The organism is Paenibacillus hebaui (assembly GCF_051934385.1).
Taxonomy (GTDB): domain Bacteria; phylum Bacillota; class Bacilli; order Paenibacillales; family Paenibacillaceae; genus Paenibacillus.
The window spans coordinates 865,071-980,413 of the sequence record NZ_CP196836.1 but is presented as its reverse complement, the minus strand read 5'-3'; the positions used below and the strand labels follow the sequence as shown (position 1 = coordinate 980,413).

The 115,343-nt window shown below is 46.0% G+C and carries 92 protein-coding genes, 3 rRNA genes, 1 pseudogene and 1 riboswitch (2 of these 97 cut by a window edge); of the genes and pseudogenes, 24 read left to right on the top strand and 72 right to left on the bottom strand.

Features of this window, described 5'->3' with window-relative positions; translation table 11 throughout:
- The 4 genes from ACR32F_RS04325 to ACR32F_RS04310 form a co-directional block, all read right to left on the bottom strand.
- Positions 1–855: the 5' portion of a glycoside hydrolase family 30 protein gene (locus ACR32F_RS04325; protein WP_440119681.1), read on the bottom strand. It extends 717 nt beyond the left edge of the window; only the first 855 of its 1,572 coding nucleotides appear in the window; the start codon lies at positions 853–855; its stop codon lies off the left edge, out of view.
- A gap of 156 nt (positions 856–1,011) precedes the next feature.
- Entirely contained in the window at positions 1,012–3,723 is a 2,712-nt protein-coding gene (locus ACR32F_RS04320) for a glycoside hydrolase family 3 C-terminal domain-containing protein (RefSeq protein WP_440116482.1), read from the bottom strand.
- 549 nt (positions 3,724–4,272) lie between these two features.
- Positions 4,273–9,249, bottom strand: a complete 4,977-nt coding sequence (locus tag ACR32F_RS04315) for a DUF4132 domain-containing protein (protein WP_440116480.1) — start codon at positions 9,247–9,249, stop codon at positions 4,273–4,275.
- Positions 9,250–9,272: 23 nt separating this feature from the next.
- On the bottom strand, positions 9,273–9,692 hold the full coding sequence (locus ACR32F_RS04310) for a hypothetical protein (protein WP_440116478.1): 420 nt from the start codon (positions 9,690–9,692) through the stop codon (positions 9,273–9,275).
- A 565-nt stretch (positions 9,693–10,257) separates the two neighbouring features.
- Between ACR32F_RS04310 and ACR32F_RS04305 the strand changes: the two genes are divergently transcribed.
- Positions 10,258–11,505 (top strand): nitrate/nitrite transporter, encoded by a 1,248-nt coding sequence (locus tag ACR32F_RS04305; protein ID WP_440119680.1) that lies wholly within the window; start codon positions 10,258–10,260, stop codon positions 11,503–11,505.
- A 186-nt stretch (positions 11,506–11,691) separates the two neighbouring features.
- Here ACR32F_RS04305 and fabF read toward each other — a convergent pair whose 3' ends face one another.
- Positions 11,692–12,930 carry a beta-ketoacyl-ACP synthase II gene (gene fabF, locus ACR32F_RS04300; RefSeq protein ID WP_440116476.1) on the bottom strand — a complete coding sequence of 413 codons (1,239 nt, stop codon included), beginning with the start codon at positions 12,928–12,930 and terminating at the stop codon, positions 11,692–11,694.
- A gap of 152 nt (positions 12,931–13,082) precedes the next feature.
- Between fabF and ACR32F_RS04295 the strand changes: the two genes are divergently transcribed.
- A complete protein-coding gene (locus ACR32F_RS04295) occupies positions 13,083–13,946 on the top strand; it encodes a helix-turn-helix transcriptional regulator (protein ID WP_440116474.1) in 864 nt (287 codons plus the stop codon).
- A 109-nt stretch (positions 13,947–14,055) separates the two neighbouring features.
- On the opposite strand, the gene ACR32F_RS04290 is transcribed toward ACR32F_RS04295, so the two are convergent.
- From ACR32F_RS04290 to ACR32F_RS04250, 9 genes are all read right to left on the bottom strand, one after another.
- A complete protein-coding gene (locus ACR32F_RS04290) occupies positions 14,056–14,895 on the bottom strand; it encodes a MetQ/NlpA family ABC transporter substrate-binding protein (RefSeq protein ID WP_440116472.1) in 840 nt (279 codons plus the stop codon).
- A gap of 77 nt (positions 14,896–14,972) precedes the next feature.
- Positions 14,973–15,644 (bottom strand): methionine ABC transporter permease, encoded by a 672-nt coding sequence (locus ACR32F_RS04285; protein WP_440116470.1) that lies wholly within the window; start codon positions 15,642–15,644, stop codon positions 14,973–14,975.
- The gene (locus ACR32F_RS04280) at positions 15,631–16,449 is read right to left on the bottom strand and encodes a methionine ABC transporter ATP-binding protein (RefSeq protein WP_440116468.1); all 819 of its coding nucleotides are present in this window, start codon (positions 16,447–16,449) and stop codon (positions 15,631–15,633) included. Before ACR32F_RS04280 ends, ACR32F_RS04285 begins: the two co-directional genes overlap by 14 nt.
- A 131-nt stretch (positions 16,450–16,580) precedes the next feature.
- Positions 16,581–18,869 (bottom strand): outer membrane protein assembly factor BamB family protein, encoded by a 2,289-nt coding sequence (locus ACR32F_RS04275; protein ID WP_440116466.1) that lies wholly within the window; start codon positions 18,867–18,869, stop codon positions 16,581–16,583.
- 102 nt (positions 18,870–18,971) lie between these two features.
- Entirely contained in the window at positions 18,972–19,766 is a 795-nt protein-coding gene (locus ACR32F_RS04270; RefSeq protein ID WP_440116464.1) for an energy-coupling factor transporter transmembrane component T family protein, read from the bottom strand.
- Complete coding sequence (locus tag ACR32F_RS04265; RefSeq protein WP_440116462.1) at positions 19,741–21,249, bottom strand: ABC transporter ATP-binding protein; 1,509 nt, start codon at positions 21,247–21,249, stop codon at positions 19,741–19,743. Before ACR32F_RS04265 ends, ACR32F_RS04270 begins: the two co-directional genes overlap by 26 nt.
- On the bottom strand, positions 21,250–21,843 hold the full coding sequence (locus ACR32F_RS04260) for an ECF transporter S component (RefSeq protein WP_440116460.1): 594 nt from the start codon (positions 21,841–21,843) through the stop codon (positions 21,250–21,252).
- A 512-nt stretch (positions 21,844–22,355) separates the two neighbouring features.
- The gene (locus ACR32F_RS04255; protein WP_440116458.1) at positions 22,356–23,024 is read right to left on the bottom strand and encodes a pectate lyase; all 669 of its coding nucleotides are present in this window, start codon (positions 23,022–23,024) and stop codon (positions 22,356–22,358) included.
- A 349-nt stretch (positions 23,025–23,373) separates the two neighbouring features.
- Positions 23,374–24,249 (bottom strand): radical SAM/SPASM domain-containing protein, encoded by an 876-nt coding sequence (locus tag ACR32F_RS04250; protein WP_024628996.1) that lies wholly within the window; start codon positions 24,247–24,249, stop codon positions 23,374–23,376.
- Between the two features lie 224 nt (positions 24,250–24,473).
- A riboswitch (TPP riboswitch) is annotated at positions 24,474–24,576 on the top strand.
- Positions 24,577–24,838: 262 nt separating this feature from the next.
- Between ACR32F_RS04250 and thiM the strand changes: the two genes are divergently transcribed.
- The 4 genes from thiM to ACR32F_RS04230 all read left to right on the top strand — a co-directional run bounded on the left by thiM (position 24,839) and on the right by ACR32F_RS04230 (position 28,177).
- Complete coding sequence (gene thiM, locus ACR32F_RS04245) at positions 24,839–25,651, top strand: hydroxyethylthiazole kinase (protein ID WP_440116455.1); 813 nt, start codon at positions 24,839–24,841, stop codon at positions 25,649–25,651.
- Positions 25,648–26,460 (top strand): bifunctional hydroxymethylpyrimidine kinase/phosphomethylpyrimidine kinase, encoded by an 813-nt coding sequence (thiD, locus tag ACR32F_RS04240; protein WP_440116453.1) that lies wholly within the window; start codon positions 25,648–25,650, stop codon positions 26,458–26,460. Before thiM ends, thiD begins: the two co-directional genes overlap by 4 nt.
- On the top strand, positions 26,460–27,125 hold the full coding sequence (gene thiE / locus ACR32F_RS04235; RefSeq protein ID WP_440116451.1) for a thiamine phosphate synthase: 666 nt from the start codon (positions 26,460–26,462) through the stop codon (positions 27,123–27,125). Before thiD ends, thiE begins: the two co-directional genes overlap by 1 nt.
- Positions 27,126–27,433: 308 nt before the next feature.
- Positions 27,434–28,177 carry a MerR family transcriptional regulator gene (locus tag ACR32F_RS04230; protein WP_440116449.1) on the top strand — a complete coding sequence of 248 codons (744 nt, stop codon included), beginning with the start codon at positions 27,434–27,436 and terminating at the stop codon, positions 28,175–28,177.
- A gap of 572 nt (positions 28,178–28,749) precedes the next feature.
- Here ACR32F_RS04230 and ACR32F_RS04225 read toward each other — a convergent pair.
- From ACR32F_RS04225 to ACR32F_RS04185, 9 genes are all read right to left on the bottom strand, one after another.
- Positions 28,750–29,232 carry a hypothetical protein gene (locus ACR32F_RS04225; protein WP_440116447.1) on the bottom strand — a complete coding sequence of 161 codons (483 nt, stop codon included), beginning with the start codon at positions 29,230–29,232 and terminating at the stop codon, positions 28,750–28,752.
- A 789-nt stretch (positions 29,233–30,021) separates the two neighbouring features.
- Entirely contained in the window at positions 30,022–30,678 is a 657-nt protein-coding gene (locus ACR32F_RS04220; RefSeq protein ID WP_440116445.1) for a deoxynucleoside kinase, read from the bottom strand.
- On the bottom strand, positions 30,675–31,298 hold the full coding sequence (locus ACR32F_RS04215; RefSeq protein ID WP_440116443.1) for a deoxynucleoside kinase: 624 nt from the start codon (positions 31,296–31,298) through the stop codon (positions 30,675–30,677). Before ACR32F_RS04215 ends, ACR32F_RS04220 begins: the two co-directional genes overlap by 4 nt.
- A gap of 215 nt (positions 31,299–31,513) precedes the next feature.
- Positions 31,514–31,630, bottom strand: a 5S ribosomal RNA gene (rrf, locus tag ACR32F_RS04210).
- Between the two features lie 84 nt (positions 31,631–31,714).
- A 23S ribosomal RNA gene (locus ACR32F_RS04205) occupies positions 31,715–34,641 on the bottom strand.
- 339 nt (positions 34,642–34,980) lie between these two features.
- Positions 34,981–36,533, bottom strand: a 16S ribosomal RNA gene (locus ACR32F_RS04200).
- The 16S, 23S and 5S rRNA genes sit together here, the layout of an rRNA operon.
- 589 nt (positions 36,534–37,122) lie before the next feature.
- The gene (locus ACR32F_RS04195; RefSeq protein WP_440116441.1) at positions 37,123–38,295 is read right to left on the bottom strand and encodes a YhgE/Pip domain-containing protein; all 1,173 of its coding nucleotides are present in this window, start codon (positions 38,293–38,295) and stop codon (positions 37,123–37,125) included.
- An 80-nt stretch (positions 38,296–38,375) separates the two neighbouring features.
- A complete protein-coding gene (locus ACR32F_RS04190; RefSeq protein WP_440116439.1) occupies positions 38,376–38,807 on the bottom strand; it encodes a MarR family winged helix-turn-helix transcriptional regulator in 432 nt (143 codons plus the stop codon).
- 162 nt (positions 38,808–38,969) lie between these two features.
- Positions 38,970–39,137, bottom strand: a complete 168-nt coding sequence (locus ACR32F_RS04185; protein ID WP_440116437.1) for a DUF3934 family protein — start codon at positions 39,135–39,137, stop codon at positions 38,970–38,972.
- 310 nt (positions 39,138–39,447) lie between these two features.
- Here ACR32F_RS04185 and licT point away from each other — a divergent pair, with 310 nt between their 5' ends.
- From licT to ACR32F_RS04170, 3 genes are all read left to right on the top strand, one after another.
- Positions 39,448–40,308: a BglG family transcription antiterminator LicT gene (licT, locus tag ACR32F_RS04180; protein WP_440116435.1), complete on the top strand. Its 861-nt coding sequence runs from the start codon at positions 39,448–39,450 to the stop codon at positions 40,306–40,308.
- 181 nt (positions 40,309–40,489) lie between these two features.
- Positions 40,490–42,388, top strand: a complete 1,899-nt coding sequence (locus tag ACR32F_RS04175) for a beta-glucoside-specific PTS transporter subunit IIABC (protein ID WP_440116432.1) — start codon at positions 40,490–40,492, stop codon at positions 42,386–42,388.
- 42 nt (positions 42,389–42,430) lie between these two features.
- Entirely contained in the window at positions 42,431–43,840 is a 1,410-nt protein-coding gene (locus ACR32F_RS04170; protein WP_440116430.1) for a glycoside hydrolase family 1 protein, read from the top strand.
- 99 nt (positions 43,841–43,939) lie between these two features.
- Here ACR32F_RS04170 and ACR32F_RS04165 read toward each other — a convergent pair whose 3' ends face one another.
- From ACR32F_RS04165 to pbp4, 8 genes are all read right to left on the bottom strand, one after another.
- Positions 43,940–45,160 carry an MFS transporter gene (locus ACR32F_RS04165; protein WP_440116428.1) on the bottom strand — a complete coding sequence of 407 codons (1,221 nt, stop codon included), beginning with the start codon at positions 45,158–45,160 and terminating at the stop codon, positions 43,940–43,942.
- Between the two features lie 32 nt (positions 45,161–45,192).
- Positions 45,193–45,792, bottom strand: a complete 600-nt coding sequence (locus ACR32F_RS04160) for a TetR/AcrR family transcriptional regulator (protein WP_440119678.1) — start codon at positions 45,790–45,792, stop codon at positions 45,193–45,195.
- Between the two features lie 120 nt (positions 45,793–45,912).
- Positions 45,913–47,061, bottom strand: coding sequence for a S1C family serine protease (locus tag ACR32F_RS04155; protein WP_440116426.1), 1,149 nt, complete (start codon positions 47,059–47,061; stop codon positions 45,913–45,915).
- 14 nt (positions 47,062–47,075) lie between these two features.
- Positions 47,076–48,203 (bottom strand): FxLYD domain-containing protein, encoded by a 1,128-nt coding sequence (locus tag ACR32F_RS04150; protein ID WP_440116424.1) that lies wholly within the window; start codon positions 48,201–48,203, stop codon positions 47,076–47,078.
- Between the two features lie 319 nt (positions 48,204–48,522).
- On the bottom strand, positions 48,523–48,702 hold the full coding sequence (locus ACR32F_RS04145; protein WP_440116422.1) for a hypothetical protein: 180 nt from the start codon (positions 48,700–48,702) through the stop codon (positions 48,523–48,525).
- Positions 48,703–48,732: 30 nt separating this feature from the next.
- The gene (locus tag ACR32F_RS04140) at positions 48,733–48,915 is read right to left on the bottom strand and encodes a hypothetical protein (protein ID WP_440116420.1); all 183 of its coding nucleotides are present in this window, start codon (positions 48,913–48,915) and stop codon (positions 48,733–48,735) included.
- Positions 48,916–49,059: 144 nt separating this feature from the next.
- Positions 49,060–49,479, bottom strand: coding sequence for a VOC family protein (locus ACR32F_RS04135; protein WP_440119677.1), 420 nt, complete (start codon positions 49,477–49,479; stop codon positions 49,060–49,062).
- 453 nt (positions 49,480–49,932) lie between these two features.
- Positions 49,933–52,005: a penicillin-binding protein PBP4(5) gene (pbp4, locus tag ACR32F_RS04130; RefSeq protein ID WP_440116418.1), complete on the bottom strand. Its 2,073-nt coding sequence runs from the start codon at positions 52,003–52,005 to the stop codon at positions 49,933–49,935.
- 268 nt (positions 52,006–52,273) lie between these two features.
- On the opposite strand from pbp4, the gene ACR32F_RS04125 reads away from it, so the two are divergent.
- Positions 52,274–52,678 carry a CBS domain-containing protein gene (locus tag ACR32F_RS04125; protein ID WP_440119676.1) on the top strand — a complete coding sequence of 135 codons (405 nt, stop codon included), beginning with the start codon at positions 52,274–52,276 and terminating at the stop codon, positions 52,676–52,678.
- Between the two features lie 291 nt (positions 52,679–52,969).
- Here ACR32F_RS04125 and ACR32F_RS04120 read toward each other — a convergent pair whose 3' ends face one another.
- Complete coding sequence (locus tag ACR32F_RS04120; protein WP_440116416.1) at positions 52,970–53,419, bottom strand: hypothetical protein; 450 nt, start codon at positions 53,417–53,419, stop codon at positions 52,970–52,972.
- 226 nt (positions 53,420–53,645) lie between these two features.
- Between ACR32F_RS04120 and ACR32F_RS04115 the strand changes: the two genes are divergently transcribed.
- Both ACR32F_RS04115 and ACR32F_RS04110 read left to right on the top strand, forming a co-directional pair.
- Positions 53,646–54,251, top strand: a complete 606-nt coding sequence (locus ACR32F_RS04115) for a hypothetical protein (RefSeq protein WP_440116414.1) — start codon at positions 53,646–53,648, stop codon at positions 54,249–54,251.
- 122 nt (positions 54,252–54,373) lie between these two features.
- Complete coding sequence (locus tag ACR32F_RS04110) at positions 54,374–54,586, top strand: DUF6366 family protein (protein ID WP_440116412.1); 213 nt, start codon at positions 54,374–54,376, stop codon at positions 54,584–54,586.
- A 27-nt stretch (positions 54,587–54,613) separates the two neighbouring features.
- Here ACR32F_RS04110 and ACR32F_RS04105 read toward each other — a convergent pair whose 3' ends face one another.
- The 8 genes from ACR32F_RS04105 to ACR32F_RS04070 form a co-directional block, all read right to left on the bottom strand.
- Positions 54,614–54,832 (bottom strand): hypothetical protein, encoded by a 219-nt coding sequence (locus tag ACR32F_RS04105; RefSeq protein WP_440116410.1) that lies wholly within the window; start codon positions 54,830–54,832, stop codon positions 54,614–54,616.
- Positions 54,833–54,948: 116 nt separating this feature from the next.
- Positions 54,949–55,539, bottom strand: coding sequence for a hypothetical protein (locus ACR32F_RS04100; RefSeq protein WP_440116408.1), 591 nt, complete (start codon positions 55,537–55,539; stop codon positions 54,949–54,951).
- 5 nt (positions 55,540–55,544) lie between these two features.
- Positions 55,545–57,128: a glycosyltransferase family 39 protein gene (locus ACR32F_RS04095; RefSeq protein ID WP_440116406.1), complete on the bottom strand. Its 1,584-nt coding sequence runs from the start codon at positions 57,126–57,128 to the stop codon at positions 55,545–55,547.
- A gap of 200 nt (positions 57,129–57,328) precedes the next feature.
- Positions 57,329–57,538: a helix-turn-helix domain-containing protein gene (locus ACR32F_RS04090; protein WP_017690565.1), complete on the bottom strand. Its 210-nt coding sequence runs from the start codon at positions 57,536–57,538 to the stop codon at positions 57,329–57,331.
- A gap of 104 nt (positions 57,539–57,642) precedes the next feature.
- Positions 57,643–57,858, bottom strand: a complete 216-nt coding sequence (locus ACR32F_RS04085; RefSeq protein ID WP_211083057.1) for a helix-turn-helix domain-containing protein — start codon at positions 57,856–57,858, stop codon at positions 57,643–57,645.
- A gap of 488 nt (positions 57,859–58,346) precedes the next feature.
- Complete coding sequence (locus tag ACR32F_RS04080) at positions 58,347–58,889, bottom strand: isochorismatase family protein (RefSeq protein ID WP_440116403.1); 543 nt, start codon at positions 58,887–58,889, stop codon at positions 58,347–58,349.
- Positions 58,890–58,935: 46 nt separating this feature from the next.
- Positions 58,936–59,313, bottom strand: coding sequence for an iron chaperone (locus tag ACR32F_RS04075; protein WP_440116401.1), 378 nt, complete (start codon positions 59,311–59,313; stop codon positions 58,936–58,938).
- A gap of 72 nt (positions 59,314–59,385) precedes the next feature.
- The gene (locus ACR32F_RS04070) at positions 59,386–60,048 is read right to left on the bottom strand and encodes a M48 family metallopeptidase (protein ID WP_440116399.1); all 663 of its coding nucleotides are present in this window, start codon (positions 60,046–60,048) and stop codon (positions 59,386–59,388) included.
- A gap of 342 nt (positions 60,049–60,390) precedes the next feature.
- Here ACR32F_RS04070 and ACR32F_RS04065 point away from each other — a divergent pair, with 342 nt between their 5' ends.
- Positions 60,391–61,158, top strand: a complete 768-nt coding sequence (locus ACR32F_RS04065) for a GNAT family N-acetyltransferase (protein ID WP_440116397.1) — start codon at positions 60,391–60,393, stop codon at positions 61,156–61,158.
- 110 nt (positions 61,159–61,268) lie between these two features.
- Here ACR32F_RS04065 and ACR32F_RS04060 read toward each other — a convergent pair whose 3' ends face one another.
- Both ACR32F_RS04060 and ACR32F_RS04055 read right to left on the bottom strand, forming a co-directional pair.
- Positions 61,269–63,647 carry a GH36-type glycosyl hydrolase domain-containing protein gene (locus ACR32F_RS04060; protein ID WP_440116395.1) on the bottom strand — a complete coding sequence of 793 codons (2,379 nt, stop codon included), beginning with the start codon at positions 63,645–63,647 and terminating at the stop codon, positions 61,269–61,271.
- A 129-nt stretch (positions 63,648–63,776) separates the two neighbouring features.
- A complete protein-coding gene (locus ACR32F_RS04055) occupies positions 63,777–64,196 on the bottom strand; it encodes an ester cyclase (RefSeq protein WP_440116393.1) in 420 nt (139 codons plus the stop codon).
- Between the two features lie 304 nt (positions 64,197–64,500).
- Here ACR32F_RS04055 and ACR32F_RS04050 point away from each other — a divergent pair, with 304 nt between their 5' ends.
- Positions 64,501–66,987 carry a transglutaminase domain-containing protein gene (locus ACR32F_RS04050; RefSeq protein WP_440116391.1) on the top strand — a complete coding sequence of 829 codons (2,487 nt, stop codon included), beginning with the start codon at positions 64,501–64,503 and terminating at the stop codon, positions 66,985–66,987.
- Between the two features lie 75 nt (positions 66,988–67,062).
- Here the strand turns inward: ACR32F_RS04050 and ACR32F_RS04045 are convergent, their stop codons facing one another.
- From ACR32F_RS04045 to ACR32F_RS04030, 4 genes and pseudogenes are all read right to left on the bottom strand, one after another.
- Positions 67,063–68,058 (bottom strand): hypothetical protein, encoded by a 996-nt coding sequence (locus ACR32F_RS04045; protein WP_440116389.1) that lies wholly within the window; start codon positions 68,056–68,058, stop codon positions 67,063–67,065.
- 268 nt (positions 68,059–68,326) lie between these two features.
- On the bottom strand, positions 68,327–69,229 hold the full coding sequence (locus tag ACR32F_RS04040; RefSeq protein WP_440116387.1) for an SDR family oxidoreductase: 903 nt from the start codon (positions 69,227–69,229) through the stop codon (positions 68,327–68,329).
- Positions 69,230–69,772: 543 nt separating this feature from the next.
- A pseudogene (locus ACR32F_RS04035) lies at positions 69,773–70,877 on the bottom strand (amino acid permease).
- A gap of 287 nt (positions 70,878–71,164) precedes the next feature.
- Complete coding sequence (locus ACR32F_RS04030) at positions 71,165–72,157, bottom strand: ABC transporter substrate-binding protein (protein ID WP_440116385.1); 993 nt, start codon at positions 72,155–72,157, stop codon at positions 71,165–71,167.
- Positions 72,158–72,389: 232 nt separating this feature from the next.
- On the opposite strand from ACR32F_RS04030, the gene ACR32F_RS04025 reads away from it, so the two are divergent.
- The gene (locus ACR32F_RS04025) at positions 72,390–74,087 is read left to right on the top strand and encodes a helix-turn-helix domain-containing protein (RefSeq protein ID WP_440116383.1); all 1,698 of its coding nucleotides are present in this window, start codon (positions 72,390–72,392) and stop codon (positions 74,085–74,087) included.
- A gap of 61 nt (positions 74,088–74,148) precedes the next feature.
- Here the strand turns inward: ACR32F_RS04025 and ACR32F_RS04020 are convergent, their stop codons facing one another.
- From ACR32F_RS04020 to ACR32F_RS04010, 3 genes are read right to left on the bottom strand one after another with little or no spacing between them, the layout of a single operon-like run.
- Positions 74,149–75,501 (bottom strand): sensor histidine kinase, encoded by a 1,353-nt coding sequence (locus ACR32F_RS04020; RefSeq protein ID WP_440116381.1) that lies wholly within the window; start codon positions 75,499–75,501, stop codon positions 74,149–74,151.
- A complete protein-coding gene (locus tag ACR32F_RS04015; protein WP_440116379.1) occupies positions 75,498–76,172 on the bottom strand; it encodes a response regulator transcription factor in 675 nt (224 codons plus the stop codon). Before ACR32F_RS04015 ends, ACR32F_RS04020 begins: the two co-directional genes overlap by 4 nt.
- 54 nt (positions 76,173–76,226) lie before the next feature.
- The gene (locus ACR32F_RS04010; protein WP_440116377.1) at positions 76,227–78,200 is read right to left on the bottom strand and encodes a serine hydrolase domain-containing protein; all 1,974 of its coding nucleotides are present in this window, start codon (positions 78,198–78,200) and stop codon (positions 76,227–76,229) included.
- Between the two features lie 167 nt (positions 78,201–78,367).
- On the opposite strand from ACR32F_RS04010, the gene ACR32F_RS04005 reads away from it, so the two are divergent.
- Positions 78,368–78,733, top strand: coding sequence for a DUF6713 family protein (locus ACR32F_RS04005; protein ID WP_440116375.1), 366 nt, complete (start codon positions 78,368–78,370; stop codon positions 78,731–78,733).
- A gap of 151 nt (positions 78,734–78,884) precedes the next feature.
- Entirely contained in the window at positions 78,885–79,877 is a 993-nt protein-coding gene (locus ACR32F_RS04000) for a DUF4003 family protein (protein ID WP_440116373.1), read from the top strand.
- Positions 79,878–79,986: 109 nt separating this feature from the next.
- Here ACR32F_RS04000 and ACR32F_RS03995 read toward each other — a convergent pair whose 3' ends face one another.
- From ACR32F_RS03995 to ACR32F_RS03985, 3 genes are all read right to left on the bottom strand, one after another.
- The gene (locus ACR32F_RS03995; protein ID WP_440116371.1) at positions 79,987–81,003 is read right to left on the bottom strand and encodes a phosphotransferase enzyme family protein; all 1,017 of its coding nucleotides are present in this window, start codon (positions 81,001–81,003) and stop codon (positions 79,987–79,989) included.
- 36 nt (positions 81,004–81,039) lie between these two features.
- A complete protein-coding gene (locus ACR32F_RS03990) occupies positions 81,040–82,824 on the bottom strand; it encodes a SulP family inorganic anion transporter (protein WP_440116369.1) in 1,785 nt (594 codons plus the stop codon).
- Positions 82,825–82,990: 166 nt separating this feature from the next.
- Positions 82,991–83,320 carry an ArsR/SmtB family transcription factor gene (locus ACR32F_RS03985; RefSeq protein WP_440116366.1) on the bottom strand — a complete coding sequence of 110 codons (330 nt, stop codon included), beginning with the start codon at positions 83,318–83,320 and terminating at the stop codon, positions 82,991–82,993.
- Positions 83,321–83,514: 194 nt separating this feature from the next.
- Between ACR32F_RS03985 and ACR32F_RS03980 the strand changes: the two genes are divergently transcribed.
- Entirely contained in the window at positions 83,515–84,459 is a 945-nt protein-coding gene (locus tag ACR32F_RS03980; RefSeq protein WP_440116364.1) for an alpha/beta hydrolase fold domain-containing protein, read from the top strand.
- A 117-nt stretch (positions 84,460–84,576) separates the two neighbouring features.
- Here ACR32F_RS03980 and ACR32F_RS03975 read toward each other — a convergent pair whose 3' ends face one another.
- From ACR32F_RS03975 to ACR32F_RS03940, 8 genes are all read right to left on the bottom strand, one after another.
- A complete protein-coding gene (locus ACR32F_RS03975) occupies positions 84,577–86,151 on the bottom strand; it encodes a glycoside hydrolase family 43 protein (RefSeq protein WP_440116362.1) in 1,575 nt (524 codons plus the stop codon).
- Positions 86,148–86,981, bottom strand: coding sequence for a carbohydrate ABC transporter permease (locus ACR32F_RS03970; RefSeq protein WP_440119675.1), 834 nt, complete (start codon positions 86,979–86,981; stop codon positions 86,148–86,150). The genes ACR32F_RS03975 and ACR32F_RS03970 overlap by 4 nt, the downstream gene beginning before the upstream one ends.
- Before the next feature lie 81 nt (positions 86,982–87,062).
- Positions 87,063–88,037, bottom strand: a complete 975-nt coding sequence (locus ACR32F_RS03965; RefSeq protein ID WP_440116360.1) for an ABC transporter permease — start codon at positions 88,035–88,037, stop codon at positions 87,063–87,065.
- A 136-nt stretch (positions 88,038–88,173) separates the two neighbouring features.
- The gene (locus ACR32F_RS03960) at positions 88,174–89,919 is read right to left on the bottom strand and encodes an extracellular solute-binding protein (protein ID WP_440116358.1); all 1,746 of its coding nucleotides are present in this window, start codon (positions 89,917–89,919) and stop codon (positions 88,174–88,176) included.
- A gap of 85 nt (positions 89,920–90,004) precedes the next feature.
- Positions 90,005–91,594 carry a response regulator transcription factor gene (locus ACR32F_RS03955; protein WP_440116356.1) on the bottom strand — a complete coding sequence of 530 codons (1,590 nt, stop codon included), beginning with the start codon at positions 91,592–91,594 and terminating at the stop codon, positions 90,005–90,007.
- A gap of 11 nt (positions 91,595–91,605) precedes the next feature.
- Entirely contained in the window at positions 91,606–93,408 is a 1,803-nt protein-coding gene (locus ACR32F_RS03950; RefSeq protein ID WP_440116354.1) for a cache domain-containing sensor histidine kinase, read from the bottom strand.
- Between the two features lie 180 nt (positions 93,409–93,588).
- Positions 93,589–95,766, bottom strand: a complete 2,178-nt coding sequence (gene gnpA / locus ACR32F_RS03945; protein ID WP_440116352.1) for a 1,3-beta-galactosyl-N-acetylhexosamine phosphorylase — start codon at positions 95,764–95,766, stop codon at positions 93,589–93,591.
- Between the two features lie 8 nt (positions 95,767–95,774).
- Complete coding sequence (locus tag ACR32F_RS03940; protein ID WP_440116350.1) at positions 95,775–96,794, bottom strand: glycoside hydrolase family 88/105 protein; 1,020 nt, start codon at positions 96,792–96,794, stop codon at positions 95,775–95,777.
- 169 nt (positions 96,795–96,963) lie between these two features.
- Here ACR32F_RS03940 and ACR32F_RS03935 point away from each other — a divergent pair, with 169 nt between their 5' ends.
- The gene (locus ACR32F_RS03935) at positions 96,964–97,905 is read left to right on the top strand and encodes a helix-turn-helix domain-containing protein (protein ID WP_440116348.1); all 942 of its coding nucleotides are present in this window, start codon (positions 96,964–96,966) and stop codon (positions 97,903–97,905) included.
- Positions 97,906–98,053: 148 nt separating this feature from the next.
- Here ACR32F_RS03935 and ACR32F_RS03930 read toward each other — a convergent pair whose 3' ends face one another.
- The 8 genes from ACR32F_RS03930 to ACR32F_RS03895 form a co-directional block, all read right to left on the bottom strand.
- Entirely contained in the window at positions 98,054–99,226 is a 1,173-nt protein-coding gene (locus ACR32F_RS03930) for a DUF4317 domain-containing protein (protein WP_440116346.1), read from the bottom strand.
- A gap of 205 nt (positions 99,227–99,431) precedes the next feature.
- Positions 99,432–100,139 carry a DNA alkylation repair protein gene (locus ACR32F_RS03925; RefSeq protein WP_440116344.1) on the bottom strand — a complete coding sequence of 236 codons (708 nt, stop codon included), beginning with the start codon at positions 100,137–100,139 and terminating at the stop codon, positions 99,432–99,434.
- A gap of 30 nt (positions 100,140–100,169) precedes the next feature.
- Positions 100,170–100,985, bottom strand: coding sequence for an AAA family ATPase (locus ACR32F_RS03920; protein WP_440116342.1), 816 nt, complete (start codon positions 100,983–100,985; stop codon positions 100,170–100,172).
- Positions 100,986–101,274: 289 nt separating this feature from the next.
- Positions 101,275–102,576, bottom strand: a complete 1,302-nt coding sequence (locus ACR32F_RS03915) for a chloride channel protein (protein WP_440116340.1) — start codon at positions 102,574–102,576, stop codon at positions 101,275–101,277.
- An 11-nt stretch (positions 102,577–102,587) separates the two neighbouring features.
- On the bottom strand, positions 102,588–103,151 hold the full coding sequence (locus ACR32F_RS03910) for a DUF421 domain-containing protein (RefSeq protein ID WP_440119674.1): 564 nt from the start codon (positions 103,149–103,151) through the stop codon (positions 102,588–102,590).
- A gap of 316 nt (positions 103,152–103,467) precedes the next feature.
- Positions 103,468–104,046 carry a DUF4256 domain-containing protein gene (locus ACR32F_RS03905; RefSeq protein WP_440116338.1) on the bottom strand — a complete coding sequence of 193 codons (579 nt, stop codon included), beginning with the start codon at positions 104,044–104,046 and terminating at the stop codon, positions 103,468–103,470.
- 50 nt (positions 104,047–104,096) lie between these two features.
- A complete protein-coding gene (locus ACR32F_RS03900; RefSeq protein WP_440116336.1) occupies positions 104,097–105,461 on the bottom strand; it encodes a HAMP domain-containing sensor histidine kinase in 1,365 nt (454 codons plus the stop codon).
- Entirely contained in the window at positions 105,454–106,146 is a 693-nt protein-coding gene (locus tag ACR32F_RS03895) for a response regulator transcription factor (RefSeq protein ID WP_440116334.1), read from the bottom strand. Before ACR32F_RS03895 ends, ACR32F_RS03900 begins: the two co-directional genes overlap by 8 nt.
- A 160-nt stretch (positions 106,147–106,306) precedes the next feature.
- Here ACR32F_RS03895 and ACR32F_RS03890 point away from each other — a divergent pair, with 160 nt between their 5' ends.
- Both ACR32F_RS03890 and ACR32F_RS03885 read left to right on the top strand, forming a co-directional pair.
- Positions 106,307–107,050, top strand: a complete 744-nt coding sequence (locus ACR32F_RS03890; protein ID WP_440116332.1) for a TVP38/TMEM64 family protein — start codon at positions 106,307–106,309, stop codon at positions 107,048–107,050.
- An 81-nt stretch (positions 107,051–107,131) separates the two neighbouring features.
- Positions 107,132–107,686, top strand: a complete 555-nt coding sequence (locus ACR32F_RS03885) for a GNAT family N-acetyltransferase (protein WP_440116330.1) — start codon at positions 107,132–107,134, stop codon at positions 107,684–107,686.
- A gap of 118 nt (positions 107,687–107,804) precedes the next feature.
- Here the strand turns inward: ACR32F_RS03885 and ACR32F_RS03880 are convergent, their stop codons facing one another.
- Positions 107,805–108,965 carry a cobalamin-independent methionine synthase II family protein gene (locus ACR32F_RS03880; RefSeq protein WP_440116328.1) on the bottom strand — a complete coding sequence of 387 codons (1,161 nt, stop codon included), beginning with the start codon at positions 108,963–108,965 and terminating at the stop codon, positions 107,805–107,807.
- Positions 108,966–109,589: 624 nt separating this feature from the next.
- Between ACR32F_RS03880 and ACR32F_RS03875 the strand changes: the two genes are divergently transcribed.
- Positions 109,590–109,670, top strand: coding sequence for a putative holin-like toxin (locus ACR32F_RS03875; protein WP_353957565.1), 81 nt, complete (start codon positions 109,590–109,592; stop codon positions 109,668–109,670).
- Between the two features lie 218 nt (positions 109,671–109,888).
- On the opposite strand, the gene ACR32F_RS03870 is transcribed toward ACR32F_RS03875, so the two are convergent.
- The gene (locus ACR32F_RS03870) at positions 109,889–110,458 is read right to left on the bottom strand and encodes an SF0329 family protein (RefSeq protein WP_440116326.1); all 570 of its coding nucleotides are present in this window, start codon (positions 110,456–110,458) and stop codon (positions 109,889–109,891) included.
- Positions 110,459–110,831: 373 nt separating this feature from the next.
- On the opposite strand from ACR32F_RS03870, the gene ACR32F_RS03865 reads away from it, so the two are divergent.
- Positions 110,832–111,887 (top strand): ankyrin repeat domain-containing protein, encoded by a 1,056-nt coding sequence (locus tag ACR32F_RS03865; protein ID WP_440116324.1) that lies wholly within the window; start codon positions 110,832–110,834, stop codon positions 111,885–111,887.
- Between the two features lie 392 nt (positions 111,888–112,279).
- Here the strand turns inward: ACR32F_RS03865 and ACR32F_RS03860 are convergent, their stop codons facing one another.
- Positions 112,280–113,260 carry a tRNA dihydrouridine synthase gene (locus ACR32F_RS03860; protein WP_440116322.1) on the bottom strand — a complete coding sequence of 327 codons (981 nt, stop codon included), beginning with the start codon at positions 113,258–113,260 and terminating at the stop codon, positions 112,280–112,282.
- Between the two features lie 374 nt (positions 113,261–113,634).
- On the opposite strand from ACR32F_RS03860, the gene ACR32F_RS03855 reads away from it, so the two are divergent.
- A complete protein-coding gene (locus ACR32F_RS03855; RefSeq protein ID WP_440116320.1) occupies positions 113,635–113,841 on the top strand; it encodes a DUF2536 family protein in 207 nt (68 codons plus the stop codon).
- A gap of 814 nt (positions 113,842–114,655) precedes the next feature.
- Here ACR32F_RS03855 and ACR32F_RS03850 read toward each other — a convergent pair.
- Positions 114,656–115,343 carry the end of a TrlF family AAA-like ATPase gene (locus ACR32F_RS03850; protein WP_440116318.1) on the bottom strand. 2,093 nt of this gene lie beyond the right edge of the window, so only the last 688 of its 2,781 coding nucleotides appear in the window; its start codon lies beyond the right edge, outside the window; it ends in the stop codon at positions 114,656–114,658.

Genomic DNA, 115,343 nt, shown 5'->3' with positions numbered 1-115,343 from the left:
CTCTTTGGCTCCCATACTCATACTCGGATAGTTAGCCGAGGTGAACTCCGGTTCATTTTGCAACGTTATCCCGTAGATGGGAATGCCCTTCGCCTGATAAGCTTCAATATATTTTACAAAATATCGCGCGTACGCTTCATACACCTGGGGATCGTTGTAATCCAGATACCAGCCGCCCGTGGTCTTCTCCCCATATTTCATCCAGGCCGGGGCCGTCCACGGTGTGCCGAGCACTTTAAGATCCGGCTTCAAACGAGCCACCTGCTCCAACATACTGACGACTTCCTGATCTTTATCGATCGAAAAGTGTTCCATGTCATAATCCGTGCCGGACTCGATATCATCATAGGTATAACTTGAAGCTTGACCTGATTCGTCCACCGAATAATCGGAGGCACCAATCGTATGACGCACCATATCCATGTTCAGCCCTTCAGTCGTAAACAGTTCCTTCAGCAGTTGTTCTTGCTGTTCTTGTGGAAGCTGGTTGATCAGATGTGCCGATGAACCCGTCATAGCTGCACCAAACCCATCCATGGTCTGATAGGTCTTCTCTGGGTCAATTCTTATGGTGAACTCCGAAGGAGAAGTGTCAGACTCCTGTGTTGTGGAATCTGAGGAGCTTGTCCCTGCATCGAGATGATCTGTGATTGGAATGGCCTTCTGTGGTGTAAGCAGATTTTGCTGATCTCCCGTAGTTAACCAAACGTCGGCCGCTGCCTGCTTGTCCGCAACGGGTGGCGGAACGGGTTGTTCACTTCGGTTGATGATAAGCCAGATTCCCACGCCGACACAACAAACGGTGATCAACAGAATGATCCATCGTTTGGGATGCTCTCGCCAGCCTATGTTCATCACGCTTCACTCTCCTTCCATTGTGGAAAAAGCCGCGGCCATTGGGCCACGACTAAATTTCCCATATATATGTGATATGTGAATTAGAACAAACTCCATTTCACATCGATGAATTCAATTGGGGAGAACAACTTTTCGTTCTCCCTTATTCCACTTTTATTTACCGGACTTGCTTCCGATATTCACACTGCCTGTCAGACGGATATCATCCGATGCACTGCCGACATACACCTGAACTTTACCCTTAGGCATTATCCATTCATGCGATGCTTCATCCCAGTAGGACAGTGCACTACGATCCAGTTGAATGTTGACCCGTTGCTGCTTGCCAGCCTTCAGATCTACTTTGGCCCAGCCAGCAAGTTGCTTCTCGGGTGTCTCAGCCTTGGTTGGCAGATTGCCTACATAGACCTGTACAACTTCTGCACCGGAAACTTTACCTGTATTACGCAGGTTTAGGGATACTTCTACGGTTGCCTTGTCCCCTTTACCTGTATTTTTCACATGCAGATTACGATAATCAAAATCAGTATAAGACAGTCCGTGTCCAAAGGCGAACGCCGGTGTCATGCCTTCTTTGTCATATCCTTTGTACCCTACGAAGATACCCTCGGAGTAGTTGCCCACGCCATTCACACCCGGGAATTGTTCCGCAGTGGATACCGGGGTCTGGGAATCATCCGACGGGAACGTCACCGGTAATTTACCGGATGGATTCACATCACCGAACAGAACACGTGCGACCGCGTTTCCTTGCTCCTGACCTGCATACCAAGCCTGAACGATGGATGGTACTTCTTTTTGCCAGGAATCCATTTCGACAGCACGACCACTCATTTGCACCACGATCGTTTTCGGATTGGCTGCTGCTACCTTGCGGATCAGCTGTTCCTGGTTATTCGGCAGTTCCAGATCGGAACGGTCTACATAACCTTCACTGTCATACGTACGTGTTACCACGACGGCAACATCTGATTTTTTCGCCAGATCGACTGCTTTTTGCATTTTGATATCGATAGCTTCTTCTGGAGCTTCCCAGCCAAAACGAACTTGCGCGCCCATATCGTGATTGGACTGTACCGGGAAATCAGTACGATACTCAATACGTATATCGTGGGACTCGCCTTTTTTAAACGTGATTTCTTTCTCGCTTGTACTCAGTGTTGAGCCTTGATTGTCCACGAGCAACTGGTCGTCCACATACAATTTTGCGGAACCCAGACTGGTCAGAGACAGTTTATAATCACCCGTTTGAGGCGCTGTGATTGCACCTGTCCAACGAGCGGACATTTTGGCATTGAACTTGGTCGGCGTCACAGGGAGCTTGGAAGATTGTGCGTTGAAACCTTCATAATTGTAGAATCCAAGATTCATGTTGACCTGATTATCTGTACGGACCAGAGAAGGATTACCCTCCATATCTTTATTCGTCCAGTATTCAGCACGCAGTCCATATTCAGCACGTTCTGTACCATAGTCTCTTTCACTTTTTTGGGCATCCCCTGGAGATAAAAGAGTGGAAGGTACGGCGGATGGCCCGTTAAACGCATCCCCTGCCGAGATTGGATCAGTTCCGGCTGCATATTTTACATCTACACCGCTACCAGCATGGTTACGAATGCCTTGCAGTGGACTTACGGTATATGTCGGGTTAACCAGACTGCTACCTCCACCAGCAGCGGATGCGTTATCCGCATCCGGTCCGATGACAGCGATGGATTTTACGCTTTTCTGGGACAGCGGCAGCATATTATCGTTGTTTTGCAAGAGAACCATGCTCTCTTCTGCAATTTCACGTGCTTGTTTTCCGTCTTTTTTGGCATTGATTTGTGTATTCGTTACAGGGTTGTCGAACAGCCCTTTATCGAACATTTGAAGCAAAATGCGTTTAACCTTCTCATCAATGGTTTGTTCGCTGACTTCACCTTTGTTTACAGCTTCCAGCAGCTTAGCTCCCCATTTGCCATACGGCTCTCCAGGTGTCTCCAGATCCAGGCCCGCATTGGCGGATTCCACTGTACTGAAGTTAGCACCGTAGTCACTCATGACGAACCCTTCGAAGCCGAACTGGTCCTTGAGGACATCGGTCAGCATCTCCTTGTTCTCACAAGCGTATGTACCGTTCACCTGATTAAATGAACACATCGCGGAACCGAGGTCCGCTTTTTCGACCATGGCCTGGAACGGACGCGCATAGACTTCCTGAATGGCACGTTCACTGGCTATTGCATTGGTCGTGAAACGCTCTGTCTCCTGGTTGTTCAGGATATAGTGCTTCGCTGTAGCGATAACCGGATTGCTTTGAATCCCGTTCACATACGCTGCACCCATACCGGAAGCCAGCAACGGATCTTCACCGAGGGATTCGAAGTTCCGGGAACCCCATGGCGTACGTGCAATATCCAGCCCAGGGCCGAGGACTACATTATGTGTTGTATCATGTGCTTCCTTACCAATCAGATCACCATATTGCTTGGCAAGATTGGTGTCCCAGGAAGCCGCCAGCGCGATTGGTGCAGGCAGGGCCGTGGACTTTTTGTCCTGAACATCCGGGTTGGCCACACGTACCCCTGCGGGTCCATCTGCCATCTGTAATGCCGGAATGCCAAGGCGCTCCAATCCATCATTATAGAAACCATAATAGTTATTTACTTTACCTGTCACGAATCCGACCTTTTCCTCCAGCGTCATCGCCTTGAGTAGCAGCTCGGTACGTTCCTCCGCAGATCGTGATTTGTTCATCCATGGGCGATCAGCCCCGGATTCCGCCTCTGCTGCAAAGGCGTGTAGCGGCATTGCAGCAACCGCCACGATGATTAATAGCATAAACCATCGTTTAAGGAAAATCAGATTGAGTCTTCTGTTCATGTTGTAAGCTCTCCTTCTCTCTTGATCATTTTTCTTGTGCACATATTGAATACATGTATACAAGGGAATGCAAACTGGCTTGATCCCAGCCTTTCAAGCATTCAGGTCGTCCTGCACATGGCATCTGAAACTGCAGCCTGCAAGCAAGACAGCATATTTCGCTTCCTAACGATAGCCGACCTGCCGGCAGATTACATCCCCTTAAATTTGGTAAAAGCACGATCAGGATGAATCTAGTCCTTTTGAATCACCTCTCTATAGATTCAGATAACAAGATGAGAAAACGAATTATTTACATTTTCGTAACTAATATTGAATAATTTCTTTACTTTTAAAAACAGCCTTATGGACCCATACTCCTCCAACCAATTAATTCAATTAATTATCAGATTAAGGAATAACATGAGACGCCCTGGGTCGAAAGTCTTTTTGAAATCGGAACCATGTTCGAACAATGAAAAAAAGAAAATAAAAAAAAGCAACTGAGGTCCCCTTTAACAGGTTCTTCAGCTGCCTTTACTGCCCCAATCGGGGCGGTACAATCAGTTCCTAGTTCTGTAACTGTGCAAGGATTTGTGGGTCCTTGATCTTCTTGTCTTCAGCCAATAACATCACTTTGGATAGAATCTCAGCCGTTCTCGGATCTTCATCGAGGAATGGCAAGAAGATTCTGCCGCGGTGCTGGCTATGCACCGGTACAATATGAAGCGCACCTGTGGCTTGCTTGAACACATTGCCACTGCCAAGATGAACGGCGTATTCGCCCAGTTCACCATCAATTCGCGCATAATTTCCATCCAGACGAACATTATCCACTTTCAGTAGACGCAGTGACTCGTTCACGATCACATGACGCATCTCAATCGTGGTCATGCTGGCTTCTGGATCTACTCCGCCAACATGCGCAACACTAACAACCAGATCAATGTCACGCATGACTTCCGAGAAGAAAGCCGCCGGTACATCCTGCAAAGCTACAGGTTTATAGCTCTTCCGATCATAGAACTGAACCGTCTCCAGCGTAGGAGCCTCTGTATCTGCGGGTGAGAACCAGTCTGCCATGGCATAGAGATTGGCAATCAGGTTATGCTCGTAGCTGACCTTCTGCAGACCTTCCTCATAACTAACCGTCCATTGGCGCCCTTTAAGTAAGGCAACCGCTTTTTTCGGTTGAATCTGATAACCGGCATATCGACGGGATACTGTACCATTAGCCAGCTCATCCTCATTAGGAAGGTAGAGTTCCCGGAAGACCTGCTTGAATGGCTGTCGTTCCTGACGATTGAACAGATCCCGTTGGAATTCACTCCAGCTCCCACTGCGGAACAGATGTAGCGGATGAGCAATCAACAGTTGATCCTGTTCCGCCAATGTTTGAATCGTACTTTCCGAACCTGGAGCAACCAGACCACTGGATTGTACATCGAAGCGTCCCAACTTGTCCCCCGCCTGGAATATAAGAGTACGAACCAGTGGACGAATGACCGGATTCTGCATCAAGCTGGAAATCTCCTCACGTGTGAAGGATGTTCCTGCGGTCATGGAACGCTCCAATTCCTGTCTCGCCCTGCGATATTGATCAACCAAGTCCGATTTTAATTCTTTCAATTCGGCAATGTATCCATCTTTCTTGAACCGGGCAGGTACGGACTTGAGTGTCTTTCCTTTGCTAATGATGACCATCTCCGGTTGGCCTTCTTCATCAATGACCAATTGTGCTGTGGTGTCGTCATCCAGTGCATGGGGCTCAAAATAGGATTTCATCTCATCCAGCTTGCGGGCTTCCATATCCCACATCAACCGGGTCACATCCGCATATCCCGCATTTCGGGCGAGATTGCCCAGAGCAATCTGGGATACTACACCTTCGCTGGCGCGGCGTTGTGCACCAAACTGCTTGCTCTGCATCAGGAACTTCTGAATGAAGTCGTATCGCTCACGCAGATCCTGTTCCCGATTCTCTGCGAATGGAATCAAGCTATACGTCAACAAATGATCTTTGTTACGCTTCGATTCCACGGACTGGCGCATGTCTTCAAGGTCGAGTTTTCCGAGCGCCGCATCCGCGAACAACTGGGATCTGCGGTGATTGGCTCCCCCGGAAATGTACTTCGCACAATCGTATAACAGATTGAAGCGTTCCTCACCGACGTCCTGATACGCCTCCTCGAACCAGGCGATATCAAACGCTCCTTCATTAAAGTCCTGTGGTGAGATTGGTGAATAATGAGCCACGACCGTTTCTTTTTCCGCAGTGAAGCGTTCATTGATATGGGCATGGAAATACCAGGCCGCACTGCGCAGACCTTCCCATCCCAGATGCTTCGCAACAATCTCCATCCACTGCGGTGCGTACATTGCCGCTTCCAGTAGTTTCTTCTCCTGGATTGGATGCTTCGTCAATAACTGTGCCAGCAGCACTTCGTCTTCGCCTTCCCGCGGATGGCATACCTGAATCAAATGACTGAACGTCTCTTTGCGAGTTGTATTGTCTCCATAACTGTAGATATAACCACGGACAAACGTATCCTGATCCATTGCGGAGACCAGATGTACCCAGTGCTCCATACCTTCTATTCGTTCAAGCTTCATAGCCAGCGTACTTACTTCTGTAGAGAGTTCTCCTCTGGTCAATTCAATCTCCAGAATTCGCTCCACAACCGTTCGACGCAGATCTGCGAGTAAAGGTTTTTCGGCAATCCAGTCATAACGACTCGACGTCATATCCCGAATAAACTGGGCACGAGATTCTTCAACAAGCAATTGCTTGTATATCTCTTGTACATCTATATAATCCAGTTCATAAGCGCGCAGATAATCGTCCAGACCAAGGAATGAGGAATGATAACTGTCCTTGCTCAATCTTCCGAATTGGCAGAACGTCTGGAAGAATCGCTTGAAGCTGGCATCGTCATATACTCTATCTCGTACAATATATAGCCATGGACCCGATAACAAACTAAGCATTCCCGATTCCTTTTCCAGCTTGTCTTCAGGCATCATTTTCATGAGTGCATACAGAGTACGTTCCGCGATCTCAAACGTATCGACCTTGTCACTGTCATCATGAGCGGCCTCGATCAACGTTTTCACCTGAGCTTCATAACGTAGCTCACTGACCATCTTTTTTAAGTCCTGGATGTACTGGAGCGGGTAGACGTCCTCGGCGAATTCCTTACGCCAGCCTTCCAACAGCCAATGTTTTTCCATTTCACTGTATTCGTACACACCGGAATAATATCGGTAGTAATCATCCAGCTTTTTGTTCATATCCTCAATACGGATCGTGAACAACAGTTGCATCAGTTCCTTGTTATCCAGACCACTCGATTGGACATACCCCTGCCATACTTCATGGAGAGGGAATTGCTCCATTAGGGCCCTTTCTTTTCGCTGCTCATAAGGGATATAGACCATGGAACGCAAAGACGCTCCCACCAGCAACGTTTCTTTGTATCCGGCATAATATTCGACTTCATACTCATGATCCCTATGCTCATGCACAAGTGCATCGAAACCCTCAAGGAATTGCTTCGCTTTTTCCAACGAAAGGGTGAACAGGTCCTTCGGCTGGAACCCGCCGAGATCCCGTTGTTCATTAAGCAACGGATTCTCCCATGAAGGGTTATACAACCCAAATCCATTAGATGTCGTGTACCTGCTACCCTGTTCTATAAGCTTGTCCAGCAGCTTCTGCTCTTTGGCGGTTGGTTTTTCGATGAGTTCTATCAAAGGCTGTATTTGCTCCTGCTGCTCTGTTCGCAGAGGATCTGACGAAATCTCGGTCAGCAGTTCGAGCGCCCCCAGCCGCTGCAGTTCACTTTTGGCTTGCAGAAGCGACTTGAGCGACCTCGTCAACTGGTCTGCAGGCTGAAGCAGAAGGACCTGAATCACCTTTTGGCGCAGCGATCCCGTTTTCAGTTTCAACAGCGCCTCCATCTGCTTCATTTCTTCCGTTGTCAGTATCATCAGCTTGGCTTTGATCAGAGCATTCTCACGATTGTTCATGCTTTTATCGGAAAGACTATCGAAAATAAACTGTCTTTGCACCTCATTCTCCGGATCCTGGACGAACTGAGATAACAATTCTCCTCGCAAATCCGGGCTCAGCTTGTCCTTGAGCGCAATGACCTCAGCAATCCATTCTGGATCCATATCGTAAGCTGCAAGGTACAGCATTTTCTTCACTACATCATCCGAATCAATCCGGTATTGAACGAACTCCAGAACGCTTGACGGACCCCCGAACCCTCCTTGGGGAATATGGGCCAACATTTGTTTAAACAGATCAAAGTCACGCCGCCGCACAGCTTTATCCTCAAAAACAGGTAAAGGCCACACATGAACATTTCGTTGATTTCCCCCATTTTCAAAGCTCCAGTTATACATGTACATTGCATCATAATTCTCGATAACCCAGTGGAGCAGCTCAAAATCTTGCACTTCCAGATACTGACGAGCCATATTCAGACGCAACGATCTGTTCTGACTGTTCGCAAGCACGTATTGAGCAACAATCTGCTGATACACTTGCCCGTGATCCATAATCTGGACAACCTTCTGTTTCAATTCGTTCTCTTCAATAACAGCCGTTGCCCAGAGACTAATAAACAATTTGTTGGCATTGGCTTCCTGATCCCATGCTTCACGTACACCTGGATCAGTCAACGCTTCATGCGCTTGTGTAATTAACTGTGCTGCAACACGCGAATTGGCTGCTTCAATTGCGATCCCAGTCCATACAGCCAGAGCCCTCACAACTGAACTGAATCGAATCAGATTGTTGTCGATGATAATTTTCAATATGTATATATACGCCTCGATTGTCCCTTCATCCATTCGTTCTACGATACTCTGACGCAGACCTTCCTGCAGCCTTGCAGCAACCAGCAGTTCGCCAACCATCTCATAGGCGTCAACCTGATCACTCATGAATATGCCCTTGATCATTTCACTTGTCAGCAGTGCATTTTGATTGTCGCCATAGATAATATCATGCAGCGATTGCTTCATATCTGTGGTTCCAAGATCCAACTCGTACGCAATGCAATCCGGCAAGACCGCTCTGCACTCATGGAGATAATCGAACTTGTACTCACGCAGTGATACATATTCGTTCAGGGAGAAGCCATGCATCTCCATGCGAAACAGTGCAATCATTTTGCGAAGAACCTGTCCGATATGCTGTTCTGGATCGACTGTACGAAAGGGTCTGCGCTCATAATTTTTGCTGTAAGGATACTTCACTGCACGTTCTGCAATGTAACGGAATCGAGCCAGCAATGGTTCACTGACCAGCATCTCCAGCACATTCAATAGTGGATGGAACAGTGGATTTTGCGTCTCAGCAGCCAAACGCTCCAATAATTTCTCAGCATTCAAATATGCCTTTTCATCTTCGCGCAAATAGCTGAATCCAGCCATCTCTGCAATGTACCCTGCAAGTTCCTGCTCTACACCATCCAGCAATTTCACTTTTCCCTGTAATTCATTGTGATACGCTTGAATTCTATCTTCCTGATTCATTCCATTCTCCTCCTTGTCGCTTTCTACCACAGCCGTCCGGCAAGCATCGTAAAGCGAATGAATACCAAGTTGTCATCTTCCTGTAGGGCCAACGGCTCATCCAGTCCCTGCACTTCTTCATCGTTGAGAAATACTTTATACAATCCATCTTCATATGCGCTCACAGCTGTTCCAATCGCATCCTTGAAATTGGGAACTCCTTCATTATAAATCACGCCGAAGCCCACCTTCCCGGTCGACCCTTGCTCCTGAATCTCATCCGGCATCAGGTAGACAAGTAATTCCGCATCATTGTTCTTGTCCTGAAGAGCCTTCAGTTGCATAGCAACGACGTTCTTAATGAGCTGTCTCAGCGTATCGGTTGTTTCCGGAAGTTCGGCAGCTTGTTTAGCAAGAGCAGGCTTACGCTTGCCCAGGCTTTTGACTGTAATCCATACATTCACTGCATTCACCCCTGTGTTTTTCCTTATTTAACCATCAGTCCAAGTATCTATACCACCAAGTGAAATGGACTAAACCGGAACAACAACTTATTCCATAATATTATCAAAAATACGTACATATGTGCCCCTAATAAACATCATAACCAAAATTCTGACCAGATTCATGAGTCATTCTGCATGTTTACATGCAACCAGGGAACTAATGACTTATCCTCTGTTACCTTCACAAATCACAAAAGATGAACCATTACTAAAGCCCCTGTATAATATATTCAAAACAATAAATCACACAAAGTGTTATTTTTCTTTACATAATAACATTAAAAAAGAAACATTTATCGGTTTTATGTTATTTTTATTGACATTGTCCGTTTTACTTTTTATAATTTGAATCAAAATCACAATGCTGTGATCATATCAGGTGCGGTACACAATGACGTGTTCCGCCTGTCGGCAACGGGGCCGCAAATCGTTCATGAACAGGACGAATTGCGGCCTTTTCTGCCTGAATATGCACATAGACAAGTCACGAAGATTTCAATTGGATGAGGAGCGATGAAGGATGATGGAGAGCAAGAGTTTTTGGAAAAGCGGTCATAGGCCTACTCTTTTCGGCGCATTTCTGTATTTTGACATCAGTTTTATGATTTGGGGTATGCTTGGCCCACTCGCGGTCGTCATTGCGATGGATTTCCCAATGAGTCCCTTGGAAAAGGCAAACCTGGTGGCTCTACCCATTCTCGGTGGTTCTATTCTCCGGCTTGTGCTCGGCTTCATGTCAGATTATATGGGCCCGAAACGGACCGCACAAATCGGCATGATCGTTACTCTTATTCCGTTATTGCTGGGCTGGTTATGGGTTGACTCACTGAGTCAGTTATATGTAGTCGCTCTATTACTCGGTGTAGCCGGAGCCTCTTTTGCTGCCGCCCTGCCTTTGGCGGGTCAATGGTATCCCAAGGAGCATCAAGGGCTGGCGATGGGTATTGCAGGGGCTGGCAACAGCGGAACCGTGCTCGCTACGTTGTTCGCCAATCGGCTGGCTGCACATTTTGGCAGCTGGGAAGTTGTGTTTGGACTTGCCATCATTCCAATCGTTATCGTATTTATTTTCTTCTCCCTCTTTGCCCGTAATAGCCCTAATCGTCCCGCACCAAAGAAGCTGTCCGAATATGGGACATTGCTGAAGCAAAAGGATGCATGGGTGTTCTGTGCCTTTTATTGTGTTACCTTCGGCGGATTCGTTGGGTTATGTAACTATTTGACCATCTTTTTCAATACACAATACGGATTGTCTCCTGTTCGTGCTGCTGACATCACAACGTTCTGCGTAATCGCAGGCAGCTTCTTCCGGCCAGTAGGTGGTTATCTGGCTGACAAACTTGGGGGGACACGCATGTTGACCTTCCTATATACCGGAGCATGTATCATGCTCGTTGGTGTATCCTTTATGCCCCCGCTTCCCGTTGTGGTTGTCATGCTGTTTCTCGGCATGATGTGCCTTGGCGCCGGTAATGGCTCCGTATTTCAGCTGGTTCCCCAGCGGTTTGGCAACGAAATTGGGCTCATGACAGGTATCGTCGGTGCAGCTGGCGGACTGGGAGGATATGCATTGCCCCTAATCCTCGGTCAGTTGTACAACACCTATCAATCCTATACACCAGGATTCGTCATCCTTAGCCTGATCGCGGCTGCATCCCTGTTCCTTGTGCTGTTCATGCAATCCCGCTGGCGGATCAGTTGGCTGAATAGATCTAACCCTGTAAACCAAGGAAGTACAAGTATGACCGAATCCACGTCCCTTTCTTCCTAAAATATAAATGGATCTATCGTTTACGCAAGTTGTTCGTTCAGCATTTTGCATCATTCGATTCAACTCGCTCCCGGGTACAAGAGTTGGCCGCTTTTTGGATTTACGGAAAATGGTCAGTTATTATGCTTGTCCATTAAATAACCAGAGAACAGCGTTGCCTATGGGCTATCGCTGTTCTCTGTCTGCTTACGATAGATACTTCTGAATAATGATAACGGCATTGTGTCCACCGAAGCCAAATGAATTAGACATCCCAATCTGTAATTGAACCTCTCTTGCGACGTTCGGTACATAATCCAGATCACATTCCGGGTCGTTCTGCTCCTGATTAATCGTTGGTGGTATAATTCCGCTCCGCAGACTTTGGATTAACGATATCGCTTCCGCCCCACCGGCTGCACCCAGCATATGTCCAGTCATCGATTTGTTGGCTGTTACTGGAATCCGATAGGCTTCATCACCGAACAACTGCTTGATCGCCCTGGTCTCGGACAGATCGCCTGCTTCCGTACTGGTAGCATGAGCATTAATGACATCAATCTCATGGGGCTGAAGCTGTGCTTCTGCCAGAGCGGCTTTCATGGCCAAGTACGCACCCCGTCCTTCTGGATGGGTGGCTACCATATGATAGGCGTCTGAACTGGCGCCATACCCAATGACTTCCGCTAAGATATTAGCCCCTCTTGCAAGTGCATGAGACAAGGCCTCCACTACGAGAATCCCAGCACCTTCGGCCATGACAAAACCGTCTCTACCTGCATCAAAGGGACGGCTCGCTCCTTCAAACGCTTCATTTCTTGTAGATAGTGCGGTCGCATTGCCGAAGCTTGCCAGTGATACTTCTGTAACAGCTGCTTCCGCGCCTCCAGCAAAAATCACGTCTGCTCCACCATGACGGATCAGTCGGAAGGCTTCACCTATGGCTGTGTTGCCAATCGAACATGCTGTCACCGGAGAGAGAGTAGGTCCCCAACAACCAAATCTCATGCTCACCATGGCCGCTGCCATATTGGATATCATCATGGGCACCAGTGTTGGACTGACTCGTGCAGGCCCACGTTCAGACAGGAGTTTGCCTTGCTCCATCAACGTTTGAATCCCGCCGATACCGGAACCGATATAGACACCAACCCGCTCCCTGTCCACATGATCCATTACGAGACCGGAGTGAGATAGAGCCTGATCGGCTGCCGCTACAGCAAATTGCACGAACCGATCCATACGCCGTGCTTCCTTCCGTCCAAACCGTTCCTCTCCATCAAAATCACGTACCGCACCTGCTATCTTCGTTTTGTAGGAGGTTGTATCAAAAGCTTCAATCGGTGAAATCCCCGACCTCCCCTCTACCAATCCGTTCCAAAATGTATGCACATCATTCCCCAAAGGAGAGATAATCCCCATTCCTGTGATCACCACGCGCTCCATAACCCATCCTCCTTAGTGCTATTTAGTTCTCTTGAATACTGGTTTAAATTAAAGTCATGCACTTATATTGCCATTCGGATTATCCTATTACAAGTTGTCAAATATAATAGTATAATGACTACCATGATAAACTGAGGATCGGATGTGATGGTTTGAATCACGATGTAAGATTACAGGCATTGTCCACTTTTCTAAAAAATCAACGCTCCAAAATTTCTCCCGAATCGGTTGGTTTACCCACTGGCTCTCGTCGAAGAACACCAGGCTTAAGGAGAGAAGAAGTGGCACAATTGGCAGGTGTAAGCACAACCTGGTATACCTGGCTAGAACAGGGTCGGGATATTCAAGTTTCTCATTCGGTGTTAGACAACATCGCGTCTGCTCTCAGGCTGACAACAGATGAGCGGAAGTATTTGTTTTCCCTTGCCCTAGAATACCATTCGGAACTTCACATTCTGGATGAGAAACCGCTCCAAATTCATCCCTCCTTACAGAAAATATTGCAGGAACTTCGCAATTGTCCCACGATCATCTCGGACCGACGCTGTCACATTGTAGGCTGGAATGAAGCCGCCCGACATGTGTTTATGGACTTCGAACAGATTCCTGCTGAGCAGCGGAATATGATCAGTTTATTGTTTGAACGAAAGGAATTGCGAAGACTTGCGGTTAATTGGGAGGATTTTGTTAGCGGATTCTTGGCTATTTTCCGAGCATATTATGGTCAATATGTCGATGACGAATGGTATAATTTATTTCTGGATGACATGATGGGCAGGTACCCTGATTTTCAACCCCTCTGGAAACAAAGCAGTGTCAGCAGTGCTCCTGACGTGTTGATTGAATTCAGACATTCCAGAGCAGGCAAAATGTTATTCAATCTTACTTCATTACAGGTTCAGGGAAATGCCGATCTGCGATGCAGTATATACACACCTGCACCCGACACCGCTACGGAGCGCAAACTGATACGCCTAATGGAAAAGGAAGCCGAATACAACCTCGGTAACAGCTAATTTGGATGTCTAAAAAGACCCGAGTGACTTACACTCGGATCTTCATAGATTAGTTACCTTTGATATTTTAATTTAACTCTTACTGATTTGAATTTGTTCTACATAATATTTATTCAAACGCCGGGATCGCAATATCTGCATATTTTTCTTGGAAGAAGGCTTTCACTTCCGGACCCGCCATACGTTTCGCCAGCTTCTGAATGGCCTCAGAATCCTTGTTGTCTTCACGGGCAACCAGTGTAATGGCAAAATGGGAATCGTCCTTCTCGGTTAACAATGCATCCTTCTTCGGTGTGAGACCCAGTGGACTGGCATATGCCGGAGTCATGGCTACCAGGTCAACATCATCCATCATGCGAGCCAACATTAACAGATCCACTTCTTTGAACTTGAAGTTCTTCATATTCTCGGTGATGTCTGCCTGTGTTGCATTGAAACTCACGCCTTCTTTCAGCTTAATCAGCCCATTCTGCTCCAACATCACAAGAGAGCGACCAATGTTGGAAGGATCATTAGCGATAGCAATCGTTGCACCTTCCGGCAATGCTTCAATGGATTTGTACTTTTTGGAGTAGCCTCCATAGATCGCGTTGTAGATTGGCTGTACTGCCACCAGGTTGGCGTTATTTGCTTCATTGTACTGATTCATGTAAGGCACGTGCTGGAAGAAGTTTGCATCCACTTCCTTGTTCGCCAGTGCAGTGTTCGGTTGAACATTGTCCGAAAGTACGACCACTTCCAGATTAACACCATCTTCCTTCAACAGTGGTTTCACGATATCCAATACTTCTGTCATTGGCGGTATCAATGTTGCTACTTTTAAAGTAACTTCTTGTGCTGCTTGGCTGCCTTCCTTGTTTCCTTCCGCCGCAGGCGTCTCTTCTTTTTTGCCACATCCGGCTGCTACCAGCGTTACTGCAAGCAACATGAGCATTAATTTTGCTTTCATCTAGTGTTTACCCCTCATCTTGTAATCTGTATTGGTTATGCTTAATTCTTCAGCATGCCCTATTGCTCCATCCTTCTTCAGGATCTGCGATCCAGCCATCGGGACAATCTGCTGCCTGTGAATTGAATCATCTGTACCAGGATAATCATAATGATAATCGTAAATACCATAATCTCCGTCTCGAAGCGCTGATAACCGTAGCGAATGGCAAAATCTCCAACCCCGCCGCCACCAACAATGCCCATAACCGTAGAGTATGAGATAAAGCTGATCGTGGCTGTTGTTAAACCGAGGACAAGTCCTGAGCGGGCCTCCACATACAGGAATTTCACTACAAGCTGCATCGTCGATGCTCCCATGGATGAAGCAGCTTCAACCACTCCCTTGGGTACATCCAGCAACGCCTGTTCCACCAGTCTGGCGTAGTAGGCAATGGCAATAACCGAGAGTGGAACGGTTGCCGCCAGTGTCCCGATGGATGTGCCAACGACCAAACGGGTGAACGGAATCATAAATACGACAAGCAGCAGAAACGGGAAGGAACGAATGATGTTGACGAGACTTCCCAGTATGATGAACAGAGGCCGATTCTGATAACGCTGCCCTCTTCTGAACAGATACAGCAGTGTGCCCAAAGGCAACCCGATTAACACAGCCGCCGTAATGGAGATCCCCACCATGACAAAGGTCTCTCCAATGGCCTGCCATATTTCATGCTGATACTTTATAACGGATTCAGGAATCATCATTATGGTCCTCCTGACCGCTATGAAGAGAGGTATCTCGTCCGATCATGGATAGATCTTCACCCATCAGCAAGGAGGTCAATAGATCAGGCTTCGGTACAGGTATGCTGCGCACTTCCGCTTCCGACAGCGTTTTGACAATTCGTCCCTCTTTCATGACCGATATCCTGTGGCAAAGTCTTCGGGCCACTTCCATCTCATGCGTAACAACGACAATGGTCACGCCCAACGTTTCATTGACATGACGCAGTACATCGAGAATGCCGCTCGTAGTCTGCGGATCAAGCGAGGATGTTGGTTCATCACAGAGCAGCACATCCGGTCGGCTGGCAAGTGCTCTTGCGATGGCCACACGCTGTTTCTGCCCTCCACTAAGCTGTGCAGGATATTGATCCGCCTTGTCTTCCAGTCCTACAAACCGCAGCACCTCAAGACCACGGTCAAGCCGCTGTGCGCGGGAAATACCAGCCAGCTCCAGAGGCATGCAGACATTGCCACTCACCGTTCGGTTACTGACGAGGTTGAAGTGCTGAAAAATCATGCCAATGGACCTTCGCGCCTGACGCAAACTCTGCTCACTCATCCGGGCCAGGTGCTGCCCATTCACAATGACCTCACCATCATCCGGCGTTTCCAAACCGTTGAGCATCCGCAGAAGCGTGGATTTCCCTGCACCACTGGAACCGATAATGCCGTGGATTTCTCCCTGGCCTACTTCAAGGGAAACCGAGCTTAATGCTTCGAATCCCTGATCGTCACGGGACCCACGCTCGGTATAACGCTTGCTTACCCCGTATAATGAAATCATGGGAGATTCCTCCTGCGATTGATCGTACATGGTCCTTCAAGAACACATGAAGAAAGCCCGCACAGCCGATAACCGGAGCGCGAGCAATCCTGTTTATCTATAATAAATCATCATTCCGCATGAAACAAGCTTTAACGTGAGATATCCGTATTCAAGCCACTTGTTTCATATAAACTAAACCGTCCGTTGGACGACCCGATATAGACTTCATCTCCAAGCCGATTCATCGTACCGTTCTTTGCATCCCGATCCCGATGTTCCGGGCTTCCCATCACCACGTCATGCACACGGCCGATCAAAGTACCGTCCTTTTTATCCATGATCAGAAGATCCTCACCCATCGGCAGCAAAAGCTGATCGTCAATCACCAGGTAACTCCCCTGGTTGGTAGAGGATCGAAGGGACGAAATCGTGTTTTGTGCAGTCCAGCGGGTTTCACCTGTATCATATGCAAGTGCTGCCGGATAACCGTTTTTGATTACATATAATTGATCGTCCTCCACAAGCCCTCGTTCAATCTTGTTATTTTGCGTCCACCATTTTTTCCCGGCCTTGGCATCATACAGTGTGGTTGTAAAATCTCCATGATCTCCATACATTTCCCCGTTTTTGTTCTCTCGAATGAGCACCATTCCGTCATTCAGCACCTCAATTTGCTGTCCAACCCGGGCAGCAAATTGTGCAAGTTTCTTGCCAGTATTCAGATCGACCAGCACCCACTGGTCATCCAGCAGCATCCAGCGTTCTGGCTGTGCGGTTCCAAACGGATCAAGACGATATATTCCGTCAAAGTACGAATTATTCTCAGGATGATCCACAGTCGATTTACCAACCTTGATGCTCCATATGGTTCGGCCAGACTTCGGATCGGCTGCAATCAGTTTATCCTTTTCCCAATACATCACATAAGGATCTTCTGCACCCTTGTTCAATAATTCATAACCGGTAGTTAGTTTTCTTGTCCACAGTGTTTTGCCGTTTGCACTATCCAACACGGTTAACCAGCTATTGCTTGAGCCTTCAACAACCGGACTATTCACAACGACTACATTCTTTGCGGCAGTGATGCCATTCAATCTGAATTTTTGCTTGGGGGCATACTCCCATACGACATCACCGCTCTTCAACTGGAGGTGGCGTATGCGATCTACGTATTCTTTCTTCTTAGGGTCATAATCGGTATAGATTGTAACCTGTTGGCGTCCCGCATCCACCTCTGCCTGCTGTCTTCCATACCCCGCATTAATCTCCCATAATTTCTTGCCGGAATGTCGGTCAAGTGCGTATGCAGAACTCTCATAATGAAAACCACTAAACCCACCATCATCGCCTTGCATCAAGAGAACATCATCCGTAGCTGCTTGCAAAAAAGTGTAGTTGATACCCCCCTGGTTGGTCCATACCGAATGCCAGGGTAGTGTGGTCGGCAGCAGCTTGCCATGTATTTTAGTGGTGAATTCATACTCATCGGAACGACTGATGTTCCAATCGGAAACCACATGGTTTCGATCATCCCGGAGGATATTCCAGCGTGTTCTGACAAGCTTGCCACTCTTATTAAATGTCACCAAGAACTGGCCGTCTGCTCGCTCATATCGCCAGGTCTGTCCAATACTCATTGGATAACCAGTGTCTTTTAGATTGCTGGAGTGTTCTTTCCAATCCGGTTCACCAAGCCATTGCTTGACTTGTTTGGATGTCGTTTTTTTGTTCAGCATGATATCGGTCAAATGACGTATAGCGGATGTGGGCAAGGATGTATTTTGTTGAAACCAGCCATCCGCTACATGTGCATGCTGCTCAACATCCTGTGCCTTCACCCAGAGTAATGAAGGTCGATATGTAGATGATTCCTTGTTCCAGACGCGGGGAGCCATAGACACGCCATACCAGTCCTTCGTCGCTGCAACAATGAACGCTTGATCTGTCATCGATGCATCTGTGGACCAACTGGTTGAGCTTCCCGGAGTCAGATAAAGTTTACTTCCCGATCGCAGACTGAACGTCTCGGGCATTGTAGCCTTTAGACTTCTGCTTTCTTTGGATGCATACCAGCCAGGTATCCAGAAATCCCCTATGTTGTTATCTTTGAATTTGATCCATTCCCCACGAACCGTATGGACTTTTAATTTTCCCACAGTAGAGGTGTAGTTCTCTATCCTCATTAGATCAACGGCCACTTTGTTATCTTTCACTTGCGTATATAGGGGGACACCCGTTGCCAAAGTCACCGTATCACCCGGTTTGTAGGTCGTTTTCGCTTGTGCAGATAAGGCTTGAATGGTTGAAGTGGAGCTTTGCCCTTCTGCGGTTACCGCATTCAGATTTTGCATTATGAAGCCCGTGACAAGTACAGCCGATATTCCGCCAATGGTCATCCATTTGAAAGCCGTTCTTTTCCCATTGCGACCCGTCTTCAAACTTGCTCATCCCCATCCATTAGATGTTATTTCCATATAAGACGTTTGGAACAAGGAAAAGTTACTATTACTTCCAAATATCTTGCATCCTCAGATTCAGTCTCACCTTACGTCCACCATCGTAGGATGATAAGGAATGCTGATCCCTAATATGCAGGCAGCCGTTAACATGATGGCAAAATACCCTATAAACCACACATCCGCCCGGGAATACCCGATCTGGTGGTAATACGTGCGGCTCGCGCCTTCCGTAAATCCTTTCGCCTCCATCGCCACTGCCATTCGCTGTGCACGACGGATGCTCTGCGCAAGCAGCGGGATGGCATATCGTTTCAGCGTGCCGTATACATTCCAGCGCGAGCCGCGCTGCCTCGTTCCCCGAATGCGGATGGCGTAACGCAGCGTCTGGAATTCATCCAGCAGAATCGGAATCATACGCATCGCCGCCAGAAAGCTATAGGCATACTTGGGTGGAAGCTTCCACTGCTGCATGAGGGAATAAAAGAGTCGAACAGGTTTGGTCGTTAAGCCGAATAATAATCCCGCAGCCGCCATACTGATCGAACGGAATCCCAGATGTAACCCACGATAGAAGCTCTCTTCCGTAATATGGATCAATCCCCACTTAAACCAAGTGGTCTCGCCTTTACCAAACATCATCATGCCTGTTGAGGTGGAGATAAACACCAGAATAAAGGGCGACGCATACAGTAACAACCTATACCATGGGTGACCTGTCCAGCACAGCAGCAACAGCATGACAACCGCCACATTTGCCATGACATTCAGGTTGTGAACAAGGATGACGAAAACAAACAGCAACGTCAGAAAAATCATTTTCAACCCCGGATTCACCGCGTGAAGCCAGGTCTCACGATGAGGAAACGAGATCTGCATCCAGTAACCTCCCCTCATCCACTGTCCAGATTCGGGTACAGTAACGTTTCACAATTTCGAGGTCATGCGTAACCATGACAATGGCAGTCCCTTCGCGCCGCAATTGCTCCAGCTGTGATAGCATCGCAAAGGTATTGCGCGCATCCTGTCCAAAGGTAGGTTCATCCAGTAACAGAATACGCTGTTCCCGTACCAGTGCCGAGGCTACACTCAGTCGACGTTTCTGCCCCATCGACAATTGATATGGATGCCTCTCGGACAGTTCAATCAGTCCAAATTGCTCCAGCATATGATCGGTTCGGACATTTCTTTCTTCGACAGTTCGTTTGTCACCCAGCAATGAAAATCCCACTTCATCCCGAACCGTATTCGTCACGAATTGAAATTCGGGATTCTGGAATACAAAAGCAATGTGATCTGCAAGCTGCTCGGTTTTTCCCGCGGGTTGTCTTTCCACAACATAATGACCTGTCGTCTTGAGGATATTCATCATGGACAGCAACAATGAACTTTTACCTGCACCATTAGCCCCCACAATCCCCACCCAATCTCCATGCCGGACCTGTGCCTGATCCACCTGTATGAACGGTGTTTTTCCACGCCATCCGGTGAATTGCCGCATTTCCAGGGCTGGCTGGAGCAGAGCAGAAGCTTGCTCCTGTTTGTTATCTATATGTTTAAATTCTGTGGTCCCGTAGCGATCATGCTCGCCTGAGACCAACGCCTGTGCCATCGTCTCGCCTCGCTCTTCCCAAACACCCGGATACCAGATTCCGTATTCCCTCAGCTTCTCCAACTCATTTGTAAACACCTGATTCGCCGGGCCATCCGCTACAATCTTTCCTTCAGGCGACAAGACGATGATTCGGTCTACCCACTCGACGATTTTATTAATTTTATGTTCCACAATAATGAGCGTTTTGTCCCGTGCAATCTGTTTTACCGTATCCCATACCTGAGAGGTCCCCTCATCATCCAGCAGTGCCGTTGGTTCATCCAGAAAAAGTACATCCGGCTCCATCGCGAGAATCGAAGCCATCGCAAGGCGCTGCTTCATGCCCTGAGACATGGATTGAATGAATGTTCGATCATTTTCAAAGCTCAACCCCACCTGATCCAGGTATCGATGGATAAGAGCAGGCATCTGCTCGCGTGGAATGTTCCGGTTTTCCAGTACAAAAGCGATCTCTTCATCCGTATAGGACATACAGAACTGGGTATCCGGGTCCTGAAAAACAATACCAGGATGCGCTGGCACCTGAATATCATCACATTTCATCGGAATCTCCACAGATCGTGGAATCAAACCGCTCAGAATTTGCAGCAAGGTCGATTTGCCAGAGCCACTCGGCCCAAGCAGTAACACTTTTTCCCCCTGACGCACAGAGAGAGACATGCCTTGAAACACCAAGGCTTTCTCTCCCGGGAACTTGCATCTTAGATTCGTAACACCTACCGACTGCGCATTCCCCTCTCCTTTCATCTAGTCCAATGCCTCATAATCCTGCTTCGCCACCGGTCTGAGCGAGCGCGTCACTCCTGTCAGCTCCAGCGCTTTGGCAAGAGAATAGGCGAATACTCCCGCAATCAGAATACTGCCGATGAAGCGGAAACCGATAAAGAGCGTGTAGTTCCACGCCGAGAGAGAATCGATATATCCGTACTGATAATCCAGCAGAAGCGAAGCTGCCGCAGCCCCAATCGCCGCCAGGCAGGTGACGAACAGATTGCTTTTCCGATACAGAAATGCGGCGAAGAAAATCTCCGCTCCGAGCCCTTGCAACAATCCATATACCAGTGTAGACATGCCCCATTCACTTCCGAGAAAAGCACTCACTGTTGACGCCGCAACTTCAGCCAGAATGGCTACACCCGGCTTCCGAATAATGACATAGGCGAAGGTTCCCGCCATAAACCACATGCCGTAAATCATCTGCTCCGCATGCACGCCGAATGGCTTCATCAGATCATATGTAGGTCCCCATATTTTGTAGATGACCCCGAATACCACTGCAATCACAATCGTTACCAGAATATCAGTTAACTTCAATCTGTTGCTGCCTACTGCTGTTGACATGTTCTCTACTCCTTCCTTGTTTCCCTAAGGTTATAAAAATAACAAAAAAGCCTCCCCGGTTCCCAGGCAGGCCATACGCACAGTTTACAATGGTTACGATGCTGCGCATCCGGCATGTGCAGAGAAAGAAGAGACCAACGACCTCATCCTTGTCACATCAGAAAAAGTCCCTCTGCACCCAAGAAATCTGGCATTCATCGTCTATTCCTCACCCTTACCATTGCACATTGTACATCGCAAATTCATGTTCTCTACGCTGGCATTACCCAGATCAGATCTACGGTCAGCGGCACAAGGCCGCTCTCTCAGCCCAACTTCATTGAGCTCCCGGTTCACTTATTTCATTGCTTCTAATGTACAACACATGGGTATTTGTGGCAATGCTCTCTACGAAAATCCAAAGTTGGCATAGGAAAAGGCATCCCCCTGGATGCCTTCTTGACATACTTCACGATGTAAGATAGCACCTTATCCGTACAAGCCTTCACTCGTATTTCAAGGTATTATCGTTTTTAATATTGAGTGTTCCCGGATTGGCTCGTTTTCCCTGAAGCAAAGCCCTTGAAAAGGGTTGGTACTTTGGAATAGCGGGTATTCGTAATTTTCCCTTGTGATGTACTGCTGTCTGTACGCATAATCGCATCTTTCACATTGGAAATGTTGGAGTTATCCAGCGTCATGTTAACCGCGAAGGAAGTTCCACCATTTTGACGCACCAGCTTGCCGATATCATCTGCACGGAAATTTTTAATGTTAATCGTCCCGGCTGCATTCGTCTGGAACACTTTATCATATGCCTTGTAGGCTGCGCCACCAGTAATGTTGACCGTTCCGGCCGACTTCAATGTCAATGCATCCTCACCGACATCCTGCCAGACTACATTCGATATATTACAGCTGCCATAACAATGAACACCATCGGCAGCAGGTGATCCGATATTTACGTTTTTGAGCGTGGCCCCTGCCTCCAGTCGGAAGACTGGCTTCTGACCCTCTGCCTGAGATCCGTCGCCCAGTGTGGAAGGATTGGCTACATAGGTTTGCCCTTTACCGTCATAGGTGGTGCCCTTTGGTACAACAATCGTTGAGTTTACAACCGTAGGCGCAGCCGCAGCCGGAACTGCACCAAATATGGAAGCAACCAGACCAGCGGACAGCAACAATGTCAACATTTTTTTCATAACTTCATTTCCTCCCTTATTCTCTCGTTTTTTGGTTGTGTACAAGCCTGGGCTTGTACTGGAAGTTCACCAAAGGTGCACGCTGGAGAACCACAACCTAATCCTACCAAATAAGGAAGGTAACAAGAATAATCATTAGGTCAGATGTATAATGACACAGCAAAATCCCTGTCATATCGGCATTTTTGCAACCCATGTCCCTGGATCAATATGCTGATATCAACCTCAGGTATGCTAATTTGTAACGTGCGGTACCCCTAGCTTTAATTCCCTATAATAAAGAAAGACCACTACATCTGTCTCCAAATGTGTGATCTTGAATCGCTTCAGGCTGACTGAGGTAAGATGCTTAGGCTCCAAACCGCTGGCGATATCCGCATTTCCGACATAATTCCTCCACCGCTTCCCGTTTGGAGAAACCATAGAACAGATTGTTGGCTCTTTCGCCGTCCACAATCTCCGAGAAAGACTTCTCGTGAACGTTGCCCAGGTTAATTACCCCCTCACCATCAAGACAGCATGGAACGACCGTTCCATCCACAAGCACTGCCGCCTGACTGCGAAGCGCGTGACAGAAGCCCTTGCCGTCATCTTCGGGGGCATCCAGACTCGGCCACTGAAATTCATGATCCTGATTCAGGTACACATTTGGAGCAATCTTGACACCACTGCCCGGTACCACCTTTTCCTCAATGCGGAAATCCAGGTTGAACTCCCGTTCAAGGACTTCAAGCGTTTCCCGGTTTCGGCTCATCTGGGCATTTGTAAAGTTATCCTGTGTCAGATTCCAGAGTCGGAATGAAATAATGACATTGTGCTTCACGGCTTCACGGACAAAAGACAATACGTTGCCCAAATAGCCCTCACGATCTGTTGAACCTTCATGCCCATCAAAGCTGTGTAAGGAGAAGTTCATCTGGCGCAGTGCCGGCTTGCCGAGCAATTTATGTTGGGTCTTGGGCAATAACGTGCCATTGGTCGTAATATTGACCTTGAACCCTTTTTCATGCGCTGAATCCAGTAACAGATCAATTTTGGGATGAAGCAATGGTTCACCTTTGACGTGCAAATAAATATGTTTGGTATGGGGTTTAATCTGATCCAATATATTGTTGAAGACTTCAGGGTCAATGAAATTTTTAGCTCGTTTGGTCTGCGGACAGAAACTGCATGCCAGATTACATATACTTGTGATCTCAATATATACTTTCTTGAACGTTTTCAACTCAGGGTCCCCATTCTGCTTGGGAGGGAGAACAGTCCCACCCGCATTTGTGATCCGGCCAATATGCGCCACCACTATTATATCGGGTTAGGGAGCCGAGGTAAATTTCCTTTCTAATTTTCTAACAAATGCGAGAGTTCTCGTTATGGTTCCCAAGCGGTGATTCCCTCTTTACAGTTCACATCCATGTGATATATGCTGAATACACAACTGCATATTTTGAACATTTGCACTAGGGGAGCCTTACGGCTGAGACGAATTGAACGATTCGGACCCTTTGAACCTGATCTGGATCATACCAGCGGAGGGAAGTGGAGCGGCCTTTTAAGTAAGCGGGGTTTTCTCATTTTGTTGAGAAGATCAACGACGGATATAACTTACAGACCCACTCATTTCTCCGGAAATGGGTGGGTCTTTTTGTATTTCTTTTGCAGATGTTAGAGACAAACGGTCCATTATGCTCCTGGTACCCAAATGCAGTACATACCATCTCTAGGTTACACAGGAGAAAGGAGCCTTCGCAGATCAAGGTCTGGATGTCGAAATCCTAATGCCTGCTGATACGAATTTCAAAAAAGGAGGAACTTATATGTCTTATCTGGAACGTGTTCGCACTCAAAATCCACTGGTACACAACATCACCAATCTGGTCGTTGCTCCCTTTACAGCCAATGGCCTGCTCGCACTTGGTGCGTCCCCATTTATGGCTTACGCATATGAAGAAGTTGCTGATGTTGCCAAGATATCTGGGGCGGTTGTCCTGAACATCGGCACGCTGGATGAAAGGGTGGTTCAATCCATCCGACTCGCGGGTCAATCTGCCAATGCAAATAACGTACCTGTTGTGCTCGATCCGGTCGGAGCTGGCGCAACCATGTATCGTACGGAAACCGTCCAGATGCTCATTCGTGAGCTTCGCCTCACGGTACTGCGAGGCAATGTGGCGGAAGTCGCCAATGTCATCGGTGAGCGCTGGAGCATCAAAGGTGTGGATGCAGGTCACGGCGAGGGTGACCGGATCGGAATTGCGGAGCGAGCAGCGCAGAAACTCGGCTGTGTTGTGGTTATCACTGGAAGAGAAGATATCATTACCGATGGACAAACCACATCTCTCACGAGTAATGGACATGCCCTGCTCACTCAGGTTACTGGTGCAGGCTGCCTGCTCAGCTCGGTTATCGGTGCTTTTGTAGCCATAGCCGAATCGGGGGACGATTTGCTCAGCAGCGTTGTTGAAGCACTTGCTTTCTATGGCGTGGCAGCAGAAATTGCGGCAGAGCATACCGCCCATCAGGGGCCGGGCAGCTTCCAGATTGAATTGTTGAACCAACTGGCTCAAGTGACACCTGACATCTTGGCGCAGCGGGCACAACTTCGCCAGATCAGCGGGGGTGTACAATGAGTATCGCTCAAGCGTTAACGATTGCAGGCTCGGATAATGGAGGCGGGGCCGGAATTCAGGCTGACCTAAAAACATTTCAGGAGCTCGGCGTGTATGGCATGACCGTCATTACAGCAATTGCTGCCCAAAATACAACAGGTGTACAGGGTGTTTTTCCCATCCCTTACGAGGGTATCGCTCAACAGTTGGATTCGACCGGGGAGGATTTCCAGCCCACGGCGGTGAAGACAGGCATGCTCTACAGCACCGAGATTATACGGCTGGTCGCTGAGAAGTGGCAGCAATTCAACTGGTCTAATCTGGTTATCGATCCGGTTATGGTTGCCAAAGGCGGTGCCCCGCTGCTCCAGCAGGAAGCTGTACAGGCGTTGGTTACGGAGCTTTTGCCGCATGCTCTGATCACAACACCCAATATTCCGGAAGCGGAACTGCTTACCGGGATGTCCATTACGAATCTGAGTCAACGGGAAGAAGCCGCAAGACGGATTGTACAGATGGGCTCGACGTATGCTTTGGTCAAAGGAGGCCATGCTGAGGGAAGTGGTATGATTGTGGATGTGCTCTATGATGGACAGTCTTTTCATTATCTGGAGCATGTTCGTGTCGTGACTCGCCATACCCATGGAACAGGATGCACGTATTCTGCAGCCATCACAGCCGAACTTGCCAAAGGTCTTCCTGCTCTGGCTACCGTCACGACCGCGCGAGCATTCATTCAGGCAGCCATTGAAGATGAGCTGGGGATTGGGGCCGGACATGGGCCGACGAATCATTTTGCTTATCAGCGCAGACAGCGTGGTGAGCAGTGATGCGCCCTTGGGATGCAGACGCGGTACGACGTGCGATGCAGGTGTATTTGGTCATGGGTAGCGTGAATACGACGCAAGACCCTGTGGAGGTGTTGCGCCAGGCCATCGCTGGCGGCATCACGCTGTTCCAGTTCCGCGAAAAGGGAACTGGCGCCCTTACAGGCGAAGCCCGCATCACGCTTGCGATGCAGCTTCGCGAGGTGTGCAGTCAGCACGGGGTCCCGTTCATCGTGAACGATGATGTGGAGCTGGCTGTGGCGGTGGAAGCCGACGGCGTGCATGTCGGCCAGGATGATGCGGACGCGGCGCTGGTACGCGCCCGCATTGGAGCCGGGCGGATGCTTGGCGTATCCGCCCACTCCGTGGATGAGGCGCGCCGTGCGGTGCAGGCGGGCGCCGACTACCTTGGCGTCGGGCCAATATACCCGACGCGATCCAAAGCGGATGCCCACGCTGTGCTGGCCCACGCAGGGCTATTGGAACTGCGCGCCGCAGGCATCGCAGTTCCGGTGGTGGGTATCGGCGGCATTACGCCCGATACCACGGCCGCCGTGATGGCGGCTGGAGCCGACGGCGTAGCCGTCATCTCCGCCATCGCGGGCGCGGCCGACGTGCGCGCAGCGGCTGCGCAGTTCGCTGCGGCGGTGCGCGGGATGCAGGCGTAGCCCTGTTCTCCCTGCACTGCCAGCCCCGTGGGCTGCACCGAATGCATGGTGCAGCCCCATCACACCGCTCTGCCTCCTCTCCATAACAGAGGAGACCCTCACATCGACCCTGTAGCGCTGCAACCAATGTCTTTAATATAGAAGCTTATTCGTTCGCCCTAAGGGTGACTGATCGATACAATGATCTAGTTACCCCATTCATAATCAAGATGCAGCTTACATGCTCGCATCTTATTTTTTTCATTTTCAACTGTTGACTCTCACGTAACGTGACGCTGTACAATCGGTGGTGTAAGGAGGTTTCGATCATGGCCATGAAGGTGAAAGAAGTCACCGATCTTGTTGGGATCAGTGTGCGCACACTGCATCACTACGATGAGATCGGACTATTAACCCCGGACGAAGTGACTTCTGCCGGATATCGACTATATTCAGATACCAATCTGGAGAAGCTGCAGCAGATCTTATTTTTCAAGGAACTCGATTTCTCCCTGAAGGATATCAAAGAAATTATAAACAACCCCTCCTTCAATCCCGAGGAAGCCCTAAATATGCATCGCCGTATTCTGCTAGACAAACGACAGCGATTGGATCAAATGATTGCCACCATTGATAAAACCATTTTACACGTGAGAGGAGCAATTAAAATGACAGCCAAAGAACAATTTGAAGGGTTTGATTTTAGCCAAAATCCGTACGAACAGGAAGCGCGCCAACGCTGGGGAGACCAAGCTGTGGATCAGTTGAACCACAAACTACACAGCCAGTCCACAAAGGAACAAAAAGATCTATCCGACCAAATGAATGATATTTACACGCGCCTGGCAGCACTTCGCCACACGGAGCCAGCATCTGAGCAAGCCCAAGCCGGAATCATGGAATGGTATGACTACCTGAACAATATAGGGAGCTATTCGCTCGAAGCCTTCAGGGGATTGGGTCAGATGTACGTAGACGACGAACGGTTCACACGTAATATTGACCAATTTGGCGAAGGATTGGCGGTATTTATGCGGGATGCCATGGATGCATTTGCCGATCAAAACCATTAATTCAGTCCTACTTTGGGTCCACATGTTCATTATTCACTTCCCCTCGCAATCAGGCATTAACTGGAGACGAATAGGACCATATCGATCTGTCTCTTGCTATAAAAGGGTGCTCTCTCTCCATATAAGCAATATGCTCGTATTAGATAGATATCCGCCGCTCTGCCATGTTCTATTCTGTTCTATATAAGTTGAACTAAAGATATATTCACACGTACACTCCGATGACAGAATAACCTTCCAATCGCTGTTATCCCCAGATTTTTTTGATTCCCTTTTCTCAAGGGGAAAATCCGCTGATAAAGGCGAACGCTTCGCTTTTTCAGGTTTTTTCTGTCCTCTCCGTTTCTGTGTAAATGATTAGTTCAACTTATATAGTAATAACGCTGGGCACCCCAGAAATTCAACACTACTCGATTTATACAAAAAGGGACGCACGCCCTAAGGCGTCACGTCCCTTTTCTCGTATCTCAGCCGCAATGTAAATGAGCCGTTAGAGTCATTCACTCTGAGTACTTTTTTAACGGAAGCAGTACCTGTATTACACAGTTCCTCTGCTCCCTCCTATCCATCGATTAGGCTCTTGGAGCGTAATCTGATGAAGAGGCGTCCGATGCCAGACTGGTCTTCGCCATCCGACCCGGGATTTGCCATGCAGAAATGATCGCAAGTGCAATGAATAATAGATCGACCGGTTCACTGAAGTAATCCGTAAAGGTTTCCACAAATGCACTGATCATCTCGCCATCAAACACCAATCCCATCACGCCAACATCACCAAACAATTCGGATGCAAAATACACCACCGTCAGATATTTACCCAACAAAATGCCGATAAGCGCAAAAATAACTGCAATGATCTTATGTACCGTCGCGATTCGTTTGTTGGAGAACAGTACTACAGCATAACCTGTGAGCGCCCCGATCAGAATGGCAATAAGCCCAACCTCATATTCGGTCATTGCAGCAATGGCTGCCCATACGATGCCCCCGACAATAGCTGCAATCAATCCACCAACGATTGGCAAGCCGATTTTGATTCCTTGTTTCTCTTCCACGTTGTCTTTCCCTCCTGAGTCATGCTTATGCTTCTTTTCCAGAATTCACCTTTCCTATGAAACCACAAAATTCCCTTTTATTCAACAACTTTCTACTTATTTCGTTTCGTTATGCTCACCATTTAAGAAAAAGAACATCCATCCAACACCCACATAATCTGGTTTAGACATGTCTGAAAGGAATTTCCCCTATGCATTATGTTCCCTATCATCGGAATGACAATATGCTGTTGGCAAATTTCCAAGGCCATCTGTGGAGAATCCCCAAGTATATCCATAGGAATCCTAAGCCATTAGCTGTTACGCCAAACTGGCAGAATTGGCACCCACAGAAGTGGAAAAAGCCCGTATTCTGGAGATACGTCAAGCTGAAATAGAGCATCTTCAAAAATTTATGGCTATTTATGTTTCGTTAGCAGGTACGCAACCTCCGATCTAAATCTCTCCAGACTGTCCGTCCGAATACCCTAGGAAATACATTATGCTTTTAAAGACGAGCAATATACGGTTGAGTTCTACGCACAAGTCGCAGATCAAGCCACTGACCCTTACATTAGGAAACGTTTCGACGTGCAGCAACAGACGAACAGAGACATACCGTCTGGTTCCTATACTACTTAACAGAGCAGAAGTCGACAAAACCACTTGAGAATTCTCCTATTACAATTATAAAATAACGCAAAATATCCCCTCCATCAGCCTTTCGTCGGCATAGAGGGGATAACTTTACATCTCATTAATTGCTTTAATTATCTCATGTCTAATGACACCCTGAGATATATACACGTTCTACATTTGAGCTTCCTTGGAAGGTTGAATGACAGCAGCAATCTGCGAAAGAATGGCATCCACCGATGCCGGGTCATGCACATCGTACTCATCAATATTCAGGCGCAGCACGGGGCAAGCCGTAAATTGATTAATCCATACCGAATAACGCTCATGCATGTGTTCCCAGTACGAGCGATCCGTCTGAATTTCCATCTCACGTCCGCGTTCAGTAATTCGGTTCAAAATCGACGGCAGACTGCCTTCCAGATAGATCAGCACGTCTGGATGTGGAAAATATGGTGTCATCACCATCGCTTCAAACAAACTGCTGTATGTCTCGAAATCTGTAGCAGACATGGTTCCTTGATCCGCATGCATCTGTGCAAATATGCCCGTATCTTCATAGATAGAACGATCCTGTACGAATCCCCCACCCAGTTCAAAAATCTTCTTCTGTTCCTTGAAGCGTTCTGCCAGGAAATAAATCTGCAAATGAAAGCTCCAACGCTCGAAATCATGATAGAACTTCTCCAAATAAGGATTGTGATCGACCTGCTCCAGCGAGGTCTTGAAATTCAAACGCTGCGCCAGCGCAGCCGTTAACGTGGATTTACCCACCCCAACCGTACCTGCTACCGTAATCAATGCATTCGTTGGAATGCCATAGTTATTCATATGATATACTCCTTTACCTGATTAACAATCTCCCTGAAGTGTTCAGGATGCTCCACAAAATCAAGTTGCTCCGCATTGACCTTAATAATTATTGGCGGATTTGAGCCATTCGCCAGATAGTTCATGCCTGTTTTGTAATCGGCGATCAGTTGTTCCATATATGCCGGGTCCATGTCCTGCTCAAATGAGCGCCCACGCTTGTTAATGCGGTACATCAACGTATCGAGTTCAGCTTCAATATAGAGCACCAGATTGGGCTTCGGCAGATCATCTGTTAACAGATGATAGATTTGACGATATTTGTCCCGTTTCGTTCCCTTTAAGGTACGATCAGCAAAAATCATATTTTTATAGATATGGTAGTCCGAAATGACAGGTGTGTTCTGCTGAATATAATGAGCACCGGTATCTTCCAGTTGTTTAAACCGATTGCACAGAAAAAACATTTCAAGCTGGAAGCTCCATTCATCGATATCCTGATAGAAAGACGCCAGAAAAGGATTCTCTTCTACAATTTCTTTAACCAGTGGAAGATTTAATTCATGGGAAAGCATCGTTGCCAGCGTTGTTTTCCCCGCTCCGATTGGACCCTCCACGGCAATAAACGGGGCTGATTTCATCGTGTTCCTGTTCCTCCTCGTACTTATAGGTGTTTCCGTTTCTATAATTGACCTAACCTATTGTATCATAGCTTCAAGGCTTCGAAGACCAGTATTTTATGTATAAAATGAGTTTTTAGATTTCAATGTTCTATCATTACTTCCTAGAAAATGTAATAATCCGAAGGAATAAAAAAATAGACACAATCGAATTTAACCGATCGTGTCTATTCTTTGCTTGGCGGCGTCCTACTCTCCCAGGACCCTGCGGTCCAAGTACCATCGGCGCTAGAGGGCTTAACGGTCGTGTTCGGGATGGGTACGTGTGGAACCCCTCCGCCATCGCCACCAAACGCATAGCTTGTAGCTTACATTTCAGAGTATTTGTTCTCTGAAAACTAGATTCGAAACGAAATTTGCGTCTTACAACGTGCATATTGGATAAGCCCTCGACCGATTAGTACTGGTCAGCTCCATGCATTGCTGCACTTCCACCCCCAGCCTATCTACCTCGTCGTCTTCAAGGGGTCTTACATACTGGGAAATCTCATCTTGAGGGGGGCTTCACGCTTAGATGCTTTCAGCGCTTATCCCTTCCGTACATAGCTACCCAGCGGTGCTCCTGGCGGAACAACTGGTACACCAGCGGTACGTCCATCCCGGTCCTCTCGTACTAAGGACAGCTCCTCTCAAATTTCCTACGCCCACGACAGATAGGGACCGAACTGTCTCACGACGTTCTGAACCCAGCTCGCGTACCGCTTTAATGGGCGAACAGCCCAACCCTTGGGACCTACTTCAGCCCCAGGATGCGATGAGCCGACATCGAGGTGCCAAACCTCCCCGTCGATGTGGACTCTTGGGGGAGATAAGCCTGTTATCCCCAGGGTAGCTTTTATCCGTTGAGCGATGGCCCTTCCATGCGGTACCACCGGATCACTAAGCCCGACTTTCGTCCCTGCTCGACTTGTAGGTCTCGCAGTCAAGCTCCCTTATGCCTTTGCACTCTTCGAATGATTTCCAACCATTCTGAGGGAACCTTTGGGCGCCTCCGTTACTCTTTAGGAGGCGACCGCCCCAGTCAAACTGCCCACCTGACACTGTCCCCGTACCGGATTACGGTACCAGGTTAGAACCTAGATACGATCAGGGTGGTATCCCAACGGTGCCTCCACACAAGCTGGCGCTCATGCTTCAAAGGCTCCCACCTATCCTGTACAGATCGTACCCAAATTCAATATCAAGCTGCAGTAAAGCTCCATGGGGTCTTTCCGTCTTGTCGCGGGTAACCTGCATCTTCACAGGTATTAAAATTTCACCGGATCTCTCGTTGAGACAGCGCCCAAGTCGTTACGCCATTCGTGCGGGTCAGAATTTACCTGACAAGGAATTTCGCTACCTTAGGACCGTTATAGTTACGGCCGCCGTTTACTGGGGCTTCGGTTCACAGCTTCGGATTGCTCCTAACCACTCCCCTTAACCTTCCAGCACCGGGCAGGCGTCAGCCCGTATACTTCGCCTTACGGCTTCGCACAGACCTGTGTTTTTGCTAAACAGTCGCTTGGGCCTTTTCACTGCGGCCCCCTCGTGCTATTCACACTACCGGGGCACCCCTTCTCCCGAAGTTACGGGGTCATTTTGCCGAGTTCCTTAACGAGAGTTCTTCCGCGCGCCTTAGAATACTCTTCTCGCCTACCTGTGTCGGTTTGCGGTACGGGCACCATCACCTGGCTAGAGGCTTTTCTTGGCAGTGTGAGATCATGACCTTCGCTACTATAATTTTCGCTCCCCATCACAGCCCAGCCTTATCGATGTGCGGATTTGCCTACACATCAGCCTCACTGCTTAGACGGACATCCATCAGTCCGCGTCACTACCCTGCTGCGTCCCCCCATTGCTCATAACGGCTTACGGTGGTACAGGAATTTCGACCTGTTGTCCTTCGACTACGCCTTTCGGCCTCGCCTTAGGTCCCGACTTACCCTGAGCGGACGAGCCTTCCTCAGGAACCCTTAGGCTTTCGGCGGATCAGATTCTCACTGATCTTTTCGTTACTCATACCGGCATTCTCACTTGTATAATGTCCAGCGCTCCTTACGGTACACCTTCAACCCTTATACAACGCTCCCCTACCCCTGATGCAAAGCATCAAGCCATAGCTTCGGTGGTGTGTTTAGCCCCGTTACATTTTCGGCGCAGAGTCACTCGACCAGTGAGCTATTACGCACTCTTTCAATGGTGGCTGCTTCTAAGCCAACATCCTGGTTGTCTGGGCAACTCCACATCCTTTTCCACTTAACACACACTTGGGGACCTTAGCTGATGGTCTGGGCTGTTTCCCTTTTGACAATGGATCTTAGCACTCACTGTCTGACTCCCGGAAGTAAGTCTATGGCATTCGGAGTTTGACTGAGCTTGGTAACCCTTGCGGGCCCCGCACCCAATCAGTGCTCTACCTCCACGACTCTGTTTTCCGAGGCTAGCCCTAAAGCTATTTCGGGGAGAACCAGCTATCTCCGAGTTCGATTGGAATTTCTCCGCTACCCCCACCTCATCCCCGCATTTTTCAACATGCGTGGGTTCGGGCCTCCAGTGCGTGTTACCGCACCTTCACCCTGGACAGGGGTAGATCACCCGGTTTCGGGTCTACGTCCACGTACTAACTCGCCCTATTCAGACTCGCTTTCGCTGCGGCTCCGGCTCATCACCTTAACCTTGCACGGGAACGTAACTCGCCGGTTCATTCTACAAAAGGCACGCCATCACCCCTAAAACGGGCTCTGACTTTTTGTAAGCACACGGTTTCAGGTTCTATTTCACTCCCCTTCCGGGGTGCTTTTCACCTTTCCCTCACGGTACTGCTTCACTATCGGTCGCTAGGAAGTATTTAGCCTTGGCAGATGGTCCTGCCGGATTCATACGGGGTTTCACGTGCCCCGCACTACTCGGGATTGGTCTCGGAGAGAGCAGACTTTCAACTACAGGGCTTTTACCTTCTTTGGCGGGCCTTTCCAGACCTCTTCGCTTAATCGGCTCCTTTGTAACTCCATGTGAGACGTCCCACAACCCCAAAGAGCAAGCTCTCTGGTTTGGGCTTCTCCGCGTTCGCTCGCCGCTACTGACGGAATCACTATTGTTTTCTCTTCCTCAGGGTACTTAGATGTTTCAGTTCCCCTGGTATGCCTCTGCACAACCTATGTATTCAGTTGTGAGTAACTGGAAATTACCCCAGCTGGGTTTCCCCATTCGGACACCCCCGGATCAAAGCTTGCTTACAGCTCCCCGAGGCAGTTTCGTTGTTCGCCACGTCCTTCATCGGCTCCTAGCGCCTAGGCATCCTCCGTGTGCTCTTAGTAGCTTAACCATATCGCTCGTGTTCGAGCTGTCGCTCCGCTTGTTTTGGACTACGTCCAAAGCCAAAAGTCGCTCCATTTCGATCACTCGCTCATGCAATCTACCTTATAAACACTTCACTTGTTTACACAAGATCAGTTTAAAGGAATGTTCTAAATCGCAAAATTTCGTTTCGATATCTAGTTTTCAAAGAACAAGCTCCATGCAAAAGCAAGCTGTTTGAGAGTTTGAGCTCTCAAAACTGAGCAACGAGTGAGTTAAAAGCTTTACGAAGTAAAGCTCGCTTCGGAAGCATGCTTCCTGAAGACTTGGTTTTGAATGTTTCCACTCGGGAAACGATTCTCCATAGAAAGGAGGTGATCCAGCCGCACCTTCCGATACGGCTACCTTGTTACGACTTCACCCCAATCATCTATCCCACCTTCGGCGGCTGGCTCCTTGCGGTTACCCCACCGACTTCGGGTGTTATAAACTCTCGTGGTGTGACGGGCGGTGTGTACAAGACCCGGGAACGTATTCACCGCGGCATGCTGATCCGCGATTACTAGCAATTCCGACTTCATGCAGGCGAGTTGCAGCCTGCAATCCGAACTGAGACCGGCTTTGTTGGGATTCGCTCCATCTCGCGATTTCGCAGCCCGTTGTACCGGCCATTGTAGTACGTGTGTAGCCCAGGTCATAAGGGGCATGATGATTTGACGTCATCCCCACCTTCCTCCGGTTTGTCACCGGCAGTCTATCTAGAGTGCCCACCCGAAGTGCTGGCAACTAAATATAAGGGTTGCGCTCGTTGCGGGACTTAACCCAACATCTCACGACACGAGCTGACGACAACCATGCACCACCTGTCTCCTCTGTCCCGAAGGAAAGATACATCTCTGCATCGATCAGAGGGATGTCAAGACCTGGTAAGGTTCTTCGCGTTGCTTCGAATTAAACCACATACTCCACTGCTTGTGCGGGTCCCCGTCAATTCCTTTGAGTTTCAGTCTTGCGACCGTACTCCCCAGGCGGAGTGCTTAATGTGTTAACTTCGGCACCAAGGGTATCGAAACCCCTAACACCTAGCACTCATCGTTTACGGCGTGGACTACCAGGGTATCTAATCCTGTTTGCTCCCCACGCTTTCGCGCCTCAGCGTCAGTTACAGCCCAGAGAGTCGCCTTCGCCACTGGTGTTCCTCCACATATCTACGCATTTCACCGCTACACGTGGAATTCCACTCTCCTCTTCTGCACTCAAGTCACCCAGTTTCCAGTGCGATCCGGGGTTGAGCCCCGGGATTAAACACCAGACTTAAATGACCGCCTGCGCGCGCTTTACGCCCAATAATTCCGGACAACGCTTGCCCCCTACGTATTACCGCGGCTGCTGGCACGTAGTTAGCCGGGGCTTTCTTCTCAGGTACCGTCACTCCTTGAGCAGTTACTCTCAAGGACGTTCTTCCCTGGCAACAGAGCTTTACGATCCGAAAACCTTCATCACTCACGCGGCATTGCTCCGTCAGGCTTTCGCCCATTGCGGAAGATTCCCTACTGCTGCCTCCCGTAGGAGTCTGGGCCGTGTCTCAGTCCCAGTGTGGCCGATCACCCTCTCAGGTCGGCTACGCATCGTCGCCTTGGTGAGCCGTTACCTCACCAACTAGCTAATGCGCCGCAGGCCCATCCCCAAGTGACAGATTGCTCCGTCTTTCCAGTTTCCTTCAGGAGAAGAAAACAAGTATTCGGTATTAGCTACCGTTTCCGGTAGTTGTCCCAAGCTTGAGGGCAGGTTGCCTACGTGTTACTCACCCGTCCGCCGCTAAGTATCAAGGAAGCAAGCTTCCTATCCACTCCGCTCGACTTGCATGTATTAGGCATGCCGCCAGCGTTCGTCCTGAGCCAGGATCAAACTCTCCAATAAAGTATTGAAAAGAGCGATAAGCTCATTTTGAATCTGACGAGATTAAAAATCTCATTTGTGCTCCAGTCGATTCAAGCCAAGGCTTGTCTCAAACTTTCGCGTTCATTCTGCAAGCAGAATGTTTACTCACTCGTTGTTCAGTTTTCAAAGATCAAACTTATTTTCGTTACCGTCGTTGTTCTCTTCGGCAACTTTTATATCATATCACTTCCGAACCAACTTTGCAAGCTCTTTTTTTAAGTTTCTTTCGAAGCTTCAATCATTTGCTTGCCGCACCGTGTATCTTGTGTTTTCTTGGCCGGATTAATAATATATCACACAGAATTAATAATTACAACATTAATTTAATTAATGTTGTTTCACTGGAATTCTTTCCTCATATCTCACATATTACTTGGACACATTGTTATGCCTATTGGTGACAGAATGTATTCTTTCTTTTTACGAAGTGTAAAACTCAACTGATCATTCATGTTATTAAACCCTGGCTATTTCGTTTGCAAGATAGTAAAAAGCGATCCATGAGGTTAAACCCTACATGAACCGCTTTTGCCTGATATGGTATAACATCATATATAGAAGCAAACTTTTAATGTTGCACCGATGCTGTCGAAGGCATCGTCTTCATTTTCCCTCTTCCTTCTTGATGCAATCCCACTCGCAGCAACGTAATTCCCCATGTTATGACCGCGATCAACAGAAGATGAACCATGTATCCACCCACAGCTTCTCCACTATAGATCAAACGCATAAATCCCTGTACTCCATTGGAAGCGGGCAAAAAGTTCCCAATATAACGGTAGAATGGCGCCAGCATCTCGGCTGGAATGATATTTCCTGCTGTCATCAACTGGAGCGGAACCATGGCTACATTAAATAGAGGGCCTGCATTGCCAAACAGGGCAAAACTCATTTGTGTAAAACAGATACAAGCCAGACTCACCAGCACATGATACAGGTACAAAGCGCCGAAGGAGCTCGCAACATCCGTTAACTGGAGAGCTACTATATCCACAATTAGGGGAACGATCACAGCTATACACAATAACAGCATTTGCCGTCCCCAGAAGATTTCCCATTTGGAATGGTTACGCTTCATGATATTCGACGTAATATTGAACTGAATGTTCATGGTCATCGCAGCAATGTAGGTGATAAAACCCAGAATCATGGGCAGCATCGATGTTGCAAAATCACTGACACTGTTCGTTTTATTAATTTCGGCCTTCACAGGCCCTTCATTCATCTTCGCCATCGCTTGTCCAATTGCCGTACTTAAATCCTCATTGTTGATACGATCGTTATTGAGTGTCACTTGAACCTTGGACTCCAGAATCCGTTGACCCATTTGTGTAGTGATTCCTGTAGCCGCGTGTTCCAAAATGGATTTGGCTACATCCGCATTTCCCTGATTGATATAAAAGGACAAGCTCGCGTCTGTTTCGCCTGCAATCTGATTAGCGAACCCTTGCGGAATAACAATAACCATCGCATAGTTCCCTGCATTCATCTGTTGCTCGGCTTCCTTGGCAGAATCCAGCACAGTTATATGGAAAGGCGCGAGCGTCTCTATCTGCTCTTGCACCTCTGTCCCCTGTATCCCATCTTCGTTCACCAGGGCAACTTGAAGCTGATCTACTCTCTCCGTGGCCTGATGATAACCCGTCATCCAGATCACAACAAATAACAATGGAACAATCAATGCAAAAACCAAACCTACTTTTGTCTGTGGCACTTTAAGAAACTCTTTGAAGCTTTTCATTCGTTCACGACTCCCAATGGTTAAAATTAAAATAATTGCAATACATATATATGCACATGCACATATTAGGCCAAAAAAATTTATTTCATCTTGTCATAGATCCGATTCATCACGCTCATGAATGCTTCAAGCTCTGCAGGGGAACATTCGGCAAGTGCCTCTTGCTCTTGCTGTTTTGCCTTTGGGGTCAGAGCGTTATTCATTTCCAGTCCTTCCGCCGTCAAACAAAGCAAAACCGCTCTGCGGTCCTGTGGATCTTCTTCTCTCGTAACCAGACCTTTGCGAATCAATTTGTCTATAATTTTGCCTACAGTTGTCTGGTCACGAACGGTTAATTCAGCCAACTTCTTCTGTGATATATGGCTTCCAGCCTTACTCAATTCATTCAGAACTGCAAATTGTTCCGGAGTAATATCCTGTTCACTCAGATTTCTGGTTGTTGTTTTTTTGTATGCCAGATACGTCCGTGACAGAATCAGTCCAAGTGGATTTTCATCCAAATTAACAGGCATGCTGATGCTCCTTTCTCCAAATAGTAGCACTACCATCTAATTTGCGTAAGCTTTATATTATTACCATATCTACAATGCTGTCAATTTTTTTTATATTTCCAAACAAAAAGAGACCCACCCGATAGTCAGGCAGCTCTCTTCTCTGTCATTGTCGAGCCCCACTTACTCGGGCTTGTCACTTGAAGTTTCGGTGTCGTCCTTCTTCTTCGTGCCTTTACTTTTATAAGGCTTAGGGGTACTTTTCGCACGGTTAGCAGCGGCTTGCCAACGGTTCCAGCCTTTTTTGCCAGTACCACGGCCGGTGCCACCTTTTCCTTTTGCTTTGCTCATGTTATCACTCCAATAATCCTGTATATGCTTAAAAATGACCGTCCTCGGTAACTTATTATGCAACCCAGCCCATCTAATTCACTTCCAGCAATTCTTATTATACCAAAAATCCACGTCTTTACGTCCATTTCCATAAATCATTGTATTGTTATTCTGTTATGAAAGCGGTATAGTGGACATAATTGAAAGAGGAAGCTGCATCTTCTTCGGGATTGTTACTGGTAAGCAGGCGATACCCAAACCAAGGCTGTCTATTAAGCCTTAGTTTGGGTTTTTTGTTATTATTACGACCAATTGAGGTGAAACATATATGATCATCCGTCAGATTTTTAACAACAATGTCATCCGGGCAGAGAACCAGGTTGGTCACGAATTTGTTGTCATTGGCAACGGTCTGGGCTTCAAAAAGAAAAATGGGCAGCCCGTGGATGAGGATAAAATTGAAAAAACTTTTGTGCTGAAATCGGATAAAATACCGCAAAAACTGATTGATCTAATTGGGGAAACATCGGTCGAATATTTGAAGTTAGCGGACGAAATTGTGGGCCACGCCAAAAAGGAAATGGGCGATATTTTTAGTGATAATATCTATATATCATTGATCGATCACATTCAGTTTGCCATTACCCGGTACCGCAAATCCGTCGGGCTGAAGAACTCCCTTTTGTGGCAGATCAAGAAGTTCTACAAAAAGGAATTCCTGATTGGTATGAATGCCGTAAAGCTAATTCAGGAACAATTCGGTATCCAAATGGATGAACATGAGGCCAGCTTTATTGCCATGCATTTTGTGAACGCCCGTCAAGATGCTCAGGGAATGAAACAAACGGTTGAAATTACCGAAGTCATTGATGATATTTTCAACATTGTCACCAATCATTACCACATTGTCTTGGATGAGAATTCATTTAATTATTCCCGGTTTATTACTCATTTGCAATACTTTGTACAGAGAATGCTGAGTAATGAACAGGAGCAATTCGCTTCGGGTGACAACTTCCTGTATGAGCAAGTGAAAGACAAATATAGCAAGGCTTTTGAGTGCACACAACGGATCAATCAGTACCTTGAGGGCAAGTTTGAAAGCGCTATGTCCATTGATGAAAAGGTGTATTTGACGATCCATATTCAACGTGTCACTTCCCGTAACGATCTGCTGGATACTGAATAAAAAAAGCTTGCAAACGATTTCGGCGTCATTTATAGTAGGTCTCACAACTTAACGACAAGGATTGTTACTGGTAAAGCAGGCGATACCTAAATGATTGGCAGCAGGTCATCTTTCCGATGATCATAGCCATTCGTTTAGGTATTTTTTTTTCAGGCAATCTTAACCACAAAGGAGAATGAACATGGATCATAAAAAAATGGGGGATGACATCGTTCGCCTCGTCGGCGGAGAAGCCAATATAAACGGGCTTGTCCACTGTGCAACCCGGCTGAGATTCGACCTGAAAGATTCGAAAAAGGCCGAACGCGAAACACTGGAGAAACACGACGGTATCATTACCGTTGTTGAAAGTGGCGGACAGTTCCAGGTCGTTATTGGCAGCAATGTGGCTCATGTATATGCGGAGATCATGAAAAACCGGGATTTCGGAGGAGATTCCTCCTCATCGGCTGAGTCCACAGGGGAAAAAACCTCACTATTATCCAAGGTTTTTGAAATTATTTCCGGAAGTTTCTCGCCGTTAATCCCGGCTATGGCAGGCTCAGGTATGTTGAAAGCTTTGCTGACCGTCCTGACCATGCTTGGATGGATGTCCGATACAAGTGACACGTACCTGATTCTGTCCGCTGCCGGCAACGCTGTATTTTATTTCTTGCCCATTTTCCTCGGCATCACGCTGGGTATGAAACTGAAAGCCAATCCTTATGTAGCCGGTGTGATTGGTGCCGCTCTGATGGAACCAAGCTTCACTGGACTGATGGATAAAGGCTCGGATGTATCGTTCTTGGGCATACCGGTTGTCATGATGAATTATTCAGCCAGCGTATTCCCGATCTTCATTTCGATCAGCATCTACGCTGTTCTGGATAAGTTACTCAAGAAGATCATTTTGAAAGACCTGCAATTGTTCCTGGTACCGATGATTGCTTTGATGATTATGGTTCCTCTATCCGCAATGGCCTTTGGACCATTCGGCACCACTGTAGGTGACTGGATCTCTTCCGGCGTAACTTGGCTCATCGGCGTCAGCGGTATATTATCAGGGGTTGTGCTGGGTGGATTCATGACCTTCATGGTTGTCTTCGGACTCCACTGGGGCTTTACTCCAATTACGATACAGAATATCGGGGTTGGCGGCGATCCGATTGAAGCCATGGCTGCTGCAGCCGTGTTTGCACAAATCGGTGTTGCCTTCGGTATTTTCCTGAAAGCCAAAAAGAACAAAACCCTGCGAACTCTTGCTGGTTCGACCAGCCTTACCGGTTTACTTGCAGGTGTAACTGAACCAATCGTATACGGTCTGATCCTGCGTTATAAACGAGTGATTCCTATCGTGGTCATCGCAGGTGCGATCGGCGGTGCCATTAATGGTCACTTTGGTGTTAAAATGACTGCTTATGTGTTCCACAATATATTTGCCATTCCCGTCTATACACCAACGCTTGTCTACGTGATTGCGATTGCCTGCTCCTTTGCTGTAGCAGCGGTATTAACGGTGATGTTCGGTTATGAAAGCAAAACCAAAGACACAGTTTCCGAGAAAAATGAATCTGTCTCCAACACATCGGCTGAAAGTACACCGGAAGAACTTCCTGTCGTACCTGAGACCAAAACAACTGAAATCAAAAAGGAACAAATTTATAGCCCACTTACAGGTAAGACCGTAGCACTGAGTACCATTAACGATCCAGCTTTTTCGACTGGTGCTATGGGCAAAGGTTTGGCGATTGTCCCTGAGATTGGCGAAGTTGTCGCTCCCGTAGATGGCGTTGTCACTTCACTCTTCCCAACTGGACATGCCATTGGTTTAACAACTAACGCAGGTACGGAGATTCTGATTCATATCGGCATCAACACGGTGGCACTGAAGGGAAAACACTTCTCTCCTGTCGTTCAGGAAGGTGATATCGTCAGACAGGGCGATCTGTTGATCCAGTTTGAACTCGATAAAATCAAGGAAGCCGGGTACGAAACCGTAACCCCTGTCATTGTTACTTTAACGCAGCAGGAAGTGGATGTGTTCGAAACAACTCAGGAACAGGTACAGAAAAATGATATCCTGCTGACTCTCGTTGTCTGACCCAATTTATATCAACCGTATTCAACTTAGGAGGAACTAACAATGAAGCATACTCAACTGAAACCATTTCCCAAAGATTTCTTCTGGGGAGGTTCAACCTCCGCCTATCAGATCGAGGGAGCCTGGAATGAAGATGGCAAAGGCCCTTCTGTCATTGATATGGGAAACCATGTGGAAGGCGTAACCGACTTCAAAGTTACTAGTGATCACTATCATATGTACAAAGAAGATGTCGCGTTGCTGGCTGAAATGGGCTTCAAAGCCTACCGTTTCTCCATCGCCTGGACACGCATCTATCCGCAAGGAGCAGGTGAAGTGAATCCGAAGGGACTCGCCTTTTACGATTCCCTCATTAATGAGTTAATTAAATACGGCATCGAGCCCATTGTGACCATGTATCACTTTGATCTTCCTTATGCGCTTGAAGAAAAAGGCGGCTGGTCCAACCGTGCAACGATTGATGCCTTTGAACAATATGCGAAAACCCTTTATGAGAACTATGGAGACCGGGTTAAATATTGGCTGACCATCAACGAACAAAATATGCTGATCCTGCATCCCGGCTCTCTGGGTACACTGGATACAACGCTTGTTGATCCGCAAAAAACACTGTATCAGCAAAATCACCACATGCTGGTAGCTCAAGCCAAAGCCATGGTACTGTGTCATAAAATGCTGCCTGAAGCCAAAATTGGCCCAGCACCCAATATCGGTGTAATCTACCCGGCGAGCTCTAAACCGGAAGACACACTTGCAGCAGATAACTATGCTGCCATTCGCAACTGGCTCTATCTCGATATGGCGGTATACGGACGTTATAATCATATTGCCTGGAGTTATCTCGAAGAAAAAGGATATACTCCCGTCATTGAAGACGGAGACATGGATATCCTGGCACAAGGAAACCCTGACTTTATTGCATTCAACTACTATACATCGCAGACCGTTGGTGAAAGTCTCAACGATGGTAATGACTTCTCCCACACAGGAGACCAGCATGAAATTGTAGGCGAGCCGGGTGCTTATAGAGGATCTGTGAATCCGAATCTGCAAAAAACTGAGTTTGGATGGGAAATTGATCCGGTGGGCTTCCGCTCTACCCTGCGTCAGATCTACTCCCGTTATCATCTGCCATTGATCGTTACGGAAAATGGTCTGGGTGCATTTGATAAGCTGGAGGAAGGCGACGTAGTCAACGATCCATATCGTATTGAATTCTTCAATAAACATATCGAACAGATTCAACTGGCGATTGCGGACGGCGTGGATGTATTCGGCTTCTGCCCTTGGTCTGCGATCGATCTGGTTAGCACACATCAGGGATCAAGCAAACGTTATGGATTCATCTACGTGGATCGTGAGGAATTCGATATCAAGGAATTAAGACGTATCCGCAAACAAAGCTTCCACTGGTATCAAAAACTGATTGAAACGAATGGAGAAATCCGTTAATACCGTAATATTAAAAAAGTCGACTGCACATGTTTCATGTGTAGTCGACTTTTTTGTATGGATGCATTTGTGTTGATGCATTTCTTTTCCAAAATGAAATTACATTTCAGCCTTCGGTTGCTTCGTTGTTTTGCCCCCTCTGAGTACCCTCAGGGATAACAGGAAACAGATTGCCAGAACGGCAGCTGCCGAAACGTAAGGATAGTTAATATTCACATCAAATAATGCTCCCGCGACAATTGGACCTGCGATATTCCCCAAACTTGTATACGCCGAGTTCAGTCCGGCCACAAAGCCCTGCTGTTCCTGTGCCAGCTTGGACATCTGTGTACTGATCGCCGGACGCAAAATATCCATACCAAGAAAGACGATAAACGTTACGACAAGAATCATCCAATACGTACTTACAAACAGGGTCAACAGTACAAATACCGCTACAAATAGCAGGCAGACCGAGATGACTTTCTTCTCACCAAATCGATTCAACAGCCAACCGATCAGGGATACTTGTACGACCGCCCCAGCAATAGAACCAAATGTAATAATGAACGCAATATCTTTCGTCGTGAAGCCGAACTTGTGATCCACGAAGAGTGAGAAAACCGTCTCATAGTTAGCCAGACCAAAGGCCATAACAAATACGATGATTAAACTGAAAAAGTACGGCTCACGGTACGAACGCAGCAATTGGGATACCATACCCGGAGCTTTGACCTTCGCTGCGCCAGCGACAGGTTTACTCTGCTCTCCTGTGCTTCGTGTGGATTCTGGCAAAATAATCAATGTAATGATGGATGCCAGCAAACCGGCAACCCCTGCGGCGTAGAATGGGATACGAATCCCAAAGTCCGCAATGTATCCACCAATTCCCGGACCAATGATAAATCCGGTTGTAATGGCTGCATTGATCAAGCCCATACCTTTGCCGCGTTCTTCCTCTGTCGTAATATCCGCGGTGTATGCCATAACCGCCGGGAAGATCATTGCTGCTCCAATACCACCAAGCATCCGTGCTGCGAAGAGCAACGCTGGTGCATTAACTGCACCAAACATAAACTCCGATACAGCAAAGATCAGCATGCCGCCAACTATAATTTTCTTACGTCCCCACGTATCCGACCAACGACCCGCAAGCGGTGAGAACAGAAACTGGGTGAAGGAGAACGCCGCTACCAGCAAACCAACCGTGAACCCCGTGATATGAAGTAGATCCATATACGCAGGCATGATCGGAACAACCAGACCAATACCTGTAAAAACGAGAAAAATATTAAACATTAACAGCAGCAATGCGCCCCTGTTCCGTGTAAGTAATGCCATGATTCCATCCTCCGTAGTTGTCAAAATGTTGCTTAATCCTTATCTTTTGCAATCCCGTGCAAGAATACACTGGCAGCCTGGCGGTATAACGCTAGAGCCTGATCAGGCTCCATCCCCCGTGACATCTGACTAAGACCAATAATGGTACTTTCCAATATCAGTGCCAAATTATCTACATTGTCTGCTTTGAACTCACCGCTCTCAATCCCTTGTTCTATCATTTGTTTGTTAAATTGAATATGCCGCTCAAACATCAAGGCGATTCGTTCCTCGATATCATTTTCTTTCTTTTCCCCGGTGAAGAACTCATCGGCTGCCTTGGTCAAAGGGTGATTCATGTCATCCATGACGAGTTGTTCAGCCAGTCCGTAAATCTTGTCGGTAGAAGTTCGATAAAGATGTTCTTTGGCCGCCCAATTCGCTTCCCACTCCCGATCCCATTCATCAATCAAGTAGAGAAAGAGACCCTCTTTACTCTTAAAATGATAATATATATTGCCCTTGCTGCTACCCGTCGCAGCAACGATATCTTCAATCGATGTCGCCTTAAATCCCTTTTGTACAAAAAGAGCTTTGGAGGCATCGGCCAGTTTCTTCTTCGTCTGCTCGGTTTGAAGTTGCTTTTTATTCATAATCATCCGGTTCACTCCGTTCCATGCATACTGAACATTCGTTCTGTATTTTATCAGATCCATTCAATATAAGCAATCAAAAAGGAGAAGTGGTAACGATGCCAGCTCTCCTTTGATGATTTATTTTATTTTCTTACCTTTGCCATGCAGTATTTTCAGTTGACCATTCTCAGAAGCAACCTGATATGTAACCTTATACTTCGTCGTTACATATTCGCCATCCCTGCGTTCATCGGCTGTAATCACTGCAGTGACTTCCATCTCGTCATTGCCCTTATCTGTAGAAGCGACCTCTCCAATAGTCACATAACTGGTGTCGAGGTAACCCTCACGAAACTTGGCATAACTTGTACCGCTCTGCCATGCACTGCCGAGCAAAGCATAGGCTGTAACATAGTCACTTAAATTCAGGCTGTTGTAAAACTCGGTCACCAACCCTTCTGCTTCCGCAGAGGCTGAGATCGATCCCGACCCATTACCACCAGCCGTCTGAACCGCCGTCGTGCTGGATGGCTTCTTGGACCAGGCTTGCACCTGCTTCAGCACACTGGTGATAGGGATACTGAACCCGATCCCTCCCTCCTGCTCCACAACGGCTGAATTAACACCGAGTACTTCGCCCGTCTCTGCGTTGATTAGTGGTCCGCCACTGTTGCCATGGGTAATCGGTGCCGAGATCTGATACAGATTGCTGTAAATGTAAGGCGCAATTTCGAAGCTGCGTCCAACACCGCTGATAATACCTGTGGTTACTGTATTCTCCAACCCCAGCGGGCTCCCCAGAGCCAAGATTTCATCTCCAGTTTCGGCTTTGGATTTGGCTATAGCCAGCGGTTTGACCTTCTTTAGATCAGGTACTCGAACGACAGCAACATCTGTTTCTTCCCCGATTCCGATCACTGTTCCTTTATATTCCTCATGATTCAGGGTACGTATCGTCACTTCCTTCGAACCTTCTACCACATGTGCATTGGTTACAACATCTCCCTGGTCGTTATAGAGAAAACCGGAGCCTAGTCCGCTGCTGCTCTCGATCGTAACCACTTTTTTCTGACTCTCTTCAATAATCTGTTTACGTGTTTTCTTCACGGCTGTCTTGGAGGACGGTTTGGATGCTGCGGTTTCCGTTTCCTTCGCAGTAACAACAGCCAATCTCGGCTCAGCCTGCAGCTGATCTGCTGTATAATTGTGAATCCAGAACACGCCTCCTGCTCCGGCTCCTATAATGATTGCACTGGATATAATTGTGCTCCATATTCGTTTGGCCATTCCAACCTATCCTCCTATTCCAGATACCACGTTGCATTCACAACAGATACTTCTGCTTCCTGGTATACACCATAGTAATACGTTTCAAAAAAACCTTCTTCACCCACTTCAAGCCAGCTTGGATACACATCCACATAAGTCTGACCCAGATAAGTGCCGTCTGTACCATAAATATCGACCACGACGGTGACGGAGGAGATCGGCCGTGTCGCATTGTTAACGATTGAACCGCTAATATAAAGGTCACCATACATATCAAGCGTTGCTTCGACATTCACAATGCTCACTGCCGACGTTCTATTCTTCAGGTCTTCTTCTGCTGCCTGTTGTTCGGCAAGTTGAATCCGTTCCGCTTCCGCTTTCTCAAAATTCTTCTTCTCACTCAGGACCCGTTCACGATACGCTGTCAGTTTGTCATCCTCCGGCGCATAAGACAGCCCTTGATCGACCGTTTGCAATGCCGCTGTAAAATCCTTTTTCTTGACTTGCTGCTCCGCCTGCTTATAACTAACGCCTGCCAGCTTGTCGACAATTTGCTTTTCTACTGCTTCGGCTTCCTTACCCTTTAGATTCGATATCGTATCCAGCTTCTCAGCCAGTGCCTCTACTGTCGTCAAACTATCGATTTCTTTTTTCACCTTCAGTACAGCCAGTGTAACCTTTCTATTACTTAATGTGGCACGTACTTTGGTGAAAACGGGCTCTTCTCGCTCTTTCAGCGCTTTCGCTACTGCCTGAATGGATTTGTCTCCTTCTGAGAGTTTTCCTGTTTTCAGACTTGTGGCAGCCTCATTCAACTGATTCATCAAATTGAACGCTTTCGCCGTGATTTGGCGATCCTGTATAAGTGCATCAACGTTGGGTCGCTTCGTAAGAGCCGTGTCCAATAGCTGCAAAGCCTCTTTATATTTCCCGTCCAGCGCAGCTTGTTCTGCTTGCAGATGCAGCGCCTTTACATCTGCATTTATAGCGCTCTCCTGCTTATAATAATACGTCAGCAGAGCCCCCATTACCGCTGCCAGAAGCAAGGGAATGATCCAGCTAAATGCACGGCCTTGGCTGGTTTTGTCCTGCATGGGTGAGGGCTGTTGCTGCCGGGATAAAGATTCGGCTGTTTGCCCTGTTCCTTTTTCCAAACCCACGGCTGTTTCCGCCCAGATCTGTTCCTCTGAGGAGCTTGCATCTTTCAGTTTTGTTTTACATTTTCTACATGTGCTATCCCCCGGACTGCTTTTGGTCCCGCATACGTGACAATACACCCTGATCCCTCCATCAAAAAGAACGTATGTATACTTTGTTTTCTAGTACATCAGCCTATTGCATCCTTCAATACAAAGCGCCAACATGAATCGACACTTATCATATAGCAAAAAGGTAAAATACACCATATGTTCGTGTGATATACACTGTGTATGTCCCCCAAAAAAAGAGATACCAAATTTCGGTACCTCTGTTCTTGTATCATTGCTGTCCTGCGCGTACCCGGATGTTACCAAGTTCGTTGGCATTGATCGCAAATGCATTGCCGCCCTGACCCACCGAAGCTTTGGCAGATTGTCTCGCCTGAAACTTTAGGCGGCTTTTATCTACATCCACCCGGTTAACCTGTTTAGCATGTTTATGATTTTTGCGAGTACTCATCACATCATCCCCTTATCTTTATATACTTGACTACCTTAACGGTTTGCGAGAAGAGCGGCGCCCCTTCTGTTTCATGACCTGTATATTCACTGCATTACTTGCAAGCACGTTGCCTATGTCTGCATGTCCTTTGGCCGTTTGACGAATCTGAATCACGATATATTGATTTTTGCCAACACGGTAGCCATAACTTTTCACATTGGAACGGGTCATGGTCATCTCCCTGTGATCGTTTTAACAAGCATGCGTTATCCTATTCATTTCCATATCGAAATGGATGTGTGAATGTGTATGACTCAGATAAATGGACGCCAAAAATGCCTCCCTATTAAATAGGAAGGCACAGACGAACGTATTCTATTCTTGCGTAGGAAAGCTACTTAGATCCATATAGGAAACTTCCCATAGATGATCATCCGGGTCCTGAAAACTCCACCCATACATAAACCCATGATCCTGAGGATCATTATATGGTTTGCCGCCAGCATCCAAGGCAGCTTGTACAATCACATCAACCTGTTCACGACTCTCCACCGACAAGGCTACGATGACTTCCGCCGTGTCCGTTGAATTGGATATTTTTTTCGAAATAAAGGATTGAAAACGATCCTCTACCAGCAGCATCGCATAGATATTGTCTCCAATGATCATGCAAGTTGCAGACTCGTCAGTAAAATTCGCATTGAATTCAAACCCTACTTTTTTAAAAAATTCAACGGACTTCTTCAAATCCTTAACCGGCAAATTGACAAAAATCTGCTTGGCACGAACAGCCACCATCGATCACCTCAATTGAATAGAATGGATTTCACCTCAAAATAACATCTCGCGTATGCGCTGTCAATTCATTATAATAACGATAATCTACAATGTGAGGTGAAACGGATGTTGCTTCCGAATCGTCGAAGTAATTAGTCGTCGGGCTGGGTCAAAACGCGTGCCAGCTATCACGGGATACGTCTGCCCTTTTTGAGCCTGCTCGACATAGAACTATAACGATGATGAACAACATTTGGCTTAAATCCATTATTCACATTGGAGGAACGTATATAATGAAAAAAAACGATGCTGCGAACAGGGGATTCGTACCAACTCGGCACGTTTCATGCTGATCGCTCGAAAATAAAACGATTCCATAAAGATAAAATGAAATAAAAGCCCAGTCGCCATTGAAAACATGAATGGTGGCTGGGCTTTACATATGATTATGGCTACATCTTATATCGGGAATTACTGCCTTACTTCCAACTTCTCTAGAAAAGGCTTCAGTTTATCCACGACATAATGGCTGCCGCCACGGCCGTTTACCTGTTCAATGACCGCGGATAACAGGAAGGATGGCGAATCGGTATCAAACACCACGAAAAATCCGTTTTCTTGCCCCTTCTCTCCCTTCTTGGCTTTCAGCTCGGCTGTTCCGGTCTTGGCAGCCAGTCCTCCAGGGAGTGAGTTCAGAGAGTGAGCCGTTCCTCCCGCTCGGGAAACGACCTCGCCCAATGCATCCTTCACCGTATTCGCCACTTCAGGCGTGATCACGACTTCAGGTTCAGCAGCTTCCTTTTCCTGTATCAGCACAGGCTTCACCATTTTTCCTTCATTAATAAAAGGGGTGAAGGACGACGCCAGATGAATGGGCGACATCAACATTTCTCCTTGTCCATAGGACGTATCAGCAAGCAATACCTCAGAAGCCAGATCGAGATGAGCTTCATTTGCATACTGGCTTGGTTTCAAATAGAGTTCATCCAGCCCAAAGTTATCACCAAACCCGAATTTCTGGATGCCATCAATAAACTTGGTGCTGCCCATCTCTACGGCTTCCTTCGCAAAATAGATATTGTCCGAGTAGACCAATGCATCGACCATATTCACAGGGGAAAGACTTTTTACACGTTTTACATAGTAACCGCCCCAACTATCATCCTTGCGCCATTGCAGACCTGAGATATCATGTGTTTTGTCTGCCGTGGTGACCTTCTCCATTAGTCCTGCTGCTGCCGTAATTGCTTTGAAGGTTGAACCCGGCGCATATCGATTCGTAAATCTGTTGATAAAAGGCAACTTCTCATCTGCCGAATAGGCATCCCACTCTGCCTGTGTCAGCCCGGTAACCATTTTGTTCGGGTTATAAGCGGGCGCACTAACCAAGGCCAGCAAGTTACCATCTGTCGGGTTCATCAGCACCATCGCCCCGGCGTCACCCCCACTGGATAACGTTTTATACAACTTCCGCTGCGTATCCGAGCTAATCGTCAGTTGAATATTCTGGCCGTCTACCGCATCTTTGCGGATGAGCTCTGAGCGAGTGTTGCCAGATTCATCTGTGATCTCAATCAAGCCGCCTCGTTCGCCACGAAGCTGCTTCTCCATAGATTGCTCCAGCCCCGCTTTGCCGATCCAGTCTTCCGCACGGTAATAGCCTCCCTTATCTTTCTCCAGATCTTCCTTGGTGGCCTTGCGCACGTAGCCGATCAGATGTGCAGCAGCCTCACCAAGCGGATAATATCTAATCTCCTTAGACTGGACCTTCACACCACCCAGTTCTGTAGGCACCCTTGAATCCTCTGTTGAAGCTATAGGGACAAAATACGCTGGCTTCACCCATTTCTGTGCAAGCGCAGTGTTAATCATATCCTCTGTTACATTATAATGTTTGGCAATTCGGGCGATCATTTGCTCCGGGTTCTCTCCCAGTTTCTCAGGTACAATGCCCCATTCATATATGTCTCCCTTGGTGGCGAGAGGCAGCCCATCACGATCAACAATGTCTCCACGTTCCGGGAAAAGTGTTCTTACCCTCACCTTACTTCCCTTGATCATGTCCGTCAGAATCATGGAGGGCTGCCAGTTGATCCGCCAACTTTTACTGCCATCCTCAAGTTCCTGGCGAACAACCTTCAATTTCTGCGTCTCGTTTACTTCACCCAAAAAGGTTGTCAATTGCAGGTTGTAGTCCACTTCATAAGTATCCGGGTTCAGTGTTTGATCACTTTCGGTTGCTGGTACGGCTACCTGTGGTTTCAACTCTACCTTGATCGCAGATACCTCCATACCCGAATAGATGGCGTTATATTTCTCCACAAACTGATCACGGTTCATACCTGACTCATCCAGCGAAGCGGGCGTCATCAGGCCATACAATTGGTCAAATTCTTTCTTTTGCAAATGCTCTATGTACTGATCTACAGTGGTCTCTGGCTTCGGTTCCTGTGCTTTGTTATTCTGCATGTATAAGTACATTCCGATTCCACCGGCAAACAGGATGGGGAGCAGTCCGTAAATGATTTTACGTTTGGATTTCATGGTCACATCACCTCTAATATACACTATAGATTTCCAGAGCCAATTAAACAATGGTACAAATCTGACGAATTTATCATTAAAAATAGCCGAAAGCTCACATAATATGTTTAAATAAGAAGAGTGAGATTACAGACTAGAGCCTTTGCATAAATCCATGGAGCTTCTTTCAATAGACAAGATATAGTTCAAAACAGTCCAGTAGTTCTAGATCTTGTGTTCGTAAGCGTCTGCATCGAATTATGCAAAAGCCTGAAAAAGGAGCCTGATGATGGAAATCAGCTATTTTTTACTCCCCAAAGCCGAAGTGGCCTATATCAAGTCTACCGCTTCCATGAAAGATGCTATTGAGCAGCTTGAATCGCAGCATTATACCGCCATTCCCGTGATTGACCAGGATGGAAAATATGTTGCCACGCTATCTGAAGGTGATTTGTTATGGAAGATGCGGAGTACACCCGGACTGGAATTCGACAATATGGATCAGGTTCAGGTACATGAGATTAACAACCGAGTATATAATGAGTGCGTCTTCATCGAGGCTGAAATGGAGGATATGCTGACGTTGGCAGCAGACCAAAACTTTGTGCCCGTGGTAGATGTAGATCGTGTATTCCTCGGCATTATCCGGCGTAAGGATATTATTGAATATTATACGCGTAACATATCTGACTAATCTTTAATGAAATATAGCCCTTTGCAGATCTTGATGGCAAAAGGCTGAAACAAAAATGACGAGCCTGGGGCTCGTCATTTTTGTTTGGATGCAGGTACCCGACCATCTGCATATGTCCGCTTTTATACGAAAAAATTCTCCCAATCCGCCTTCGGCTCGGGTAACCTCCCCCATGCCTGATCATAATAGATAAGAGCTGCCCATGCTGCTGCATTTCATCCAGAACATTGTTTGCTTCCACCGTTTCAATAATCTTCCTCTCCAGCTCGGGATGTTCCGGTGTCAGCTCCTTCATTCCACAGCCTCATCCTCCAGCTCGAAATACCATTCCAGAAAGTGGTTGAAGCTCGTCCACTGCGGTGCACTCTCACCGCTCAGGAAACGTTCGATAGACTCACCAAGCTCCACCAGAGCCACCTCTCCCGTTTGTCGGTTGTAAAAGAATCCACCCTCACCTTCAAAGCTATCCAACGGTATGTAGGCTTCAGGCAATCCCAACGTGAGTTGAGCCACCGTCATGTCTTCCAAAAACACCGTGTTTCCCATAATCCAACAGATCTGATAGATTTCCTGATGCCTGCTATAAAAAGTTGGCCCATCGTCTGCTTGCAAATAAAACTGTGCAAAATCCGACTGTAAATCAATCCCTAATTTACGCAAGGCTTCTTCGTATTCAGCCGGGACATCCTCATGCCACCAGCCCTGGTCCTGACAATATTGAATCACTTTAGTGGATAACATTTTGAGCCTCCTAATGAATTAAACAAAGATGAGTATCCTCCCGGATTTACTATAAATACTGTATCAAAAGAACAAGATGATTGGAAATCGATCATTTACCACCCACTCAATCCAAAAAGCCCACGATGAGTAGGAAAATCCATAGCCCATAATTATTTCCTTATTCTGACGAAACTTTCATCCCTCTCCTTCGTCTAATGACTGATTAACAACAAAGGAGATAATTATGCGAATAACCTGCAGTCCTGCTTATGCTGGAAAAATGATTGGATCCATTGATCTTCAGCCATCCAAGTTTATTACCAGCACTGCCAATAACAGTGAAATCACCAAACATGTTAACCCTGAGCTCATTGCGATTCCCTATGTGGTAGATCCCGAATTCGGATTATATTTTGACACGATGAAGATGATGAAGGGAACGTACCAAGAAGAATTTCAAAAAAGCTATGACGTGGAATTTACGATTGATGTGGATAAAAAAGGGTATATCACCCAGTTCGAGCATACCTTCTCGCTGGAGCGTTATCTTGATCTTGTACGCACACAATCCTATCGAGTGATCCAGACGAATTGGAAGGGGCGCTCCTTTCATGTCATGACGTATAGTTATATGGAGGAAGTATGTAACCCGAAGAATGTAATCTTCAAATGTAATAATGCAGAGGATGTTTTCGTCGTAGCCGAACTTGCCCCCTATCGTATTGGTGGTGTTGTGGTACAACCCAACAATGTATACCTGCACCTCCGTGCATTAATCTCGGCGAGAGATGATCTGTACCCGATCGACTATATGTGTGAGCCTGATTTTGACCTAAGCTTGGAAGCATAAGTCGTACATCATTTGAATACAGCAAAGAGCACAAAACGTTCCTGAATTACTCTGGATCATCTGTGCTCTTTTTGAATATAGGTTCTGTTTACCGAAAAAAATTAAATCTCAGGGGTGGTCTAATGAATTTTCGAGAAGAAACACCCGAAGAAAAAAGAGAACGTTTGAGACAAGAAGAATTAAAAGGAAGACCCATGATTACGTTTAGTGATGGTATAAATCGTGCCCAATTCGGAAGTTTCGCAGATTTAGTTGGCGGACTGGGGTGGAAAGGCACTGGAATTCTAATTGTAATATTGGTAATAGGGTATGCAATTTATAAATTAGTGTTCTAAAACGAATAGAAATAATTCCATTAAAAGTTAGAGAAGATTCACCTGACCAAACTGCTTTGCTTTTACTGCCATCGCTTCCTCCAGCTTTGTTCTTAATCCGGTCATCCATTCCGGCTCATGCGCCCACTGCTCTGCTGAAGACCGTAGTACACGTACATAGCCGTACAGATTGGCAAAGCGGCGACACGCCGGGAACATCGACTCCAACTCATAGGTGTCTCCCGCTTCTGCCCGATACCCTTGCATAAACGATGTCTTCTTCTTCTTCTGCTTCCATTGCTACGGCTGAATTTCCTCCCTTAAGCTGCCCAGGCTCTGCTCTACATCCATGGCATACCAGTGGAATTTCACCGTTCGTATGATTAGGATTGCACAACAACCATCCGTGCTACAGCCTCGGTGTTGTCCTTATACCAAACCATAACGATATCTCCTTCTTTCAGATCAGATACCTGAATGGTGGAATTGGCGCTTGAGTCATTACCTGGGGTATCCATGCCCATTCCTTTCGTAATATTTACTTCATTACTTATGTTCAATTTCATTTGAATGCCCGTATCCTTCATATCGGTATCCATGCTTCCTCCTCTGGAGGCGCCTAGTTGTCTTCCGTTATTGGAACCTGTGGGTGAATTGTCCTGCACCTCAAGTAATGCGATCGTGACTGTGCTATCTGTGGCGGAGATCACTCTCCCTGTGAGGTCAGCATTCATCATACCCTGCATGGCTTCAGGACCGCCGGTACGGCCATTCATACCCATACCATTTCCTCCACCTCTCTGTGTTCCTCCGTTCATGCCAGGACCGCCACCCATCATTCCGCCACCATTCATACCTTGTGCAGAGCCGGTATTGGTAATGTTCTGGGCAGTAATGTTGTCGCAGCCAGTGAGCAAGACGGTGCAGGTCAACAGCAAGAGCATAGCTGATGTGAGGTAACTGTTTTTTCGCATACGGATCACCCTTTTCTCAGGGAAAATCGTTCCCTTTCTTTTTTTCGATGAAACATGAAATGATACGCATCTTTGAATCCCATGTACGACAATACCACTAGCAGCGGATAGACAGGGTAGATATACCTTGATTTAATCTCCCACAGGATATAGAAGCCGATAAAACCGAGAATAACCAGAATCAGAGAAACTTCATCATATCGCTTGCCTCGAATGCCACCGATTAGGCGTATGAAAATAAAACAGTACATCAGGAAATTCATCACATAAACGACCCAAAGCAAACCCTTCCGGTAAATTGAATCGCCCTGGAACAAGTCCGTTACTGCATTGGTATAACTGTAGGAGCCTGCGATTCCACCTGCCCAGCCTCTTCCCATACCTGAAGGATTTTCATTTCCAATGCCGTAGCGGTCTATTTGATAGGTGCCTTCGGTCCAAGTCCATATGATCTTTTTGTAATACATCTTCGCCAGGTCACTTATACTCGCTTCAGACAGCTTCGTATCAATCTCCTGCTTAAACAATTCTGTACTATCGGCCTTGTTATAATGAGCCTGTCTCTGATAGATTTGGTAACTCTCCATATTGTCCCAGAACCCGATTCGTTCGAGATTAATCCCCATGTTCAGCCACATATAGACGGGTGCCGAATTTTCACCAATAGGTTCGCTTACAGCCCCTGTCGACTTCAAGACAGCATTTTGAGTCCAGCTTGGAACATTAAACAAAATAGCCAGCACACCAATAGAGGCGATCACTTTCTTGTAACCAATACTTCGCATATTCAGCAGAATAGTTAAAATCGCAGCAATCAGCACAATAGCCCCAATACTTCGGAAGTAGTTGCCTATCGCGAGCAGGATGGCAGCAATAACGATGGTTTTCCACGACTTTTCACGCACGAACCGAATCAAAAAGTATAGACAAGACGTCAGAAATGCCGTAGCAATTACATCGTTATAGATCAGGTTGTTCAAGAACAGCGATGGCAGATACGTCGCCGCAAAAATCAGCACCCCATAGTCACGCTCCGTAGATTTGTAATTCAACTGCTTATAAATGAGATAAATCATAAAGGTGGTTAATGTTGAAAACAAAATATTGAATAGCTTAATCACCAGATAGTTATCCGGGAACAGGTATAACAATGTTTTTAGATATAACACGGTAGAAAAATTAAACGGGAACATGTGCAGATATCCACCCGTTTTGAACGAGGAATAGTCCTGATCGTAGAGCATGTTCATGGCAAGTGAAAGCACCGTCTGTGAATCATCGGTGGGCACTCGTGGAAATACGAATATAATTACGATTTGAATGCCTAGAGAACAGAGTAATATCGAAGGAACAACAACCTTCGGGCTGTACTTGTTCAGCTTCAGGCAAAGACGGTACAATCCAAAACCGGATGCCAGCAGCACAACAATTAGAGGTATGAAAATTATCCACTGCTGCGTGCCCAGAATGGGATTGTCACCGTACAATGTGTAATTATATTGTGCTCGAACAAACAGGGACGAGGCGATAAACAGCCCAACAAAAACAAGCAGAATGAGATAAAGCGACTTATGGATCACCTTGGACATGCCAAAACTCCTTTGCCAATACAGGATTCGGGAATAGTATAATCGCTCTACCTGAAAAATCGCTGAATGGGAGTAACGTTTGCAATCGGTGCAGATCAGTATGTGTATATACATAGAAAAAGACCGTCCCTTGGATAAGGTAACGGTCTACATGTCCATTTTACAAAAAAAGTATAGGGCCTTAATCTAATCGTTGAAGATCACTTCTCATCCTTAATAAACTCAATAATATCCTGAATCTCACAATCCAAAGCCTCGCATATTCGGTTCAGTGTATCGAACTTCACACCATCAGTTTCCTCATTATATAATTTGGCAATCCCATTTCTATGTAATCCGGTTAGTCGGGATAAATCAGCAATGTTAATTCTTTTCTCACCCATTATACGAGATAAATGAATCTTGATCATAATCGTATTCCCTCCAGATAGCATAAAGAGCAAATGATACAGGGTTGCAGAATTACTTATATCAAAACTTAATTCTCACACGCCTTAAACTATTGTTCAACTAATCAATTTTCATCAATCATTTTGATTATATCCCCTGGCTTACATTCCAATGCAAGACAAATTCGTTCAAGTGTATCGATGGTGATGGATTTGACCTCAGCACCATTACCCGTTACCCACTGACCTATTGTGTTAGGTCGCACACCGGATTTTTTAGCCAAGGCGTACATGGTCATTCCTTTATCTTTGAGAACCTCATCGAGAGTAAATTTTATCATCTATGAACATCCCTCAATATTTATTTTATATCACATATAATAACTCTTGACGATATTAACTCCGAAGTTATTATTAATACAACCACAACTCAACGAGTTAATCGTTGCTATTCTGTCCAATACACACAAATAGACCGCCCCCGTAGCAAAGGTATGCGGTCTATTTCATCGTGCTCAGTTACTGAAACCCACCGCCCTTAAAAGCGGCTATTGCTCAGAGGAGTCGTGTTACCAGCACGGCTCTCTTTGCATTTTACGTCTAATCTGCTCTTATTATACCATACTTAAATCTCTGGCTTCACATGTAAACCATGCTATGTAAGTTGAACTAATCATTTACACGTTAACGGAGAGGATAGAAAAAACCTGAAAAAGCGAAGCGTTCGCCTTTATCCCCGGATTTTCCCTTGAGAAAAGGGAAAATCCGGGGATAACAGCGATTGGAAGGTTATTCTGTCATCGTAGTGTCAGTGTAAATAATCTTTAGTTCAACTTATATAGATACGATACATTTCCTTATACTCATCCACATATAAAACTTCAATACAATTGGACCAATTCAGAATCGAACCGACAAAATCCTGAATGTCCAGACCCGGCATCTCATACGTCTCCGCTGTGTTCACGGAACCTGTTGCGTCCTCAATCAGGGTTACCTTAAACCCTTCGTGTTCCGCAGTAATTGCCGTAAACAGACAGCAATATTCCGTGTTGAATCCAACGATGAATACATGTTCTACCTGATGCTCATGCAGCCACGTTTTCAGCTCGGGATTGCTGAAGGCACTTGGTTTGCTTTTCTCCATAACGGGATACCGGCCGGTATCCACCACAATCTCCAGATTCGCAGCATTCTTATAGAACAGTGAAGAACCCTCCTGATCGAAATCCACATGTTTCATGTAAATGACTGGCTCATGTTGCTGCTCAAAATCAGCGATAACCGCTTCAATCTTACCCAACTGGGCTGTGAAATCCTTCAATGATGTAATCCCATACTGCACATCCAACACGATTAGTGCTTTGTTCATCTGCACTTCCCCTTCAGTAGGCTAACAGGTGTTTATCCACCATTCCCTACTTCTTCTCCCGAGCTTTTTCCATGTTTTCCTGCACCCGAAACTCCACGATCCGGCGGATAAGATCCTCAGGCAGTGGCTGATCCAGTGGAAACTGGACTGATCCCTTCGCTCCTTTATACATGGAAAGTTCCTCCTTGAACGCTAGAATTCCACTGGGTGCAGGGTAAAACCCAATATGATGCTGGTATGCGGCAAAATGAACCAAATTCCCATGCTGCACATACGTGGGCATCTTGTAACTGATCTTCTCCTCGGCATTCGGAGCCGCCTCGCGAATAATCTGTCTTAACGCCTGCAATCTCACCTGTACATCGGGTGCAAACTCCGAGATATATTCATCTACCAGCACAGAATAATGGTTACTCTCAGCCATCTTGGACTCCTTCCACCACGGGGGCTTGCACCCATTCGTGGTACGGGTATATTTGCTAAAGCCAGCCTAAATTTACAGTGTCATGGCCCGACCATTTCGCATCAGATAATCTTCTTTCGTTTTGTAATCCGGCATTATACTGCCAATCCGCCGCCAGAAGGAACGATCATGATTCATGTGGTGAATATGGCACAATTCATGAATGATGACATAATCAATCACTTCCAATGGCGCCATGGCTAGGCGATAATTGAACGTAAGCTTTTTGTCCCAACTGCAACTGCCCCACTTGGTGGGAGATTCTACAACGTCTACAGACTTCGGCTTCACTTTCAACTCCTGCTGATATCGACCGATGCGCTCACCAATCACCCTTTTACATTCGGCAAAATAAAACTTCTTCAGATTCGCTCGCAGCTCCTCTTCCGAACTCCCCTCTACAGGAATTAATTCATGCAGTGCGTGCTCCTTGCCAAAAAGCAGGAACTTCCCCTTGCCCTCATCTTCGTATTCTTTGGCTTGAGGGCCATCCAACGCCCGTTGCATCAGAGCGGATTTCTTCAAAATCACATCTCCATGCTGCAAGGCAAGTTGCCGGATCATGTCTTCACTGGTACCATTCGGTGCTTTAATCGTGACCATGTAAGGCAAATCCATCGTGATGGAAACCTTCTTACGTTTGCTGTATTGAATATGACATTGAATACTATGGCCTTGCATCTCGATCGTTAACATAATGCGCTCCGCTTCTGGCACTCCGATGACAGAACAACCTTCTTATCGCTGTTATCCCCAGATTTTTTTGATTCCTTTTTTAAAAGGAAAAATCCGTGGATAAAGGCAAGGCATATGCTTTGCTTCCGAAGCAGCTTTCTTTCAGAAAGCTTTGAGCTTCGCTTCTTCAGGTTATTTCTGTCCTCTCCGTTAATGTGTAAAAGATATATAAATTCATTCAACCAAATCAAATTGTATACCATCTCCGGCTTTAATGCATACTGTTCAGCGACATAACTGTTTTTGTTGTATTTTCATGCATTTATTTGTATTATTATTAAATTGTGAAATTGGAGGATAGATATGACGCATACAACGGATACAGACCACAAAACCATTGAAGAATTATCGCTCAACCACTGGCAACCCTTATCCACCTTATTATATGACGGCTGGGTACTACGTTTTGCCGAAGGATATACCAAACGCGCCAACTCCATTCAACCGATACACTACTCAACTCTGGATGTGCATGAAAAAATTGAGGAATGTGAGCGAATCTATGCTTCCAATCGGTTAAATACCATATTTAAGATTACGCCGTTTATTCAGCCAGATCATCTCGACCTGCTTTTGCAGGACAAAGGGTATACCCTTGTAGATCTGACTCGTATCCAGACTCGGAGTCTGGATGATATCAAAGAGCCTGTGCACCAAGCTGTACAGATTGACGAACAGTTGACCACAACGTGGCTGGATCACTTTTGCCGACTGAATCAGATGAATGATCTGCAACCGGAAACGACGGAACTAATGTTGAACAACATCCGCACAAAGGTAGGTTTCATCTCGCTGTTGATCGACGGGCAAGTCGTCGCTTGTGGGTTCGGTGTAATTGAACGTGGCTATATTGGATTGTATGACATCATTACAGACGCAGACTTCCGCAACAGGGGACTTGCTGAACAGATGATCCTTCATTTGTTGCATTGGGCAAAAAAACAGGGCGCTACGTCTAGTTTTCTACAGGTTGTAGCCAATAATGCACCTGCGTTAAAGCTTTATGCCAAGCTGGGTTATTCGGAGATCTATAGCTATTGGTACAGAGTCAAAGAATGGAGAGATTCCTGATCAAGCGAAACCAAAAACTGCCCCCTCCTATAAAGGAAAGGCAGTTTTTAATTTACTTCGTGATTGTTAAAAACTCTGTACACGGTTCAGCAGTTACTCCGTACGCTTTTCTACAAAGGCAGCTTCACCAGCACCTCATATTTCACGCCGGCTTGTATATTCTTGATGATATCACCTTCAATCCGTTGACCATCAACGTACACTTCAATCGTCTGGACAGATGCATCCTTCTTCATGTTCACGTTCAGCTCAGCCCCGCGGAACAAGCGCGTAACCGATGCCTCGTTCCAATCTTCTGGCAACTGCGGACGAACCTGAAGCCCTTGTGCGTGACCCTGCAAGCCAAACAATCCGTCGATCAGACAACGATACACCCAAGGCACCGTGCCGGTGTTAAACAGATGACTGGAGCGCCCGGCTGTACGCGGGAATTGCCGATATGCTCCCCGATAGTAATTCGGAATAAATATTGGCAATTGACCCCGCTGGAGAATATCCTCAGCATCGGGCCCCGGAATCATTTTACGCAGCAGACGATAGGCATTCTCCTTCTCACCCACCAGATACAACGCATAGATATAGAAAGCCGCCGCGTGATTGTACACTGCTCCATTCTCTGCACTTCCCGGATGCTTCTGTGTGACACGGCCTACATCTTCCCGCATCGCTGTGAAAGACGGCGCGAGCTTCTCGACACCATATGGCGTCTCCAATTGCTCCTCTACCGCACGAATTAACTTCTCCTGCTTCTCCTGATCAGCGGCACCACTCATCAGCGCCCAGCCCTGAGGATTGATAAAGATGCGCCCCTCCTGATCCTTGCTAACTCCAAACACTACATTATCATCCGTAATTCCGCGCGCATACCAGTTACCATCCCACAAATACTCATTCGCTACCGCATTGGTCTGATTGGCTTCCTGACGGAATTCCTCTACAACCTCGGCATGCCCTGCCTGTTCACAAATATCCGCCCACACCTTGAACGCATAAGCCGTCGCAATCGTCAGCCAACCTGACACGCCTTTGCCTTTGTAACCGACCATGTTCATCGGATCACACCAGTCACCCTGGTTAATATAGTTCAGTCCACGCTCATCCCGATCATGAATCAGCCAGCGCATCGCGAGATTCATATGTTCCAGTACGGAAACCTTCTGTTCACTATCTGTAAAAGGAACCTGTTCCTCCAGGATGCTATAGTCATTCGTTTCATCTAAATAGGTCTTCAAACAAACCGGAAGCCAGATACAATGATCGGTATGAGGAACCTGGTTGATATATTTCAATTCTGCGTCCGGGTGCAAAATAATACCGTCTGGCATGGCGCCGCTTATATGCTGCTGAGACAAAGCGGTCAAGAATGCAGCTCGCGCAATCTGCGGCTGAATGTAACTCATGCCCATGTTGTCTTGCAAATAATTCCGTGTCTGCGGATCGGTTGTCAGACGATTGGTTTTGCCATGATAGTACATTTGGCGAGGCAGCCAGTGATTCACCACGTTGTTCAGCCAGTTGTCCGGTGTCTCAATCTGGATGTTTCCTTGCCCTTCCGCAATATAATCAGCATATTCCTGCTCGGATGCGATGAAACCATCCTGTCCATCCTCATTCTGCTTCACAAAATAATGCTGACGGATGCCCTCAATCTCTGTCTCATCATGAGCTGGGCCAAAGATAAATCGGTATTCTTGGTCGGTTCCAGCTTCCAGCTCTACTCTGTACTGCAATGCAGCCACAGGTGTCTCATAGCGCGCATCTCCACCAGCCAGTGTCTCCAACTGAAGGGCGGAAGGATTATGAAGTCCGCCTTCGCCTTCAAAATTCTCATGATTCACTTCCCACGCGGTCGGTTTGTGATCTGCAAGCAAGTAGGTTTTGTCACTGTAGGTTTTGATTTTGCTATAATCCTGATATTTCTGATACGGCGTAATCGCCGAACAGACAATGCCCTGCAAATCTTCCACATATGAACCGGATTGGTTCATCCAGGACATATAGCCGACCGTATAATAAGGATAGATACTAAGCTTGCGTTTTCTCGAAGACAGATTGGTCACCTTCACACGCCACAGCTCCATTACATCTTCCTTTGGCAAACACAGGGACATCTCGATGCAAATGTCGTCCTGGACCACTTTCCAATGAATATCGTGTTTACCTACAGCGAACGTATAACGATCGGCCTGCTTGCGAACCGGTTCATACGGGGAGGAGAAGATTTCGCCACTTACTTCATCTTTAATGTAGATAAAACGTCCCGGATGGTGGGCATAGTATGGCTGCTCCGGTTGCATAAATGTCTTCGCTTCCAGGTTGGGCGCATACGAATATTTGGCAGGTTCGGGCTGCATAAATTGAGCCACAGCGTATCCCCGGCAATTCACATGAATCATCATCTTTTCATTCCAAAGGAATCCGGATGCCTTCGGTAAGCTTGTCGGGCTTGTCAGTTCAACATATTGATTATCTTCCGTTGCTTTAATCATCACTGAACCTCACTTTCAGATTATGGAGTCAAAAGACAGAAAACGTTTTAGGTAACTTGTATACAACTTGATTCATTATAACACGGGAACGCTTACAAAGAACTGAAAACTAAAAAAGAGCTGAGAAACTCAGCTCCGATTACGTTCCAATTGTTTTTCGATGCCAAACCTGTCGATCTGTATCCAATACTCTGCAATTCGTTCGTTTTCCACTCGGTATACCGCACTGGCAATTTCAATCACCGGGAGGTTGGTTGGGCTGTATCCGTCCACTTCGCCAACATGGGTACCCGTTTGTCTCCAGCGCACATAGACTTTATCGCCTTGCGTCAGCAAATCCTGGATTTCGAGTGAAAACTCCCCGTAAGCTTCAATCATCTCTCGCACATGATCCGCATAATCGGAAGGTGTTCGGGTCACCGTGACCTCTTCTTCAGATATCACTTGATGGGCCAGTACTTGTTCTGCCATCACGCTGCTTGCATAATCAGGATTCCTACCTGATCGTACCTCTTCAAAAAAGGTTCTGACAATCTGTTCTGCTCTCATACGCCACCCCAGTCTATTCAAATTATCCACTTATATATATAAATATGTAGTAACTCTTGTATTTTAACATGGAACCCATGCTACGGTATTACAACTGTTCTATTGTTCTACAGGACTTAAACCCTATCCTCTCACCTTGACAATGAGTCAATATGACCATAAACTAGCAAAGGATATCAGGAAATTAATAGGAGGTTTGGCCGTTAAGAGGTTCGAGTATGGGTTTTAACCATATCTGATAATCTTTCGGTGTGTAGAAACGTAGCCATTAGAGCAACTTAGAAAAACAAGAAAGCGGTGTATCATGAAACGTCTATTTTTCATTATGTTTGCGCTCACCCTGTTACTGGCTGGATGCCAGAGTAATGAACAGGAAAGCAGTCCGTCCGAGAATAATCCTACAGAAGTAGTAGAAGGTTCTACCATTTTAAGTTTGAAGCAGAAATACGGCTCTGAATCGGATAAATCGATCATGCCGATGTACAACGTAGCTCAGGATGAAGAATTTACGTTCAAGTTTAAAGCAGATTTACGTAAAAATAACCTGTCAGCTAGTGACATTATTAGTGTACATACCGATATTAAAGCACTCAAAGCAAGCGATGTATATGCCCTTCGTGATACCAATGGAAACAACGTTTCCATTAAGCCTCTTGGATGGGGCGTTTTAAGTTCAGATTCCATGATGAACAAGGATCAAAGTTCTTGGGGTGGTGCCCCAATCTATTACATTCGCCTGAATTACGATCCGGATGCTGAGAAGCTAACACTGCTTGATCAACCCATCATTATTCCATTTACAGTGAAGTCAGAGTTACCTGTACCCAACCTAAGATACGAAATTGACAAAGATAGACGGTTCAAATTGGTCTGGGACAAGGTTGAAGGTGCCACTGAATATAAAATTTATAAACGTTCCGACCTAACCAACTTTGATACAAATGTACCTCTAACTGGCGCAGAGGACGCTTTCAGTAATAGTCTGCCTCTAGATATTGCGGTAACGACAGAGACGTCTTTCAATGATTTTTTGAGAGACGGAAAGGGTGGGCTCGGCACTTATAATGAAATGATAACTACTCATCAGAACCATGGTATACGAGGAGAATATTACGTCACTGCAATCGGTGGAGGCAAAGAATCCAATTTTAGCAGAGGTGTCCCTACAGCTCCGCTTGCTTCCCAGTTACCAACATCTCTGAAAGAACAATTGTATAGGGAGAAATTAAAGAATATAGATGTACTTCCTCAGGAAACAACAGTTGAGTACAATGACGGCTCTCTAGCCCGTGAAACCATTGTCTATGATACCAAAAGCGTAGAGATTTCAGAGTTCAATGAAACGAATATTCCTTTTCATATTAAAGGAACAGCTCTGAAAAGCTACGTGCGCGTAGAGAATGTGACTCAAGCAGATTTGGACAAACTTGCTCAGCAAACCGTAGCCGATTCCAGCAACGGACTCGTAGAGCCGAAGAATGACACACCTTACGTCCCTGCACCTGATGTGCCAACCATCATCAACAATCATGATGCGCCTGAGCCTGCAACGGAAACAGAAGCAGAAGCACCGGCGGTGGAAGCTCCATCCACGGAGTCCACAACCGATTCTGCAACTTCAGAAGATAAAACTGACTCTGTATCCACCGAGGCTTCCGATGAGGCTTCCAATGAAACTTCGAGTGAAGCACCTGCTCCAGCTCCTGAAGCTGAAGAAGACAACCTGGTAGATGAGCAGAAATCCAATACACAGCAGAATGTGGAGCAAGGTAATCAGGAAACGGTTCCTGAGCCAGTGACAGGCGATGAACTGATCAATGCGGATTCCGCATTGGAAGAGGTTTTAGCCAAAAACATGATTGCTGCACAAGGCAAAATCTCGTTAAAGGCTTTTCCCGAGGCCCAAAATTTCACGACACTCTCGGATGCAGTCCTGAAAGTGATGTATCAGAATCCATTGATTCTGGGTGTGGAAGGTTTTGAATACAATTATGGCACACTTACCCTTTCGATCCATTACAATGAATCGGCAGATGGCATTCAGAAAAAGCAGAACGAGATTATTGCCAAAGCAAATGAGGTTGTTGCTTCGATCATCAAGGATGGTATGAACGAGGACGAGAAACGAAAAGCCATCTACGATTATCTGAACGATAACGCCAAGTATGATGATGCTGCCCTGGATAGTGCGGAGCAGAATAATTTCAAAACGGTCGATCCGCAGTTCAATGACTCATTTACCACATACGGAATTCTGGTCAAAGGTGTCGGCGTATGTGCCAGTTATGCTTCCGTCTACAAACTGCTTTCCGATCTGTCCGGATTGGAAAGCATCGTCGTAACAGGTGCATCCAGCGGTGTTCCTCATGCGTGGAACAAGGTCAAAATCGGGAATGAGTGGTTACACGTGGATGCCACCAATAACCTGACCAACTCCGGCATTCCTTATTTCCTGTACAATGCTAACGATGAAACGGCTGCAAGTCAGAAGACAGTCGCGGACAAGGATTATTGGCTCGACTCCGAGCTTGATCTGTTCAAAGGCGAGAGCGATGCTAATGACTATTATGTTCAAAATGATCTCGAAGTCGCTTCGCTGACGGAGTATAAAACTAAAACCGAAGCTGAGCTGAAAAATGGAGAAAAAATGATCGTTCTCCGCTTTGCTTCTCCTGTGAACTCAGATGATCTTATGAAGGCCGCAGGTGAAGCAATCACGGCAGTGGATGAGGCTCTTCTGGAAACAGCACAATTATCAACGCTGGGCAGTTATGCCATTTTGAAGCCCTAATTCAACCCTATCACAAGTCCCCTTCTGCGCTGGTAACAGCCAAAGGGGACTCTTATGTTTCCATCTATGATGGTATCAGACCAGAGCCTTGACCTTTTTTAATCTGGCAATAAAAGAAGTAATAAATTCTTTCTCTTTCGTGAGATTCCCTTTCAACTTCTCACTTATTTTTCCAAGTGTACGTACATCACGAGTGATGTTGTATTTCAGGGCAATATTTCTTAATGTAAGGTAGTTCTGTTTCAAGTCGGTGCTGCATTCCATAAAGGACACATCCGAATCAATGAGCCCTTTCTCCATTAAATAGGCCAACCGCAATTCCATAATCATCTTATGCTCGTACAGGAGATGAAAAACACGTATATCCAACGTTTCTCCGGCATGGGCTGCGTTCTCAATGTCAGTGAAAACTCGTTTAATCGCCTGCATTCCAAAATCGTACTTTTGGTCTCGTACCAGATCAAACGTTTCACTCGAGTTAAGATAATTCTCCATTCCCGAAATGATCTGCTCCACGTGAATCGCATAATTCAAATTCTGGTTTGGCTTGAGAAATCGAATTTCCGTCCAGAAGTCGTACTCACTCGACATGGTCCAGTAACCTTCCTCAAGCTCATCCAGCGAACATGATGATTGTATGAACTTGCCATCCTCCAGATTGTCAGCAATGTATATCAAATTATGCTCCAGATCATAGCCATACACGAGTAATTCATGCATGAGATGTCCTCTTTGATAAAAGTCTGTACTGGCAATATAGTAGCGGTCTGCATAGATGAATAAATAATACCCCATGTCTATTGATTCAGTGATTACATCCCGCAGCGATTTCCCCCATTTTTTTATCACCATATCCTGGGGCAGGCTGTGATAAGCAATGCCGGGACAGGTACTAAGAAGAAACTGATGTGAATCAAACGAAAAAATCCCCCATGCATGTGCGTACCTGACCTGTATGAAGTTATTGAAAATCCATGGCCACAAATCTTCGTTCATTATTGAAGTTAAAGTCCCATATGATGTGTACGTGCTTATGACAGGTTCACCTAGTTTTAGTACCTTCTTCGTCATTCCAGAATTCCTCCTTCTATACTAGGCATAGCTTGGTCATCTGAATAAGAATAATAGCCTTAAGCAACATACTCTCAGAGCTGGGAGCTTATTCTTGAATATATTACCATGTAGTGATTTCATTTAAAATAAGAACGCTTTCATTTTTTGATTTTAAAATATTTATTTTCACCCTAGGAGTATTACGACAAAAAAGAGGACACTGCACCATCATCTGGAGGCAGTATCCTCTTTGTCTACCGATATTTCTAGGAAGAATCACAGGGCATTATGGACTCACCGTACCGCCGTTGGCGTTCAGTGTTTCACCGCTTACATAACTGGATTCCTGGCTCGCCAGGAACACAAACGCAGGAGCCATCTCAGCAGGTTGTCCCGCACGACCAAGCGGTGTGTTGGAGCCAAAATCAGCGAGCTTCTCCACTGGCTGCCCACCCACAACCTGAAGGGGGGTCCATACTGGGCCTGGTGCAACGACATTAACACGGATGCCTTTACTGCCGACTTGTTGTGCCAGCGCTTTGCTGAACGTGTTAATGGCAGCCTTAGTTGTGGCATAATCCAGCAGAATCGGCGAAGGCTTGTACGCCTGAATAGAAGACGTGTTGATAATGGAGCTGCCCGGTTTCATGTGTTTCACAGCTGCTTTGCAGAGCCAGAACATGGAATAGACATTTGTTTTGAACGTTGCATCGAATTGCTCGGTGGTCAGGTCCGCGATCTGCTCGACAAACTGCTGTTTGCCCGCCACATTAGCCAGAATGTCGATCCCGCCAAGTTGTTTTACCGCAGACTCAATGAGTTCCTCGCAGTACTTCTCATCCTTCAGGTCACCTGGGATGGTGATGGCTTTACGCCCCGCTTCCTCGATCAGCTTAACCACTTCCTGAGCATCTGCTTCCTCTTCCGGTAGATAAGCCAGAACAACATCTGCACCTTCACGGGCAAACGCAATGGCTGCCGCCCGGCCGATTCCACTGTCTGCTCCGGTTACGACTGCTTTGCGTCCGGTCAGACGTCCGCTGCCCTTATAGCTTTTCTCACCCGCGTCAGGAACAGGTGTCATCTCACGTTGGAGCCCCGGCTCGTCCTGTTGCTGTTTCCACTCCGGTGTCGCCTTGGGATATTGTGTCGTCGGATCTTGCATGGTGTGCTGGTCTTGATTAGCCATGTTCAATTCCTCCTTGGTTATTTACACGATTTATCTATATAAATTGAACTAAAGAATATTTACACTTGCCACTACGATGACAGAACAACCTTCCAATCGCTGTTATCCCCAGATTTTTTTAACTGCTTTTTATAAGGGGAAAATCCAGGGATAAAGGCGAACGCTCCGCTTTTTCAGGTTATTTCTGTCCTCTCCGTTCTCGTGTAAATGTTTAGTTTAATTTATATAGACTGTGTAAATTTTAAATTTTATTTATCGAAGTTGTTTTCATAAAAGTTGCACTCTTTCCTTTGTAACCGAGATGGGTGGAATTTAAACTGAGCTCGCCAGATTTCCATAACAACTTGTCTAGAAAAAATATCCACTTACTGCCGCAAAATGAATTTGAATGATATCGTACAGCAGCTCTTCTCTCTCCTATCTTAAAACCTCCAGTAACAGGAGATTCAAGCGTAAATTCTGAGAAAATAAAAAAAGCATCCCCTGAACGACACTGGATCTCCCGAAGGTTGTCCGATGTATTCAAGGAATGCACGTATCCAATCAAACGATTGCCATAAACGTAGCACCTAAGCGTGTATCCGGGTTGAACGCCATACCGATAATGACAAGCGCCAGATATACAATGATGATGTAGTTACTGATCGGGAACCATTTGGACTTAAAGTTATGATCTCCCATCTCATGGCCCCAACGCTTTCTGAACCTGAACTGGCTCAAAGCTAGCGCGAACCATGGGACCATCCCCGGAAGAACACTTGCGCTGTAGATGTACAGGAACAGTTTGGAGTCCGGCATCAGGTAGTTCAATACCACCCCAACCAGCAGCAAGGAAATGGTGATCACGATACTGTTGCGGGGAACTCCACCTTGGGACAGCTTTTTGAAAAAGGCTGGTGCCTGTCCATTCTCCGCAAGCGTGTAAAGCATACGTCCAGCACTATAGATCCTGCTGTTACATCCCGACATCGCAGCCGTCAGTACAACAAAGTTGATAATCCCCGCAGCAGCCACGATGCCGACTTTGGCAAACGTCAGTACAAACGGGCTTCCCGTCTCGCCCACTTCATTCCAAGGGTACAATGTCACAATGACAAAGATCGCTCCCACGTAAAAGATCAGAATACGCCACACGATATTTTTGATCGCTTTACGCAACGTATGCTTCGGATTCTCCGCTTCGCCTGCCGTAATACCGACCATTTCAACGCCCTGATACGCTGCCGTTACAATACATAGTGCAAAGAGGAAACCTTTGATCCCTCCGGGGAAGAAGCCGCCATGGCTAAACAGATTTGACAGTCCAATTGGTTATCCTCCATTCCCCCAGCCGAAGAAGATGAGTCCGGTTCCGATTATGATCATCGCAACAATGGCCGTCAGGAACCCGGCAAGCGGACTAATATATTTGTGAGCAAATGTGGCGAAGGAACCGGTGACAGGCTCCTGAATCAACATTTTCCCCATAATACGCATGACAAAAAAGATAATGATTCCGGCCAGCAAATAGGCCAACAGCACCGAAGGACCTGCCCATTTAATCGTACTCGCCGATCCCATGAACAATCCAACGCCAATCCGTACCTCCGAGTGCAATCAGCTCTACATGGCGGGGCTTTAGCCCTCTAGATAGTTGCTTTGATTCCAAACGATTCTCCCCTTTTCTTGTGTACAGCTTCCTGATGTAATCTTTAAGTTTCACATTCACATTAACGCATTGCAGAATTGCTTCACCAAATTCTACGAGATGTGCCGCAGAAATACAACAAGGAATGTGAGGAAACGGATTCACTACACATATAGGTATAGGATAACCGCTTAATGAATATGGCAGTTAGATGAAGTGAGGTCTAATTGTGCAGGAGTAGAACGATGGAACAAAAAGAACCCCCTTCAACAGGAGGCTCTCTCAACGCTACTACTTATTCCTAACTATTACTTCTTCATAATGGCAGGCAGCTCATTCAACAATTCACGCATCGTATAGGCATCGCGTTTATTCCACTTTTGCTCTACTACATACACATGACCATTCTTCACTGCGGGCAGATCCATCCATATGGCTGACTTCATCAACTCGTCATTCTCCGCTGAATCTTGTCCTGCTCCGGCAGCGATCAGAAATACGTGATCCCCCGCAAACGACGGAAGATTCTCGAGTGATATCTGAGCCCACGGCAAATTCTCATCAATGGTCACTTTCTTCACCTCATCCGGAATCTTGAATCCATGGGGTGAATATAGATCACCAGCAAGTCCTGTTGTCATCACATACAGACTGCGGTTTACGTTTAGAAATACCGTGGCCGTCTCATCTGGACCGATGTTCGCACTCTTTTTGAACTCATTCCACGCCTGCTCCGATTGGGCCTCATAATCAGCCAACCATTGCTGAGCCTCTTTCTCCTTGTTCACTAGAAGACCAAGCACAGACAAACGTTCCTCCAGCGGAGCATCCACGTCTACACCAACGGTTGGCGCCACTTTAGCAATCTGGTCCAATTCATCCCCTTGAGCATGAAGCCCTGTGATGATCAGATCAGGCTGAAGCTCCACCAGCTTCTCCAGGTTCAGCGGCGCACCAAGATCTTCAATGTCCTTCACCTGATCTTCGTATATGGTGTCTGATAATAACCGCCCATCCTGACCAATCGCATCTGCTCCAAGTACCAGCATATCTCCAAAGGTTTTGTTATCATAATAAACGATCCTTTGCGGATTCGTAGGAATCTCTACCTTACGTCCCAGATAATCCACGTACTCTTTGGTTTTCGGTTTCTCGGCGGCAGCTTCAGTTTCTTTGACAGCTGTCTGTTGCGTTGTTCCCTCATTTACCGACGCACCTTCATTGCTACTACAGGCACTCAGGCCGATACTCAGCACCAGAACCGCACCAATAGACCATCCCCATCGTTTAACACTATACATGACATTCTCCCCATCCACTCTGTTTTAATGATAATCATTATCACTACCTTCTACCTATAGTAACGATCCAGCATAGGCGCATCAATGGACAATTCTAGGGCTTTTCAGACAATACTTAGCAGGAGTAACACCAAGTTATGTTCTATCTCCCCTATCGATTGGTTGAAAAAAGACAGTATTTACACTATGCTATTTCATGAGAATAATTATCAATTAGTAAGGGGATTATGGCATGAAGCTTCTATTACATACAGATCAGGAACATGAAATCTACTCGCTTAGCGAGATTGATTTTATGGAGGAACCCGTCAGCATCATGCCTTCGCAAGAGCACCGTCTCCTCATTGTCGTTTCGGGAAACTTCAGGTTCGATCTGGGGGGAGAGACCCTTACTGCCAGCGAAGAACAATGTCTTTATATTCGACCTGGAGTCAACATTGTACTAACCAGGCAGGATCATGAGCCGTTCGCCGTCTATATGTTTTCTTATCATGTAATCAAAGTTCAGGATGCGGCCGTCTGGTTCGACACAAGTCCTGCCTTTGATGGAAGTACATTGCGATCCGATCGTTCCTATTCCAGCGTGCACACCATTATTCAAGATATGATTCGTCAACGCCCCTATATCAACAAAGCAGAAAGCAATGCCTATCAACCTATGTTCCATATGTTGATGCTGTCTCTTTCTGAACAGAATACGAAAGCTCCATCTTTGGAAAATGCCAGAGATGCCGTTAAACGCACTCTTATCTATTTGCAGGAACACTACGCCGAGAAAATTAAAGTGCAGGAGCTATCCGATTTATCCGGGGTCTCCTTATGGCAATACAATGAGCTGTTCCGCTCACTGACAGACAAAACCCCGATTGAGTACTTAACCGAGATTCGTTTGAATCGGGCCAAGGAATTGCTTTTACAGACAGAAGAAACCATTGAGTCCATTGCCCATCAGGTTGGATTCAATGATCATTATTACTTTGTCAGACGGTTTCGGCAAAAGACCGGATTACCCCCACGAGAGTATGCAGCGATGTATAAGCAAAGCGACAGGGACATTCTTTTCCGTGACTCTACAGGTAGGCTGTTGGAACTCCCCAAGGAAAAATCACGTATTGTATATCTGGATCGCAATACCGTAAGTGACTTAATCGTCCTGAATTTGTTTCCAGTCGGCAGTCCCAGGTGTCTATCAGGCCAATTCATCGATACCGCCCCATTGAAAAACACAACCAAAATCAGCTTTCCACCCCAGCCTGAGGAGATTCGTAAACTGCAGCCCGACCTTATTCTCGTCGCCAACTACTACGGCATCTCTCTGGATGAGATGAATACCATTGCTCCAACCATTGTGTTGGATCGTGAGCAAACATTGGATAGCCGCTTGCGGACCTTGGGCCACATTTTCGGCAAAGAAAAAGAAGCGGAACTTTGGCTGATCCGCTATGACGCTATGGCCGAATACATGTGGAATGTGTGCAAAGATGCATTCGTACCCGGCGAAAGTGCCACAGTTCTTGTCGACGGTAATGACGGCAAACTCTATGTCATGGCCTCTCAAGGTCTCACAAACACACTGTACCATGCCAATGGATTCAGACCTCCATCTGCAGTCGCAGCATTAATAGAACAAGGCGAAGCTTTTATTGAAATTGAGGAAAAAGATCTGGAGCGTTATGTAGGTAATCGCATTTTTATTATTTCTTCAACCACAGACGATGGCATCCATGACCATGTCTCATATGAGCGCGAGATGAGCTTATTGCAATGTACTTCATGTTGCAAACTGCCTTCTATCTGTACGAAGAAAGTGTATCAGTTAAGCCAGCAATGGAATATGGAAGGTGCATTAGAACGTATGCAGGTTCTGTATGCTTTGCCAGATTTGTTGCGCAATCCTACGACGATAACTCGTGATTATAAACGAATCTAAAGATTCATAAAAAAGAGCTACCAAAAAATATCTTTGGCAGCCCTGAATTTGGTTTTTGTAATCATCCTGAAGGCAAATGAACTATCACCGTCGTCCCTTCACCCACCTGACTTCTCATTTCGACGGTTCCGTGATGGAGCATCACGATTTTTTTGACGATGGCCAGGCCCAGACCATTACCACTGATGCTGCGGTTTCGTGACAGGTCTGTTTTATAAAACCGATCAAACACATAATCAAGCTGCTCCGGCGCTATTCCAATGCCCGTATCTGTTATTGTAAAGAGAATTCCATTTGCTGACTGGTTTGTCCGTATATGAATATTCCCGCCTGCTGGTGTAAACTTGATGCTGTTCCCCAGCAGATTCATCCAAACCTGATTAAGCTGATCCCGATCCGCTGTAACTTGAATCGGTTCTGTCAATTCCAGATGAATTGGAATGCCCTTGGCTGACCATTGAGGCTCGCAAGTCACCACCACTTGCCTGATTTGCTCATCGAGGTTATACGTCATTGGATCAAACGGATGATGATCGGAATCCAGAGACGCAAGCTCCAGCAGATTATCACTAAGTCTGGATAGTCTTCCACTCTCCGTAATAATGATATCGAGGTAATAGTTACGATCAGCCTCAGCGACAAGGCTGCTGTTTTTCATCGCCATGGCAAAACCGGAAATAGAGGTCAGCGGCGTTTGAATCTCGTGAGATACATTCGAAACAAAATCCTGTCTCATCTGTTCCAACTGTTTAAGCTCACTCGCCATTTCATTAAAACTTTGCGTCAAAGCTCCCATTTCGTCCACACGTTTGGTTTGGATTTCCACATTGAAATCACCCTTCGCCAGCCGTTTGGTTGCCCGCGTCAACACCTGGATCGGTTTGACCAAATACCTTGCTGCAATCAGAATACAAAGACTTCCGATCAACAGTGCGAGCAATAACACCAGCAAGATCATCCGATTAATGATATTTTCGTTCTGCGGAGAATACTGCATAAACATGGCTTGTGGTTCCCCTTTATATGGAAAAGGAAGACCTATGAACGTCTGCTCCACCTCTCCGGGCGAACGATAAATCTGGCCCTGCAACACCATTTGAACCGCTTCTGGTGCGATTTCAACGGTCTCTGTATGGTCTAGGTCATAAAAAGTTACGTTACCCGAAACATCATATAGATGAATGGGATAGGTGGAAACTTTCACCATACTTTTGATGAACGCATCCCTGTCCTCCGGTTGCGTCTGCTCATAAAGACGGATCAGTTCCTCCCCTACAGAAATCATGTCATTCTGACCGATATGGTTTACTTCTTTTTTGAAAAGGAAGATCCCCATGAAGAAAGAGGTCAGCAAGCTGAAAACAATGACGACCAGAAACGTGCATATAATACGAACATATAAGGTTTTGATCATGTGATGACTAACCGGTAGCCCAGACTGCGAGCCGTTTCAATCTGAAAATGGTGTGCATCGCCAGCGAATTTTTCCCTTAGTCGCTTAATGTGAACATCAACCGTCCGGTCATCCCCTTCGTAGTCACTTCCCCAGATCTTGATGATTAACTGTTCCCGGGTAAATATCTGCCCAGGCTGGTTTGCCAGCATGAACAGCAATTCGAACTCTTTTAAAGGCAAATTGATTGTTTCATCTCCACGAACCACTTGAAAGCTGCGTCGATTCAGCATAATGCCTCCCAATTGAATGGTCTGGGAAGAGACAATCAGGTAACGTTTCAGCAATGCTTTTACTCTCATCACAAGTTCCAACGGATCGAAGGGCTTTGTCAAATAATCATCTGTTCCCAGCTGAAATCCCTTCACTTTCTGAGCCGATTCCCCTTTCACCGTAACCATCAGAAGGGGCATATTCAGATCCATACGCCGGATCTCCTTGCATAATTCCCAACCATCCAATCGCGGCATCATAATATCAAGGATAACCAGATCGATTGGGGATTTCCCCACGATCTCCAGTGCTTCCGCACCGTCCTTAGCTACCACAATCTCGAATCCTTCATTACGCAAAAACAAGGTAATCAGCTCACGAATATGCACATCGTCATCCACAACTAGGATTTTGGTCATATCAAATGCATGCCTCCGATATCTATCTTGTTTCTTCCACCTGGGAGGAGGTCTTCAACCAAAATGCCATCCCAGCAGGTTCCAATGATAGAAAAATAAACTCAAGATCACTGCTGCTACCATTACAAACGTATAGTGCACACGCTTCAGTAACGTCCAATATTGGTTTTTCCATGCCAGGACGCCCATGATGAGTATGGTCGCAGTCAACCCCACAAGGATAATCGGCATAAACAGATAGAGACGTAAAGATAGTGGAATATGGCTAAGCCGATCAATCAGATTCATGTTCAACACCATAAGCGTTGCGCCCAGGGTTAATAATCCCCATATTGACGTAATAGCCGACAGCCGGACTGCCCATTTCTGTGCTTTTGGCATCGCTCTGGTTTCGCGTCTGCGATAAACATATCCAGGCAATACGGTGATGAACAGAACGACCGAAACGCCGAGCAAGAGGAGCCAAAACTTCGATTGGTTCATTAACGGTGCAGGTTCCAGCGGCATTGGGTTTAACATATCCAGAAATAGATACGTGACCTTGCCCTCTGCATTGGTGCGGAACCCCATCTGATGTGTCCCTCCGACCTCCTGGAATAAATTCACGCCTATCGGAGTATATACTTGCCGATCTGCACCACTTCCAATAAACAACCGGTTATCCGAAACCTCAACATTGATTTGAGTCAGAAAACTGAAAAACTTATCGATCTTCGTGTGATTACGGCGTGTAAATTGATAAGAGCCAGCATATTTTTCCAGAGACTCCCCTAATTCGATAGAAGCTTCATTAGGCTGCTCAGTTGCATGTACAGGATAGTATCGGTCAAAAAAGGCTTGCGCCAACCCTTCTGCTGCCGTTCCACCTTCCCCTCCACTATAGGAAACAAAGATGCCCACTTTTTTGTCCGGTACAAGATAAAGCGCTGTATTAAACAGCTCATCGGCCCCTCCATGAGAGATCACACGCAGTCCATTCATATTCAACTCGTAAAAGCCCAGATCCATGGCGGGTAAACGTTCATCAAACTGGAATGCCGGAGAATGCATGAGCTTGGCTGTTTCCGGCTTGAGCATTTGTTTATCTTCATATCGCCCGTCTTGAAGATGGGCAATCATGAAATGAGCCATATCGTTCGCCGAGACGCTTCCTGATCCCGCAGGACGGAATCCTCCCTCAAACGTTGGCCGCTTGGTTACAAATTCACCATTGGCTCGAGCGTATCCAAGGACGGCATAAGGCTCTAAAGAGGCTGGAACAGGCTCTTCTACCGTAGCATAATTCATGCCCAGCGGATCAAATATATTTTTCTGTATATAGTCATTGTAGGCAATACCGCTGACTTCTTCGACGATAAGCCCCGCGAGTGAGGCGCCATAATTGGAATACGACAGCATCTCGCCTGGTGGCTTAACCCGTGCAGGCATATGTTTCGCCATCGTTTCAGCAATAGAGACGGGAAGGTTCCCCGGATCGGTAGTGATCTGATAACCTACACCGCCTTCCTCGAAGCCTGCGGTATGGGTCATGAGATGGCGCAACGTAATCGGTTCCACATAGGTTTTCGGTATTTTCACCGTTTTCAGATAGGTGTTGATGTCTGTATCAAGATCAAGCTTGCCCGCCTCAACCAATTGCATCACGGCGGTCCATGTAAACAGCTTTGTTGTCGAAGCAATTCGAAATAAGCTGGTTTTGGGATCAACAGGTTTATTTTCTTCGATGTTCGAATGTCCGTACCCTTTGGAGAGCAGAATCTTTCCATCCTTCACAATCGAAATGACTGCGCCCGGAATTTGTAAAGAACCCATCTGCACATCCATAATCCCATCAATGAACGCCGTTAACTGATCGGAATCATCCAGATTCGCTGCGGCTCCTTGCTCCAATTGACCCGAATTTAACTCCAGATTGGATACCGCTGCCGATACGGGCGCCATAGTCCCTAACCCCGTTGTCCCTAATGTAATGCCTAACAACACCAGTAACATCACTTTCCCAAAAATATTCCTTATCGACGATGACATGACCAACCTCCACCACTCCGCATATTTTTAATACCTATTCCTTACGCTTTCTTTCGAGAGCATATCAAGAACGTATGAACGGAGCGTGAACCTTTTCGTCATATTTTGCTAAATAGGATTGGGTTTAGTAAGATAGGGAAAGATTGCATTGGAAAAGGAGAAAAGACATGCCTGACTTGTTGTTAGTCTTATTTTTGTTTAACCTGTCTTTATTCCTGCTTCACGAAATGGATGCCATTAGACGATCCGAGTGGAAATTGTTTATCGTGCTAAAAGATATGGAAGATGAAAAAGCCTACAAATGCTTCACATTTGTTCACTTACCACTGTACACCGTCATACTCACACTGCTTTTTAGCTCATATCAGATGATAACGTTCTGGGTACTGGATATATTTTTTATCATTCATGCAGTACTGCACCTATTTTTCGAAAGGCACCCTCGTAATGGATTTAAGAATACATACTCCAGATCATTTATTTATCCCATGGGGATCATCGCAGCCATACATCTGGTATGTCTAATGATGTAATAAAGGGGAATAATCGATAGCGCTTCCTGGAAACAGCCTGATTTTCGGAGTTTCTATTTCGTTCTCATATCCAAGTCATTGTTGAAACGGGAAGGTCATCTGATCTTGAAATAGGATTCTGCAAAATAATAATGAGTAGGGAGGTTTGCCTATGCAACAGCCACATGCAGCACGGGTCGAATTATTCGTTTCCAACACCCAGATCATCAAAAAGTCGTTTAAGTGGCAGCATGCAATGATGCATCGTCTGGCCGCTCTGCTCTACGCAGCGGAGAATAAAATAGCGGATGGCGATGCCATCCGTCAATGTCATGAGCTGATGAAGCAAAATACGAGTCTTTTCTCGGCATTCAGGGGGAATTCGGCTATTAACATAGCCACTATGCTCTCGCTTACAACAGATCAGGAAACAAAGTTAGCGAACACCCTTCTCGTCTATGATCTGATGAAACAGTTCAAATTCCGCACCTCCGATTATCTGGTCGTTGCAGCGTATCAGATCGCTTCTCAGGTGGAACCTGTCCAATTCCAGCAGTCAGTGGAACGCGCTAAATCATTTTATGACTGCATGAAGGCTGAACACCGCTTCCTCACTGGGCAGGACGACTACATTTTTTCCGCGATGCTTGCCCTCTCCGATCTCGATGTGAATTCCGGTGCGGCACGTATGGAACAGCTATATAGCGAATTAAAACCTGAGTTCGCCTCAAGAAATAGTGTGCAGGCTTTAACACAGGTTCTGGTCCTTGGAGATGATACACTGGAGTCTACTTCTCGTGTATTGGCTTTGAATGAAGCGTTCCGTAAAAGGGATCTGCGAATGGACAAAACGTACACCCTATCCTCTCTAGGTATCCTTTCCCTCTTACCCACTGAAAGAGATACGTTAGTGGATCAGGTCGCGGAAACGTATGACTGGTTGCGTACCCAGAAGGGCTTCGGTGCCTGGTCAATCAACAAGCAGGAAGTGCTCCTTTTCTCGTCTGCTCTGGTAGCCATACAACATGTAGAGGATCTGCGCAACGGTGTTCTGACCACAACCATCTCAACTAGTATCACGAACATTATTATTGCCCAACAGGCCGCCATGGCAGCTACCGCCGCCGCATCCGCTGCGGCCGCATCATCCTCATCATCGAGTTAGAGCTCATGAAGTGGTTCATCAGGAACAAATAAGAGGCCCTCTGAGATGATCCAGAAGGCCTTCTTCTTATGAAATCAATAACGGCTACAAGTTGCTGTTGGCATCACCACTACACCAATCCTGTATCACGGAACTCCTCTATGAAGCTGCCTAACCAGTCGGAGCCATAATCTAGTGCGCCCGTATCACTTTCAATAAACGCAACATCCAGACCCATCACCCAAAATCGGCGAGCGATGATGAAAAGATCAACGGCCTCTTCATCCTGCTTGGAGAAGCTTCGAACGGAACGATAACCCGCCATGAGCGCATCCCACAATGCTGCTTTTCGCTCGTCGGATTGTCTCTTTCGAGCCTTCACCTGAGCCAGATCATAGGCACGCCAGCCGGGGGCCGCCCACTCGAAGTCGTAATGGATAAACTGTTTCCCCTGCTGAAAAGCGTTATTGTTCCCATGCATATCGCCATGGCACAGTCCAACGTCCAGGCCTTGACTGGATAAGGCAGCAATTCGTTCTTTCAACGTTTGTGTAAACGCATTCAGAAATAGTGCTGCTTCACTGCTTTTCCCGACATAATTCAAGATTCGCTCCAGCGGCTCGTCGACCAGAAACTTCGTATCCAGCTCATATCTGGGCAGCTCCGTAGCAACCTGATCCATGGCCTTATGTAATTCAGCGGCAGATTGACCAAAAGCGTAACATGACTCCTCATCTTCAAGGTTATTCTCCGTCCCATCGATGTAGCGAAACATCACGGCCACCCGTTTGCCTTCTGCCGAATCCAGCATCGTATATCCGGAATGATTCTTTTTCTCGATGTACTCTCCAATATCAGTATGTACAGTTGAACTCAGAGTACCTTTCAATGCCGACAATAAGGCCAGCTCATAACGAACATCTTCTTCCGTAATTTCAGTGCGATAGACACGCAAAATATACAAACCGTTGGACGTGCGCACCCGGTAGGTATCATTTAATCCTCGCAGCCAAAACAAACATTCTTCCCATGTTCCGATGTCATACTGCTCGCTCAGTACCCACTCCAAATACGCTGGATTGAGCACTGAACGTAAAGCGGTCGGTTGATTGAACATCATAATGCCCCTCTCGTTGGATTGAACCATGAATTGTCTCCATCAATGATGTGATTGAGCTAAAGCTCAATCTATAACATAGTCTATTTTTGTTTTATTTTCCAGATTATATCGAGGTGAACTTTTCCGTTCAGCAACGGTATCCTCTCGCGACAACACCGCACATTCACGAAAAGCAAAATGCTTGCAACCCCTACATGTCTGAACATCCAGTTGCTGTAATGCATAATTGATAGCCTCACCTGTATACTCGAACATATGCTCAGGACTGATCCGTTCAATCAATCCCGTTCTCTTTAACATTTCCAGAGGTTGCACCTGAATGCCTGAAAGCAGAACCCTTCCGCCAGATCTCTCCATATGTTTGACAACGCTGGCCAGATTAGATTCACCTGTCGTATCCATAAAGGGCACCTTACTCATACGCAACAGCAGAGTGCCCGGTCGCCGATGGATCGAATCCATGACCGACTTCTCAAACCTATCCGCTGCGCCGAAAAAAAGTGGCCCTTCAATCGTATACAGGCTTATTTGCGGACAGTCATGTCCTTCCCGAACCATGTGGGCCATGACTTTCTCATGTTTATGATCGGGATCGGGCAACACTTTGGCAACCTTCAGCATCTCACTCATCCGCTTTACAAATAAAAGAACAGCCAGAATCAATCCAACCTCTACAGCCGTCGTTAAACTTGTAAATACGGTAAGCAAAAAGGTGATGAGCAACACGAGTGAATCGCTCGTTTTGGTTTTCATGACCTGTATGAACGATCTCCGTTCACTCATATTCCAGGCAACCAGCATCAGGACCGGAGCCATACTGGCAAGAGGAATGTGGGACGCATATGGCGCAAAAAGAATAAGTACCAGCAAAACCACTACACCGTGAATAACGCCTGACAACGGCGATACTGCGCCGGATTTGATATTCGTTGCCGTACGCGCGATTGCACCTGTTGCCGGAATACCTCCGAATAGCGGCGTCACCATATTGGCGATTCCCTGCCCGATTAGCTCCCGGTTGCTGTTATGACGACTTCCGGTCATGCCATCAGCAACAACAGCAGATAACAACGATTCGATTCCGCCCAACATAGCGATGACAAAAGCGGGTTGCAGCAAGTTCACTATCCGCTCCCAAGTGATTTCCGGCACATCGAACTGAGGCAAGGAGTTAGGTATGGCACCAAAGGACGATCCGATCGTAGCAACCTGCCCTTCAAAAAAGAACGCTGCGACGATCGTCGAAAGAACCAGCCCGACCAGTGAGGCAGGCAACTTTGGTACAAATCTGGGCACAAGCAGAAGAACAGCCAGACAACTGCCTGCTGTCAGCAAACTGTATAGATTAACGGTTGAGATATGCATTCCGATTTCTTTCATATTGGACCAAAAATCCTCGTGCTTCTCAATCCCGCTTAGTCCCAGGAAATTCGCAATCTGTCCGCTAAAAATAATAACGGCTATGCCGGCTGTGAAACCGATAGTTACAGGTCTTGGAATAAACTTGATTAACGCCCCAAGCTTGAATACGCCCATAAGTACAAGCATCAATCCGGCCATCATCCCGGCGATTAGCAGATTTTCGTATCCATACTGCATTACAATTGCGAAGAGGATCGGAATGAATGCTCCCGTTGGCCCGCCAATCTGGAATCTGGACCCACCCAGCAAGGAAATGAGTATTCCCGCAATGATCGTTGTATACAAGCCATACTCGGGCTTAACTCCGGAGGCGATGGCAAACGCCATACCCAGTGGAATGGCAATGATTCCCACAATCAGGCCCGATACGAGATCCTTGTGAAAAGCAGCAGCATCATATCCTGAATATCTCCCCATCCATTTCATGTGCAATAACCTTCTTTTCTTTATATATTTGAATATTTGAATATAAATAAAAGACTACTCCCCTGTACACGTCCTGTCAATCGGATTACGCACCACTCCAGCAGAAACCTGACACAAAAAAACAAGAAGCTCCCGTCATTACTTCCGGTTACTCTTGTTTATTGTGTCAGGACTCTTTTCGAATGTCTTCCAGCATGGAAATGGCGTCGACCAGATGATTGTCAAAAATCTGTTTGGCGACCACCAGCAAGTCTTTAATCAAAGGGTCCCGCAGAGAGTAAGTGACCGTGGTCCCTTCTTTCACTCCCTGTACAACATTTTTGCTGCGCAATACAGCCAGCTGCTGTGAAACGGCAGAGCCTTCCGATCCCAGAATGCTTTGCAGTTCATTCACGTTTTTCGCTCCTTCGCTCAGCAGCTCCAGAATCTGAATCCGCATCGGGTGCGCCAATGCTTTGAAAAAATCCGCTTTAAACTGTTGTATGCTCTGATTCATACGCTATGCCCCTTCAATCGAACTTTAGAAGATGCAAATATCATAACATAAATGAATAAGCTGCATTCTATACATGATGAGCCAGAAACTACAATTACACTTTACCGGCACTTGACCTGGAAGTATATTTCAACCTTTATACTCTACTTATATCCTCCACATATCTTATCTCGATCAGAAAGGGTGATCCGTTTATGAGTATATATATACATAACAAAAGACGCTCTGTAGCAAGTTATCTATTAGAAAAATACATCGGAACATTAGATACCAAGAAAAATTTATTGACACAGGAAAACACATTAAAGCACCTTGAACACATGGGTGTTGAGAACATTAAGCCTTATCAGTTAGGTAAAGTTAAACTATCTTCTCCTATTAAGGATCGTTCCTATGAAGACATGCAGGTATTTACTCTCAATGACCAGAGATCCCCTGAACAACGGGTGATTCTATATATCCATGGCGGGGCACATACACACCAGCCTCTGTCTTTTCATTGGAAGTTCATGGACAACATGGCTCAAGCACTGAATGCCAAAGTGATTGCCCCCATCTATCCGAAAGTGCCTCATTTCAACTATCAGCATACGTATCCTAAACTTTTGAACCTGTACCGGGATATCATTGCAACTATACACACACCCGCACAATTAACCCTTATGGGTGATTCGGCTGGAGGCAACATTTCACTCAGTTTCGCATATTACCTGAAGATGCATTCTCTCCCTCAGCCCAAGGACATCATTCTATTATCTCCTTGCGTCGATATGGTGCTGGACAACCCGCTTATATTCGACTATGAGACCAGAGACCCCATGCTGGCTGTAGAAGGATACGATGTCATTCGGCGGATATGGGCAGCTGATAAACCTTTGGATGATCCGCTGATTAGTCCGATCTATGGAGACTTCGCTGGACTGGGCAAGATCAGCATCTTTATCGGAACCCACGAGGGCTTGTTTCCTGATAACATAAGGCTCGATAAAATGCTTACCGACCAAGGGATTGATCACCAAACCTTCGTTTATCCGAAAATGAATCATGTCTTCGTACTCTATCCAACTCCAGAAGCCAAGGATGCTCAGCGCAAGATCATTAACATCATTAAACGCGTAGCACATGAACCACATCCATAAGGCAGAAAAAGCTCAACCATTGGCTTATAGCCGCAGGCTTGAGCTTTTCCGCTATTCTCATCATCCAAAGTCTAGGTTTCATCAAAATGGGGATCATCTGGATGTTTCTTGGCTCCGCTACAAGGAGCCATATTCAAACCAGTCAAAATCGGCTGCCTGATCGGATGGCTCGCCATTGCTGGTGGCAAACATTCCGATGCAGCAGCCAACGAAGCCCCCGGCCACCTCGGTACTCAAGCTGCTAGTATCCACCTGTTCCGCAACCAGATGGTACTGACTTCCATCCATGCTATAGTAAAAGCTCAGTTGCTGTCCTGATGCGGCCATTTTGATATACACTCGCGATGCATCGTCATCCAGCACGACTTGTGCAATGCTGGCCTCCTGACCATCTATGCAGGTCACCACGCGCAGCACCTGCTGTTTCTCTGCTAGAGCACGCTCAATCCGTACGTGATACTGATCGTTCTGAATGACGACAAGACCAGCCGTTTCGTTTGCATTCCCGGGCACAAATTCCATCACTGTAGCCGCCACGTAATCCATATGCCTCTGCCGCAGGCAGACAAAGCTGGAATTCTCCTTCTCCTTCAATGTTTGCGGTTTCAGCTTCAGTCTCAAGTATCCTTTTCGTTCGGTTAATGAATACAGGTCTTCCTGAGGATTACGCAGGAACATCCATTGCAAGCCCAGACGATCGCTGTCAAAATGGTCAAAACGCAGTTGCGGCTCTACCGGAACGGGCTTCAAATCCAACGTGCCCTGCTCCTCCAGGGTTCCCCGGCCCTCATTGACAACAGGCCATCCTTCCTCCCAAACGACAGAAGCAAGGAACGTCTCCCGCCCGAGATTACTATAATTCCCTCCATACGGACGCGAAGCAAGCATAACCATAAACCATCGACCATTCGCAGCCTGTACCAAGTCGGCATGTCCCACATTAACAACAGGGTATCGCTTGCCCAAATGGCGATGTGTAATGATTGGATTATTCGGATTCCCGACGTATCCTTCGGTCAAACTTTTGCTGCGAGCAATGGTCACGGCATGGTTTGGCCCTGTGCCTCCCTCTGCAATCAATAAATAGTAATATTCATCGATCTTATACAGATGTGGGCCTTCCGGCCAGATGACATCCACCATCGCCCCGCGCCAGAGCACATGACTATCGCCCACCAGCTTCATGGTGGTCAGATCAAGCTCTCGCAGCCAAACTTCCCAATTGCCGTTATAACGAACCCCTTGCGAGCAAGGCCGTGTACCGAGGTAATACGCTTTGCCATCATCGAAGAAAATCGTGGGGTCTATGCCTTCTGCGCCTTCGATAAAATAAGGATCAGACCATGGCCCAGCCGGGTCGGTAGCGGTTACAACAAAATTGCCGCCATGTGATACATTGGTTGTAATCATATAGAAGGTGCCTTCATGATACCGAAGCGTTGGAGCGAATATCCCCTGTGAATGGCCTGCTCCTTGAAGATTTAATTGCGAAGGGCGATCCAGCACATTGCCAATCTGTTTCCAATTTACAAGATCACGGCTCTGAAAGATCGGAACGCCAGGAAAATAGGCAAATGTCGATGTCACCAAATAAAAATCTTCACCCACCCGGCATACGGACGGATCTGGATAAAACCCGGGCATAATCGGATTGTTAAACGTGCATTGCTCGCTTTGATTTGCATTTTTCATTCTTTTACCCCTCCAATGGTTAGTCCAGTCACAAAGTATTTTTGCAAGAACGGATACAGTAAAACGATCGGCATGGCCGTCACAACCGTGATCGCTGCCCGAATGGATACGGGAGTAACCATGTTTGTTACATTTTTGTATGAATCCACGTTGACAGTTCCACCCTGTGAGGTTGCAGAGGATAACAATTTCATCAGCTCATACTGCAAGGTGGTCAAATTCCGGTTTCCCGCTGTGTATAACATGGAATCGAACCAGGAATTCCACTGTCCCACTGCGATGAACAGTGCAACGGTCGCCAGCACGGGCTTGGACAGCGGAAGCACGATACGCATGAAAATTCGAAAATCTCCAGCTCCATCCATCTTTGCAGATTCAATCAATCCTTCCGACAGTCCCTGAATGTAGGTACGAATGACGATCATGTTAAACACCCCGATCAAGCCGGGAATAATGTATACCCAGAAGCTGTTCAGCAGCCCCACTTGTTTGATCAGCATGTATCCCGGAATTAAGCCGCCGCTGAAATACATCGTCACTACGAACAGCGTCGTGACCAATTTGTTAAACATGTACTCCTTGCGGCTCAAAACATAGGCCAGCATCGCGGTACAGAACAGCTGTACAACCGTTCCGACCACGGTTCTGGCGACAGAAATAAATGCCGCTTGTGTGAGATTGGGATTCTGGAACACGGAAACGTAGTTCTGAAGTGTCCATTCCCTCGGCCAGAGATATACCCCTCCACGTATCGTATCAAGCCCGTTATTGAAGGATACGGCAATGGTGTTTAAAAAAGGATATAACGTAACAACCATAACTAGCAACATAAAAATACCGTTAGTGATTGTAAATACATATTCGCCAAAGCTTCGTTTTCCATTTAGTCCTGTCACAGTTGTACCCCCTTATTAAATCAAGCGCTCTTCGCCAAGATACTTAGCCAATCCGTTGGCGAGAAATATGAGCACCAGACTGACCACACTTTTGAAAATGCCTGCTGCAGTGGCAAGTGAGTAGTTACCGAGATTGATCCCGTATTTCAAAACAAAAATGTCGATCGTCTCGGATACATCCTGCACCAATCCGTTCCCAAGCAAGTATTGAATCTCAAAGCCTGCGTTCAGTACGTTACCAACGTTGATGATGAGCAGGATAATAATCGTTGGTTTGATGCTTGGAAGTGTGACATTGAACATTTTACGAAACCGTCCGGCTCCGTCGATGGAAGCTGCCTCGTACAAGCTCGGATTAATCGACGCCATGGCCGCCAGATAAATAATCGTGCCCCAGCCGATTTCCTTCCACATGCTGGACAGACCCACAATCCCCCAGAAGTATTTGGGTTCGGCAAAAAAATTGATCGGTGCATCAATCAGGCCCAATTTCGTCAGCAGCACATTCACAATTCCTGTTTCCGTTGATAATACATTCGCAACAATACCTGTTACGATGATCCATGACAGGAAATGTGGAAGGTAGGAAACCGTCTGTACCACGCGTTTGAACAATACCATCCGCAGTTCATTCAATAAGAGCGCCAGACCAATCGAGCCGACAAATCCCAGAAACAGACTGATCAGGCTCATCGCCAGCGTATTGCGAATGACACGTAAAAATGTAGGGTCCGTGAATAACGTTCGAAAATGATCCACCCCCACCCAATCCTGCTCCATAAAACCAATGCCCGGTCTATAATTCTGAAACGCCATCAACCAGCCCCATAATGGTCCATACGCAAAAATAGCGATAAACGCAATAAACGGAAATGACATCCACATTAATTGTCGCTGACTTTTCATTCTGGACAGGTTGTACCCGATCCAGCTTGTTCCCGCTGGGATATGGCTGGTTTTTAACGAAGGCTGCAACTCCTTTTTGGCCATGTTTTTTCTCTCCTTGCTTACGAGTTTATCTATATCACCCAGTCTGGGTGAATCGATTTCATCACTATACAATCTCTGAATCTAGCGTGTAAGAAAGGCTACAGGATTCCCCATAGCCTTTCTGCATGGCAGACTTCTATCCCCACAGCTCCATGCGTCTGCGTACTTCCTCTGTCAGTGCATCCTCATACGCTTTAATATCTGCACTTTCTTTGAGCGTGGCTTGATATTCTTCCCAAGCCTTATCAAATTCGGCTGGTGACGTCATGATCACTTTAGGCAGCCATTTACGTTTTACGTCGTCCATCTTCTGTCTGGCAATGGTCTCCGGTTTATTGGGTTCGAAATTATAGGTATAGATCGGGAACCACGGTTCATTTTCCTCCGCAGGCTCCAGGAAATCGGTAAACTTCGTATAGCCGTAAGCCTTCAGTACTTTTTTGTCGATGTCATTCAGTGTGGCCAGATATTCCTCGGGCTGTTCTTTCGGGTCAAGAGCATTTTTCCCGTCAGCGGTCATACCTTCATGGTGAGGAAAATATACAAGCGGGCTTCCCGTATTCGCCAGCACCCAGTCCGGATCTTGGGCATTGGCACGCTGCTCTTCATTCCGGGAGAACACGCCCTTATCATCCACCTGGTAATCCACGCCTTCCTGTCCCCAAGTTCTCAATACCTCGATCTCGGGGTCCAGCAAATCGTTAATATATTGAAGCGCTCCCTCGATATCCTCACAGCTCTGTGTAATGGCTAATCCGCCATTTACGTTCAGGATTGGCTTGTGCTGATAGCGCCCTTTAACATCCTCGGACAGCGTGATGGACAGGGGTACATAGGTTTTGTCATACAATTTTTGCTTCACAAGGGATGCCTCGGCGTCAAGGAACTGCCACCCCTGATCCACCATACCCAGCACACGGCCGGTAGATATTTTGGAAATGTATTGATCATAGTTGGCCGTAAAGGTTTCGTTATCGACCAAGCCTTTGTGGTACACTTCATTGATCTTTTTGAAATACGCCTTCGCTTCCGGAATCGTATTGTAGTTTTTGGCCGTCAGCGTTTCCTTGTCTACGATAGCCGCCCCTTCATTGGGGTGACCCGCCAGGAAGAGCGGTGGGTTCTCCAGCGCGAAATAACGCCAATCATACGAAATAATTTCAAATCCGATCGTTGGCTGACCGTTCATGGTCGGATGAGCTGCTTTATATTTTTCAATCAAGTCAAAATATTGATCCAGCGTCTTGATTGTCGGATAATTGGCCCACTCCAGTACGGCCTTCTGAATCCAGAATGCTTCCCCATCATGCGTTACTTTCATGGAATCGCCTTGTACATTGCCAAATTGCGGGATGAAGTAGATATGACCATCCGTTGCGTTCTTCATCTTCTTCCAGTCTTCGCCCAGGTAATTTTTGATGTTCGGATATTTATCAATGTAATCCTCAAGCGGTACCAAAGCCCCTGCCGCTATCAATTGCTGAGTACCATCACTCCCATCGATAAAGTCGGGATATTCACCACCAGCAATCAGGACACCAATTCGTTCTTTGGCCGTCTGACCGGTAAGCCAATCCATGGTCACTCGGACACCCGTTTTTTCCTCAATCGCTTTCAACACCCGATTATCGTCAGGTGCAATTTTGCCCGGCACCGCAAAAAAAGCGGAAAATTGCTTCAATTCCTTGCCGTCCGCTGTCTTCTCACCAGACGAGGATGATCCCGGTGTACATCCAGAGAGCGCAACAACCAGTATCAAAGCCAACAAAACGCAATGCCTGATTCTTTTTCTAATATCCTTTTTCATCATGACCCCTCCATCGATTATATTGACAGAAGCTTTTTGGAAAGCGCTTTCCAAAGGCTGACTTAAAATTATCATGCTTCCGTGCCCCCCTCAACGGGAGAAATTATAGATGGAATCCCAATAATTCCAGCATATGCGAAAAAAATATCCCGCCACTCCGTCAAGGAGTGCAGGATGTTGGATCAAGAGAGTACGCAGCATGGGCACTTTTACGATATTGCGCCGGAGTCTCCCCCATGAGTTTCTCGAATCGATTTATGAAGTAATCGGAATCCCGATATCCGACCATCGCTGCAATTTCGTACACCCTGTGATCGGTTCTGCGCAACAGCCGCGCTGCTTCCTCAATACGCAACTGGTTCAAATAATCACTGAAGGTGATCGAATAATGCTTTTTGAAAATCTGTCCCAGATAGGCACTGTTCATGTAAAACTGCTCTCCCAGCAATTTCAGACTGATGTTCTCCATGTAATGTTCGTGAATAAAGGCTTCAATTTTGGCGAGTACCCCCATCGCATTCCATTTTTGCTGCTCTTTCAGCTTCTCTGCACACATACGCGAGAACTCGCATAAATTCTCAATGTTTTCCTTCATCGACAGCATCGCGTAGTTCATCCCGAGGAACGTCGATTGCATTAACCGGGCATCCGGATTACCGGTGTCCCCGTTCACCAGATCCAACAAGTTGTATGCCAAATAGTGCAGATGAATTCGGACGATGCCCGGCTCAATTCGTTCATTCAGGAAAAATTGGAAGATCGCCTCTGCGTGGCTGCGCAGCTCATCGATCTGCTGCTCCTCAATCGCTTTGATCAGCCCATCAAACAATTGTTTTTCGTGCTGTCCTGGCCGAGTGGTAAATATCGTCGTATCCATATGTTCGAAGTAATAAACAGGACCACATGTGGTGAAAAAACGTAAACTCTTCATTTTGCCACAAGATTGGTAGGACTCGTGCAGTTCCTCCAGCCTGTGTACCTCCTTCCCGACATAAAACGCAACAGTTGCCTCCTGATCCCGGCTCAGCTCCGCATGAAGATGGGAGATGTATTGCTCATAGGACATGGCCTCACGCTTTAACAACAGGTCCGTTACAAGGAGCAGAACCGCATTTTTTTCACCCGTGAACGGCTTCAAAACGTGCCCCGTGTACGGTTCGCCCACCCGCTCTTCTATCCATGAGCACCAATCCGTTACCTTCTCTTGGTTATCTGCTTCAATTAAAATGCAACGAAAAATGCTGGCATCCTGATAATGAGTCTGTACGCTCGCAATGGACTCCTTGTCAGCCACTCCAAGCAAGATTGACTGCATATGCTGGGCCATAATCATCTGATCCTTTTTTTGCTGATGTCGCTTCTCTTCCGTTCTCGCAAGAAAGGAGGCCCTGAATGCCTCAAGTACCTGAACCAGTTCAGTTTTCACAATGGGTTTGAGAATATAGTCGTTCACCTGATACTTGATCGCTTGCTTGGCATACTCAAACTCATAGAATCCACTTAGAAGGACCAACTCGATCTCGCCGTTATATTGTTCATACAAGGTTTTCGCAAGCTGCATTCCGTCCATATCCGGCATCTTGATGTCGGATATGACCAGATCGGGCTGTAAGGCCCGAATGCACTCCATCGCCTGCAAACCGTTTGAAGCCTGACCACATATCTCGAATCCATAAGACTCCCAATCGATAAGTAACAGAAGTCCTTGGCGAATAAATGGTTCATCGTCCACAATCAGTACGTTGATCATATCTTCGCTCCTTATCTCTGAGATGCTTGCGAAAGGGGGATTTGGATAATAATCGTTGTCCCCTTTTCTTTTTCGCTGAAGATGTCCACATGTACGCTTTCATTGAAATACATTCGCAGCCGAATGTATGCATTCATGATGCCAATGCTGCTGAGTTCGCTCATCCGATCCACGCTCGGGTCGAGCAACATATTGCGGAGCAGAGCCAGCTTGTCCTGATCCATGCCAACGCCGGTGTCTCGTATGGTCACGTGCAAGTGCCCGCTTAGACTTTCGAACAAAACCTCCACTACCCCATCATTCGATGTCCCCTCAATGCCATGAATGCAAGCATTCTCCACAAACGTGAGGACGGTTAACTTGGGTATCATCATCGCTGAAATGGAAGGGTCCTTAACCTGAATTAGGAATTGCAGTTTTTCGCCAAAGCGATATTGCTGGATGTTCAGGTAACTCTCCACGAACCGAATTTCCTCCTGGATGGTAATAAGGTCATCGCCCCAATTAATCGTCTGACGCAACAGCAACGCCAGCTTCTGAATGATCTCGGAGGTTTCGAGTTCGTTCTTGATCAGGCTCCGCATGCGGATCGTTTCAAGTGTATTGAACATGAAATGTGGATTCACCTGGCTCTGAAGAGCTTTCAGTTCCGTCTGTTTCTTGGAAAGCTCAAGCGCTTGCCGCTCCACCTGTCCTTTAAATACAATCTCGATCAGGTTCTTGATCTTGATCACCATCATGTTATAGCTATGGGTCAAGCTACCGATCTCGTCCTTGCCCGCAGGTCCCGCTATCACCTCGAATTTTTCATGCTTCACTTGATCCAGATGTTTGGCTATCCGACCAACCCTGTTGACCAGTGATCTGGATATCAGCCAGATCAGCAGCGTAGGCACCAGCAGATTCAGAATGATCAACAAGATCACATTGAGCTTGGACTGAATGATCTCGGACAGAAAATCTAATTTCTCCGCGCTGATGATAATCTGCCAATCCTCGGATACGACCGGAATCGATTCCATGGATTGAACAGGGTCAATCGGACTGTTCGCAATCAGATTAAACGGCTGTCGCGTCTGATTCATTTTCGAATCGTTCGAGAAAATGACCCGGTCATCCGAAACTACGTACACCTTCCCGTTTGCTCCCTCATTCTTAAGCGACTTGTTGATGAAGGCATAGTCCAGATCAACCTTTAATACCTTCTCCACCTGCTGCTCCCCGAAGTAATCCAGCTTCCGAATGATGCTTACCTTGCGTCCGCCCTGACTCTGTGACATCTCCGCCTGCTGCTTGTCAAAATACGAATAGATCATGATATGGTCGCTCGTGCTCATCAATGCTTGATACCATTCACTTTTTCGTACCTCATCATCCAGCTTAATGAAGTTCCCTCCATTCACGAAGGTATCGTTGCCCACATAGAACGTAATTTGGTTCACCTGCTGGTAACTGTAATAGTACCTGACCAAATTGTTGTTGCTAAGCATGTCATAGTAGGCGAGGTAATAGTCTTCCTGGTTACGATACTTCGACTCCATGAACCGGTTCAGCGTTACATCGGTATAGAGAAAATTGGACACATATAAACTATTGTCTATACTGTTCCGCAAGTTGAACTTGATCCGTTGCTGCATTTCATTGAAGCGGCTATGCTCCTTCTCCTCGATGTTACCTTTGATGCTCTGGTAAAACACGGTGTTCGTGGCCAGTACCGGGACCAACACACAAAAAATGAACAATATGTACAGCTTGGTTTTGAGACTCCAATCATCCAAAATTTGAATACGCTTACAGTTTGTCTTTCGGCTCATGTCTTTTCCTTTTCTCCCCTAACAATGACATACATCCACATTATTATAACGAGTATGGAGAGGGTTGGATACCTGAATGTTCAATCAATCGCAGCAAAAAGCCCAAGCATCGACAGGTCTGTCGCAGGCTTGGGCCTTTACAAAGCATGTAATGGAGTATCGTTTTCACGTCCATGATTCCTAGACTAATTTCGGATCACCAATCCGGGTGATGACCGTGTCATACGGATCTAATTCGAGGATTTGTTTCCCATACTCCGTATCGATCGTCGTAGTTTGAACCTGATCACTATTGTTGATCGCGACCAATATTTTGCTTTCTGGATAATACGCACATTCCGTATACAGGTTATCGGTCATGTACTTCGTTTCATGGAGTTCATTGCCCGCAAATCGAATCAAATTCAGAAGCAGCCTTGTATTTTCCCAGCTGAATTCGAAGGCAGGCAGGTAGATCCCTTTTCCTTTCCCAAAAGCATGTGTAGACAGGGTGATCCGGCCATCCGTTTCAGTCACGACAGCTGCTGATCCATCAGTAAGATAGATGTTATTCTTGGGCATGATGTTGGCCCCCTCAGGCACCAAATCATGCTCATCGCAAACCTCATACGTCCATCGTCCATGAACGACTCGCGCGCCTGTATCCTCATCCACTCCGAGCACATGAGCCATTCTGAAATAGCTGTCGTACCCGTCCATCGCCGAAGGCTGGTTAATGCCAATAAAGGTACCGCCCTCATACACCCATTGTGTCAGTAAATCAACACACTTGTGGTCATTCCAGTACTCTCCACCGCTCCATGCGGAACCAGCAGAGCCGGCATTGATTACAACATCGATATCTTGCAATTTCCCCTGACGGATATCTTCAAAATCAATAAACTGCACTTCAACCGGCAATCCGGACAAGGCCTCATTCACATGAATCAAGTCATGCATATGCGTTTCATGGAAATGGCCGGATAATGTCCACGATCTTAATTTGCCCCAGCTATGCAGAATGGCTACCTTCGTCTTGATCTGATACGGCTTCCCTTGTTGATGCAGCTCTTTCATTCCCCTGAATTCATGGGCAATCTTCTCGATGTAATTGACAAAATCCGGGTAAGGCTCTACCAGATGCAAGTATCCGCCCAGTCCAATCCGGTCAATCGACTCCCTGAGTAGCGCGCGCCGGATATTGATCCAATACTTCTTCGCATCCAGTGTAGGATTCCCGCCCGCCTTGAAGGTAGGAAGCCCGCCTAATCCTACCGGGAACAAGTATGGATGCAATCGAATTTCATGCGTGTCGACGTTTACGCCCGAGCACATTCTCGCCTCATAACCTGAAAACACACATTTAATCATCCCATCGAATCCAAACTCCTGGAATCGGTCATTATAGGGCTCCATGCCAACCCAACTGTCATCATAGAAGACATACGCCAGCTTGTCATGCTTGTGCACAATATCGATTAATTGCTTGCCGAATTCGATGACAAAATCATTGATAAATGCCATATAATCCAGCTTGCGCTGCTGTGCCGGGACATGACTGACACGATATTTTCCACCATTCACAAAATCCTCGGCGGTCAAGGAATAGCCATATGTCTTGGCAAACCGATCCAGTGCCCGTGAACTTACCGTAAAATCATATGAACCCCAATCCGAGAACAGATGGCGATTACGTTCGTTGCTGCCCCAGATCCAGGCGAAATTATAAAATAACGAGGTGAAGCGGACGACTGTTGTTTCCTCATGCTGCTGACACCAGCTCTCCATCCAGTCCAGCAGATAGGCCTGCGCTTCAGTATAGATCGGGTCTATCTGCATCAAATGTTCTTTGTCCCAGTCGTTCGTTGTATGATTATACATGGAGATCTCTTCCCAGATCCGATAGACCATGAAACTTACCGTGTATTTATGCCAAGGAGCAACGCCAGTAATGACTACATTCCCGGATTCCCTTTCATAATTCCACTGCCCTCTTGGAACTTCCTCCCCGGTCGTTCGGTCATAAACCTGCCAATATTTGAAAGCCTCTTTCGAATCATTCACTCTGAATTGCTCGGCAAAAAAATCTTCCATCAGATAGATGGATACATAATCTTGTACAGCAACCTTCGGTTGGGTAATTAAAAAACATTGCTGCAGCTTATCCAGATTACGGGATGCCCATTCATTATGATCCCGGATAATGCAGATGGTCGAATAGATGCCGTATCCGGCATTAATAATCTCATCGGATAATTTCGTGCCGTCACTGTCACGAATGACATCGGCCCCCCAGCGTTCGGCAAGTTCAAGGGTCAGTGCCTCATAACCGGATTCTCCCGGTAGTGTAAAGGCCCCCGTTGATGGTTTGGACAACATGGTTCCCCCTATCTCAACATGTCGGACAGAAAAGCAAGTGCCAAGCCCTGGCCCCAGCCCTGAATCCAGTCTTTTGGAATATTACGATAGCCATCCCGATCTTTCATCACTGCCGTGCCGCCCGATACACTCAGTACACGCCCATCTTCGCTAATGTTGTTCAGTATGCCCGTCAATGCCTTCTGCACATATTTGGTATGTAGCGGATTGCCGTTATTGATCATCGCAGCGGCAATCCCGGCAGAAGCCGACACCTCTTCATACGAATCTTCGTCGTCCAGAACCGTCCGCCACAAGCCGTTATCGGTTTGAAGAAGCTTGAGAGCCGCCAGTTGATCGCGAAGCGAACACTCAACGTCCATACACTGTGGATATAGGTACCAGTCTTTCAACTGAGGTTTCACCTGAGACATGGTATAAGCTCCCCAGGCGTTCGCTCTGCCCCAGTAAAATCCAGACATATGATCCTTGTTGACGTTGTTGTAGCCGTGGTACCAAAGTCCGCTACTCGGGTCTTGCAGGTATTTGATATGCCAGTAGTACTGATTCAGGGCATCCTGAATCATGGCCTCATCTTTTAATTTACTCCCCACTCGGAGCAGGAAAAACGCCGCCATAAACAAGGTATCCGCCCATGCCTGTTCCGGAAAATCATTGGCAACGGATACGGTATGCTGGAGCACGTTGTCTCCAAAGCGGAGCGCATGATTTTGCAGATAATCCACCTTGCTCATGGCAATATCCCAATATTTCTGATCTCCTGTTTCTTCATACAAGGTGATTAGCATATGGCCCATGGCACATGTGTTTACCGTCCAGCTCGGCAGCCCCAGCTCAATATATTCATCTGCCCACTTCACGAGCCTGTCCAGAATCTCTTGGTTACCTGTCGTTTGATAAGCTCTCGTTACACCATAATAGGCCACGCCGCAGGGCCAATCCCACGTAAGATCCATGGCCAGCGTTTTTTGGGTAACGTTATCGATTACTTTCAGAATCTCTTCCCGGTCATATTTCACTTGAAGCATTGCTTAATCCCCTCTCAAGCGCACACGCCCTCAAGTGTGCCCTGAGAGCTGTCCGTTCTTATTGTAAACGCTTTACTTATTCCATTGTACGCAGTAAAATGGTCTCAATCTAAGCATATTCACAACAAAACTGCGCAATTTCAATCATTTATGAATAGGAGCACCGAATATGCCCAAACCAAAGAAGCCTGTCATTGAATACCGTCACTACAGCCTGCCCATAAACTTCCCTATCCTGTTATTAAGCGGAGAACGTTGGAAGATCTCCGATATCAAAAGCGAACATCTTCATTTCCACAACCTTCTTGAGATTGGCATCTGTCATTCAGATAGCGGTATCATGGAGATCAAGGGTGAATCTGTACCCTTTCAAGCAGGCGATGTGACCTTCATTCCCCGATATCTCCCTCACACGACTTACAGTTCGCCCAATAACGCGAGCCTATGGTCGTATATCTTTTTTTCGCCAGATGATCTGTTTCAACATACATTCAAAAGTGCTTATAGCGACTTCGAGCCGAATTTGCTGGCTGTGCAGGGGTCTAACTGTATTCTGAATAAGGAACAACACCCCAAGGTATACATGCTTGCAACATCGTTATTGGATGAATTAAAACATCAGAATCCCTATTATCAGGAAAGTGCCTACGGCCTACTGCTGTCTCTGTATATCGAACTCCTTCGAATTCATTCCAGGAATGAGCCATTGGCACAATCCGAATCCGAACATAGTCTGAAAGGCGATCTCGTCATTTCTCCGGCACTGGAGTATATCACCAAAAATTATATGACACCCATGACCATCGATTTCTTGGCTGATCTGTGCCATTTAAGCACTACTCATTTTCGAAGAAAATTCCATGAAATCATGGGCACGACACCGCTCGATTTTCTAAACAGCACTCGCATTGAAGAGGCCTGTAAACAGTTAAAAAGCACGGAACGTTCCATCCTGTCGATCTCGGAGCAAGCCGGGTTTCACTCCATTTCCAGCTTTAACCGCTGCTTTGCCAAGCTTATGGGGGAGTCACCCAAACACTGGCGTAAAGGGGCAAAATCCGAAGTGCAATCTGCGAAAGCGTCCATATTGGAGTTTACGGGGTGGGTGTAAAATCGTAGTAAAACGTGCTAGGGTAAATGTTCTGTGTTCCAACCTGGCCTACATACAAAAAAGACGCTTCGGGAGCCATTCCCGAGCGTCTGTGGGCGTTCTTTCTATCATTTCAATACGAAAAATGGACTATTGCTGTCAAAGGACTCTAAAGTATCTCTGTCGTGAGCGTGAACCCTTCGATTACGGCGTCTTCATCGACCTCAATCATGATGCACCGTCTACCTTGATAATTCACCTGTTTCACATACTTCAAATCCTGCGGGCTGACCGAAATCGTGGCTACTTTGGTATCAATCTTAATGGATTTCGAAGTGAATTTTGGCATAACGCTGTTCGCCTTCAACTCATAGTGCTTATCGTCCACGATCGTCTCGAATGCCCGTTCCACTTTCTCCGACGTCAGATCCTCTACACCGCTTGCGGTTAGCACACGTTCCACATCTTTATAATCGAGCTTCGGAGGTTCTTCCTCATGTGACTCTTCATTGATTTCGATGACCCTGTTGATCTCCTCATACACATGGGCGAGGGTGCTTGCGTCGAGTTGTTCGCCAGTCAGTTCCTTCACGATGTCTTCAAAGATCGCACGTTCTTCCAATGCTGTCACGGATCGTTCCCCGTTCAAGACCTGTTCGACAAAATGCGGATCCGGAAAATTCGATTTCCCTGTGCAGTACAAAATACGATTAACATCGGAATAATTGTCCGTCACGCTCGGGTACAGAAAACCTTGCTCCGGTGTGCTTAATTTGATAATTGGATCAACAATGACATTGTACTTAAATTCTCTCTCCACATAATCAAACAAGAGCGTTTTACGCTGCTTCTCCGTAGAATTCACACTGCACAGAATGAACGGATGTGCGAACACTTCGTTCTTCTCGCTCTCTTCGGCTTCATCGTTACGGGCCTTGGTCGGCAAGTAATACTGTCCACGAACGAATGTGACCACCATATCCCGTTCATACTTCGCATCTACCAGCATTCGATCCACGAGCAGCAGCATCAGGTCCTGCCATTCGTCTGGATCACCTGTTACCAGAGCCTGGTGAAGCATGACCTGGGCCGGCTCCTCCGCCTGCTCCTGAAACCTCAACTCAAACAATTTCTGATCCAATTCACCAGTCAGCAATTTTTTGAAATTGCCCATGTACAGCTCCTGCTTCTCTCGATCCACCAGCTCAAACGGATGGCGCTCCCAATGATAGACCTCGTTCGTTTCCTTCGTAATATACACATTGAGAATATCATTAATGTTCAGTAAATCATGGTCTAGTTTAAACTGCTTGCGTATATGCGCGACTTCTTTTTTATTCATGATTGGTTAGACAACTCCTCAAGTAAATTGGCTTTACAAGTATAAACGATATAAAAACCCTTCGCTAGATAAGTTCAACTAAAGAACATTTACATTGACACGCCAAGGCTCAGCACCAAAAAAGAAAGACGCGTCGGAAATGATTCCCTTGCGCCTTTTCTCGTTATTTAATGACAACAATCTAACTGACGATACAGCGATCATTTTAGCATCTTACATATTTACGTTTGAACCCGGTACGCCCTTTATCCACAGCCTTTTGAATATTATCGGAAGCTTGCAGGAACTTGCTCTTGGATTTGTCCTTGTTAACTTCGACAGGTCCCACAGCCTTGGCCGTCTCCACTGCCTGATCATGCAATGGAAGGTAGGATACGGCAACGGTGTACAGAAAGTTGTTCATGGCATACTTGGTGCGTTCAGGTGATTCGTGAATCGTCTGTTGTACCTGTCCAAGCATATCGTTCAGTTTACTTTCCTCAAATTCATGATCTGGACGGCTACCGAGCAACCAGCAATAACAGCTCCAGCCTGCTGACATTCGCAGCTCATCCCCGCTTGCAATCCATGCATTGGCAACCTCTTGAGCAATATCCGTCTCGGCAAGCGTGACGGCAACGATATAGTCGGAGATCATGTAAAAATAAGCCGTATCCATCCAACGCTCAAAATCCGCTTTGGTCATTGCTTTAGGATCGGCGATGATCCCGGCGAAGTACATGGCATCATAATTCCCAGTAGCGTATAGTTGATCCGCCAAAGGTTGATTCTTTTTTATTTTCTTCGCGATGGGTTTCATCGCCCCGGTTGCCACGCCAAAGAGCGGCTCGTGTGCTCCATTAGACATGTACATTTTTTTCGTTCGTTCTTTGCCTAGCGCCTCCAGCTCTTGCATCACTTTATCCAGATTCACTTCGCAACACCACTCAATCCTATTAAATTTTTATGCCTGATCAAACAGACGCTTATGTTTGTCGAAAAACTGGTGGAAAAATCGCACATTGTCCAGTTCGAACCACTCTGCCGTTTGTAAAATCGCTCCGTCGAGATTATAAATTTTGGCATGGAGCGTCCCCAAAACAAAAGGCGAGTGGGTCGCCACAATAAATTGACTGTCAAAATAACGCGCCAGTTCATTAATTTGCTCTGCCAACTTGATTTGGTTAGCGGGAGAAAGAGAGGTTTCCGGTTCATCCAATAAATACAATTGGCCGGGATGCAAATATTCTTCGAAAAACTGCATGGAGGTTTCCCCATTAGAGTATTTCTCCTGAGAGAATTGAATGTTCTCCAGCTTTTTCTTGAATTCATAGGAATGTTCAAATTCTTCTGCCTCAGCCTTGCTCATTCCTTGTTTAATCTGTTCATATATAAGGTCTTCGCGAAGAACACTTGCTTGCTGTATTTTTTTGATTTCATATAAAATATCCTCTGACTTAATGTACCTGCTACCCTCCGGCAGTTGCCTGATGCCACGCTCCTGTTCGTCACAAGCAAGTTCATAACTGCTCATCTCGAGAAAACGCTGTACATAGATACTGTGACCGTAGCTCGTCATCCGTTCAGAACCCGCGATTCCCAATTTGTTAGCGATTACGTTCAGCAAGGTGGATTTGCCTGAGCCGTTACTTCCGTATAACACGGTGATTCGATCAAAAAGAAAAACTTCCCCAGCCAAGTGTTTGAATACATGATCTGGATATATATTGGGATTACTTGCAATGTGAGAAGAAAGTCTGAAGTTGCTTACATAAACCATCGGCTCACTCCTTATGCTCCGCAGGGTTAAAATCCAATCCATTTCCACGTATTAGCGCTTTCTGGACTCAATTCGTGATTCCCTGCTTTTATCAATTACAAATTATTTCTATTCTATCACAGCAAACAACAGATCGATGATTCATATGACGAAAGACCCTGTCCTCTTTCTTGGTCAGGGTCTTTCGTCTTCGCTCTCATTCACTTATAAACAGCGTCAGCTTGCCCAAATTGTATGACTGGTCTAATCGCATTAAATTCAAGTGACTTAGCTCACGGCATTTGCCGTATCATTTTTTTCTTTTTTCTATGATGCCAATGGTATCCCCATTAGTGACGTTATATAGGCGGCTCTTCGGCTCATACACCGTTTGAGCAGGCCACAAGCCATGGTGTCCTGATACGATGTAACTTACAATGCAAGCAATAAAAAAATACTCCATCCCTTTTCCGTTGAATAGCTCCATGGACAACAGAAAGGCGGCTATAGGGGTATTGGCACCGCCACAAAACACAGCGATCAAACCTAGAGCAGCGAGGAATGCCAACGGCAAACCCATTATAGCGTGCAAGGCATTCCCCAATGTTGCACCCATATAAAATAACGGGATGGCTTCACCACCAACAAATCCGGCTCCAAACGTCACCGCAGTGAATAACAGCTTAGCCAAAAAAGCATATGGAGCGACGTCTTCTTTGAACGATTGCTCAAGTATATGCAAACCTCGACCATTATAATCTTGGGAGCCGGCTAACAAGGTCAACGCTACAATGATTAACCCGCCGACAAAAGCTCGTTTCATATGATTTTTCTTGAATAGGCGCTCTGAGAATTTTTGAATTCCGTGTCTTAACTGGCAATAAAAAACACTCAATAAACCGAAAATAACGGATACGAGTATAATTTTTGCGAAGGTAAGCATTGAATGATGAGGTAGTGTGTGAATGATAAATTGTTCATGTTTTACATGCCAAACCTCTTCCGTCACATAATGACCGACGAAGCTGGCTACAAGACAAGGAACGATTGCTTCAAACTTCAACTTACCCAAGGCAGCCATTTCCATCCCAAACACAGCGCCTGATATAGGAGTTCCAAAGGCTGCACCAAATCCGGCGCTTATTCCGCTCATCAAAATAACTTTTGCGTCGGCCTTTTTTAACTTAAACCATTGATTTACAGCTTCCGCAACACTTCCTCCCATTTGAATCGCTGCACTTTCTCTTCCTGTAGAACCACCCAGAAAAACAGTTAGGAACGTACCCAAATATACCATGGGTCCCATTCTTCGGAGAACCTGCTTTTTGCCATGAACTGCGTCGATGACCAGATTATTCACCTCGGCTGCGTCATGCAACGTGTTGTTTATCGTGGTTTTTCCAAATTTCATATACATATAGCCCAATGCAATACCGCCCAGCGGGAGCAGTCCGATCAACCATCCGTTGCCTTCTCTAATCTTCCCCAGATAATCATTGGTTTCCAAAAGGAACGCAGTCGTTGAACCCACGGCAGCACCGATTAATCCCCCCAAGAATATCCATTCCATTAGAAGCTTAGTGATATGCTTGTACTTTCCCATTTCCTCCATATGCCAGATCCTCATTTCAGTCGATTAGGTGGTTCAACGATATGTTGGTTAGTCTGGACTTCCGTGAAAAGCTGCCCAGACCCTGTAGCCTCGGTACCTGGCAAAGGAATGGACAGCTGGGGGATACTCGCCTGCAACATCGTACTCAGTCTGTCAATGTCCTCTTTGGTCGCATACTGCTTTTCAGGCTTTAACATATAACCCAATTGTCCATTTGGTTCTATGGTAGCCCATTGCAGATCACTTATCTTTTGGATGCCCTGTTGCCTAAGACGCACTTCAAGCATATCTACCGATAACCGTAATTCCCTTAGATTTCTCTCATTTATTTTTCCATACTCGACCACCATTTTTGATTTTCCGTACAGAAACGTCTCAAGCGCATCGGATTTCAAAACAATATACTCAATACCTATAAGAGTGATGACCATTAATATCGTAATTAACATCGTAATCCAAATGTTACGGTCACCTACGGGTTGAATGATTAATGAACCTACCGCGATCATCAAAACCGTCTGAGCAACGGTGAGCTGGGAAATTGACTTTCTTCCGGCAAATCGCAAAATAAGCACGCCACCCACGACGATGACAACCGCTTTCCAAATGAAATGAAAATCCAGTGCGCTCCCCTCCTTTTCGTCGAATCGAGCCTATTATCTGTATGTATATCCAATATTATTCGTCCTGCGTGAACGCAGACACCGCATGGTACACCTACTCCAAGACGTTCATACGTGCTGATGATCAAAAAGCGACAACTACCGCTATACAGCGTGTTTGGGTGGCTTGTCATGGAACGAATACCGACAAACAGCATCACAAAGATACCTCAGCCCGGTTAATGCGAGCTGAGGTATCTAATCGAACGATTTTTATTTTTTACACTGTTTAGACCCTTAACGCACCGCGGAATCCTCTTGCGCCATAGTAGGATTCTGCTCCATTATGGTAGACAAACACCGTGTCATAGCGACGATCGCAAAAAATGGCTCCGCCCAGTTTTCTAATATTAGCAGGTGTCATCACCCAACTCGACGTTTTCATATCGTAATTCCCCAGCTTTTGCAACTCCCGGTACTGCTCTTCTGTTAAAAGCTCAATGCCCATGTCCGCTGCCATGTCAACCGCACTATTCTTTGGTTTATGTTCTTTCCTGGACTCCAGTGCTTCACGGTCATAGCAGACACTTCTGCGACCCTTGGGACTTTCTGCGGAACAATCCACAAAAAGATATTCACCTGTCTCACTGTCAAACTCCACAACATCCGGTTCACCACCTGTGCTCTCCATTTCATGGAGCGACCACAGTTTTTCAGGCTGAGCTTCAAACTTGGCTTGCAGGCTTGACCATTCCATACCTGGATGACGGTTCATGTTTTTCTCAAAACGCGCTTTCAAGGTTTGGAGCAGTCCCTCACATTGTTCCGGCGATAACTCCCTCTCGCTTCCAATTGGGCTTGTTGTCATCTACAGTTCTCCCTTCAATAGGAATAAAATTGTTGAATTATTTAAAGCGGCTATTGCGGATCAAGAGTAATGTTGTCGTACATCGTTTGTGCTGATTTATTGAAGATGACAGGTAGCGCAATCTGTAGTGAAAAGGTATCTTTTTCCTGCGATACCGTCAACGTCCCGTTGTGCTGCTGGATCATTTTCTGACAACTAACGAGTCCAATTTCGTTGCTATCTTTCTTTTTGCCAACACGTTTAATCTTATTCTCTACCTCAAGCATGACCCATTGTTGCTTCAAAGAAACCTGGATATGAACGGGATGCGCTGGATCGGCGTATTTTCGAATATTTGAAAATATGTTATCGAATACACGACGAATAGCGACCAGATTGATTTCCAGCAAAAACTTCTCATGATTTGCATCTGTCTGAACCTGAACATCTATATGGTCCAAAACCACTAGTTGCTCATCAACGAGTTGATCGATAAGCGCTCTGCCCTCATAGATTTCAAATTCCACTTCTTCTTCAGCGGCAGAGGATACTGTAAAATATTCGAATAGTTTGTCCGACAGCACTTTGATCTGATAGGCCTTTTCCCGGCTATTATGAATATACTGCAACAGATCCTCATGTGTCTTATATTTGTTGAGCTCTATGATGTCCATATATCCCAGCAGAATCGTGAGTGGAGTGCGTAAATCATGGGAAATCGCCGTGATCAATTCGCGATTGGCCATCCTCACTCTCTCCTCGCTACCGAGACGCTCCACAAATGATTTCCGCATCTCATCAATACTCTGGGCCAAAGATGACAGTTCATCCTTTCCCGATATCGTAATCGAATAATCCAAATTTCCACCTTCGAGTATCTTGATCTCTTGTTCAAGCCTGCCAATATAAGATGTTTTCTTATTAATCATCAGCAGAAAGGAAACAATAAACACAATGGCCGCTATGAAAACACCAATAATCAGAATGAGGTTGTAGTATTGATACTCATAAAAGCTAACCAAGTATATCTGGGCTTCCTGATCCGCAAAGTGGATGGTGGTGATGGGTATTTTCGATGGTACGAACTGAGTTAAAAGCTCTTCATTGATGGCAGGATCAATCTCCGTGTTGGAGGAAAAAATCAATTGGTCTTTTGCAAAAATATACAGATTTAAGTATCGCTCATGACTTATCCATGCAGACAATTGCTCATGATCACCGGTGGACACGTTTTGGTTATTCACAAATGCTTCGAATCGATCAAGCGCATCTTTCTGCCTGTTCTCTACAAAGGTGGATTTGCTTAAATAACTATCCAGTACAGTCTCACCAACAACTTGTAAAATGACGAATGCACTTATGGAAATGACCAAAGAAATTACAACTGCCAGAACCAGTTTAATCTTCAGCTTTTTCCCCATTAACAATCTATTCAATTTTGTACCCCTTCCCCCAAACGGTCTGCACATATTTAGGGTTCTGTGGATCATCTTCCAGTTTGCCTCTCAAATTACGAATATGAACCATGACCGTGTTATTACAAGTATAAAAGTAGGGTTGCCCCCAAACACTCTCATATATGTTTTCCGCCGAAAACACCTTACGTCGTTTCTTAGCCAGCAGGAGCAAGATCTGGTATTCAATTTCAGTTAAAGCGATTTCCTTCGCCCCCACAAACACGGTTTTGGCATCCTGATGGACCGTAAGATCCTTAACGATAATTTGGTCCGCTTCTTCTGTCTTCTCCTTGCCCCGATAAACATAATACCTCCGCAGTAAAGCCTTCACCCTCGAAACAAGTTCTGTATAGGAAAAAGGCTTGGACAAAAAGTCATCACTGCCTGAGGAAAATGCCAATTGTTTGTCAGAATCCTGCGTTTTCGCGGTAAGAAACAGGACCGGTGCGCTTGTTTTTTCACGAATCTCCAAACACGCCTTCAGTCCTGATTTATTGGGCATCATCATATCCAAAATAATGAGATCCGTCTCTTCATTCACTTTATCAATCGCATCTTGACCATCTATCGCTTCAATGACTTCATAATCCTCGCTCTCTAACAAAATCCTTACAATTTCTCGAATTTCACTGTTATCGTCAGCAATTAGAATTTTCTTGCTCATCTGATCCCTCCGTCTAATTTCAGTATAATATGCGCTATTAGCGACTACCAGCAAATACAATCGACTTAAGAATTCTTCAGAAGTTATGTAGGTAACTCTTAATGATTTCGGTTTATACTGTAAATTATGTAGAGGTCATTACACAAAGGGGTCGTCAGCTATGCCAAAACCTTCAAAAAAAATAATCATTAACATACTGTTGGGTCTGTTCATCATGTCGTCCATTGGTCTACTGGTCTATTATTTTCCTGCCATGATCAAAATCATGTCGTCCATGGACAATTTCAGAGCGTATATTCATTCAACAGGTCATTGGGGCCCAGTCATGTTTATTTTATTCCAGATTCTTCAGATCGTGGTTGCGCCTATTCCAGGAGAAGTTGTACAGGTTGCAGGCGGTTATATCTACGGGGTTGCACTTGGGTCCTTGTATACTACAATAGGCTTGGTATTAGGCTCAGCGATTGCTTTTTATTTCACTCGTTTGATCGGTCGCGCTTATATTTCACGGCTGCTGCATAAGAAAAATTATAAGTGGATGTCGTTTATCCATGATGAGAAGAAGTTCTCTGCCTTTTTATTTATCTTTTTTTTGATTCCCGGTTTGCCAAAAGACATGCTCGTATTTGTTGCCGCTCTTACATCCATGAGTTCGTTAAGATTCTTCACGATCCTTCTGGTTGGTCGTCTGCCGTGGATCATCGCATCTGCCGCTGTGGGGTCCACCATTCATATGCAACAATACAGCATCGCGATTATCATATCCGTCATCGCTGTTATGGGTTTCGTGCTCGGATATATCTATAAAGATAAATTGATGAACTTATTCTCACAGGTGGAGGAAACGAAAGGGACCAGTCCTTCTGCCAAACCCAAGGCAATTCCCAGCTTTAGCAAAGAGTAGAAATGTAGTAACAAAAAAAGGATACTAAAAGATATACAAAAAACGATCATTCTGCTCAGATCATCATTGGAGGTATTATTCATGCAAACACTTGAAAAGGACCGATTGATATTAAGAAATTTTACCGCAACCGACGCACCAGGATTATTGGAGTACACAGCCAACCCGAGAGTGAACTGCTTTATGGATCATAAGGTCTCGACATTGGAGGACGCTGTAAAGGAGATTGAGAAACGCAGCCGTAAAGACGAGTATATCGCGGTCTGTCTGAAAGAGAGCAACGAGCTAATTGGAGAGCTGTTTGGTATGAAGGAAGAACGAGATTCGGATACGTATGGTATTGGATGGAATTTTAATGCCAGATATGAAGGGAAAGGGTACGCAAGTGAGAGCGCGAATGCCTTCGTGGAGTATCTCTTTACGCAACAGGAAGTAAGAAGAGTGTACGCTTATGTCGAGGACGATAACTTCCGGTCACAGAAGCTGTGTGAGAAATTAGGCATGCGCCAAGAAGGCCTTTTCAAAGAGTTTATCTCCTTTACCAAATATGAAGACGGCACTCCCAAATACGAGAACACTTATCAATATGCATTACTAAAAAAAGAATGGCTGGCGCAACGGGCAGATCAAAAATAATCATTTTATCACATTGAACATTGAATAACTAGGAACCATTCCAAAAAACACGGCGACCTCTCCCCTGATTGAATTCCGGGAAAAGGTCGCCGTTTATATTCATATCATTTTTTATTGTCTAGCTGCCCCAGTATTGCTTGGCAATCTGTTGACCTTGATCGATCTTTGCCCATTGCTCGGCTTCGCTCAGCTCGTTACCGCCATCGCAGGACGCAAATCCGCATTGGTGCGAAAGCAGCAGCCGATCCTTATCGATAATTTTGGAGGCTTCATTAAGCAAATGAATGACGCGCGCTTCATCATCAAGTGTACTCGTTTTAGAAGACAGCAAGCCTAATACAATTTCCGTTTCAGGTCTGTCCTTGAACACTTCCAATGCCTCAATTGAACCTGCACGGTCATCATCCCACTCCAGGAAGAAACGGTCATACTTCAACTGCTTCAGGAACAGATTCGCAATTTTCGCATACGATCCACCACCCATGTTGCGGGAATCGTAGTTCCCCCGGCAGTTGTGTGTCCACATTTTCAAGCCCAGGCTATGACCGAAGTCAATCACGGTATTGTTAATATCAATAAATTCGGTAGCGAGACCTTGTACTTCCGATTGATCAATGTGCTCCCCTGTAAACGGAGAGTTCGGGTTATCGTCTGCAAACAGCTCCCACAAGCAATCATCGAATTGCAGAATTTTGCCGCCCACCGCAGCGAATTCCTCCACAAATTCCTTATAGGCGCTCACAAGGCCCGCTTTGAGTTCCTGTTTGTTCTGATAAACGGAATCCGTACCGCCAATGTTATCCGACCAGGAAAGTTCGCCGAAAATATGGGATGGTGACGGTACGCAAAGTTTCGTTTGCTGATCGCCCGCCGTATCTTGCAACTGTTTGAATACTTTAAGGAAATGATGATTCTTTCCGCTCAATTCATCAGTAATGCGAAGGCCAATATCTTTGCGTGTTTCATATTTCGAAGTTCCATCAACGTCTCTGAAAAAATAGCCATGATCCGCGATATAACGCTCAACTCCGCCAAAACCCCACACAAAATCCAGATGCCACATCGATTTGGAAAACTCACCATCTGTAATAATCGACAGGTCATGCTCGATTTCTTTTTTCACAACCTGTTTGATTGCCTCCGCCTCGCACTTCTCATAACCTTCAAAGTTTTCATAGAACGGATATTGGATATCATCATTATGTTCAATTTGCGTTTTATATTTCAGCAGCTCATCGGGCCGCAACAAACTCCCTACGATCTGGAACTTATCAGTCATGTAAAAACCCCCTCGTTGTATACCATTATCATATCATGTCGAATGGGGTCAGATCAGATACTTAAAAACCATAACTGGTTATAGCTATAAGCTATAGCAAACAAATAATTCATTCCTTATTTATTGCTCCATTTACTTTATGTTACTTTTCTCTTTTTTTATGCATGTTTTCAAATCCTGAGTCACTACATAATCATATAAATTGAACTAAAGAATATTTACACTTGCCACTACGATGACAGAACAACCTTCCAATCGCTGTTATCCCCAGATTTTTTTGATTCCCTTTTTTAAAAGGGAAAATCCGGGGATAAAGGCGAAGCTTATGCTTACGATGCAGCTTTCTTTCAGAAAGCTTTTAGCTCCGCTTTTTCAGGTTATTTCTGTCCTCTCCGTTCTCGTGTAAATGTTAAGTTCAATTTATATATTTCAACAACAAAAAAGACTCCAACTATAGTAGGAGTCTCAGTTTTGATTAGCACTAGCCCTTAGTTAAAATCTAAACATAAGCAGTCAGCTGTTATAGTGATGCACAACCAAAAGGAATATTATGGTTTAATCGCAGAGCAATAGAAAGGCTTATATGGGCGGTCGGCTAATCTCCCGGAAGGGAGGTGATGCCTTGTGACAGTATTTGAAGCGATTATGCTGATGCTAACCTTTGGTTTGCTGATAGTAGCGCTACTGTCCAATAAACACAAGTAGACCGCCCACCGTGCAAAGGTTGCGGTCTACTTGATCGTATAATCTCTTGTTAAGCCCACCGCCCTTAAAAGCGGCTATTGCGTGGAGAGTCGTGTTGACCGCACGGCTCTCTTTGCATTATAAGCTGTTCATGCCCCTATTATAACATGACGAATGGGGATTTCAATTTTTAACTTTACTTGTGTAGAGTAAGTAGCAATACATAATATTCAACTGACCTACAACGTACTCCGCCTTAATTCATAAAAAAACTGCACAGCTGGATGCTTTAACTTGATCTGCTCGGACATATTCAAAATTCGCTTTTTGCCAACTCGTCTGTCCACCAAAGCCAGAATATTTAATAAAATATCATTACTCTCCAGATTGTCCTCTATAGAAGAAGATAAAAACGTAGTAGCTGCAACGGTGAAATTCGACTTACTTAATGCGGCCTGTACCAACAAAAGCTCTTTGGCATGTACGGAGATTTTTCTGCTTCTTGCCATGACTTGAAGACGATCCTCGGGAACGGCCCCTTTGGACTCTTTTCGGATGGCTTCAATCTCTTCGTTGCTGATAGGAATTTGGATATTGGGATCGTTCTTGATCTCCTGATCCGTCTGGTACCATCGGATTGAGGTTGTGGTATCACTCATATTGAGTACGTTCTTTTTATCTACGGTAATGTAACAATCCCCTGATTTACCAAGTAAATAACGGTAACTTGTTGCGCGGTATTCGACCCTACCAACTAACGCCGGACAGAGGAAACTCTCCAGATTTTGCTTCAATTTGCTCCAGGACATATATCCTCCTATTTTCAAAAGCCTACCGCCAGTATTGCGGCAATCATTTTAAATTTTTTTCAATCCGTCTCCAGTATCGACATTCACTTAAATTATAACATAGCAAAACAAATTGACGTCTCATATTGATTAGAAGCTTTGCATCTGGGCCAACTTCACACGTTGAATGAGCTATGGGCCTTTTTTTCTTATTCCAACTTATTGTCGCTAGGGAGAAAAGATTGGCGTTTAACGACTCAGATGGAATGAATCCAGTTATTGGTTTTTGAATTCTCTATGTGATAAACTTGCAGAAAATTATCTGCTTTCTATTAAACTATCATTGCCTATCATTGGAAAATACTTTGCTATTCACAAGGAGAGGGAACCTTTAATGGCTAAGAAGAAAACAACATTACCTGCTCATATGGAGCAACTCGTTAAAGATAATGATATCGCTGCCGTAAAAGAGGTCTTTGAGCAATGCGAATGGGATGCCTCCGGGGGCTACAGCAAAGGTACAGCTCTCAGCTTTCGACAGATTTCCGATGAATTGGTTCGATGGCTGGTGGAGCAAGGGGCCGATATCAACGCACGGGACAAATATCAACGCACGCCTTTACACGCCCATGCTGCACACTGGTCAGGAAATGCAGCCTTGCTCCTCGAATTGGGTGCCGAGCTGGATGCTGTTGATTATAGTAATGAAACACCGTTGCACTCAGCAGTCAATGCGTATAGAACCGAAGTGGTGAAAGAGCTGGTAAGCCAAGGTGCTGATATCAACGTAGAGAATAAACAGGGGAATACCCCATTAGCTAAGGGATTAGTGAATAGCCGGAATGGAGATATTGTCAATCTGGCGGAGATTTCCACGATCCTGCTGGATGCCGGAGCATCGGTCACCCCAACTATGAAAGAGTCGGTAAAGCGAATTGGCAAGGATTTTGAATTCGTGCGGGACAAGTTCAATAAGGACAAGGTTGACGAAGTCTCAGACGCACTGATCAAGCTGTACCAGCTATTTGATGTCGAGCCGGTAGCGAATCGGATCATGCACGATGGGACTGCACCCATTCAGGTAAAGGCAACCACTTGGCCCAAACAGCACCAAGAGCTGTGGGAATATCTCATCCCAGCCCAGGGACATGCCCAAACGGTACAGGGAGAGGTTATCCGCATCACAGGGCGCATGTCCCATGAAGTACTGGATAATGGCGGTGGAAACTGGGATGCCCAATATCGTAAGATGCTGGATGCGTTGATTCGCCATCTGGGCACTGGTGTACCATTAGCCCCGGCACTTCTCCAAGAGTCAAAAGACTTGGTCAGCAGGCTTCGCAATGGGTCAGATTATGATGCGCCTGCCAGATTATGCGAGTTGGCGGTGTTATGGGTACTTGCCAACCCTCAGCCCGTCGCGATGGCCCAACCGGAGTATACGCGTTAATGTTCTAGACATATTAAAATCACGGTCATATTCTTTATCTATCTAGCTATATAAATTGAACTAAACATTTACACCATAACGGAGAGGACAGAAATAACCTGAAAAAGCGGAGCGTTCGCCTTTATCCCCGGATTTTCCCCTTTAAAAAGGGAATCAAAAAATCTGGGGATAACAGCGATTGGAAGGTTGTTCTGTCATCGTAGTGGCAAGTGTACATATTCTTTAGTTCAATTTATATAGAAATAATGCAAAAGAGCTAAACTGCTTTCTCCCAAGATTATTGGAAGCAATGCCGTTTAGCTTTTTTTTATATTTAAACAACCACAAGGTTTTCCAGTCTTTCCTCTTCCATTTCGCACATTCCCTTAGCAATGAGCAACTTAACTTCCACGTTACTCCGCCTCATTGTGATCCTTGCTGCCAAATTCATTGAGCAATGTACGCACTTCACTTGTTGACTTAGCGTTCATCAGGCTATTTCTGAGTTCACTTGCTCCTCGAAATCCACGAACATATATTTTGAAGAAGCGGGCAAGGGGGCTGAACGAACGTGCCTCCTCTGTTGAATACTGATCATGGAGATCCAGATGCAGCCGCAGCAGATCAAGCAATTCCTCACTGCTGTGTTCCTTCGGCTCCTTTTCAAAAGCAAACGGATTCTGGAAAATACCCCGTCCAATCATAATGCCATCCACGCCGTATTGCTCCGCCAGCTTAACTCCTGTCTCACGGTCAGGAATATCCCCGTTAATCGTCAGCAGTGTATTGGGGGCTATCTCATCACGAAGCTTCTTAATCTCCGGAATCAATTCCCAGTGAGCGACTACTTTGCTCATTTCTTCTCTCGTCCGCAGATGGATGGACAGATTCACAATGTCCTGTTGCAAAATATGGGTCAACCAGTCCCGCCATTCGTCTACGGCAGTAAAACCGAGCCTTGTTTTTACACTGACGGGCAGTCCCCCGGCTTTGGCCGCCTGGATGATTTCTCCTGCAACTTCGGGACGGCAGATCAGACCGCTTCCCTTTCCATTCTGCGCTACATTCGCTACAGGGCAACCCATATTAATATCGATACCTTTAAAGCCTTCTTTCGCCATACCGATGCTCATCTCACGAAAGAACTCCGGTTTATCTCCCCAGATATGCGCCACAATCGGCTGTTCATCTGCTGTAAAAATCAAACGCCCGCGCACACTTTTGTTCCCCTCCGGGTGACAATAACTCTCTGTATTCGCAAACTCCGTAAAAAACACATCCGGTCTGCCCGCTTCACTTACGACATGGCGAAACACAACATCCGTCACATCTTCCATGGGCGCCAGTATAAAAAATGGTCGTGGCAAATCACGCCAAAAGTTTTCCTTTGTCATCTCAAAAGCTCCTCTATACATACCAGGACAGTCTTTGCCCTCTTAATAGTAAAAATCGCAACTCATGCATCTGCATGCTTATCATCTACATTAGCATTAGCAGTTTCGTTGCAATTCATCTTTTGATGTCCTTGCTTCTTCACTTATACCATGCAAATGTATCTTCGTTCAAACATCAGTATCTGTTATTACTTCCAATAGATCTTCTATTTATTAAAGGCTAGGTAAATCCAGAATAGTCCTTTCCCGATTTTATCACGTCTTTATTAGATTTTCAGCACGATTACTCTTGCCGAACTGGAAAAGCTCCTCTAAAATGAAGCTCGGCAGGCTTTTAACCTGCAAATTGAGATTTGGAGGAGGCCGAATTAAATATGGAAATTTCGCTGGATATGATCAAAGACAAAGTCGAATGCTTGCAGGCCTATGACTTCCATGAACTAGCACGGGCAATTGAAGAACGAATCGGAATGAATAAAGCGCTGCTGCTGAGGGTGAAGCAAGTTCAGCATCAAGTGACGTTTGACCCTTTTCGCAACAAGATGTTATATAGTGCAGTCGTGCATTTTGCCTCAGATTGATGAGACCAGTAATTCTGAATAGTAAAGAACCGGATTGTTCACAAAAGGACAATCCGGTTTTTTCTGTTTTTATAAGCAACTAAAAGCCTCGACATCAATGGTGGGTCAGATTGAAGCCGGTTGGCCGTCAACCAAACCCGATAGGAGAAAAGCATTACCCGCTTATTGGAACTTGTATTTGATCTGCGACAATATACTTTGTTTTATTCAGTATTCGTTTGGCACGGATAATAATCCACTTTCAAACTGTAAGTCTATCGCTAGTGGTTTCTATTTACTTACTCACGGCTAACTGGTTGAAAAACAGATCACTGACGCTACCTGCGGTAGTACTTATCCCCATGTAGCAGGCAAAACAAGAAGACGCGAATTCGTAAAGCCTGTTACACTCCAGAGTATGAATAGTACAAATGATACTATTCATTTTTTAATATGACAAAAATCTGTAAGAATATATTTACAATTTAATTTGAATGTCAGAGGAAATTGTTATGACAACGCCTCTATGGAGAGCTTCTTTTCGCATCTCAAAACGGCAGGGCTCTATCCTTATCATATCCGAACGGTTACCAAAGTATAAAGAAAAATCGAAAAATATATTCGCTTATACAGCCGAAAACGGCTGCAACTAAAACTAAAAAACTGACGCTGGTAGAGTACCGACGCCAGTTTTCCACATAGGGTCTTTTTCAATGTCTCAAAAATGGGGATTTAATCATAAGCGCTTGAGCTTCTTTTAATGAAATAGAAAACGGCTTATCTACCTTTCTAGTAAATATGAATAATCCTGTAATTTAAACACACTGCTACCATTTCAATCTATTCGGTAGCGTTTTGACCGAAGACCAAAGGCAGTTTCTCCACCCTCCATTACTTCACAAATCTCTTTTTTGATTTCAGGTTGTTCAATTGCACCTTCATAAAGCACTTCAATAGTTTTCTTTTCGGAATTCAGTGCAATAACATACTCAGCATCACCATTAACAGGAATATTGGCGTTATGAGTAACTATGATAACCTGCCTCTTTTCCTTACTCTTTCTCAATCTTTTTACAATTAATTGATAAATTAAATGATTATCAAGATCATCTTCAGGTTGATCTAAAAGTATTGGTTTATCGCCAAAAGACAAAATGAACGTTAGAATCGCAGAAGTCTTTTGTCCAGCTGATGCATTAGATAGTGGTTTGAAACCACTATCATTATTTGGCTTATACAAAACTACGATCTCATCTTCAGGGAAGGTTAACTCTATTTCATCCATTTGGGATTCTGCCAATCCCCTTATTAAGGTTTGAAATCTTCCTCCAAAAGATGTAGTATTCGAGCCACTATTTCTAAGATCTATAAAATGTTTGTAAATAAAATCAATCCGCTTTTGAACATTTCCGTTAAATACGATTTCAATTAACTTATCTACATCTTCTTCGAAGCCATTTTCCCTTTGAAGAAGACTTCTGATTTGTGAGCGATATGATTCCTTGTCTCTAAACGGTTTTATT

What these genes read in the sequence shown, in the direction of transcription:
- ACR32F_RS04320 (WP_440116482.1), bottom strand. Translation starts at nt 3,723, where the DNA reads ATGAACAGAAGACTCAATCTGATTTTCCTTAAACGATGGTTTATGCTA.
- ACR32F_RS04315 (WP_440116480.1), bottom strand. Translation starts at nt 9,249, where the DNA reads ATGAATCAGGAAGATAGAATTCAAGCGTATCACAATGAATTACAGGGA.
- ACR32F_RS04305 (WP_440119680.1), top strand. Translation starts at nt 10,258, where the DNA reads ATGGAGAGCAAGAGTTTTTGGAAAAGCGGTCATAGGCCTACTCTTTTC.
- fabF (WP_440116476.1), bottom strand. Translation starts at nt 12,930, where the DNA reads ATGGAGCGCGTGGTGATCACAGGAATGGGGATTATCTCTCCTTTGGGG.
- ACR32F_RS04290 (WP_440116472.1), bottom strand. Translation starts at nt 14,895, where the DNA reads ATGAAAGCAAAATTAATGCTCATGTTGCTTGCAGTAACGCTGGTAGCA.
- ACR32F_RS04285 (WP_440116470.1), bottom strand. Translation starts at nt 15,644, where the DNA reads ATGATGATTCCTGAATCCGTTATAAAGTATCAGCATGAAATATGGCAG.
- ACR32F_RS04280 (WP_440116468.1), bottom strand. Translation starts at nt 16,449, where the DNA reads ATGATTTCATTATACGGGGTAAGCAAGCGTTATACCGAGCGTGGGTCC.
- ACR32F_RS04270 (WP_440116464.1), bottom strand. Translation starts at nt 19,766, where the DNA reads ATGCAGATCTCGTTTCCTCATCGTGAGACCTGGCTTCACGCGGTGAAT.
- ACR32F_RS04265 (WP_440116462.1), bottom strand. Translation starts at nt 21,249, where the DNA reads ATGAAAGGAGAGGGGAATGCGCAGTCGGTAGGTGTTACGAATCTAAGA.
- ACR32F_RS04260 (WP_440116460.1), bottom strand. Translation starts at nt 21,843, where the DNA reads ATGTCAACAGCAGTAGGCAGCAACAGATTGAAGTTAACTGATATTCTG.
- ACR32F_RS04255 (WP_440116458.1), bottom strand. Translation starts at nt 23,024, where the DNA reads ATGAAAAAAATGTTGACATTGTTGCTGTCCGCTGGTCTGGTTGCTTCC.
- thiM (WP_440116455.1), top strand. Translation starts at nt 24,839, where the DNA reads ATGTCTTATCTGGAACGTGTTCGCACTCAAAATCCACTGGTACACAAC.
- thiD (WP_440116453.1), top strand. Translation starts at nt 25,648, where the DNA reads ATGAGTATCGCTCAAGCGTTAACGATTGCAGGCTCGGATAATGGAGGC.
- thiE (WP_440116451.1), top strand. Translation starts at nt 26,460, where the DNA reads ATGCGCCCTTGGGATGCAGACGCGGTACGACGTGCGATGCAGGTGTAT.
- ACR32F_RS04230 (WP_440116449.1), top strand. Translation starts at nt 27,434, where the DNA reads ATGGCCATGAAGGTGAAAGAAGTCACCGATCTTGTTGGGATCAGTGTG.
- ACR32F_RS04220 (WP_440116445.1), bottom strand. Translation starts at nt 30,678, where the DNA reads ATGAATAACTATGGCATTCCAACGAATGCATTGATTACGGTAGCAGGT.
- ACR32F_RS04215 (WP_440116443.1), bottom strand. Translation starts at nt 31,298, where the DNA reads ATGAAATCAGCCCCGTTTATTGCCGTGGAGGGTCCAATCGGAGCGGGG.
- ACR32F_RS04195 (WP_440116441.1), bottom strand. Translation starts at nt 38,295, where the DNA reads ATGAAAAGCTTCAAAGAGTTTCTTAAAGTGCCACAGACAAAAGTAGGT.
- ACR32F_RS04190 (WP_440116439.1), bottom strand. Translation starts at nt 38,807, where the DNA reads ATGCCTGTTAATTTGGATGAAAATCCACTTGGACTGATTCTGTCACGG.
- ACR32F_RS04185 (WP_440116437.1), bottom strand. Translation starts at nt 39,137, where the DNA reads ATGAGCAAAGCAAAAGGAAAAGGTGGCACCGGCCGTGGTACTGGCAAA.
- licT (WP_440116435.1), top strand. Translation starts at nt 39,448, where the DNA reads ATGATCATCCGTCAGATTTTTAACAACAATGTCATCCGGGCAGAGAAC.
- ACR32F_RS04175 (WP_440116432.1), top strand. Translation starts at nt 40,490, where the DNA reads ATGGATCATAAAAAAATGGGGGATGACATCGTTCGCCTCGTCGGCGGA.
- ACR32F_RS04170 (WP_440116430.1), top strand. Translation starts at nt 42,431, where the DNA reads ATGAAGCATACTCAACTGAAACCATTTCCCAAAGATTTCTTCTGGGGA.
- ACR32F_RS04165 (WP_440116428.1), bottom strand. Translation starts at nt 45,160, where the DNA reads ATGGCATTACTTACACGGAACAGGGGCGCATTGCTGCTGTTAATGTTT.
- ACR32F_RS04160 (WP_440119678.1), bottom strand. Translation starts at nt 45,792, where the DNA reads ATGAATAAAAAGCAACTTCAAACCGAGCAGACGAAGAAGAAACTGGCC.
- ACR32F_RS04155 (WP_440116426.1), bottom strand. Translation starts at nt 47,061, where the DNA reads ATGGCCAAACGAATATGGAGCACAATTATATCCAGTGCAATCATTATA.
- ACR32F_RS04145 (WP_440116422.1), bottom strand. Translation starts at nt 48,702, where the DNA reads ATGAGTACTCGCAAAAATCATAAACATGCTAAACAGGTTAACCGGGTG.
- ACR32F_RS04140 (WP_440116420.1), bottom strand. Translation starts at nt 48,915, where the DNA reads ATGACCCGTTCCAATGTGAAAAGTTATGGCTACCGTGTTGGCAAAAAT.
- pbp4 (WP_440116418.1), bottom strand. Translation starts at nt 52,005, where the DNA reads ATGAAATCCAAACGTAAAATCATTTACGGACTGCTCCCCATCCTGTTT.
- ACR32F_RS04125 (WP_440119676.1), top strand. Translation starts at nt 52,274, where the DNA reads ATGGAAATCAGCTATTTTTTACTCCCCAAAGCCGAAGTGGCCTATATC.
- ACR32F_RS04120 (WP_440116416.1), bottom strand. Translation starts at nt 53,419, where the DNA reads ATGTTATCCACTAAAGTGATTCAATATTGTCAGGACCAGGGCTGGTGG.
- ACR32F_RS04115 (WP_440116414.1), top strand. Translation starts at nt 53,646, where the DNA reads ATGCGAATAACCTGCAGTCCTGCTTATGCTGGAAAAATGATTGGATCC.
- ACR32F_RS04110 (WP_440116412.1), top strand. Translation starts at nt 54,374, where the DNA reads ATGAATTTTCGAGAAGAAACACCCGAAGAAAAAAGAGAACGTTTGAGA.
- ACR32F_RS04105 (WP_440116410.1), bottom strand. Translation starts at nt 54,832, where the DNA reads ATGCAAGGGTATCGGGCAGAAGCGGGAGACACCTATGAGTTGGAGTCG.
- ACR32F_RS04100 (WP_440116408.1), bottom strand. Translation starts at nt 55,539, where the DNA reads ATGCGAAAAAACAGTTACCTCACATCAGCTATGCTCTTGCTGTTGACC.
- ACR32F_RS04095 (WP_440116406.1), bottom strand. Translation starts at nt 57,128, where the DNA reads ATGTCCAAGGTGATCCATAAGTCGCTTTATCTCATTCTGCTTGTTTTT.
- ACR32F_RS04090 (WP_017690565.1), bottom strand. Translation starts at nt 57,538, where the DNA reads ATGATCAAGATTCATTTATCTCGTATAATGGGTGAGAAAAGAATTAAC.
- ACR32F_RS04085 (WP_211083057.1), bottom strand. Translation starts at nt 57,858, where the DNA reads ATGATAAAATTTACTCTCGATGAGGTTCTCAAAGATAAAGGAATGACC.
- ACR32F_RS04080 (WP_440116403.1), bottom strand. Translation starts at nt 58,889, where the DNA reads ATGAACAAAGCACTAATCGTGTTGGATGTGCAGTATGGGATTACATCA.
- ACR32F_RS04075 (WP_440116401.1), bottom strand. Translation starts at nt 59,313, where the DNA reads ATGGCTGAGAGTAACCATTATTCTGTGCTGGTAGATGAATATATCTCG.
- ACR32F_RS04070 (WP_440116399.1), bottom strand. Translation starts at nt 60,048, where the DNA reads ATGTTAACGATCGAGATGCAAGGCCATAGTATTCAATGTCATATTCAA.
- ACR32F_RS04065 (WP_440116397.1), top strand. Translation starts at nt 60,391, where the DNA reads ATGACGCATACAACGGATACAGACCACAAAACCATTGAAGAATTATCG.
- ACR32F_RS04060 (WP_440116395.1), bottom strand. Translation starts at nt 63,647, where the DNA reads ATGATTAAAGCAACGGAAGATAATCAATATGTTGAACTGACAAGCCCG.
- ACR32F_RS04055 (WP_440116393.1), bottom strand. Translation starts at nt 64,196, where the DNA reads ATGAGAGCAGAACAGATTGTCAGAACCTTTTTTGAAGAGGTACGATCA.
- ACR32F_RS04050 (WP_440116391.1), top strand. Translation starts at nt 64,501, where the DNA reads ATGAAACGTCTATTTTTCATTATGTTTGCGCTCACCCTGTTACTGGCT.
- ACR32F_RS04045 (WP_440116389.1), bottom strand. Translation starts at nt 68,058, where the DNA reads ATGACGAAGAAGGTACTAAAACTAGGTGAACCTGTCATAAGCACGTAC.
- ACR32F_RS04040 (WP_440116387.1), bottom strand. Translation starts at nt 69,229, where the DNA reads ATGGCTAATCAAGACCAGCACACCATGCAAGATCCGACGACACAATAT.
- ACR32F_RS04030 (WP_440116385.1), bottom strand. Translation starts at nt 72,157, where the DNA reads ATGTATAGTGTTAAACGATGGGGATGGTCTATTGGTGCGGTTCTGGTG.
- ACR32F_RS04025 (WP_440116383.1), top strand. Translation starts at nt 72,390, where the DNA reads ATGAAGCTTCTATTACATACAGATCAGGAACATGAAATCTACTCGCTT.
- ACR32F_RS04020 (WP_440116381.1), bottom strand. Translation starts at nt 75,501, where the DNA reads ATGATCAAAACCTTATATGTTCGTATTATATGCACGTTTCTGGTCGTC.
- ACR32F_RS04015 (WP_440116379.1), bottom strand. Translation starts at nt 76,172, where the DNA reads ATGACCAAAATCCTAGTTGTGGATGACGATGTGCATATTCGTGAGCTG.
- ACR32F_RS04010 (WP_440116377.1), bottom strand. Translation starts at nt 78,200, where the DNA reads ATGTCATCGTCGATAAGGAATATTTTTGGGAAAGTGATGTTACTGGTG.
- ACR32F_RS04005 (WP_440116375.1), top strand. Translation starts at nt 78,368, where the DNA reads ATGCCTGACTTGTTGTTAGTCTTATTTTTGTTTAACCTGTCTTTATTC.
- ACR32F_RS04000 (WP_440116373.1), top strand. Translation starts at nt 78,885, where the DNA reads ATGCAACAGCCACATGCAGCACGGGTCGAATTATTCGTTTCCAACACC.
- ACR32F_RS03995 (WP_440116371.1), bottom strand. Translation starts at nt 81,003, where the DNA reads ATGGTTCAATCCAACGAGAGGGGCATTATGATGTTCAATCAACCGACC.
- ACR32F_RS03990 (WP_440116369.1), bottom strand. Translation starts at nt 82,824, where the DNA reads ATGAAATGGATGGGGAGATATTCAGGATATGATGCTGCTGCTTTTCAC.
- ACR32F_RS03985 (WP_440116366.1), bottom strand. Translation starts at nt 83,320, where the DNA reads ATGAATCAGAGCATACAACAGTTTAAAGCGGATTTTTTCAAAGCATTG.
- ACR32F_RS03980 (WP_440116364.1), top strand. Translation starts at nt 83,515, where the DNA reads ATGAGTATATATATACATAACAAAAGACGCTCTGTAGCAAGTTATCTA.
- ACR32F_RS03975 (WP_440116362.1), bottom strand. Translation starts at nt 86,151, where the DNA reads ATGAAAAATGCAAATCAAAGCGAGCAATGCACGTTTAACAATCCGATT.
- ACR32F_RS03970 (WP_440119675.1), bottom strand. Translation starts at nt 86,981, where the DNA reads ATGTTGCTAGTTATGGTTGTTACGTTATATCCTTTTTTAAACACCATT.
- ACR32F_RS03965 (WP_440116360.1), bottom strand. Translation starts at nt 88,037, where the DNA reads ATGGCCAAAAAGGAGTTGCAGCCTTCGTTAAAAACCAGCCATATCCCA.
- ACR32F_RS03960 (WP_440116358.1), bottom strand. Translation starts at nt 89,919, where the DNA reads ATGATAATTTTAAGTCAGCCTTTGGAAAGCGCTTTCCAAAAAGCTTCT.
- ACR32F_RS03955 (WP_440116356.1), bottom strand. Translation starts at nt 91,594, where the DNA reads ATGATCAACGTACTGATTGTGGACGATGAACCATTTATTCGCCAAGGA.
- ACR32F_RS03950 (WP_440116354.1), bottom strand. Translation starts at nt 93,408, where the DNA reads ATGAGCCGAAAGACAAACTGTAAGCGTATTCAAATTTTGGATGATTGG.
- gnpA (WP_440116352.1), bottom strand. Translation starts at nt 95,766, where the DNA reads ATGTTGTCCAAACCATCAACGGGGGCCTTTACACTACCGGGAGAATCC.
- ACR32F_RS03940 (WP_440116350.1), bottom strand. Translation starts at nt 96,794, where the DNA reads ATGCTTCAAGTGAAATATGACCGGGAAGAGATTCTGAAAGTAATCGAT.
- ACR32F_RS03935 (WP_440116348.1), top strand. Translation starts at nt 96,964, where the DNA reads ATGCCCAAACCAAAGAAGCCTGTCATTGAATACCGTCACTACAGCCTG.
- ACR32F_RS03930 (WP_440116346.1), bottom strand. Translation starts at nt 99,226, where the DNA reads ATGAATAAAAAAGAAGTCGCGCATATACGCAAGCAGTTTAAACTAGAC.
- ACR32F_RS03920 (WP_440116342.1), bottom strand. Translation starts at nt 100,985, where the DNA reads ATGGTTTATGTAAGCAACTTCAGACTTTCTTCTCACATTGCAAGTAAT.
- ACR32F_RS03915 (WP_440116340.1), bottom strand. Translation starts at nt 102,576, where the DNA reads ATGGAGGAAATGGGAAAGTACAAGCATATCACTAAGCTTCTAATGGAA.
- ACR32F_RS03905 (WP_440116338.1), bottom strand. Translation starts at nt 104,046, where the DNA reads ATGACAACAAGCCCAATTGGAAGCGAGAGGGAGTTATCGCCGGAACAA.
- ACR32F_RS03895 (WP_440116334.1), bottom strand. Translation starts at nt 106,146, where the DNA reads ATGAGCAAGAAAATTCTAATTGCTGACGATAACAGTGAAATTCGAGAA.
- ACR32F_RS03890 (WP_440116332.1), top strand. Translation starts at nt 106,307, where the DNA reads ATGCCAAAACCTTCAAAAAAAATAATCATTAACATACTGTTGGGTCTG.
- ACR32F_RS03885 (WP_440116330.1), top strand. Translation starts at nt 107,132, where the DNA reads ATGCAAACACTTGAAAAGGACCGATTGATATTAAGAAATTTTACCGCA.
- ACR32F_RS03880 (WP_440116328.1), bottom strand. Translation starts at nt 108,965, where the DNA reads ATGACTGATAAGTTCCAGATCGTAGGGAGTTTGTTGCGGCCCGATGAG.
- ACR32F_RS03870 (WP_440116326.1), bottom strand. Translation starts at nt 110,458, where the DNA reads ATGTCCTGGAGCAAATTGAAGCAAAATCTGGAGAGTTTCCTCTGTCCG.
- ACR32F_RS03865 (WP_440116324.1), top strand. Translation starts at nt 110,832, where the DNA reads ATGGCTAAGAAGAAAACAACATTACCTGCTCATATGGAGCAACTCGTT.
- ACR32F_RS03860 (WP_440116322.1), bottom strand. Translation starts at nt 113,260, where the DNA reads ATGACAAAGGAAAACTTTTGGCGTGATTTGCCACGACCATTTTTTATA.
- ACR32F_RS03855 (WP_440116320.1), top strand. Translation starts at nt 113,635, where the DNA reads ATGGAAATTTCGCTGGATATGATCAAAGACAAAGTCGAATGCTTGCAG.